98 protein-coding genes, 1 tRNA gene and 1 pseudogene (1 of these 100 running past the window's edge) are annotated in these 98,084 nt (G+C 69.1%); 48 read left to right on the top strand and 52 right to left on the bottom strand.

Annotation, left to right across the window (positions count from 1 at the left end):
• Nucleotides 1-38 precede the first annotated feature (38 nt).
• Nucleotides 39-1,478 carry an amidase gene (locus AC5Y5E_RS12380; RefSeq protein WP_499903257.1) on the bottom strand — a complete coding sequence of 480 codons (1,440 nt, stop codon included), beginning with the start codon at nucleotides 1,476-1,478 and terminating at the stop codon, nucleotides 39-41.
• Between the two features lie 106 nt (nucleotides 1,479-1,584).
• On the opposite strand from AC5Y5E_RS12380, the gene AC5Y5E_RS12375 reads away from it, so the two are divergent.
• Nucleotides 1,585-2,937 carry a hypothetical protein gene (locus AC5Y5E_RS12375; RefSeq protein WP_499903256.1) on the top strand — a complete coding sequence of 451 codons (1,353 nt, stop codon included), beginning with the start codon at nucleotides 1,585-1,587 and terminating at the stop codon, nucleotides 2,935-2,937.
• Between the two features lie 7 nt (nucleotides 2,938-2,944).
• Here AC5Y5E_RS12375 and AC5Y5E_RS12370 read toward each other — a convergent pair whose 3' ends face one another.
• Nucleotides 2,945-3,976 carry a fused (3R)-hydroxyacyl-ACP dehydratase subunits HadA/HadB gene (locus AC5Y5E_RS12370; protein ID WP_499903255.1) on the bottom strand — a complete coding sequence of 344 codons (1,032 nt, stop codon included), beginning with the start codon at nucleotides 3,974-3,976 and terminating at the stop codon, nucleotides 2,945-2,947.
• A 115-nt stretch (nucleotides 3,977-4,091) separates the two neighbouring features.
• Nucleotides 4,092-4,997, bottom strand: a complete 906-nt coding sequence (locus AC5Y5E_RS12365) for an alpha/beta hydrolase (protein ID WP_499903254.1) — start codon at nucleotides 4,995-4,997, stop codon at nucleotides 4,092-4,094.
• A gap of 140 nt (nucleotides 4,998-5,137) precedes the next feature.
• On the opposite strand from AC5Y5E_RS12365, the gene AC5Y5E_RS12360 reads away from it, so the two are divergent.
• Nucleotides 5,138-5,893 (top strand): hypothetical protein, encoded by a 756-nt coding sequence (locus AC5Y5E_RS12360; RefSeq protein ID WP_499903253.1) that lies wholly within the window; start codon nucleotides 5,138-5,140, stop codon nucleotides 5,891-5,893.
• Here AC5Y5E_RS12360 and AC5Y5E_RS12355 read toward each other — a convergent pair.
• Nucleotides 5,835-6,095: an SHOCT domain-containing protein gene (locus tag AC5Y5E_RS12355; protein WP_499903305.1), complete on the bottom strand. Its 261-nt coding sequence runs from the start codon at nucleotides 6,093-6,095 to the stop codon at nucleotides 5,835-5,837. The two genes, AC5Y5E_RS12360 and AC5Y5E_RS12355, sit on opposite strands and share 59 nt — an antisense overlap.
• 217 nt (nucleotides 6,096-6,312) lie before the next feature.
• Here AC5Y5E_RS12355 and AC5Y5E_RS12350 point away from each other — a divergent pair, with 217 nt between their 5' ends.
• The 6 genes from AC5Y5E_RS12350 to AC5Y5E_RS12325 all read left to right on the top strand — a co-directional run bounded on the left by AC5Y5E_RS12350 (nucleotide 6,313) and on the right by AC5Y5E_RS12325 (nucleotide 12,382).
• On the top strand, nucleotides 6,313-6,648 hold the full coding sequence (locus AC5Y5E_RS12350) for a hypothetical protein (protein WP_499903252.1): 336 nt from the start codon (nucleotides 6,313-6,315) through the stop codon (nucleotides 6,646-6,648).
• Nucleotides 6,649-6,675: 27 nt separating this feature from the next.
• On the top strand, nucleotides 6,676-9,225 hold the full coding sequence (locus AC5Y5E_RS12345) for a heavy metal translocating P-type ATPase (RefSeq protein ID WP_499903251.1): 2,550 nt from the start codon (nucleotides 6,676-6,678) through the stop codon (nucleotides 9,223-9,225).
• Nucleotides 9,226-9,233: 8 nt separating this feature from the next.
• On the top strand, nucleotides 9,234-9,779 hold the full coding sequence (locus tag AC5Y5E_RS12340) for a pyridoxamine 5'-phosphate oxidase family protein (protein ID WP_499903250.1): 546 nt from the start codon (nucleotides 9,234-9,236) through the stop codon (nucleotides 9,777-9,779).
• Between the two features lie 113 nt (nucleotides 9,780-9,892).
• The gene (ricR, locus tag AC5Y5E_RS12335; protein WP_499903249.1) at nucleotides 9,893-10,183 is read left to right on the top strand and encodes a copper-sensing transcriptional repressor RicR; all 291 of its coding nucleotides are present in this window, start codon (nucleotides 9,893-9,895) and stop codon (nucleotides 10,181-10,183) included.
• A gap of 262 nt (nucleotides 10,184-10,445) precedes the next feature.
• Complete coding sequence (locus AC5Y5E_RS12330) at nucleotides 10,446-11,192, top strand: YoaK family protein (protein WP_499903248.1); 747 nt, start codon at nucleotides 10,446-10,448, stop codon at nucleotides 11,190-11,192.
• A gap of 167 nt (nucleotides 11,193-11,359) precedes the next feature.
• Nucleotides 11,360-12,382, top strand: a complete 1,023-nt coding sequence (locus AC5Y5E_RS12325) for a cation diffusion facilitator family transporter (RefSeq protein WP_499903247.1) — start codon at nucleotides 11,360-11,362, stop codon at nucleotides 12,380-12,382.
• On the opposite strand, the gene AC5Y5E_RS12320 is transcribed toward AC5Y5E_RS12325, so the two are convergent.
• On the bottom strand, nucleotides 12,379-13,671 hold the full coding sequence (locus AC5Y5E_RS12320) for an NRAMP family divalent metal transporter (protein WP_499903246.1): 1,293 nt from the start codon (nucleotides 13,669-13,671) through the stop codon (nucleotides 12,379-12,381). The genes AC5Y5E_RS12325 and AC5Y5E_RS12320 overlap by 4 nt on opposite strands.
• A 105-nt stretch (nucleotides 13,672-13,776) precedes the next feature.
• Here AC5Y5E_RS12320 and AC5Y5E_RS12315 point away from each other — a divergent pair, with 105 nt between their 5' ends.
• Nucleotides 13,777-14,580 carry a mycofactocin-coupled SDR family oxidoreductase gene (locus AC5Y5E_RS12315; RefSeq protein ID WP_499903245.1) on the top strand — a complete coding sequence of 268 codons (804 nt, stop codon included), beginning with the start codon at nucleotides 13,777-13,779 and terminating at the stop codon, nucleotides 14,578-14,580.
• A gap of 59 nt (nucleotides 14,581-14,639) precedes the next feature.
• On the opposite strand, the gene AC5Y5E_RS12310 is transcribed toward AC5Y5E_RS12315, so the two are convergent.
• A tRNA-Tyr gene (locus tag AC5Y5E_RS12310) sits at nucleotides 14,640-14,722 on the bottom strand.
• Nucleotides 14,723-14,790: 68 nt separating this feature from the next.
• On the opposite strand from AC5Y5E_RS12310, the gene AC5Y5E_RS12305 reads away from it, so the two are divergent.
• Together AC5Y5E_RS12305 and AC5Y5E_RS12300 are read left to right on the top strand one after the other, a co-directional pair.
• Nucleotides 14,791-15,282, top strand: coding sequence for a YajQ family cyclic di-GMP-binding protein (locus AC5Y5E_RS12305; protein WP_499903244.1), 492 nt, complete (start codon nucleotides 14,791-14,793; stop codon nucleotides 15,280-15,282).
• Nucleotides 15,283-15,299: 17 nt separating this feature from the next.
• Nucleotides 15,300-16,787 carry a flavin-containing monooxygenase gene (locus AC5Y5E_RS12300; RefSeq protein WP_499903243.1) on the top strand — a complete coding sequence of 496 codons (1,488 nt, stop codon included), beginning with the start codon at nucleotides 15,300-15,302 and terminating at the stop codon, nucleotides 16,785-16,787.
• Here AC5Y5E_RS12300 and AC5Y5E_RS12295 read toward each other — a convergent pair.
• The gene (locus AC5Y5E_RS12295) at nucleotides 16,784-18,259 is read right to left on the bottom strand and encodes a trypsin-like peptidase domain-containing protein (RefSeq protein WP_499903242.1); all 1,476 of its coding nucleotides are present in this window, start codon (nucleotides 18,257-18,259) and stop codon (nucleotides 16,784-16,786) included. The genes AC5Y5E_RS12300 and AC5Y5E_RS12295 overlap by 4 nt on opposite strands.
• A gap of 150 nt (nucleotides 18,260-18,409) precedes the next feature.
• Between AC5Y5E_RS12295 and AC5Y5E_RS12290 the strand changes: the two genes are divergently transcribed.
• Complete coding sequence (locus AC5Y5E_RS12290; protein ID WP_499903304.1) at nucleotides 18,410-19,435, top strand: NAD(P)H-dependent glycerol-3-phosphate dehydrogenase; 1,026 nt, start codon at nucleotides 18,410-18,412, stop codon at nucleotides 19,433-19,435.
• A 229-nt stretch (nucleotides 19,436-19,664) separates the two neighbouring features.
• Nucleotides 19,665-21,176 carry a SulP family inorganic anion transporter gene (locus AC5Y5E_RS12285; RefSeq protein WP_499903241.1) on the top strand — a complete coding sequence of 504 codons (1,512 nt, stop codon included), beginning with the start codon at nucleotides 19,665-19,667 and terminating at the stop codon, nucleotides 21,174-21,176.
• Here AC5Y5E_RS12285 and AC5Y5E_RS12280 read toward each other — a convergent pair.
• The 3 genes from AC5Y5E_RS12280 to grcC1 form a co-directional block, all read right to left on the bottom strand.
• Nucleotides 21,173-21,529, bottom strand: coding sequence for a type II toxin-antitoxin system HicB family antitoxin (locus tag AC5Y5E_RS12280; protein WP_499903240.1), 357 nt, complete (start codon nucleotides 21,527-21,529; stop codon nucleotides 21,173-21,175). The genes AC5Y5E_RS12285 and AC5Y5E_RS12280 overlap by 4 nt on opposite strands.
• Nucleotides 21,530-21,741: 212 nt before the next feature.
• Entirely contained in the window at nucleotides 21,742-22,602 is an 861-nt protein-coding gene (gene htpX / locus AC5Y5E_RS12275; RefSeq protein ID WP_499903239.1) for a zinc metalloprotease HtpX, read from the bottom strand.
• An 81-nt stretch (nucleotides 22,603-22,683) separates the two neighbouring features.
• Nucleotides 22,684-23,691, bottom strand: a complete 1,008-nt coding sequence (gene grcC1, locus AC5Y5E_RS12270; RefSeq protein ID WP_499903238.1) for a nonaprenyl/(2E,6E)-farnesyl/geranylgeranyl diphosphat synthase — start codon at nucleotides 23,689-23,691, stop codon at nucleotides 22,684-22,686.
• A gap of 21 nt (nucleotides 23,692-23,712) precedes the next feature.
• On the opposite strand from grcC1, the gene menJ reads away from it, so the two are divergent.
• The 3 genes from menJ (at nucleotide 23,713) to AC5Y5E_RS12255 (ending at nucleotide 26,098) form a co-directional block, all read left to right on the top strand.
• Complete coding sequence (menJ, locus tag AC5Y5E_RS12265) at nucleotides 23,713-24,933, top strand: menaquinone reductase MenJ (protein ID WP_499903237.1); 1,221 nt, start codon at nucleotides 23,713-23,715, stop codon at nucleotides 24,931-24,933.
• A gap of 123 nt (nucleotides 24,934-25,056) precedes the next feature.
• Nucleotides 25,057-25,734, top strand: a complete 678-nt coding sequence (locus AC5Y5E_RS12260; RefSeq protein WP_499903236.1) for a class I SAM-dependent methyltransferase — start codon at nucleotides 25,057-25,059, stop codon at nucleotides 25,732-25,734.
• 25 nt (nucleotides 25,735-25,759) lie between these two features.
• Nucleotides 25,760-26,098 (top strand): DUF732 domain-containing protein, encoded by a 339-nt coding sequence (locus AC5Y5E_RS12255; protein ID WP_499903235.1) that lies wholly within the window; start codon nucleotides 25,760-25,762, stop codon nucleotides 26,096-26,098.
• Between the two features lie 9 nt (nucleotides 26,099-26,107).
• Here the strand turns inward: AC5Y5E_RS12255 and AC5Y5E_RS12250 are convergent, their stop codons facing one another.
• The 3 genes from AC5Y5E_RS12250 to AC5Y5E_RS12240 are packed head-to-tail and all read right to left on the bottom strand — an operon-like array spanning nucleotide 26,108 to nucleotide 29,216.
• On the bottom strand, nucleotides 26,108-26,797 hold the full coding sequence (locus tag AC5Y5E_RS12250) for a demethylmenaquinone methyltransferase (RefSeq protein WP_499903234.1): 690 nt from the start codon (nucleotides 26,795-26,797) through the stop codon (nucleotides 26,108-26,110).
• Between the two features lie 18 nt (nucleotides 26,798-26,815).
• Nucleotides 26,816-28,120 (bottom strand): DUF1214 domain-containing protein, encoded by a 1,305-nt coding sequence (locus AC5Y5E_RS12245; RefSeq protein WP_499903233.1) that lies wholly within the window; start codon nucleotides 28,118-28,120, stop codon nucleotides 26,816-26,818.
• The gene (locus tag AC5Y5E_RS12240) at nucleotides 28,110-29,216 is read right to left on the bottom strand and encodes a sulfotransferase family protein (RefSeq protein ID WP_499903303.1); all 1,107 of its coding nucleotides are present in this window, start codon (nucleotides 29,214-29,216) and stop codon (nucleotides 28,110-28,112) included. The genes AC5Y5E_RS12245 and AC5Y5E_RS12240 overlap by 11 nt, the downstream gene beginning before the upstream one ends.
• A 130-nt stretch (nucleotides 29,217-29,346) precedes the next feature.
• On the opposite strand from AC5Y5E_RS12240, the gene AC5Y5E_RS12235 reads away from it, so the two are divergent.
• The 3 genes from AC5Y5E_RS12235 to AC5Y5E_RS12225 all read left to right on the top strand — a co-directional run bounded on the left by AC5Y5E_RS12235 (nucleotide 29,347) and on the right by AC5Y5E_RS12225 (nucleotide 32,499).
• On the top strand, nucleotides 29,347-29,814 hold the full coding sequence (locus AC5Y5E_RS12235; RefSeq protein ID WP_499903232.1) for a MarR family winged helix-turn-helix transcriptional regulator: 468 nt from the start codon (nucleotides 29,347-29,349) through the stop codon (nucleotides 29,812-29,814).
• A 47-nt stretch (nucleotides 29,815-29,861) separates the two neighbouring features.
• Complete coding sequence (locus AC5Y5E_RS12230) at nucleotides 29,862-30,686, top strand: SDR family oxidoreductase (RefSeq protein WP_499903231.1); 825 nt, start codon at nucleotides 29,862-29,864, stop codon at nucleotides 30,684-30,686.
• Between the two features lie 109 nt (nucleotides 30,687-30,795).
• On the top strand, nucleotides 30,796-32,499 hold the full coding sequence (locus tag AC5Y5E_RS12225; protein ID WP_499903230.1) for a nuclease/transposase family protein: 1,704 nt from the start codon (nucleotides 30,796-30,798) through the stop codon (nucleotides 32,497-32,499).
• On the opposite strand, the gene AC5Y5E_RS12220 is transcribed toward AC5Y5E_RS12225, so the two are convergent.
• From AC5Y5E_RS12220 to AC5Y5E_RS12195, 6 genes are read right to left on the bottom strand one after another with little or no spacing between them, the layout of a single operon-like run.
• On the bottom strand, nucleotides 32,481-33,635 hold the full coding sequence (locus AC5Y5E_RS12220; RefSeq protein WP_499903229.1) for a glycosyltransferase family 4 protein: 1,155 nt from the start codon (nucleotides 33,633-33,635) through the stop codon (nucleotides 32,481-32,483). The genes AC5Y5E_RS12225 and AC5Y5E_RS12220 overlap by 19 nt on opposite strands.
• 39 nt (nucleotides 33,636-33,674) lie before the next feature.
• Nucleotides 33,675-34,208, bottom strand: coding sequence for a DUF3592 domain-containing protein (locus tag AC5Y5E_RS12215; protein WP_499903228.1), 534 nt, complete (start codon nucleotides 34,206-34,208; stop codon nucleotides 33,675-33,677).
• A complete protein-coding gene (menD, locus tag AC5Y5E_RS12210; protein ID WP_499903227.1) occupies nucleotides 34,205-35,830 on the bottom strand; it encodes a 2-succinyl-5-enolpyruvyl-6-hydroxy-3-cyclohexene-1-carboxylic-acid synthase in 1,626 nt (541 codons plus the stop codon). The genes AC5Y5E_RS12215 and menD overlap by 4 nt, the downstream gene beginning before the upstream one ends.
• 33 nt (nucleotides 35,831-35,863) lie before the next feature.
• On the bottom strand, nucleotides 35,864-36,652 hold the full coding sequence (locus AC5Y5E_RS12205; protein ID WP_499903226.1) for an alpha/beta fold hydrolase: 789 nt from the start codon (nucleotides 36,650-36,652) through the stop codon (nucleotides 35,864-35,866).
• Entirely contained in the window at nucleotides 36,649-37,620 is a 972-nt protein-coding gene (locus AC5Y5E_RS12200; protein ID WP_499903225.1) for an o-succinylbenzoate synthase, read from the bottom strand. The genes AC5Y5E_RS12205 and AC5Y5E_RS12200 overlap by 4 nt, the downstream gene beginning before the upstream one ends.
• Entirely contained in the window at nucleotides 37,617-39,221 is a 1,605-nt protein-coding gene (locus AC5Y5E_RS12195; RefSeq protein ID WP_499903224.1) for an amidohydrolase, read from the bottom strand. The genes AC5Y5E_RS12200 and AC5Y5E_RS12195 overlap by 4 nt, the downstream gene beginning before the upstream one ends.
• Before the next feature lie 66 nt (nucleotides 39,222-39,287).
• Between AC5Y5E_RS12195 and fadD8 the strand changes: the two genes are divergently transcribed.
• On the top strand, nucleotides 39,288-40,889 hold the full coding sequence (gene fadD8 / locus AC5Y5E_RS12190) for a fatty-acid--CoA ligase FadD8 (protein ID WP_499903223.1): 1,602 nt from the start codon (nucleotides 39,288-39,290) through the stop codon (nucleotides 40,887-40,889).
• Here the strand turns inward: fadD8 and AC5Y5E_RS12185 are convergent.
• Nucleotides 40,886-41,440, bottom strand: a complete 555-nt coding sequence (locus AC5Y5E_RS12185; protein WP_499903222.1) for a TetR/AcrR family transcriptional regulator — start codon at nucleotides 41,438-41,440, stop codon at nucleotides 40,886-40,888. The two genes, fadD8 and AC5Y5E_RS12185, sit on opposite strands and share 4 nt — an antisense overlap.
• An 84-nt stretch (nucleotides 41,441-41,524) precedes the next feature.
• On the opposite strand from AC5Y5E_RS12185, the gene AC5Y5E_RS12180 reads away from it, so the two are divergent.
• Genes AC5Y5E_RS12180 through AC5Y5E_RS12165 form a run of 4 tightly spaced genes read left to right on the top strand, consistent with a single transcriptional unit; the run spans nucleotide 41,525 to nucleotide 44,478 of the window.
• Nucleotides 41,525-42,412, top strand: coding sequence for an aldo/keto reductase (locus tag AC5Y5E_RS12180; RefSeq protein ID WP_499903221.1), 888 nt, complete (start codon nucleotides 41,525-41,527; stop codon nucleotides 42,410-42,412).
• Between the two features lie 10 nt (nucleotides 42,413-42,422).
• Nucleotides 42,423-42,878 carry a nitroreductase family deazaflavin-dependent oxidoreductase gene (locus tag AC5Y5E_RS12175; protein ID WP_499903220.1) on the top strand — a complete coding sequence of 152 codons (456 nt, stop codon included), beginning with the start codon at nucleotides 42,423-42,425 and terminating at the stop codon, nucleotides 42,876-42,878.
• Nucleotides 42,879-42,883: 5 nt separating this feature from the next.
• Entirely contained in the window at nucleotides 42,884-43,579 is a 696-nt protein-coding gene (locus tag AC5Y5E_RS12170; RefSeq protein WP_499903219.1) for a hypothetical protein, read from the top strand.
• Nucleotides 43,576-44,478, top strand: a complete 903-nt coding sequence (locus tag AC5Y5E_RS12165; RefSeq protein ID WP_499903218.1) for a 1,4-dihydroxy-2-naphthoyl-CoA synthase — start codon at nucleotides 43,576-43,578, stop codon at nucleotides 44,476-44,478. Before AC5Y5E_RS12170 ends, AC5Y5E_RS12165 begins: the two co-directional genes overlap by 4 nt.
• 41 nt (nucleotides 44,479-44,519) lie before the next feature.
• Here the strand turns inward: AC5Y5E_RS12165 and AC5Y5E_RS12160 are convergent, their stop codons facing one another.
• Nucleotides 44,520-46,862 carry a S8 family serine peptidase gene (locus AC5Y5E_RS12160; protein ID WP_499903217.1) on the bottom strand — a complete coding sequence of 781 codons (2,343 nt, stop codon included), beginning with the start codon at nucleotides 46,860-46,862 and terminating at the stop codon, nucleotides 44,520-44,522.
• Between the two features lie 9 nt (nucleotides 46,863-46,871).
• Nucleotides 46,872-47,846: an AAA family ATPase gene (locus tag AC5Y5E_RS12155; RefSeq protein ID WP_499903216.1), complete on the bottom strand. Its 975-nt coding sequence runs from the start codon at nucleotides 47,844-47,846 to the stop codon at nucleotides 46,872-46,874.
• Nucleotides 47,847-48,017: 171 nt separating this feature from the next.
• On the opposite strand from AC5Y5E_RS12155, the gene AC5Y5E_RS12150 reads away from it, so the two are divergent.
• From AC5Y5E_RS12150 to AC5Y5E_RS12110, 9 genes are all read left to right on the top strand, one after another.
• The gene (locus AC5Y5E_RS12150) at nucleotides 48,018-48,914 is read left to right on the top strand and encodes an SDR family oxidoreductase (RefSeq protein WP_499903215.1); all 897 of its coding nucleotides are present in this window, start codon (nucleotides 48,018-48,020) and stop codon (nucleotides 48,912-48,914) included.
• A gap of 27 nt (nucleotides 48,915-48,941) precedes the next feature.
• Complete coding sequence (locus AC5Y5E_RS12145; protein WP_499903214.1) at nucleotides 48,942-49,565, top strand: maleylpyruvate isomerase family mycothiol-dependent enzyme; 624 nt, start codon at nucleotides 48,942-48,944, stop codon at nucleotides 49,563-49,565.
• Between the two features lie 13 nt (nucleotides 49,566-49,578).
• On the top strand, nucleotides 49,579-49,968 hold the full coding sequence (locus AC5Y5E_RS12140) for a VOC family protein (protein ID WP_499903213.1): 390 nt from the start codon (nucleotides 49,579-49,581) through the stop codon (nucleotides 49,966-49,968).
• 113 nt (nucleotides 49,969-50,081) lie between these two features.
• Nucleotides 50,082-51,299, top strand: a complete 1,218-nt coding sequence (locus AC5Y5E_RS12135) for an inorganic phosphate transporter (protein WP_499903212.1) — start codon at nucleotides 50,082-50,084, stop codon at nucleotides 51,297-51,299.
• Nucleotides 51,296-51,595: a hypothetical protein gene (locus AC5Y5E_RS12130; RefSeq protein ID WP_499903211.1), complete on the top strand. Its 300-nt coding sequence runs from the start codon at nucleotides 51,296-51,298 to the stop codon at nucleotides 51,593-51,595. The genes AC5Y5E_RS12135 and AC5Y5E_RS12130 overlap by 4 nt, the downstream gene beginning before the upstream one ends.
• Nucleotides 51,596-51,640: 45 nt before the next feature.
• A complete protein-coding gene (locus AC5Y5E_RS12125; RefSeq protein WP_499903210.1) occupies nucleotides 51,641-51,946 on the top strand; it encodes a DUF3349 domain-containing protein in 306 nt (101 codons plus the stop codon).
• A 68-nt stretch (nucleotides 51,947-52,014) separates the two neighbouring features.
• Nucleotides 52,015-53,091 carry an o-succinylbenzoate--CoA ligase gene (menE, locus tag AC5Y5E_RS12120; RefSeq protein WP_499903302.1) on the top strand — a complete coding sequence of 359 codons (1,077 nt, stop codon included), beginning with the start codon at nucleotides 52,015-52,017 and terminating at the stop codon, nucleotides 53,089-53,091.
• 14 nt (nucleotides 53,092-53,105) lie between these two features.
• The gene (locus AC5Y5E_RS12115) at nucleotides 53,106-54,458 is read left to right on the top strand and encodes a hypothetical protein (RefSeq protein ID WP_499903209.1); all 1,353 of its coding nucleotides are present in this window, start codon (nucleotides 53,106-53,108) and stop codon (nucleotides 54,456-54,458) included.
• 124 nt (nucleotides 54,459-54,582) lie between these two features.
• Nucleotides 54,583-55,668 carry a methyltransferase gene (locus AC5Y5E_RS12110; protein WP_499903208.1) on the top strand — a complete coding sequence of 362 codons (1,086 nt, stop codon included), beginning with the start codon at nucleotides 54,583-54,585 and terminating at the stop codon, nucleotides 55,666-55,668.
• A gap of 11 nt (nucleotides 55,669-55,679) precedes the next feature.
• Here AC5Y5E_RS12110 and AC5Y5E_RS12105 read toward each other — a convergent pair whose 3' ends face one another.
• From AC5Y5E_RS12105 to AC5Y5E_RS12090, 4 genes are all read right to left on the bottom strand, one after another.
• On the bottom strand, nucleotides 55,680-56,294 hold the full coding sequence (locus AC5Y5E_RS12105) for a TetR/AcrR family transcriptional regulator (RefSeq protein WP_499903301.1): 615 nt from the start codon (nucleotides 56,292-56,294) through the stop codon (nucleotides 55,680-55,682).
• 113 nt (nucleotides 56,295-56,407) lie between these two features.
• A complete protein-coding gene (locus tag AC5Y5E_RS12100; RefSeq protein ID WP_499903207.1) occupies nucleotides 56,408-57,070 on the bottom strand; it encodes a TIGR04282 family arsenosugar biosynthesis glycosyltransferase in 663 nt (220 codons plus the stop codon).
• Nucleotides 57,067-57,723, bottom strand: a complete 657-nt coding sequence (locus tag AC5Y5E_RS12095) for a glycosyltransferase family 2 protein (RefSeq protein WP_499903206.1) — start codon at nucleotides 57,721-57,723, stop codon at nucleotides 57,067-57,069. The genes AC5Y5E_RS12100 and AC5Y5E_RS12095 overlap by 4 nt, the downstream gene beginning before the upstream one ends.
• A gap of 13 nt (nucleotides 57,724-57,736) precedes the next feature.
• Nucleotides 57,737-60,112: a DUF7159 family protein gene (locus AC5Y5E_RS12090; protein WP_499903204.1), complete on the bottom strand. Its 2,376-nt coding sequence runs from the start codon at nucleotides 60,110-60,112 to the stop codon at nucleotides 57,737-57,739.
• Nucleotides 60,113-60,441: 329 nt separating this feature from the next.
• On the opposite strand from AC5Y5E_RS12090, the gene AC5Y5E_RS12085 reads away from it, so the two are divergent.
• Entirely contained in the window at nucleotides 60,442-62,049 is a 1,608-nt protein-coding gene (locus tag AC5Y5E_RS12085) for a DUF7937 domain-containing protein (RefSeq protein WP_499903300.1), read from the top strand.
• Here the strand turns inward: AC5Y5E_RS12085 and AC5Y5E_RS12080 are convergent.
• Both AC5Y5E_RS12080 and AC5Y5E_RS12075 read right to left on the bottom strand, forming a co-directional pair.
• A complete protein-coding gene (locus AC5Y5E_RS12080; protein ID WP_499903203.1) occupies nucleotides 62,046-63,077 on the bottom strand; it encodes an NAD-dependent epimerase/dehydratase family protein in 1,032 nt (343 codons plus the stop codon). The genes AC5Y5E_RS12085 and AC5Y5E_RS12080 overlap by 4 nt on opposite strands.
• Nucleotides 63,074-63,850 carry an S-methyl-5'-thioadenosine phosphorylase gene (locus tag AC5Y5E_RS12075; RefSeq protein WP_499903202.1) on the bottom strand — a complete coding sequence of 259 codons (777 nt, stop codon included), beginning with the start codon at nucleotides 63,848-63,850 and terminating at the stop codon, nucleotides 63,074-63,076. The genes AC5Y5E_RS12080 and AC5Y5E_RS12075 overlap by 4 nt, the downstream gene beginning before the upstream one ends.
• A gap of 34 nt (nucleotides 63,851-63,884) precedes the next feature.
• Between AC5Y5E_RS12075 and AC5Y5E_RS12070 the strand changes: the two genes are divergently transcribed.
• On the top strand, nucleotides 63,885-64,757 hold the full coding sequence (locus tag AC5Y5E_RS12070; protein ID WP_499903299.1) for a 1,4-dihydroxy-2-naphthoate polyprenyltransferase: 873 nt from the start codon (nucleotides 63,885-63,887) through the stop codon (nucleotides 64,755-64,757).
• 1 nt (nucleotide 64,758) lies between these two features.
• Here the strand turns inward: AC5Y5E_RS12070 and AC5Y5E_RS12065 are convergent, their stop codons facing one another.
• A complete protein-coding gene (locus AC5Y5E_RS12065) occupies nucleotides 64,759-65,112 on the bottom strand; it encodes a DUF4229 domain-containing protein (RefSeq protein WP_499903201.1) in 354 nt (117 codons plus the stop codon).
• Between the two features lie 46 nt (nucleotides 65,113-65,158).
• Here AC5Y5E_RS12065 and AC5Y5E_RS12060 point away from each other — a divergent pair, with 46 nt between their 5' ends.
• Nucleotides 65,159-65,317, top strand: a complete 159-nt coding sequence (locus AC5Y5E_RS12060) for a hypothetical protein (protein WP_156764615.1) — start codon at nucleotides 65,159-65,161, stop codon at nucleotides 65,315-65,317.
• A 17-nt stretch (nucleotides 65,318-65,334) separates the two neighbouring features.
• Here AC5Y5E_RS12060 and AC5Y5E_RS12055 read toward each other — a convergent pair whose 3' ends face one another.
• From AC5Y5E_RS12055 to AC5Y5E_RS12020, 8 genes are all read right to left on the bottom strand, one after another.
• Entirely contained in the window at nucleotides 65,335-66,609 is a 1,275-nt protein-coding gene (locus tag AC5Y5E_RS12055) for a MinD/ParA family ATP-binding protein (protein ID WP_499903200.1), read from the bottom strand.
• Nucleotides 66,610-66,647: 38 nt separating this feature from the next.
• On the bottom strand, nucleotides 66,648-67,625 hold the full coding sequence (gene ccsB, locus AC5Y5E_RS12050) for a c-type cytochrome biogenesis protein CcsB (protein ID WP_499903199.1): 978 nt from the start codon (nucleotides 67,623-67,625) through the stop codon (nucleotides 66,648-66,650).
• Nucleotides 67,622-69,181: a cytochrome c biogenesis protein ResB gene (locus tag AC5Y5E_RS12045; protein WP_499903298.1), complete on the bottom strand. Its 1,560-nt coding sequence runs from the start codon at nucleotides 69,179-69,181 to the stop codon at nucleotides 67,622-67,624. The genes ccsB and AC5Y5E_RS12045 overlap by 4 nt, the downstream gene beginning before the upstream one ends.
• Before the next feature lie 50 nt (nucleotides 69,182-69,231).
• Entirely contained in the window at nucleotides 69,232-70,011 is a 780-nt protein-coding gene (locus AC5Y5E_RS12040) for a cytochrome c biogenesis CcdA family protein (protein WP_499903198.1), read from the bottom strand.
• A complete protein-coding gene (locus tag AC5Y5E_RS12035; protein WP_499903197.1) occupies nucleotides 70,008-70,598 on the bottom strand; it encodes a TlpA disulfide reductase family protein in 591 nt (196 codons plus the stop codon). Before AC5Y5E_RS12035 ends, AC5Y5E_RS12040 begins: the two co-directional genes overlap by 4 nt.
• Complete coding sequence (locus tag AC5Y5E_RS12030; RefSeq protein ID WP_499903196.1) at nucleotides 70,595-71,203, bottom strand: histidine phosphatase family protein; 609 nt, start codon at nucleotides 71,201-71,203, stop codon at nucleotides 70,595-70,597. Before AC5Y5E_RS12030 ends, AC5Y5E_RS12035 begins: the two co-directional genes overlap by 4 nt.
• Complete coding sequence (gene hemL / locus AC5Y5E_RS12025) at nucleotides 71,203-72,546, bottom strand: glutamate-1-semialdehyde 2,1-aminomutase (protein WP_499903195.1); 1,344 nt, start codon at nucleotides 72,544-72,546, stop codon at nucleotides 71,203-71,205. The genes AC5Y5E_RS12030 and hemL overlap by 1 nt, the downstream gene beginning before the upstream one ends.
• Before the next feature lie 61 nt (nucleotides 72,547-72,607).
• Nucleotides 72,608-72,949: a hypothetical protein gene (locus AC5Y5E_RS12020; RefSeq protein WP_499903194.1), complete on the bottom strand. Its 342-nt coding sequence runs from the start codon at nucleotides 72,947-72,949 to the stop codon at nucleotides 72,608-72,610.
• A 70-nt stretch (nucleotides 72,950-73,019) separates the two neighbouring features.
• Between AC5Y5E_RS12020 and AC5Y5E_RS12015 the strand changes: the two genes are divergently transcribed.
• Nucleotides 73,020-73,415, top strand: coding sequence for a nitroreductase family deazaflavin-dependent oxidoreductase (locus tag AC5Y5E_RS12015; RefSeq protein ID WP_499903193.1), 396 nt, complete (start codon nucleotides 73,020-73,022; stop codon nucleotides 73,413-73,415).
• 297 nt (nucleotides 73,416-73,712) lie between these two features.
• Entirely contained in the window at nucleotides 73,713-74,342 is a 630-nt protein-coding gene (locus AC5Y5E_RS12010) for a CHAP domain-containing protein (protein ID WP_499903192.1), read from the top strand.
• Here the strand turns inward: AC5Y5E_RS12010 and AC5Y5E_RS12005 are convergent.
• The 5 genes and pseudogenes from AC5Y5E_RS12005 to AC5Y5E_RS11985 all read right to left on the bottom strand — a co-directional run bounded on the left by AC5Y5E_RS12005 (nucleotide 74,315) and on the right by AC5Y5E_RS11985 (nucleotide 80,726).
• Nucleotides 74,315-75,691 carry an amino acid permease gene (locus AC5Y5E_RS12005; protein ID WP_499903191.1) on the bottom strand — a complete coding sequence of 459 codons (1,377 nt, stop codon included), beginning with the start codon at nucleotides 75,689-75,691 and terminating at the stop codon, nucleotides 74,315-74,317. The genes AC5Y5E_RS12010 and AC5Y5E_RS12005 overlap by 28 nt on opposite strands.
• 36 nt (nucleotides 75,692-75,727) lie before the next feature.
• Nucleotides 75,728-76,468 (bottom strand): class I SAM-dependent methyltransferase, encoded by a 741-nt coding sequence (locus tag AC5Y5E_RS12000; RefSeq protein WP_499903190.1) that lies wholly within the window; start codon nucleotides 76,466-76,468, stop codon nucleotides 75,728-75,730.
• Between the two features lie 46 nt (nucleotides 76,469-76,514).
• Nucleotides 76,515-77,854 (bottom strand): annotated as a pseudogene (locus tag AC5Y5E_RS11995) (MFS transporter).
• 3 nt (nucleotides 77,855-77,857) lie between these two features.
• A complete protein-coding gene (locus tag AC5Y5E_RS11990) occupies nucleotides 77,858-79,003 on the bottom strand; it encodes an LLM class flavin-dependent oxidoreductase (RefSeq protein ID WP_499903189.1) in 1,146 nt (381 codons plus the stop codon).
• A gap of 94 nt (nucleotides 79,004-79,097) precedes the next feature.
• Nucleotides 79,098-80,726 (bottom strand): phospholipase C, encoded by a 1,629-nt coding sequence (locus AC5Y5E_RS11985; RefSeq protein WP_499903188.1) that lies wholly within the window; start codon nucleotides 80,724-80,726, stop codon nucleotides 79,098-79,100.
• A gap of 97 nt (nucleotides 80,727-80,823) precedes the next feature.
• On the opposite strand from AC5Y5E_RS11985, the gene AC5Y5E_RS11980 reads away from it, so the two are divergent.
• Both AC5Y5E_RS11980 and AC5Y5E_RS11975 read left to right on the top strand, forming a co-directional pair.
• The gene (locus AC5Y5E_RS11980; RefSeq protein ID WP_499903297.1) at nucleotides 80,824-81,693 is read left to right on the top strand and encodes an alpha/beta hydrolase; all 870 of its coding nucleotides are present in this window, start codon (nucleotides 80,824-80,826) and stop codon (nucleotides 81,691-81,693) included.
• A gap of 51 nt (nucleotides 81,694-81,744) precedes the next feature.
• On the top strand, nucleotides 81,745-83,859 hold the full coding sequence (locus AC5Y5E_RS11975) for an acyltransferase family protein (RefSeq protein ID WP_499903296.1): 2,115 nt from the start codon (nucleotides 81,745-81,747) through the stop codon (nucleotides 83,857-83,859).
• A 215-nt stretch (nucleotides 83,860-84,074) separates the two neighbouring features.
• Here the strand turns inward: AC5Y5E_RS11975 and AC5Y5E_RS11970 are convergent, their stop codons facing one another.
• Both AC5Y5E_RS11970 and AC5Y5E_RS11965 read right to left on the bottom strand, forming a co-directional pair.
• The gene (locus AC5Y5E_RS11970; RefSeq protein ID WP_499903187.1) at nucleotides 84,075-84,770 is read right to left on the bottom strand and encodes an Rv0518 family GDSL lipase; all 696 of its coding nucleotides are present in this window, start codon (nucleotides 84,768-84,770) and stop codon (nucleotides 84,075-84,077) included.
• 167 nt (nucleotides 84,771-84,937) lie between these two features.
• Nucleotides 84,938-86,167 (bottom strand): acyltransferase family protein, encoded by a 1,230-nt coding sequence (locus AC5Y5E_RS11965; protein WP_499903186.1) that lies wholly within the window; start codon nucleotides 86,165-86,167, stop codon nucleotides 84,938-84,940.
• Nucleotides 86,168-86,484: 317 nt separating this feature from the next.
• Here AC5Y5E_RS11965 and AC5Y5E_RS11960 point away from each other — a divergent pair, with 317 nt between their 5' ends.
• A complete protein-coding gene (locus AC5Y5E_RS11960) occupies nucleotides 86,485-86,916 on the top strand; it encodes an STAS domain-containing protein (RefSeq protein WP_499903185.1) in 432 nt (143 codons plus the stop codon).
• Here the strand turns inward: AC5Y5E_RS11960 and AC5Y5E_RS11955 are convergent.
• A complete protein-coding gene (locus AC5Y5E_RS11955) occupies nucleotides 86,913-87,863 on the bottom strand; it encodes a GlxA family transcriptional regulator (protein ID WP_499903184.1) in 951 nt (316 codons plus the stop codon). The genes AC5Y5E_RS11960 and AC5Y5E_RS11955 overlap by 4 nt on opposite strands.
• Nucleotides 87,864-87,937: 74 nt before the next feature.
• On the opposite strand from AC5Y5E_RS11955, the gene AC5Y5E_RS11950 reads away from it, so the two are divergent.
• Both AC5Y5E_RS11950 and AC5Y5E_RS11945 read left to right on the top strand, forming a co-directional pair.
• Nucleotides 87,938-88,594: a DJ-1/PfpI family protein gene (locus AC5Y5E_RS11950; protein WP_499903183.1), complete on the top strand. Its 657-nt coding sequence runs from the start codon at nucleotides 87,938-87,940 to the stop codon at nucleotides 88,592-88,594.
• Nucleotides 88,595-88,909, top strand: a complete 315-nt coding sequence (locus AC5Y5E_RS11945) for a hypothetical protein (protein WP_499903182.1) — start codon at nucleotides 88,595-88,597, stop codon at nucleotides 88,907-88,909. It begins immediately after the preceding gene.
• Here AC5Y5E_RS11945 and AC5Y5E_RS11940 read toward each other — a convergent pair.
• The 7 genes from AC5Y5E_RS11940 to AC5Y5E_RS11910 form a co-directional block, all read right to left on the bottom strand.
• Complete coding sequence (locus AC5Y5E_RS11940) at nucleotides 88,826-89,140, bottom strand: hypothetical protein (RefSeq protein ID WP_499903181.1); 315 nt, start codon at nucleotides 89,138-89,140, stop codon at nucleotides 88,826-88,828. The two genes, AC5Y5E_RS11945 and AC5Y5E_RS11940, sit on opposite strands and share 84 nt — an antisense overlap.
• A complete protein-coding gene (gene mce1N, locus AC5Y5E_RS11935; RefSeq protein WP_499903180.1) occupies nucleotides 89,137-89,691 on the bottom strand; it encodes a transport-regulating membrane protein Mce1N in 555 nt (184 codons plus the stop codon). Before mce1N ends, AC5Y5E_RS11940 begins: the two co-directional genes overlap by 4 nt.
• Nucleotides 89,692-89,704: 13 nt before the next feature.
• Nucleotides 89,705-90,685: a porphobilinogen synthase gene (gene hemB / locus AC5Y5E_RS11930; RefSeq protein WP_499903179.1), complete on the bottom strand. Its 981-nt coding sequence runs from the start codon at nucleotides 90,683-90,685 to the stop codon at nucleotides 89,705-89,707.
• A complete protein-coding gene (locus AC5Y5E_RS11925) occupies nucleotides 90,685-92,352 on the bottom strand; it encodes a bifunctional uroporphyrinogen-III C-methyltransferase/uroporphyrinogen-III synthase (protein ID WP_499903178.1) in 1,668 nt (555 codons plus the stop codon). Before AC5Y5E_RS11925 ends, hemB begins: the two co-directional genes overlap by 1 nt.
• Before the next feature lie 22 nt (nucleotides 92,353-92,374).
• A complete protein-coding gene (hemC, locus tag AC5Y5E_RS11920) occupies nucleotides 92,375-93,319 on the bottom strand; it encodes a hydroxymethylbilane synthase (RefSeq protein WP_499879612.1) in 945 nt (314 codons plus the stop codon).
• Between the two features lie 13 nt (nucleotides 93,320-93,332).
• On the bottom strand, nucleotides 93,333-94,712 hold the full coding sequence (locus AC5Y5E_RS11915) for a glutamyl-tRNA reductase (RefSeq protein WP_499903177.1): 1,380 nt from the start codon (nucleotides 94,710-94,712) through the stop codon (nucleotides 93,333-93,335).
• Between the two features lie 98 nt (nucleotides 94,713-94,810).
• Nucleotides 94,811-95,071, bottom strand: coding sequence for a glutaredoxin family protein (locus AC5Y5E_RS11910; protein ID WP_499903176.1), 261 nt, complete (start codon nucleotides 95,069-95,071; stop codon nucleotides 94,811-94,813).
• Between the two features lie 72 nt (nucleotides 95,072-95,143).
• On the opposite strand from AC5Y5E_RS11910, the gene AC5Y5E_RS11905 reads away from it, so the two are divergent.
• The 5 genes from AC5Y5E_RS11905 to cmaA2 all read left to right on the top strand — a co-directional run.
• Entirely contained in the window at nucleotides 95,144-95,455 is a 312-nt protein-coding gene (locus AC5Y5E_RS11905; RefSeq protein ID WP_499903175.1) for a WXG100 family type VII secretion target, read from the top strand.
• Nucleotides 95,448-95,738: a WXG100 family type VII secretion target gene (locus AC5Y5E_RS11900; protein ID WP_499903174.1), complete on the top strand. Its 291-nt coding sequence runs from the start codon at nucleotides 95,448-95,450 to the stop codon at nucleotides 95,736-95,738. The genes AC5Y5E_RS11905 and AC5Y5E_RS11900 overlap by 8 nt, the downstream gene beginning before the upstream one ends.
• Nucleotides 95,739-95,901: 163 nt before the next feature.
• A complete protein-coding gene (locus tag AC5Y5E_RS11895; protein WP_499903173.1) occupies nucleotides 95,902-96,810 on the top strand; it encodes an HAD family hydrolase in 909 nt (302 codons plus the stop codon).
• Nucleotides 96,811-96,854: 44 nt separating this feature from the next.
• Nucleotides 96,855-97,367 (top strand): FAS1-like dehydratase domain-containing protein, encoded by a 513-nt coding sequence (locus tag AC5Y5E_RS11890; RefSeq protein ID WP_499903172.1) that lies wholly within the window; start codon nucleotides 96,855-96,857, stop codon nucleotides 97,365-97,367.
• A gap of 11 nt (nucleotides 97,368-97,378) precedes the next feature.
• Nucleotides 97,379-98,084 carry the 5' portion of a cyclopropane mycolic acid synthase CmaA2 gene (gene cmaA2 / locus AC5Y5E_RS11885; protein WP_499903171.1) on the top strand. It continues 200 nt past the right edge of the window, so only the first 706 of its 906 coding nucleotides appear in the window; its start codon is at nucleotides 97,379-97,381; its stop codon lies beyond the right edge, outside the window.

Genomic DNA, 98,084 nt, shown 5'->3' with positions numbered 1-98,084 from the left:
GCCCGCAGGGGTGCGATTCTGCGTCTGCTCGCGGTCATTCATTCAGCCGGGTGCAGCGACGCCCAGGGGTGCGCCGATTCCAGTTGGGCCGCAACGCGAATGAGCACGTCCTCGCGCCCGTAGGCGGCGGCGAGCTGCACGCCGATGGGTAGGCCTTCGGCGTTGCGGTTCAGGGGCAGGCTGATCGCGGGCTGCCCGCTCATGTTGAACGGCGGCGTGAACACCGCGAACCGGCCGGCGCGGCGCATGGGCGCCGTCGGATGTTCGGGGTTGTTCTCGAACTCGGCCAGCGGCAGCGGCGGCTCGGCCAGCGTCGGCGTGAGCAGCAGGTCCCAGCCGTCGGCCCACCACTGCTGCAGCGCCCGCCGGAACGCGGACACCGCATCCAGCGCCACGGCGTAGTCGACGGCGGTCAATCGCTGCGCCCGCTCGACGTGCACCCAGTTCACCGGCTCGATGTCGTCGGCCGTCACCTCGCGCCCGAGCGTCTCGCCGAACCCGCGCGCCGCCATCGCCAACTGCGTGGCCCACAACGCCATGAACTTTCCCACCAGGGAGGTGTCGGCGAGGCAGGCCGGCCAGGCCGGCGCGACGGTGTGGCCGAGCCCCTCCAGCATCGACGCCGCGGCGCGCACCGCCACGACGCAGTCGTCGTGCAGGAAGTCGCCGCGCGGATGCACGTCCAGCAGCCCGATGCGCAACCGGCCCGGGTCGGCGCCAACCTCCTCGGCGTACGGGCGCCCTGGGGCCGGGGCGATGACGGAGTCGCCGACACCGGGACCGCGCACCGCGTCGAGCAACCGCGCCGTGTCGCGCACCGTGCGGCTGACGCACAGCTCGACGCCCAGCCCGGACTCGGCGCGCACGGGGCCCACCGTGATCCGTCCCTGGCTCGGCTTGAGGCCCACCAGCCCGCAGCACGACGCCGGGATCCGGATGCTGCCGCCACCGTCGGAGGCGTTGGCGAACGGCACCATGCCGGCGGCCACCGCCGCCGCGGCGCCGCCACTGGACCCGCCCGGCGTGCGATCGAGCGCCCACGGGTTGCGGGTCGCTCCCCAGGCCAGCGGCTGCGTGGTCGGCAGGCTGCCCATCTCGGGGCTGTTCGTCCGCCCGGCGATCACCAGCCCGGCCGCCTTGAACCGGGCGACCAGCGTCGTGTCGGCGGTGTCGATCTTCGCCGCCTCTTTCAGCGCGATGTTGCCGTTCGACATGGTCTGACCGGCGAAGCTCGTGTACAGGTCCTTGAGCAGGAACGGCACGCCGTGAAACGGGCCTTTGGGCAGGTCGGGGGCGCTGGCCACGGATCGGGCATGATCGAACCACTCGATGACGACCGCGTTCAACGCGGGGTTGGACCGCTCGATGCGCTCGATCGTCGCCTCGAGCAGCTCGGCCGGTGTGACCTCGCCCTTTGCCACCAGCGCCGCCTGGTCGGTGGCGTCCATCCAGCGGGTCTCGTCGGCGAGGCTGCTCATGGTTTTCGGTGTACCACGTGTGACGAAGACGGCCGCACCCAAGTCGCGGTCGCTCCGGGCCGGCTTTACGCTCGTTGGTTACACGGACTTAACGGGGGTTTTGTCGATGCGCGGGATCGGGGGGCGAACTGTGCCCACACACGGGTTTGCCCTGACCGCGGTGGCAAGCTGCCTGGTCGTCGCGTCCTGTTCGGCAACCGTGGACCCGCCCGCGGCCACGCCGACCACTTCGAGTTCGACCTCGACGACCACGGCCAGTGCGGCGCCCGCGCCGCCCCCGGTCACCGGCCCGTTGGAGCGTGACTGGAAAAGCTACGGGGGGACGGCCTACGTCGGGTGCCCCGAGAAATTCGTGCAGCGCAAGTCGGCGCTCGAGGAGATTCGCCCCAAGGTGTTCGACACGAAGACGGGTCAGTACGCCGTGCCGGGCGTGCCCGCGATCCCGGCCGGTGAGAACCTGACGGGCGGCATCTGCGCGCTGACGGGGACGGCGGCCGACAACATGAGGGTCGTTTACGTGGTGACGACGACCAAGCCCGCACAAGGGTCGCAGCCCGAGGTCACCAAGGCCACGGCCTACGCCTTCGACCTCAAGACGAGCCAGCCTGTGGTGACCAAGGAGCTGGCTCCGCCGACGCCCGACCTGAAATTGACCGCGGCGAACGAATGGGGCCTGGCGGCCACCGCGACCGGTGTGGCGTGGGTGAACGCCTTCACCGACGGGCACAGCGCCGCGTCGCCGCCTCGGACCGTCATCCTGTCCGGGACCGATCTGTCGATGATGTGGAACGACCCGCAGCCCGGCCGGGCGTGGCAGGACGTCCTGTCGTTCCAGCGCAACACCGACGTCGCCAAGGCGTCCGGAGCCGAGCTGCGCCGGCCGAGCGGGGAAGCGATCTATCAGGACAACGACATCTGGACCGTCGACGGCGAATTGGCCGACGGCCCGGACGAACTGGTGAAGATCACCCACTGGGATTCCTACAACCCCCCGGTGGTGTCGACGATGTTCTATGACCTGAACGCGAAATCCCTTATCAAGGTGGGCGATTCGGACCGGGTTTCCGGCGGCGGAGTGTCCGCCACGTTGTCGGACGGGAAATTATTCGTCGACGGCCGCAACTCGGACAATTCGCAGTTCGGGTTCGGCGTGTGGAACCTGCATACCCAGCATTGGGATTTGTTGAAGACGCGCGACGACGCGAAGAAGATGAATATCGCGAAGCTGGCGTTCTTTCAAGACCACCTCTACATCACCAACGTCGGCAACACGTTCGCCGTGCTCGCCCTGCCCGCCCCCGATCCGGTCGCGACGACCTGGTCGGTCCGGCCGTTCGCGCGGATATCGGGCTGGACGCTGGTGTGCCGCGGCGAGAACGCCGCCGCCCTCAACGGCGACTGCAAGGACATCGTGATGGTCCAGGACCAGGACGGCCACTTCCCCGGACCGTGGTTCTGAGGTTCGGTCAGCGAAAGCGGACGTTCAGCGTGGCCATGCCGAAGATCTTCTGACCACCCGACTTCGCCGCGATGACGACGACGCCGCTGCGGGTCTCCGGGTCCAGCGACTTGACCCGCCCGGTGAACTCGATGTCGGCACCCTCGGCCGCCGACACGATCGCGGGCTGGGACAACCGCACCGCGTACCGGGTGACCGCGCCTGGATCGCCCGTCCACGCCGAGGCGAATCCGGCGCCCAGGCCCATGGTGAGCATTCCGTGGGCGATCACGTCGGGCAGGCCGGCCAGCTTGGCGATGCCCTCGTCCCAGTGGATCGGGTTGGCGTCGCCGGCCACGCCGGCGTAGTTCACCAGATCGCCGCGGGACAGCCGGGTGTGATGCGCCGCTAACTCGTCGCCGACCTTCACGTCCTCGAAGGACGGGGTCCCCGGCGTGCGGGTCGCGCCTTCCTGGGCGATCCGAACCTCACCCTCGGGGCGCACCGTCTTTTCGTACTCGGCGCCCGCTTCGGCGATTGCGAGGATGTCCACGTCGTGCATCATGATCTTCGGCGCGGCCAACTTGACCTGGGGATCGACATCTTCGGCGGTGACGCCGACGACGGTGGTGTGCAGGGTGTGCACCCGCTCGCCGGCGGCGTCGGTGAAGGTGTTGGTGACGGTGATGAAGTCCCTGCCGGCGGTCCTGCGCACCGATGTCAGCTCGACGTCGATGTACAGCTCGTCGCCGGCCACGATTGGGCGGTGCTGCTCGAAGACCTCTTCGGTCTGCAGGTAGGTGTCGTAGCCGACCACCACCGACTCGAACATGCGGCGATTGCACATCATGCCGGGGACCGACGTGAACGTCAGCGGCGCCACCAGGCCGGAGTAGCCCAGCTCGGCGGCCGCGGCGACGTCCCAGTGCGCGGGGTGATAGTCCTGCACCGCGCGGGCGTATTCGCGGACCTTCTCGCGGCCGACCACATACGTGCCGTCCATCTGGTAGTAGTGGCCGACCCGCGATTGAATCGCCGGTGCTTCCGCTGCTGCGGTCATGGATTTGCTCAACTTTTCTACCGGCTTGTTCGCTGGGGCCGGTCGCAACACCGTAGCGCGCCGGCCCGGTAGCGATACACGCCGACGCGTTTCGCCGGAGTGGTTCAGAACTTCGTCAGTCATCTCGTATCAAGTGGCGCCGGAGAAAATCCGCCTCGAGTGAGCTGATCTCCTCGAAGAGCGAACCCGTGTAGACGTCGAAGTGCCCGACCGGATAGCGGTGCAGTTCGACGTTACTCATCAAGGACGCTATCCGTGCCGCGAACCTCGGGGAGGCTTGCTGGTCGTGGTCCCCCAGGCACATCAGGACCGGCATGCGCAGTTTTTCCGCGGTGCCCGTGCGGTAGCGCGGCAAGGCGAAGAGCATGCGTGGGGCGAGCGCATTGCGCCAGCCGACGGCTTCGCCACCGAGCGCCTCGAACGCCGCTTTCGCCTCGGGCTCGGTGAACACCGCCACGTCTCCCGAATTGGCGACCACGGGAACCAGATACGGCCCCTTGCCCAACTTCGCGCCAACCGCATCGCGCACCGCTGCGACGCTGAATTGCAGCGTCCGCCGCGCCACATCCCAATTGAGGCGCTCGCCAAGCGTGCGCCCGCGGTGCCAGCCGTCGACCAGGGGCACCTGCGACACCACCGCGGCGATATCCGGATCCGTGGCGGCCACCGCCAGCACATGACCACCGCTGAGCGACGTCCCCCACAAGGCGACCCGATGCGGATCGATGTCGGCGCGACCCCGCACGTATCGCACCGCCGCGCGGTAGTCGTCCTGTTGTTCGGCAATGCTGATAACTTGCCGGGGCTCACCGCCGCTGTCTCCGAAATGCCGGTAATCGAACGCCAACGCCGCCAGGCCCGCCGTCGTGAACTTCTCCGCGTACGCGGGCAAGCCGAGGCGCTTGGTGGCGCTGCCGCCGTGCCCCATCACCACGCAAGGCGCGCTGCCCGCGGTCGCGGGCAGGTAGAGGTCGGCCGCGCACCGCACACCATCGGAGTCGAAGAACACTTCCTCGGGCACGGACACATCCATTCGGTCTGAGTCACCGCAACTGTGTCCTAATCTGCACCGCCGGCTCGGCGGTAACCAGGACCACATGGGCTGGTCTTCGGTGACCTTGGCCCCTACTGAACGGTCGCGCGGATGTCGATGCTGTCGACGTGGGCGAAAAACAAACCCACGCGCAGTTATTGCTCGACCAATTGCGCGACGAGCGCGGCCGGCAGGTGATGTTGGTGTCACACTGCCTGCTGAACGAGAACACCCGCTATGCCGGCGGGGCGACGCGACCGGGCGCGGTGACCGAGGCGGTCGAGGAGCTGATCGGCGCGGGCTACGGGATTCACCAAATGCCGTGCCCGGAGCGGCTGGCCTGGGGCGGGGTGCTGAAGCCGCACAGCCTTCGGCTTTATCACTCCAAGGGCGGCTGGCTGTATCCGTTGCGGGCCCCACTGCTGCGCGCGTTCGTGGTGTGGACCCGCCTTGTGTATCGACGATTGGCGCGCCGGGTCGCTCGCGACGTTGCCGACTACCAGCGCTCCGGGATCGCGACCGCCGGCATGGTCGGGATCGGTGCCTCGCCGTCGTGTGGCGTGGCGACGACATTGGATCTGCGGGCGTCGCTGGAAGTCGTCGCGTCCTGTCCGGCCGCCGCTCTCACTCGTGACGTCATGAACGAGCGAGCCGTGTTGGCGTGCAGGCGCAAGGGTGAGGGCTTATTCATCGCCGAGCTGGATCGCCAGTTGCGCCGTCGGGGTCTGAAGGTCCCGGCGTTCGAGCACGATCTCGCTGCAGAGCTTCGCGGTTCACGGCAGGCGCTACTTACCACGGGTCCGTTGCGGACCCTAGGCGCGCGATTCACGGGCGCGCGTGATCCCGCAGCACGGCCATCCGATCGCGGTATTCGGTCTCGTTGATCTCACCACGCGCGAATCGGGCGGCGAGCACCTGTTCCGGCGAGGCGGTCGGCGTTGTGCCTGAGCGGATTTGGCGATCTCCATTGATATAGGCGACGAGGGCAACGATGCCGGCGACAAGCAGCGCCCAGAACAGCACCATGCCGACGCCCATACCGGCCCATCCCCACCACCCCATGTTGTGGTCATACCAGAACATCATCGCGTTTTCCTCCAATCGGACGACCCGAAAGTCATTCACTCGCCATCAGTTTGACTCGTGGTCAGGGTGCCGTCAGGGGCCGGTGGGCACGAGCGTCAGGGACCTTCGTCCCTCGATCCTTCCCCGGGTCAAGTGACGCAAGTCCCTACCCCTAGGGGGTATGATGAGAGGATGTTGGACCGGTCGCACAATCTGCGGCGGAAGAGGTGGCACGGTCATGGCGGCGTCCGGGCAAGTTACCAGCGGCTCTTGGGGTGCGGTGCTGATAGGTGCGGTGCTGCTGCTCACCCTTGCCGTGACCACGTCCGCGGTGATCGCGCGCGCTTTCAGGGCGCGTCGCCGCGAGACCGCGCTCCAGCCCGGCGACGAGCTGTTCGATCTATTGCCGTCGGGCATGGGTGCGAGCCTATTGCGGTGTCAGGCACTTATCGCCGAGGCCGTCATCGTGCGACAGCGGCTGTCCGGCTCGATCGATGCCGAGACGTACCAGATCCGCATGAACGAGCTGGCGCGGCAGGCCACCCCCGAGCGCCGTTCACGGCCAAACCTTTAATCCGTTCCCGCCCTCGAGGAGTACATGGTGTCCGGTGTTGATATTGCCGTCCTGGTGGGTGCTGCATCGGTAGTCGCCGGGCTGGCGTGGTACTTCTTCTCGCCGCGACGCGCGCACGCCGCCACGGTCAACGCCGGACTGCAGCAGCTCCAGGTCACGGTCCGCGGCGGTTACAGCCCCAACGTCATCCAAGTGCGCCAAGGCATTCCGGCCGAGATCGAATTCGACCGGCAGGAAGCGGGGGATTGCAGCTCGCGGGTGGTCTTTCCCGATCTCCAGCTGTCGGCGGCCCTGCCGGCGCATCAACGCACGACGGTCAGGTTCACCCCAACACAGGCAGGATCATTCGGGTTTGCCTGCGGCATGAACATGATCCACGGCACGCTGGTCGTCACCCCCGACGGCACGGCCGCTGAAACCGACAAGCCCGACGCCGGTCCCGGCTATGCCCCGCCCGACGGCGTCGACGAGCCTGCGGCCGCGGAAATTGAAGCGGCTCAGGCCGAAGACCGGCGCGCGGAGATCGCCGATCTGACTCGTCGCGTGGTGATCGGCGCGGTGCTCACCGTTCCGGTGCTGTATGCCGTGATGGCCGAACCCCTGGGCGCCCGTTGGGTGCCGGCGTTCTTGCTCAACCATTGGGTGCAGCTGACGCTGATCACCCCGGTGATGTTCTACGTGGGATGGCCGATCCATCGCACCGGCTGGCTCGCGCTGGCGCACCGCAGCGCCGACATGAACAGCCTCATCACCTTGGGCACCCTGGCGGCCTACGGCTACAGCCTGCTCGTGACGATCGCCGCCGGTGCGTTGCCGGCCGAAGTGCGCGACGTGTATTTCGAGGCCGTCGGAGTGATCCTGACGCTGATCATGCTGGGCCGACTACTCGAGGCCCGCGCCAAGGCCGGCACCGGCGAAGCCATCCGCGCCCTGCTGGGCCTGCAAGCCCGCGCCGCCCGTGTGCTGCGTGACGGCACCGAAACCGAAATCCCCGTCGACGAGGTCGTCGTCGGCGACGAGATCCTCATCCGGCCCGGCGAGAAGATCCCGGTCGACGCCACCGTGTTGTCCGGGCAGTCCGCCGTCGACGAGTCGATGGTGACGGGCGAATCGATGCCGGCCACCAAACGCGCCGGCGACACCGTCATCGGCGCGACTGTCAACACCACTGGCTCGTTGCGGGTGCGCGCCGCCAAAGTCGGCGCGGACACCATGCTGGCCCAAATCATCCGTATGGTTCAGCAGGCGCAGGCTTCGCGGGCCCCGATCCAGCGCCTGGCCGACGCGATCTCGGCGTACTTCGTCCCGGTCGTGATCGCCACCGCCATAGCCACTTTCGCGATCTGGTTCGTCCTCGGCCCGGCACCCACGCTGACGCAGGCGTTGGTATCCGCGGTGGCGGTGCTGATCATCGCCTGCCCCTGCGCGCTGGGCCTGGCGACGCCGCTATCGATCATGGTCGGCACCGGCAAGGGGGCCCGGGCGGGAATTCTGATCCGCTCGGCCGAGGCCCTCGAGACCGCGCACAAGCTCGACACCATCGTGCTGGACAAGACCGGCACCATCACCGCCGGCAGACCCGCTCTCACCGACGTCGCGGTGACCGGGACCGTGGCCGAGAACGAACTGCTCACGCTGGTTGCCGCCGCGGAAGCCGACAGCGAACACCCGATCGCCAGTGCCGTGGTGGCAGGCGCTCGCGATCGCGGTCTCACCCTTCCCGCCGTGTCGGCCTTCGAGTCGATCACGGGCAAGGGGGTCCGGGCCACGGTGTCGGGCCTCGCCGTGCTCGTCGGCACCGCGAAATTGTTGGCTGAAAACGGCGTCGCCACAGCCGAACTCGAGCACATCAGCGCCGACCTGGCGGCCGAGGGGAAGACCCCGATTCTCGCCGCCGTCGACGGGCGCCCCGCCGGGGTGATCGCCGTGGCCGATACCGTCAAAGACGATTCCGTCGCTGCGATTTCCGCCCTGCGCAAGCTGGGCCTGCAGGTCGTGATGCTCACCGGGGACAACGCCCGCACCGCGGCCGCGATCGCCCGGCAGGTCGGCGTCGAACGGGTGCTGGCCGAGGTCCTGCCCGAGCACAAAGCCGACGAGATCCGCCGTCTACAGGCCGAGGGACGCCGGGTCGGCATGGTCGGTGACGGCATCAACGACGCACCCGCCCTGGCCCAGGCCGACGTCGGACTGGCCATCGGCACCGGCACCGACGTGGCGATCGAAGCCGCCGACATAACCCTGATCTCCGGGTCACTGGCCGGTGTCGTCACGGCGATCCGGCTCTCGCGTGCCACCATGCGCAACATCCGACAAAACCTGTTCTTTGCCCTGATCTACAACGCCGTCGGGATCCCGCTCGCCGCGGGCCTCCTGTATCCGGTGTTGGGGCTACGACTTTCACCGATGATCGCCGCCGCCGCGATGGCCCTGTCCTCGTTGTCCGTCGTCGGCAACGCCAACCGCTTACGCCGCTACCACGCCGACGCACTGCCGCCCGCCGAGCCGCCCGCGATTGAGCCTCGGGTGGAAACCTTCGCCGCCCGACGTCCGCCCCTCTCGTCCACATCCCCATGAATCGGGCGGTGACGCCCGAGCTCGTGCTGCGCGAACTATCGACCCACAATTTCGCGATCCTCTCGACCGTCGACGGGCAGGGCCGGCCACACTCGGCGGGGGTCAACTATGGCGTCTCCGAACGTGGCGGCGAGGTCGCCATGTACGTCATGACGAGGCGCCAGCTGAAGAAGGCGCGAAACGTCGCGCACAACCCACAGGTGTCGCTGGTCGTGCCGCTGCAACGGCGGGTATTGCGATTCGTTCCGCCGGCGACGATCCAATTGCGCGGCCGCGCCGAAATCCTCGACTGGACCGACGGGGACGGGACCAACGCCTTCCGCGGTTTCTGGATGGGCCGGCAGATTCTCAGCGCGTACGAGAAATCCCGCCGTCAAGGCGAAATGGGGGTCTGCTTTCTCAGGATCATCCTGGATCCCGTGATTCGAACGTATGGGGTCGGCCGCAGCATCTGGAGCATCCGCCGACATATGGAGGCTGCCGCCGGCAAGGTTCGACTGGCGCCCGTCGGGGTTCTTTCCACCGACTCCGGGTGTGGCCGCGAACCCTCATAATCGATGGACGCCATTGGTAGGGTCTCGGACAAAGATGTCCTGGGCGGCCGACCACACCCGTCACCACGCGGCAACGCCGGGAACGACCTGATGACGCAGTGCCGGGAGATCAAATGGATAGCACGTACGGATATGTAGCCAGCAAGGACGGCTACGCCAAGCGACTGCGCCGAATCGAGGGCCAGGTGCGCGGCATCGCAAAGATGATCGACGACGACAAGTACTGCATTGACATTCTCACCCAAATCAGCGCCGCCAGTAGCGCTTTACGGTCGGTTGCGTTAAACCTGCTCGATGACCACCTCGACAATTGCGTAAGCCAAGCACTCGCCAAGGGGGGAAACGAGGCTGACGTGAAGCTGGCCGAGGCCTCCGCGGCTATCGCACGACTTGTTCGCTCGTGATCGAGTGATATCGGCGGGCAACCGCGAACCGCAAATAACTATCAAGAGGCAGATGTGCGCTTGCCACGTATACCCTACGGGGGTACAGTACAGTGCATGAACGAAACTCACATCTGCCACTGCAAATCCACCGGGTGCGGCTGCGGAGACTCCGCGTGCACGCAAACCGGCGGCTGCAGCTGCGGTCACCACGACTGCAGCTGCAACGACTGATCGCCTTGGCTGATTTTCAAGGAGCCAGGCGCTCCCGGCATTAGCGACTGTGATGCGTGAGAGATTCGACAGCGAGACACGATTGTCATGGCTTTTGGCCGCATTGGCCGGACTGATCGGTGCTACGGCATTCACCCACTCCGCCGGATACTTCGTAACCTTCATGACCGGAAACACCGAACGTGCCGCGTTGGGGTTCTTTCGTGACCAACCCTGGCTCGTACTCACGGCGGCGGTGCTGTTGGCGGCCTTTCTCAGCGGCGTAGTAGTCGCGTCATCGTGCCGGCGCCATCTGTGGGTGGCGCATCCTCATGGCCCGACGGTGCTCACAGCTTTGTCACTGGCAGTCGCCACCACCGTCTGCGTCGCCACACACGGGTGGTCGGCGATGGGCGAACTCTCCTTGGCGCCAATCATTTTCGTTGCGTTCGGAATTGGCGCCCTCAATACCTCATTTGTCAAGGATGGTGAGGTGTCGACCCCGCTGAGCTACGTGACCGGGACACTCGTGAAGATGGGCCAGGGCATTGAACGTCACATCAGTGGCGGCTCGGCGGCCGCGTGGTTGGGATACTTTCTGCTGTACATGAGCTTCATTTTGGGTGCCGTCATCGGCGGGTTGATTAGCCTGGTCGCCAACGGATCCCAGATGTTGGCGGTCGCGACGGTCGTGTGTTCGATCGCCGCCGGATACACCTATTTCCACGGTGACCGCCGTGCACTCGTGAGGGAGTCGAATGGCGGAAGTCCGCCCAACCGCCCATTTCCAAAGATGATGCGAAAGACGCCGCGTTGATGGATTGCCGGCCATAGCGTCCTCTGGTTAGACGCCGTTCACGTCGGCTCCGCTTGTTCCCATGAGCCCGGCGCACCCAAGCCTGCGGAATAGCCAACCTCAGTCGCGTTGGCCGTCCCGATAACTTACTATCTGCGTATGCATGCAGATAATCGGGAGGCGTCACCATGACCACCGATCACGGGCACAAGCACGGCCACGATCACGACCACGACCAACCCCATGGGCATGCCCACGCCCACCCCCACGGAATTCGTGGCATCGTGTCGCAGCTGCTGGTCCCGCACAGCCACGACGCCGCCGACAGCGTCGACACCGCCCTGCAATCCAGCGCCATCGGCATCCGGGCGGTCAAAGTCAGCCTCGTCGGGCTGGGCGCGACCGCGATCGTGCAGGTCGTCATCGCCGTCATCTCCGGATCGATCGCCCTGGCCGCCGACACCATCCACAACTTCTCGGACGCCCTGACCGCGGTCCCGCTGTGGGTCGCGTTCGCGTTGGGCACCCGCCCGGCGACGCGGCGCTACACCTATGGCTACGGTCGGGCCGAGGACATCGCCGGCCTGTTCGTGATCGGCATGATCACGCTGTCGGCGATCATCGCCGGCTACGAAGCCGTCCTGCGGCTCGTCCACCCAGTCACGATCGAGCACGTCGGCTGGGTCGCCGCCGCCGGTGTGATCGGCTTCCTCGGCAACGAGGTCGTCGCCATGTACCGGATCCGGATCGGCCGCCGCATCGGGTCGGCCGCCCTGGTCGCTGACGGACTGCACGCCCGCACCGACGGATTCACTTCGCTGGCAGTGCTTTTCGGGGCCGGGGGCGTCGCGCTCGGCTACCCGCTGGCGGACCCGATCGTCGGATTGATCATCACGGTGGCGATCCTGGCCGTGCTGCGCGGCGCAGTGCGCGACATCTTCCGCCGGCTGATGGACGCCGTCGATCCCGAGCTCGTCGACACCGCCGAGGCGGCGCTGGCGGCGCGGCCCGGCGTTCGCAGCGTGCGCCGCGTCCGCATGCGCTGGATCGGGCACCGCCTGCACGCCGATGCCGAGCTGGACATCGATCCCAACACCAGCCTCGAGGACGCCCACCGCATCGCGCACGACGCCGAACACCAACTCACCCACGCCGTGCCCCGGCTCGACAGCGCGCTCGTGCACGCCTACCCCGCGCACCCGGGCGCTTAAGTCAAACCGAGGGCCTGCGGAACCATGTACAGCCCGAAGCCCATCACGACGAGGCACAGGGCCCACGCGATGTATTTGCGCGGCCCGCGCATGCGCCATTCCTCGGGCAGCGCGCGGGATTCCAGCGCCAGCAGCAGGCCCAACACGATGGGCAGCAGCAAGGCGTTCATCACCTCGACGTCGACGGCCAGGTTGACCAGGTCGACGCTGGCCAGCACGAGCGCCGCGCCGATGACATGGGCGAGCCCGTAGGTGATGTAGAACTTCGCGGTCGCCCGGTTGGGCCGCTCGTTGAGGGTGTGCTTCCAGCCGAAGACCTCGGACAGTCCCCACGCGCCGGCGAGGGACGCCACGATCGCGGCGACGAGCGCCGCGCCCAGCATGCCCAGCCCGAACAGGACCGTGCCGCCGGCGCGGCCCAGGTAGGGCGTGAGCGCGTTGGCGATGTCGCCGACGGTGTTCAGCGCGGTCTCGCCGTTGTGGGCGCCGATCGTCGAGGCCACGGTGACCACCACCGAGATCATGATCAGCTGGGTCAGCACGGCGCCGGCGGCGGTGTCATTGCGGGCCTGGCGGATCGTGGCCACCGACAGGTGCTTATCGACCACCGCGCCCTGCTGGTAGAAGACCATCCAGGGCATGATGACGGCGCCGACGTTGGCGGCGACCAGCAGCAGATACGACGAGTTGCCCAGCGGCATCGACTTCAGGCCCTCCACAAAGGCTTTGGGCTCGGGCCGCGCCATCACCATGGCGACCAGGAATGCCAGCTCGGCCGAGCCGATGACGAGGCCGATGCGTTCCACGCGCTGGTAGCTGCCGGTCAGCGCCAAAGCCAGCAGCGCGGCGGTCGCGACCGGGATGCTCACCCAGCGCGAGACGCCGAACAGCTCTCCGACGCCGGCGACGCCGGCGAACTCGGTGAGCAACGCCCCGATCGACGATGCGAACAGGGTGAACGCCGAAACCCACGCCCAGAAGCGCCCGAACCGTTCCCGGATCAGCGCGCCGTGCCCCTTCTTGGTGACGATGCCCAGCCGGACGGTCATTTCCTGCACGACGTAGAGGATGGGCATCAGGATCAGCTGCGGCAGCACCATCCGATAGCCCCATTGAGCGCCGGACTGCGACGCGGTGATCAGCGAGCCCGCGTCCGTGTCGGCCAGCATCACGACCAGGCCCGGGCCCCATACCGTCAGCAGCCCCCAGCGCAGCCACCGGCCGCGGCGGGAGGCCGATTCGGGCGGCTGGTCCGACGCGTCGGCCACCGGTGTGGTTGTTTCGGTCACCCTCGAGCAACTCCTTCGTGCGGCGGCAGCGACAGACCCGTCCAACTTAGCCTTACCTAACCAGCCGGTGTCAACGCTCCCGGTTTGCGGTTACCGTTGCCCGCTATGGGTGCATTGAACGGGCGCGTGGCGCTGATCACGGGAGCGGCAAGGGGACAGGGGCGCGCGCACGCCCTGGCACTGGCGGCCGAAGGCGCGGACATCGTCGCCGCCGACGTGCCCGGGCCGATGGTGGACCTGACCTACCCGCTTGGCACCGAGGACGACCTGCGAGACACGGCCAAGCGAGTCGAAGAGCTCGGCAAGCGTTGCCTGCCAATAACTCTCGACGTGCGCAACTCGGCGCAGGTCGACGCCGCGGTGCGGCAGACGGTGACAGACATGGGTGGCCTGCACATTGTGGTGGCGAACGCCGGCATCGTCAGCACCGGTCCCCTGGAGCAGGTGAGCGACCAGGTCTGGCAACAGCTGCTCGACACCAACCTGACCGGTGTATTTCACACGCTGCGCGCGGCCATCCCGGTGATGCGACAGCAGCGCTTCGGGAGGATCGTGGTGACGTCCTCGATGGGAGGCAGGATGGGCATCCCCGAGTTGGCGGCATACAACGCCACCAAGTGGGGCATCATCGGCCTGGCCAAATCCGTCGCCCTCGAGGTCGCCAAAGAGGGCGTGACGGTGAACGTCGTGTGCCCGACGACAACCCAGACACCGATGGTTCAGCCCTCCGAAAGTGACGACGTTCCCGACGATTTGGTGCGCCGGATGATGCGGGCTAACCCGATACCTCGGCCGTGGCTGCAACCCGAGGACGTCAGCCGCGGGGTCGTGTACCTGGTCACCGATCCCGGAGTCGTCACCGGCAGCGTCCTCGAGATCGGCCTCGGCGGCAGCGCGCGGATGCACTAGTCCGCCCTGAACCCCGCCTGGTCGTCGCGCCGCGGCGCACGAGTAGCCCCTGACCTCGGTGGCAGGTACAGGATTCGAACCTGTGTAGGCGTAAGCCGACGGATTTACAGTCCGCTCCCATTGGCCGCTCGGGCAACCTGCCGCCAGACAGGTTACAACGAACGGGTAGACAAGGCACAAACGGCTAACCAGATGGAAGGGACCGATCGAATGGCCGACTCATCGTTCGACATCGTCAGCAAGGTCGATCGGCAGGAGGTCGACAACGCGCTCAACCAGGCCGCCAAGGAGCTCGCCACCCGTTTCGACTTCCGCGGCACCGACACCAAGATCGAGTGGAAGGGTGACGAGGCCATCGAGCTGACGTCGTCCACCGAGGAGCGCGTGAAGGCCGCAGTCGACGTCTTCAAGGAGAAGCTGATCCGTCGCGACATCTCCATGAAGGCCTTCGACGCCGGCGAGCCGCAGGCCTCCGGCAAGACCTACAAGGTCAGCGGCACCCTCAAGCAGGGCATCAGCAGCGAGAACGCCAAGAAGATCACCAAGCTGATCCGCGACGAGGGGCCCAAGAACGTAAAGACCCAGATCCAGGGCGACGAGGTCCGCGTCAGCAGCAAGAAGCGCGACGACCTGCAGGCCGTACAGGCGCTGCTGCGCAACGCCGACCTGGACGTGGCGCTGCAGTTCGTCAACTATCGGTAGCGGGAAGCGAGGTTGAGATGGCGGTGACTCCGCAGCAGGTCGAGCAGTTCGACGTCATCATCATCGGCGCGGGCATCTCCGGCATCGATGCGGCCTATCGAATCACCGAGCGCAACCCGGGCGTCACCTACACCATCCTGGAGCGACGGGCCCAGATCGGCGGCACGTGGGACCTGTTCCGCTATCCAGGCGTTCGCTCCGACAGCAGCATGTACACGCTGTCGTTTCCGTTCGAGCCGTGGACCCGGAAAGAGGGCATCGCCGACGGCGGCCACATCCGCGAGTACCTCAACGCCACCGCGCGCAAGTACGGCATCGACCGCCACATCCGGTTCAACAGCCGTGCGCGCGCCGCGGATTGGGACTCGTCCACCGACACGTGGACGGTGACCGTCGAACAAGACGGCGCCAGCAAGACTTTGCGCGGCCGGTTCGTGTTCTTCGCCAGCGGCTACTACAACTACGACGAGGGCTACACACCGGAGCTGCCCGGCATCGAGCGGTTCGGTGGGACCGTTGTCCATCCCCAACGCTGGCCCGAACACCTGGACTACGCCGGCAAGAAGGTCGTCGTCATCGGCAGCGGGGCGACCGCCGTCACGCTGGTCCCGTCGATGGCCGAACGCGCCGGAAAAGTGACCATGCTGCAGCGCTCGCCCACGTATCTGGTCTCGGCGGCCAAACACGGCAAGGTCGCCCCCCTTGCCCGTAAACTGCTGCCGCGCCGGGCCGCCTCTCTGGCGCTCCGGATCTACACCGCGCTGTCGGAAGCGGTGTTCGTCTTATTGTCCGGCAAGGCACCGGGTTTCGTACGCTGGCTGCTGCGGCGCAGGGCGATCAGCAAGCTGCCCGCCGGCTACGAGGTCGACGTCCACTTCAAGCCGCGATACAACCCGTGGGACCAGCGGATGTGCCTGATTCCCGACGCCGACTTCTACAACGCGGTCAGCGCCGGTGGCGCCGAGGTGGTCACCGACCGCATCGATCACTTCGATGCCACCGGCATCGCGCTGGAATCCGGCGCACACCTCGACGCCGACATCATCGTCACGGCGACCGGCCTGCAGCTGCAGGCGCTGGGTGGTGCCGCCATCAGCATGGACGGCGAACCGATCGATCACCGCGACCGGTTCGTCTACAAGGCGCACATGCTCGAGGACGTGCCCAACCTGTTCTGGTGTGTCGGTTACACCAAAGCGTCGTGGACGCTGCGCGCCGACATCACCGCCCGGGCGACGGCAAAGCTGATGGCGCACATGGCCTCCCACGGCTACACGCACGCCTACCCGCACCGCGGCGACGAGCCGATGGACGTCAAGCCGTCGTGGGACATTCAGGCCAACTACGTGAAGCGCTCGGGCCACGCGCTGCCCAAGTCGGGCACCAAGCGGCCGTGGAATGTGCGGCAGAACTATTTCGCCGATGCCATCGACTACCGCTTCGACCGCATCGAGGAGGCGATGGTGTTCGGCCGGGTGGCCGACCGGGCGCGGATCGCGGGTTAGCCGTTTGCTCCCTGAGCGGATTCGTCACCAAGTATCTCTTTGCCGCAGTTGGGACAGAACCTTTCGGCGGGGTGGTGTTCGGCTCCGCAACCCGAACAGAAATGGGGTTCCGCCGGGTCGTGTGTCGGCGCCGCGCCGATGAGCCGGGCGGCACCGATCTTGATGCCGGCCCGTGCGGAAACCCGTTTCCCGGTACCGGGACGCTTTCCCGAAACCAGCCGCAATCCGGGCGCTTTCACCGGAGCGTCGAGGTGCCAACGGTTTCGCACCGCCAGAAACGTGAAACCCGCGGCGACCGCAAGCACCAGGACGACGCCACCCGCGATGTACCACAACAGGTTTGCGCCGCTGAGCACCGAGAAGTCGCCGTGCTGCTGGCGCAGGTTGGCCGCGTTCGTCCTAAGATCCGCCAGCCCGGGATAGTCGGGTGACATCGACAGGGTCTGGTCGAAGTCGTCGATCGCCTCGGTGTACTGGCCCGCGTAGTAATGCTTGAGCCCCTTGCGGTAGTACGCGTCGGCCGGGCCCAGCGTCGCCTTGACGCCCTTGCTCGCCATGATCGCTGCGAGGCCGTCGGCGGGCGCGATGAAGTTGAACGCCTGCGGTTCGCCGACGGGGGCGAAGCTATTGATGCCGATCACCTTGCCGTTGAGGTCGACGGTCGGGCCGCCGCTCATGCCCTCCGAGACGGCGGCATCGATCTCGTACTCGGCGGCCGAGCCCATGGTCGACTTCTTGCTGACCTTGCCGCTCTTGTTCGTCGGGTCCAGCGAGGGGCCGGTGACGTTCTCGGTGCTTTGCGAAAAGCCCACCGCCAGAACCGATGTGCCGATGCTGACGTCGGCGTCGGTGGCCAGCTCCGACGACGGCAGGTTGTGCTTGTCCGCCTTGAGGAGGGCGACGTCGCCTTTGCCCAGCGGCCGGAAATCCACGACGTTGGCGGCGACCTTGCCGGCGACCTTGGTGCCGGTGCCGTACGTCAGCGCGAGGCTGATTTCGGGACCCCGGTCGGCGGTGTCCCCTTCGACCCGCGCGTTCTTGCGCAGCCAGTCCAGCGTCGTGGCGGGATCCCGCGACTCCGGCGCGTCCGGGAATTGGGCGATGTACTCCTTGGCCGCGCGCTTGAGGATGAGCAGCTTGGCGCTCTCGGAGTCGACGCAATGACCGGCCGTGGCCACCCAGCCGTCGGGGTTGACGACGAAGCCGGTGCAGCTCCAGGTCGCGATGAACGGCATGGTCGTGCCGGGGCCGAACTGGGACAGGATCTGGCCGTCGGGCAGCCGGACCGCGCCGTAGCTTTGGCCGGCGAGGTACATAACGGCCGGCCGGATCATGGCCGCCGCCCGTTCCTCCGGGTTGACGCGCGGGCGGCCGTCGTCGGCGGCGGCGATCCCGGGGGAGCCGACCAACACGGCGAGAGCGGCCGCCGAGACCAACGCGGACACGCGGCCGCAACGAGCGCGTCCGGGCATGCATCCTCCTCGTATGAATCTGTCCCTTGACGATCGGGCACGCGGGCCTGCGGAAGGTAGGGGCGGAAGTCCCCTGGCTTCGGGCCCTTGGTTTCGACGGGCCCACAGTTGGTGAACTGCTTCTAAATCTCCGGTGGCGGCAATACTGTGATCGCCATGGCTATGCGTGAACCGAACGTCGTCGTTCTCGGTGGCGGATCGTGGGGGACCACCGTCGCGTCGATCTGCGCGCGCCGCGGGCCGACACTGCAGTGGGTGCGTTCCGAGGAAACCGCCACGGACATCAACGACAACCATCGCAACACGCGCTACCTCGGCGAGGGTGTCGAACTGAGCTCGACCCTGCGCGCCACCAGCGACTTCGCCGAGGCCGCGAACTGCGCCGACGTCGTCGTCATGGGCGTTCCCTCGCATGGCTTCCGGGGGGTCCTCACCGAACTGGCCAAGGAGCTGCGGCCGTGGGTTCCGGTCGTGTCGCTGGTCAAGGGGCTCGAGCAGGGCACCAACATGCGGATGTCGCAGATCATCGAGGAGCTGCTGCCCGGTCACCCGGCGGGGATCCTGGCCGGGCCGAACATCGCGAAGGAGGTCGGCGAGGGCTACGCCGCCGCGGCGGTGCTGGCCATGCCCGACCAACACCTGGCGACCCGGCTGTCCGGACTGTTCCGCACCCGGCGGTTCCGCGTGTACACCACCGACGACGTCGTCGGCGTCGAGTTGGCCGGCGCGCTGAAGAACGTCTACGCCATCGCCGTCGGGATGGGCTATTCGCTGGGGATCGGGGAAAACACCCGGGCGCTGGTGATCGCGCGGGCGCTGCGCGAGATGACGAAGCTCGGGGTGGCGATGGGTGGCGATCCCGACACCTTCCCCGGTCTGGCGGGGCTCGGTGACCTGATCGTGACCTGCACCAGCCAGCGCAGCCGCAATCGGCACGTCGGCGAACAACTCGGCGCCGGCAAGCCGATCGACGAGATCATCGCATCGATGAACCAGGTCGCCGAGGGCGTCAAGGCCGCCAGCGTGATCACCGAGTTCGCCAATGAGTTTGGCCTGAACATGCCCATCGCGCGTGAGGTCGACGCGGTGATCAACCACGGTTCGAGCGTCGAGCAGGCCTACCGCGGCCTGATGGTCGAGGTTCCCGGGCACGAAGTGCACGGGTCCGGCTTCTGATTCGTCAACCAAACAACTCGTAACGAAAATATTTGCATTCGATATGCGCCCGCGTGGGCGGCTTGACCCGCGCTTTGTCGCGCCCATACCGTCGAACGAGGCAGCCAGGCTCTGACCGCCGAATGGCGCAATTGTAATCGCCTGTGCGCCAACAGGCTACGCCGACGTAGCCAGGGGCAATACGGGGCTCGGAACATTCCCCGCTTACACCTAACGAGGGAAGCGACCGATGCAAGTCATTCAAATGGAACGCATACGATCCGTTGTCCGGCACGACCTGCCCTCGTCCCTCGTGGTGTTTCTGGTCGCACTTCCGCTGTCGCTGGGGATCGCGATCGCCTCGAACGCACCGGTGCTGGCGGGGCTGATCGCCGCGATCGTGGGGGGAATCATCGCCGGGTTCCTCGGTGGATCGCCGCTGCAGGTCAGCGGCCCCGCCGCGGGCCTGACCGTCGTGGTCGCCGATCTCATCTCCGATTTCGGCTGGGGGGTAACGTGTTTGATCACCGCGGCGGCCGGCGTGCTTCAGATCCTGTTGGGGCTCAGCCGCGTTGCCCGGGCGGCATTGGCGATCTCCCCGGTGGTCGTGCACGCCATGCTGGCCGGAATCGGGATCACGATCGCACTTCAGCAAGCGCACGTCCTGCTGGGCGGAAAATCGAAAAGCACGGCCTGGCACAACCTGATCGGCCTGCCGGGCCAAATCATCGACGCGCACCGGCCCGGGGCGCTGCTGGGCGCGCTGGTGATCGTCATCCTGATCGCCTGGCGCTGGGTTCCGGCTCGCCTGCGCTTCGTTCCGGGACCGCTGGTCGCCATCGTTGCGACGACGGTCATCTCGCTGGTCTTCCCGTTCCACGTGCGGCGCATCGAGATCGACGAGTCGCCGCTGAACGCGCTGCGGCTGCCCGACATTCCGCACGGCAACTGGGGCGCGGTAGCCATCGGCGTCATCACCGTCACGCTCATCGCCAGCGTCGAGAGCCTGTTGTCGGCGGTGTCGGTCGACAGGATGCACAACGGTCCGCGCACCGACTTCAACCGCGAGTTGATCGGGCAGGGCACCGCGAACTTCGTGTCGGGGACCATCGGCGGGCTGCCGGTCACCGGCGTGATCGTCCGCAGCTCAACCAACGTCAACGCGGGCGCGAAATCCCGCGCCTCCGCGATCATGCACGGCGTGTGGATCCTGCTGTTCACGGTTCCGTTTGCGGAACTCGTCGAGCAGATCCCGACGGCGGCGTTGGCCGGCCTGTTGATCGTCATCGGCATTCAGCTGTTGAAGCCGGCGCATATCGAAACCGCAATGAAGCACGGGGATCTCGCCGTCTACATAGTGACCGCGGTCAGCGTCGTCTTCCTCAACCTGCTGCACGGGGTGATGATCGGGCTGGCGCTGGCCATCGCGCTGACCGCATGGCGGGTGATCCGGGTCAGGGTCTCGGCGACACCGGTGGGGGCGGAGTGGCGGGTGGCGATCGAGGGGCCGGCCTGCACCTTCCTTGCTTTGCCCCGCCTGACCCGTGTCCTGGCGTCCATCCCGGCCGGAACAGTTGTCGCGGTTAATATTTCGGCCCAGTACCTCGATCATGCCGCCCATCAGGCGATCACCGATTGGCAGCGCCAGCATGAGGCCACGGGCGGCACGGTGCGGATCGAGGGGATTTCCGAGACGGGTCACCTCGTCCGTCGGCGCGCGGACGATCTGGTCGATCACGAAAGGCCGGGGGCCGCCGCCTAGTCGAACCCGGAAAGGCCAAAAGTGTCGCTGGGCGTGCGGCCGCTGAGCTTCTGAACTATCCACTGGTTCATCGAGACCCTCTCCTCGCTGGCTTCCAGGGCGAGGCGGGCGTGCAGTTCCGGTGATGTCCTGACTACGAAGGTGCCGCTGTAGTTGCGTTCGCAAAGGGGCGTGGGGGGCGCTTCTCCGCATGTCCGCATGGCGTCCACATGCTCGCGTGTGGCCTGCTCGATGGCGGCGACGGCCTGTTCGGCGGTTGGTGCTTCGCGCCTCAAGTAAGGCAATTCGATGCACACGCCGACGTACTGGTTGTAATCGGGCGACCATTGCACGCGGTAGGCATAGCGGTTCACGCCGGATTTGATAGCACATGCGCTATCGGATTCGCGAGTCACTTATCCCCAAGGAGAGCGCGGCTCTCCAGACCATGTGGCTGGCCCCAGATTTGATAGCGCATGCGCTATCGGATTCGCGAGTCACCCACCCCCAAGAAGAGCGCGGTTCTCCAGACCATGTGGCTGGCGCCAGATTTGATAGCACATGCGCTATCAAATTTGGGAGTCACCTACCCCCGCGCCATCGCCTCCAGCCGGCGGATGCGGTCTTCGATCGGCGGGTGCGTCGAGAACATCGATCCGATCCGCTCGCCCGCGCGGAACGGGTTGGCGATCATCAAATGAGCCTGGCTGGCCAGCTGCGGCTCCGGCGGGAGCGGCGCAACCTGAACGCCGCCCGAGATCTTGCGCAGCGCCGACGCCAGCGCCAGCGGGTCGCCGGTCAGCACGGCGCCCGACTCGTCGGCCTGGTACTCGCGCGACCGGGACACGGCCAGCCGGACCACGGTGGCGGCGATCGGGCCCAGCAGCGAAACCAGCAGCAGCGCAAAGGGATTCTCGCCGTCGCGGTTGCCGCCGAACATGCCGGCCCACATCGCCATATTGGCCAACGCGGTGATCACCGACGCCATCGCCCCGGCGACGCACGAGATCAGGATGTCGCGGTTGTAGACGTGCGAAAGCTCGTGGCCCAACACGGCGCGCAGCTCGCGCTCGTCGAGGATCCCCAGGATTCCGGTGGTGCAGCACACCGCCGCGTTGCGCGGGTTGCGGCCGGTCGCGAACGCGTTGGGCGCGTTGGTGTCGCTGATGTAGAGCCTGGGCATCGGCTGGTGCGCGGAGGTGGCCAGCTCGCGCACGATCCGATACATCACGGGCGCCTGCAGCTCGGAAACCGGCTGCGCGTGCATGGCGCGCAGCGCCAGCTTGTCGCTGTTGTAGTACGTGTAGACGTTCATGCCGATGGCGAACAGCACCGCGATCAACATTGCCGTCCGGCCGAACAGCGAGCCGACGAACACGATCAACGCGGACATACCGACCAACAGGGCGAAGGTCTTCAACCTGTTGGCATGCGGATGCCAGGTCATCGATGTCCTCCTCGGAGCGTCAACTATCGCTAATTGAACGCTCTAACCGGCGGCCAAGGTTCCGCTGGGATATTTCGCGCGCTAACCGTGCCGGCTCACGGTGTAATCGACCAGCGTCTCCAGGGCGCGCCGGCCGGGCAGGTCGGGCAAAAGCTCCAGCTCAGCGCGCGCGTCCGCCGCGTAGCGCACCAGGAACTGCTTGGCCTTGGCCATCCCGGGTGACGCCCGTAACAGCGCCAGGGCCTCGGCCACCGCCTCGTCGTCCTCGACGGGCCCGGACAGCAGCTCGCGCAGCCGCGCCGCATCGGCTCCCGGCTCGCGCAGCGCATAGACCATCGGCAGGGTGTGCACTCCCTCGCGGATATCGGTGCCGGGCAGCTTGCCGGACTCGTGGGAGTCGCTGTCGATGTCGATGATGTCGTCGGAGATCTGGAACGCGGTGCCCACGATGCCGCCCAGCCGGCTCAGCCGCTCGACCTGATCGGCGTCGGCGCCGGAGAACATCGCGCCGAACCGGCCCGCGGCGGAGATCAGGCACGCCGTCTTCTCGTACACCACCTTCAGGTAGTGCTCGACCTGATCCGCGCCCTCGGCCGCGCCGCGGCCCTCGCGCATCTGGCCGGTGACCAGCTGGGCGAACGTCTCGGCGATCAGCCGCACCGCGTCCGGGCCCAGCCGGGACACCAGACGAGACGCGGTCGCGAACAGATAGTCACCGGCGAGGATGGCGACGTTGTTGCCCCAGCGCACGTTGGCGGTGGGCGTGCCGCGGCGGACCTCCGCCTCGTCCATCACGTCGTCGTGGTAGAGCGTGGCCAGGTGCACCAGCTCGATGACCGCGCCGGCGATCGTCACCTCCTCGGCGTCCCGGTTGGGTCCGAGCTGCGCCGACAAGACGGTGAACAACGGCCGAAACCGCTTGCCGCCGGCCTTGAACAGGTAGGTCAACGAGTCGGTCATCACCGCGTCCGCGCTGCGCAGCTCGGTGTCCATGAGCTGCTCGATCCGCCCGACGCCGTCCCGCACGGTCGCGGCGAACGCGGCATCCCCGAAGTCGATGCCCGCGACTACCGTCGCCGGAGTACTCACGCGACCAACATACTGGGGGGTGTGAAGATCGGGGCTGACCTGGTGGTCGTGGGCGCCGGACCTGCGGGTTCGGCGGCGGCCGCCTGGGCCGCGCGCGCGGGCACCGACGTGCTGGTCATCGATTCCGCCAGCTTCCCGCGCGACAAGGCGTGCGGCGACGGCCTGACGCCGCGCGCGGTCGCCGAGCTGGAACGCCTGGGGCTGGGCGACTGGCTGGACACCCGCATCCGGCACCGTGGGCTGCGGATGAGCGGATTCGGCGGCGAGGTGGAGGTCGACTGGCCGGGCCCGTCGTTCCCGTCGACCGGCAGCGCAGTGGCCCGCCTCGAGCTGGACGACCGGATCCGCAAGTGCGCCGAGGATTCCGGGGCGCGGATGCTCCTGGGCACCAAAGCTGTTGCCGCACATCATGACTCGTCGAGACGAGTGTTGTCGCTGAGGTTGGCCGACGGCACGGAGGTGGCCTGTCGCCGGTTGATCGTCGCCGACGGGGCGCGCTCGTCGCTGGGCCGCAAGCTGGGCCGGCGCTGGCACCAGGAGACGGTGTACGGCGTGGCCGCGCGCGGGTATCTGACCACCCCGCGGGCCGACGATCCCTGGCTGACGTCGCACCTGGAACTGCGCTCCCCCGACGGCGCCGTGCTGCCCGGCTACGGCTGGATCTTCCCGTTGGGCAACGGCGAGGTGAACATCGGCGTGGGGGCATTGTCGACCTCGAAACGGCCGGCCGATCTGGCGCTGCGCCCGCTGATCTCGTACTACACCGACCTGCGCCGCGACGAGTGGGGCTTTTCCGGCGAGCCGCGGGCGGTGTCGTCGGCGCTGCTGCCGATGGGCGGCGCGGTCTCCGGCGTCGCCGGGCCGAACTGGATGCTGATCGGCGACGCCGCCGCCTGCGTCAACCCGCTGAACGGCGAGGGCATCGACTACGGCCTGGAGACCGGGCGGCTGGCCGCCGAGCTGCTGGACTGCCCCGACCTGTCGCGGGTGTGGCCGTCGCTGCTGCAGGAGCACTACGCCCGCGGCTTTTCGGTCGCCCGCCGGCTGGCGTTGTTGCTCACCTTCCAGCGGTTCCTGCCCGCGACCGGGCCGATGGCGATGCGCTCGACGCGGCTGATGACCATCGCGGTGCGGGTGATGGCCAACCTGGTCACCGACGACGACGCCGACTGGGTGGCGAGGGCCTGGCGCGGCGGCGGGCGGTTGTCGCGGCTGATGGATCGCCGCACGCCGTTCAGCTGAGCCGCCTTCCCGCGAGCAGCAGACGCAAAAGCCCCTTATTTCGTAGCGAAATTGGGGGCTTTTGCGTGCGCTCGTCGTATCAATGTCATTGACATGTATCAGCCAGCTTGATATATCTAGGGCATGACCCAACCAACAGATTTCCAATTCGACAGCGCCTACCGCGGCGACTCCCCGTTCGGCGCGGGCGTGCGTCCGCCCTGGAGCATCGGCGCGCCGCAACCCGAGCTGGCCGCCCTGATCGAGCAGGGCAAGTTCCACGGCGACGTCCTGGACGTGGGCTGCGGGGAGGCCGCGATCTCGCTGACGCTGGCCGAGCGGGGATACACCACCGTGGGGCTGGACCTCTCGCCCACCGCGATCGACCTGGCCCGCCGCGAGGCCGAGAAGCGGGGCCTGACCAACGCCACCTTCCAGGTCGCCGACATCAGCGACTTCACCGGTTTCGACGGCCGGTTCGGCACCATCGTCGACTCGACCTTGTTCCATTCGATCCCTGTCGAGGCGCGCGAGGGCTACCAGCAGTCGATCCGGCGGGCCGCCGCACCGGGCGCCTCCTACTTCGCCCTGGTCTTCGACAAGGCCGCGGTTCCCGAGGGCCCGATCAACGCCGTCACCGCCGACGAGCTGCGTGACGTCGTGTCCAAGTACTGGGTTGTCGACGAGATCCGGCCGGCGCGCATCCACGCCTACCTGCCCGAGGGCGCGGTCGTGGACATGCCGTTCGGCGAGGTTCGCGACGAGCCCGAAGGCCGCAAGTCGGTCGGGGCCTGGCTGCTCACCGCGCACCTGGGCTCCTAAAACAACCAGGTGTATAGTCCGTCTAATGAAGGCTTCGAGGCTGGCTTCTCTGATCGCCATGGCGGGCGCCGCTGTCGCACTTGCGGCGCCCGCGCAGGCCGACGACTACGACTACGTGTTCAAGAGCACGGTCAACTCGTTCGGCGTGTATGGCCCGCAGGACCAGCTCGCCTGGTTGGCGAAGATCAGCTGTGAGCGGATCGGCCGGGGCGTGGACGGCGACCCGTACAAGTCCGCCACCTTCGTCCAGCGCAACCTGCCGCGCGGCACCAGCGAGGGCCAGGCGTTCCAGTTCCTGGGCGCCGCGATCGACCACTACTGCCCCGACCAGGTCGGCTTCATCCAGCGGGCCGGCGCCCACTAGGCGCGGCCACTAGACCGGTTTGTATCCGGCGTGCAGCGCCACGATGCCGCCGGTCAGGTTGCGCCAGCGCACCGCCGACCATCCGGCCGCTGAAATCCGGTGCGCCAGCGTCGGCTGGTCCGGCCAGGCCCTGATCGACTCCGCCAGGTACACGTAGGCGTCGGGGTTGGACGACACCGCCCGCGCCACCCGCGGCAGCGCCCGCATCAGATATTCCTTGTAGGCGGTGGCGAACAGCGCGTTGGTGGGCGTGGAGAATTCGCACACCACCAACCGGCCGCCCGGCCGCGTGACGCGGAACATCTCGCCCAGCGCCGCCTGCTGGTCGGCCACGTTGCGCAACCCGAAGCTGATGGTGACCGCGTCGAACACCCCGTCGCCGAACGGCAGCTTGGTGGCGTCCCCGGCGACCTTGGGAACCCTGCGGCCCGCACCCGCCGCGAGCATGCCCACCGAGAAATCGGCGGCCACACACCACGCCCCGGATTTCCTCAGCTCCACCGTCGACACCGCGGTGCCCGCGGCCAGGTCCAGCACCCGCTGACCCGGGCCGAGCCCCAGGGCCGCGCGCGTGGCCCGGCGCCAGTAGCGGTCCTGCCCCGCCGACAGCACGGTGTTGGTGACGTCGTAGCGGCGGGCGACGCCGTCGAACATCGATGCGACGTCCCGGGGGTTCTTGTCTAGCGCCGCGCGGCTCACGACGTCGACCGTACCGGGTCAATACTGCCGGTACCTTCGCTGGACGTGCTCCTGGCGGACCCTGATCTGCTCTCGGCGCTGCTCGGGGGAAACGGCGCGGGTGGTCGCCGGGAGGTATTGACGGACCTCGGCCAGCGGCACCTTGCTCACGGTTGCGGTCGGCAGTTGGGGGGGCGGCGTGGAGTACGTCCACCGCAGGGCCAGAAACCCGCCGCGGTGCCCGGCGGTGTCGAGCCAGTTCGGCACGCCGGGATCGTCTGCGGCGACCACGTAGCGGAAGGTCCCGTCGGGGTCCGGCTCGGACTGAAACCCGTTCAGGCTGCTGACGTGGTTGGCGTAATCGAGCGACTCGCCCCAGAGGTTGGACAGGTGAAAGCCCATGTACGCCGGCGCCACCGGGACCGCGATTTCGATGAGCAGGGCCTCGTCGGGCTGCAGGTCGAACACGCCGCCGGAGTAGACGTTGGTGCTCTGGCCGCCGCCCATGGCGAGGTTGGCGAGCGCCGGCTCGTTGAGCGCGTTGCGGGGCATGAGGGTGAAGCCGTCACCGTTCTTGTCGCCGTGCGCCTCCAGCACGACGTCGTAAAACTCGTTCCAGAATCTCATCTGGTTTTCCACGATCGTGCCGACGCGACGAAGCTGGTGGGCCGCGGCGGCCGGGTCGATCGGCGCCGGGCGGGCGCCCTCCTTACCCAGCTGGACGATGTGCAGCTCCGGTGACTCCTCGCGCTCCCAGTCGTGAAAGAGCATGCGCGCGATCAGAAATCGCGCCGTCTGTGCGCCATCGGCCGTGGCCGTGGCGATGAAGTTGCCCGCGTGGCCGGCCGGCCGCCGGGGAGCCAGCAGGATCTCGAAGCGGCCGTCGTCGTCGACGGCGAGGTCGGCGACGTCCAGCGATCCGGTGACGGCGCGCCCGCCCGGCGCGAGTTCGGCGAGGCTGCCGGTGTCGCCCGCGTACACGGTGTGGGCCTCAAAGATGATGTACTGCGGCGGTTTAGCGCCCAGACGGCCGCGCACCCGGTAGTCCCTGGCGCCGTCGATCGAGGCCGACAGGTACAGGGCGTCGGCGTTGTCGATGGTCGCCTTGTCGAGCGGTTGGATGGCGCGCCGGAAATACGGGAATTCGGGATCCTCGAAGAAGGCGCGCTCGATGGCACTGAACACGAAGCCCAGCAGGTAGCGGTGCCCCTCCGCCAGGCCCTGTTCGGTGAGCGGTGGCGCGTGCAGCTCGGCGGAGTCGACGGCGTCGCGGGCCCGGGTCAGGGCGTCGATCATGTCCGTCCAGGCCGCGCGCAGATCGTCCCGGCTTGATTCAGTGGACATCTGCGTCCTCTCCTTCGGTGTCCCACTGGTATTCGTCGAACAGGGCGGCCAGGCGGGTGTGGATTTCTTCGGCGTCGAGCCCGAATTCCTCGAGGCTGTAGCGGTGGGCCGATTCGTGCCCTCCGCCGGCCGCCGCGAATGCCTTGGCCGCCACCGGCCCCAGCTCGAGCTCCAGCTCCCGGTAGATCCGGCGCATGGTGGCCTCGGGCCGCGCCACCAGCTCGCGATAGTCGACGACGACCGAGCGGACCTCGGGGTGCCGGGACAGGACGTCGAGCGGACGCTGGTAGGCATCGAACGATTGGTCGGCCAGCACGCGCAGCGATTTCGTGATCAGGCGCTCGTCGCGCCCGCGCAGGCCCCATTCGGTCTTCAGCAGCTTGAGCAGGCTCGGGATCGTCTCGTCGGGATTGCGCATGGGCACAATGAATCTCGCGTCGGGGAACGTCTCGATCAGCGATTCGACGCGACCGCAGAAGGTGGGGTTCTTGCTCAGGTGGGTCCCGCCGCCGTTGAGCGCGATCTGTCGCCGGACGCATTCTTTGTAGAAGTTCATCGCCCGGCGTCGTTTGCGTTCGGGCCACTCGTCGACGTGGTAGAAGTCGAGCTCGCCCATGAACGGGAACATCAGGATCCAGAAGCCCGAGCACAGCGACCAGGTGAGAAAGAAGTCGTCCTCTTCGGGGACGAAGAACCCGGTCTTGTGCATGTCGTCCGTCTGCGCGAACCGGCGCTCCTCGAGCACGTCGAGGCGGTGCCGCAGCCGCTTTCCGAACAGCGCGGCATCGACCCGAAACAGCAGGCGCAGCAAGCGCTTCTCCAACAGCGAGGGGAAGAACAGCTCGTACATCAGGCCGTAGCTGAACTGTGGGTCCGCGGCCATCAGCCGATGCAGGTAGGTCGTGCCGCTGCGGGCGTGGCCGATGCAAAAAGTCGGCCCGGTCACCCGCGTGCGGCGCAGCGATCCGAACACGATCGGGTCGAGCGTGAAGCACGCGGCGTGGATCGCCGCGACGAACGGAACGCCGACCAGGAATGCGAAGTAACGCGACCAGCGCTTCGAGCCCGGTGGGTCCCGGCGCAACAGCCCGAGCATCGTCCGGTAATTGGCCCAGTCGAAGTAGAAGCGCGTGCCCAACGCGAAACCTCCTCAGCGTGCGCTGATTTGGGCAGGCTATCGCCATGTATTTGACTATGTCAAATATTTCTTTGATACGGTCAGGGGCGTGACGGATGCCCCCAAGCGCGATTCCGTGGATTCCATCAGCGCCGCGCTTTCGCGGGTCGTGCGGCTCAGCGTGAGTCGTTCGGCGTTCGCGCGCCAGGCGTCGGCGGCGGACACCGAGCTGTCCCAGCCGTCCTACATGCTCCTTCGCGTGTTGATCGACGAGGGACCCCTGCCGATCGGGCGCCTGGCCACCATGGCCCACATGGACGTCGGGATGGCCACGCGCCGGGTGCGGGCTCTGGCCGATGCGGGACTGGTTACGCGGCGCCGCGATCCGGGCGACGGGCGGGTTTCGGTCATCGAAGCGACGGCGGCCGGCGAACGCGCCGCGGGCTCATTGCACGAGGTGCGACGGGACCACCTGGCCCGGGCGCTGTCGGGCTGGTCGGCGGCCGAGCTGGCGCAGTTCGATCGGCTGTTGACGAAGTTCCTCGAGGACACCACGCAGACGCCGATCAGGGTTTAGCCGCGCGGACCGGGAATGGGACGCGGGCGAACGCGTTATAGGGCTGCGTGAGCGAAAAAGTTTGGTTTATCACCGGTACATCAAGAGGCTTCGGGCGAGACTGGGCGATCGCCGCGTTGGAGCGCGGCGACAGGGTCGCCGCGACGGCACGCAACACCGCGACGCTTGACGACCTGGTCGACAAGTACGGCGACGCGTTGTTGCCGATTCAGTTGGACGTCACCGACCGCGACGCCGACTTCGCCGCGGTCAAGCGGGCGCACGATCACTTCGGCCGGCTCGACATCGTCGTGAACAACGCCGGCTATGGCCACTTCGGGTTCGTCGAGGAACTCTCCGAGCAAGACGCGCGCGAACAACTCGAGACCAACGTGTTCGGCGCGCTGTGGATCACCCAGGCGGCGCTGCCGTACCTGCGCGAGCAGCGCAGCGGGCACATCATCCAGGTGTCCTCGATCGGCGGCATCACCGCGTTCCCGTTGGTCGGCATCTACCACGCGTCCAAGTGGGCGCTGGAGGGCCTCTCGCAGGCGCTGGCCCAGGAGGTCGCGCCGTTCGGCATCCACGTCACCCTCATCGAACCGGGCGGCTTCGACACCGACTGGGCGGGCGCTTCGGCCAAGCACTCCGATCCGCTGCCCGCATACGACGAGCTTCGCGCCGCCGTTGCGGCCGAGCGCAGCAAGCGCTGGGCCAGCCCGGGCGACCCGTCGGCGTCGGCGGCCGCGCTGCTGAGGGTGGTCGACGCCGAGGAGCCGCCGCTGCGGGTGTTCTTCGGCGCCACCCCGCTGCAGACGGCCAAGGCCGACTACGAGAGCCGGCTACGCAACTGGGAGCAGTGGCAGCCGGTCGCGGAACTGGCGCAGGGGTAGCCAGCTGTTCGCCGGATGGTGAGCGGAAGTGACTGATACTGCGCGCTAGTGGGCGGTGGCGGTGTGGCGACGGGTGTTGGTGTCGGTGGCGGCTGCCAGGCTGTGGTCTATGGATGAGGGGCTAGCGCTGCGCCGGGTCGGTGATCCGGTGGTTGCCGACGCGCCGGCGGGCGTGCGGATCCGCGCTCGGATACGCCCCACGGACACCGAAGCCGAGGCGCTGACCGTGATCGGCGAGCTGTTGGGTTCGGTGTATCGCGGCGAGCTGGCCGGGCGGGTCCGGTTGGGCCGCTTGGACCGTGAGGCCCACGCGGTGTGGCGCTCCGGGCGTAAGCGGGCCCTCACGGCGGGGTCGTCGTCGCGGTGGGCCGGAGCAATTACTCGCGCGGTGGAAGACCAGTACCAGCTGGGGCTGAGGGGCTTGACCGCGCAGGTCGCGGATCTGCGCGCCGCGGTCGAGGTGCTCGAGCAGCGGTGCGTGTTGCGTCCCGGGGAGCGTGCGCCGGTCGCCGACACCGACACCGACACCGGCGGCCGATCGCGCCGCCGACGTCGTGGATATCGCAGCCCCGTAGAGCGGTTCACCAAGACTCGCCGGCTGGCGGTGCTGCGGGAGCGGCTCGCTGCGGCTGAGGAGGCGCTGGCGGCCGGTCGACCGTCGATCACGACCGGGGGGAAACGGTTGTGGCGCACCCGGAACCACCTTGATCATGCTGTTGTGACCGAACAGCAGTGGCGGGAGCGCTGGGATGCGGCGCGGATGTTTCTCACCGCCGACGGGGAGTCGGGCAAGGCCGGTGGCAACGAGACCATCCGCGTCGATGCGGCGGGCCGGGTGTGCATCAAAGTGCCCGTGGCCCTTGGCGAGGATCTCGGGCATCATCTGGTGATCGCCGCGCCGGTGGTCTTCAGCCACCGCGTCGGCGAATGGTGGGCGCGGGTCGCGGCGCGGTTAGCGGTGCGCTACGACATCAGTTACGACCCCGGTCGCGGGCGCTGGTATTTGGACGCCTCGTGGAAAACCTCTCACGGAGTGGCGCCCAGGCTCGAGGAGGTGCGGGACGGGCCGGTGCTGGGGGTGGACCTCAATGCCGACCATCTCGCGTGCTGCGTGCTTGATGCCTCCGGTAATCCGGTCGGTGAACCCGTCACCATTGCTGTTGAGACCGCGGGGCTGCGAGCGTCTCGGCGCGATGGGCGGGTCCGTGCGGCCATCAGCATGCTGCTCGATCTGGCCCACCAGCAGAGATGCTCGGCGATCGTGGTGGAAAACCTCGATTTCGCCGACGCGCGCGCTACCGGCCGCGAGACGCTGGGCCGCGGCCGGCGTGGGAAACGACTGCGCCGCACCATCGCTGGCATCCCCACCGGCAAGTTCCGCACCCGGCTGACCGCCATGGCCAGCCACCGCGGGATCGCGATCATCGGGGTGGATGCGGCCTACACCAGCCGCTGGGGTGCCCAGCACTGGCGCAAACCCTTACAACAACAGACTTCCGATCCGACAGCCGTGACCGTACATCACGCGGCGGCGGCCGCGATCGGGCGCCGTGGCCTGGGCTTGGCGATCAGGCGGCGGCCGGCGGGACCCCGCACTCGACAGCGGACGAGTGTGGGCACTTCACCGGCCAGGCCTGACCATCAACCCAGCGCCACACAACGACGGTGTCGTAGTTCCGGCCCACCCACACCCCCACGAGGAGCGCGGGTCCACCGGAGAACACCCACCGCCAGCGGCCAACACCGTTCGGGCCGCACAGGACACACTCCTGCCCAGCAATCAGGAACGGTAGCTCACTCCCCCTGCGCGTAGCGGTTCGCGAGCAGGCGCCGCCGGGCGAAGGGCGACAGCACCGCCTCGTAGTGGCCCAGCAGCTCATCGCAGATCACCGGCCAGCTGCGGCCGAGGACGCTGCGCCGGGCGGCCGGCGCGTAGCGGTGCCGGTCGGCGAGCAGGTGCTCGGCAGCGGCGGGCAGCCGCGCCTCGAACTCGTTGACGGGCAACAACAGTCCGGTGCGGTACGGGGCGATCAGGTCGCGCGGTCCCCCGGCGTCGGGGGCGATCACCGGCAGCCCCGACGCCAGCGCCTCCTGCACGACTTGGCAAAAAGTCTCGTGTTCACCGGGATGTACGAAGACGTCCATGCTGGCGTAAGCGGCGGCGAGCTCCTCGCCGTACAGCGCTCCGGTGAAAACCGCTGTGGGCATCGCGGATTGCAGTTTCGCTTGGTCGACGCCGTCGCCGACGATCACGACCTGCACGGAATCGTTGGCGTTCAACGCAGCCAGACGTTCGACGTGCTTCTCCGGCGCGAGGCGGCCGACGAACCCGACGATCGGCTTCCCGGCCGGCGACCAGCGCCGCCGCAGTGCCTCGTCGCGCCCCGACGGCGCGAACCGTAGCACGTCGACCCCGCGCGCCCACCGATGCACCCGCGGGAACCGATGAGAGACAAGCGATTCCATCGTCACGCTGGACGGGGCCAGGGTGCGGTCGGCCAGGCTGTGCAGGTGGCGAAACCACGCCCACGCGGCGCGCGTCGTCATCGGGATGCCGTAGCTGGCCGCGAAACCGGGGACGTCCGTCTGGTACACCGCGACCGTCGGCACCCCGAGCCAGCGGGCCGCCTTCACCCCGCCGTAGCCGAGCAGCGCCGGCGACGCGAGGTGCACCACGTCGGGATCGAATCCCTTGAGCACGCTCACCATTCGGGGCATCGGAACCCCGAGCGGCAACGTGGTCACCTTGGGGAACATTCGCGACGGCACCCGATGCACCCGGATGCCGTCGTGAATGCGGTCCGCCCGCGGCTGACCCGGCGGATTGTCGGGGGCGATGACGAGGGCCTCGTGCCCGGTGCGACGCAGGTGCTCCAGCACGCGCAGCACTGAGTTGCTGACACCGTTGACATTGGGGAGGAAGGACTCGGCGACGATTGCAACGCGCACGAACCCCACGATCGCAGCGTCGGCTGTCGATAAGGTTGCCTACGGGCATACGTCGTGCGAAATTTGCTGGTCGGACGCCGCGTCGCGGCGGTCCAGCCACCTATCCAGCAGTGCCAGGCCCGTCAGGGCGGCCGCCGCGACCAGCCAGGCCACCACCGCGATGGATCCCGCCGGGATGATCGCCAGCCCGGCGTTGCGGTGCTGCACCCGAACCAGGTTCGGATCGTTCTTGTTGTATTCGACGTAGATCCGCATGCCCGTCGCCAATTCCGACGGATACAGCACACCGAGCTCGGGCCGGTAGGTGACGCGCTCGGGTGTGACGAATTCGATGGTGGAGCGCCGCGGCCCGGCGCTGAGCACCTCCGCCTGCGCCACCCCCATGTGGTGTCGAATCGCGAGGTCGTCGCGCCACGCGCCGGCCACCAGGAGCAGCGACTGCAGCGTCACCAGGCCGGCCACGATCAACACCGCAATCCGCAACCAGCGCAACGCAATCCTGGCCCGCGTCTTCGGCGGCTCATCGCTGCGCCCATGAAGAAGTATGTGCAGCAACACTTTTGGATTGGTCACAGGGCGGCCTTGATGGCGGCGTGCAGCTGCCGCAGCGAGGACCGGTCGGCCTTGACCTCCAGCACCCGCATGCCCGCCGCCGGTTCGTCGAGGGCCGTGGCCAGCTCGTCGACCTCGATCTGGCGGCTCTCGACGTGATAGGCGCGACACAGCGCGCCGACGTCGACGTCGTGCGGGGTGCCGAAGATCCGCGAGGACACATCGGAGAACCTCGGGTCGCCCTGCTCGAGCAGCTCGAAGATGCCGCCGCCGTTGTCGTTGGACACCACGATCGTCAGCCGCTGCGGTGTCGGCTCGGTGGGGCCGATCAAAAGGCCGGAGCTGTCGTGCACGAAGGTCAGGTCACCGATCAGCGCCACGGTGCGCCCCTCGTGTGCCAGGGCCGCCCCGATGGCGGTGGACACGGTGCCGTCGATGCCGGCGACCCCGCGGTTGGAGCGCACCTTTATCCCGTGGGTGTCCAGTCCCACCAGCGCCGCGTCGCGGACCGGGTTGGAGGCGCCGAGCACCAGCTGGTCCCCCGGGCGCAGGGCGTCGGCCACGGCCGCGGCGACGTGCAGCCCGGTGGTCAACGGGTGCGCCTCGAGCTGGTCGCGCACCGCCCGGTTGGCGTGCCGGTTCAGCTCCGCGCAGCGGCGCAGCCACGCCTCGTGTGGCGTGCCGGTGGTGACCGCCCGGGTGCCGGTGGCCTGCGAGTTTCCGGAGACGTCGGGCCAGCGGGGGCCGGTGGTCAGCGCGTACACCGGCACGTGCGGGTCGGCCAGCAGCGCCGACACCGGCCGGTGCAGCGTCGGGCGACCCAGCATGATCACCTGCTTGGGGCGCAGCAGCGGCAGCGTCAGCGGGTGCAACGGGTTGGCCGGCGCGGGGGCCGTCGGCTCGGCGACGGTGGGCAGTCGCTCCAGGTTGGGGTGCGTACCCGCGCCGTGTCCGGCGATGACGACGGTGTCGGGCGTCAGGTCGATTTCCAGCGGTTGGTCGAACGTGACGGGCGGCGTGTACGTCCAGGGCCTCCCGCCGGGCCGGCCCTGCGGGACGGCCGCGCCGTGGGGTTCGGGATCGGGCACCAACGGTTCGCGCAGCGGGATGTCGAACTGCACCGGGCCAGCGTTGGCGGTGCGAGATCCCGTGGCGGCAGCCAACACTCGGCACGTGGCCGATCGCCAGGTGGCGTTGAGCGAATCCATCCGCTCGGGCCCCTCCTCGGCCAGGCCCAGGCTGATGGTGGCGCGGACCTGGGTGCCGAAGTAGCCCAGCTGCTCCATGGTCTGGTTCGCCCCGGTGCCCAGCAGTTCGTAGGGCCGGTTAGCCGACAGCACGATCAGCGGCACCCGGGCGTAGTTGGCCTCGACCACCGCGGGGCCCAGGTTGGCCACGGCGGTGCCTGACGTCATCGCGACGCACACTGGCGAGCCCGCCGCGATCGCCAGCCCGATGGCCAGGTAGCCGGCGGTGCGCTCGTCGATGCGGACGTGCAACCGCAGCCGCCCGGCGCGGTCGGCGTCCTGCAGGGCGAATGCCAGCGGCGCGTTGCGCGACCCGGGGCACAGCACCACGTCGCGGACGCCGCCGCGAATCAGCTCGTCAACGACGACGCGGGCCTGGGTCGTCGAGGGGTTCACTCCTACAGCGTGTCACAGCCGCCCGGGGGCGGCTCAGGCCCGCACGCTCGCGAAGAACTGCAGCGCCGCGGTGTTGACGGCCTGCGGCCGCTCCAGGAACCCGAGGTGCCCGGCGTCGGGTATCTGCAGGTACCGCCCGTTGGGCATGGCGTCGGCGACCTCGCGTCCCAGGTAGGCCGGCGTCACGATGTCGTCGGCGAAGCCCATCACCAGCACCGGCGCGGCGATGCTGCGGTAGGCCGCCAACCGGTTGGTCTGCGGGGAGACGTACATCTGGGCGCGCAGCCCCGGGGTCTGCTTGACCGGCCAGGTGCAGAACATCGCGATCCAGTCGTCGACGGCCGCGTCGTCGTTCAGCGTCTTGCGCGAAAAGCTTTCCAGCAGACGGTTTCTCGCGTCGAGCATGGGCGGCACCGTGACCCCGGAGGCGTGCAGCTCGACCTCGGCCTCGTGGAAGAACTGGCGGGCGCGGTCCAGGCGGCCGCGGGTGGCCATCAGCACGGCCGAACTGACCAGCTCCGGCCGCGCCACCATGAGTTCCTGCGCGATGAACGCGCCCATGGACACTCCGACGATCCGCGCCGGGGCGGCGCCCAGCGATTCGATCAGTGCGGCCGTGTCGGCGACCATCGTCTGCGTCGTGAACCCCTCGGCGTTTTCCGTGTCGCCGATCCCGCGGTTGTCGAAGGTGATGCAGCGGTACCCGGCCGCCAAGAAGGCCGGGACCTGATGGGGGTGCCAAGTTCGCCCGGCGCCCCCGCGGCCGGCGATGAAGACGACGGGCTCACCGGAGCCGCGGTCGTCGTAAGCCAGATTGATCACCCGGACGACGGTACAAGCAGCGGATGGCAGGCCCGGACCCGGTCGATCCACCATTGCCGCCGCTCGGGTGGCGCGGCCAGCGCCCGCAGCCGCGCCTGGTCCGGCGTCACCGTCCCGACCGGCAGGAAGCCGTCGACGGGCGCGGCGACGTCCGCCACGTCTTCCGCGAACAGCCCGCCGGTGCCGAGCCCGCAGGCGTGGCGAAGTTGCGGCAGGGCCGCCGCGGCGGTCAAACCATGGCAGATGCCGACCGCCGAATCCAGCGCGCTGGAGACCACGACCGGGACGTCGATCTGCGCGGCGATCGCGAGCATGGCCGAAACCCCGCCCAGCGGAGCGACTTTCAGCACGGCCATGTCGGCGGCCCCGGCGCGGACCACGGCGAGCGGGTCGTCGGCCTTACGGATGCTCTCGTCGGCCGCGATCGGCACGTTGACCCGCGCCCGGAGCGCCGCGAGTTCGCCGACCGTCGCGCAGGGCTGCTCGAGGTACTCCAGCGGGCCGTCGGCGGTGAGGGCTTGAGCGGCCCGAACGGCCTCCTCGACCGTCCAGCCGCCGTTGGCGTCCACCCGCACGGCCTCGACCAGCTGGCGCGCCGCGTTGACCCGGGCGACGTCGTCGGCCAGCGTCTGCCCCGGCTCGGCGACCTTGACCTTGGCCGTGCGCGCCCCGGGGAACCGCGACAGCACCTCGCCGACCTGGCCGGCGGGGACGGCCGGCACGGTGGCGTTGATCGGGATCCGGTCGCGCCGCATCGGCGTCGGCGGCCGGTACGCACCCTCGATCCCCGACGCCAGCCAGTGCGCGGCCTCGCGCGGGCCGTATTCGACGAAGGCGCCGAACTCGCCCCAGCCGGCCGGCCCCTCGATCAGCGCGACTTCGCGCGTGGTGATGCCGCGGAAGCGCACCCGCATCGGCAGCGCCACCACGTGCAGGCGGTCGAGCAGGTCCCCCAGGTCCGGCCTCACTGGCCGTAGACCTGGCGGCCCGCCAGATACGTCGCGCGCACGTCGAGGTCGGCGATGCGCTCGGGTGGCACCGTCCGGGGATCCGCGGACAGCACCACCAGGTCGGCGTACTTGCCGACCTCCAGCGAGCCGATCACGTCGTCGGCGAACAGCTGCCAGGCGGCGTCGATGGTCTGCGCGCGGATCGCCTGTTCGACGGTCAACCGCTCCTCGGGCGCCAGCACGCGGCCGCTGGGCGCCGTGCGGGTCACCGCCACGCTGATGTTGCGCAGCGGCTCCTCGGGCGTCACCGGCGGATCGTTGTGCAAGGAGATCCGCATGCCGGTCGCCACCGCGGAACCCGCCGGCATCCAACGGGATCCGCGCTCGGGCCCGAACAGGCCGTCGACGATGACGTCGCCCCAGTAGTGGATCTGGTCGACGAAGATGCTGCAGGTGACGCCCAGGTCGGCGGCCCGTTGGAGTTGCTCGGGCCGGATCGCGCCGACGTGCTCGAGGCGCAGCCGGTGATCGGGGCGCGGATGGCGCTTGATTGCCTGCTCGTAGACGTCGAGGATGGTGTCGACGCCGGCGTCGCCCTGCACGTGGCAGGCCATCTGCCAGCCCAGCGGGTAGTACGCGCCGACGATTTCCCTCAGCTGTTCGGCGGTGTAGTTGGCGCATCCGCAGGAACCGGGCGGCACCCCGATGGTGCGCGTCGCCTCGGTGTCCAGGTACGGGAAGGACAACGCGATGTTGCCGATCCACGGGGAGCCGTCGACCCAGATCTTGATGCCGACCTGGCGCAGCATGTCGTCGCCCTGGCCGGGCGTGGCGGCGGTGGCCATCCGCGGGTTGGACACCTCGTAGGTGCGCAGCCGCACCGTCAACCGGTCGTGCAACTGCGCCACCATCGGCCCGAAGTTCGGGTCGAACGCCATCTCCGAACACGTGGTGAGCCCGGCCCGGTTGAGCCGGGCGCACTCGGCGAGCAGCATCGCCGGGTAGCTGTCGGCCTGGATGGCGCCGCCCAGCAGCGGAAACACCGCGCCGATCTCCTCGGCGGTGCCGTCGAGTTCCCCGTCGGCGGCGCGGCCGTACTTGGCACCCTTCGGGTCCGGGGTGTCCCGAGTCAAACCATTGAGCCGGGCGGCGTGGGAATTGAAGAAGGCCTTGTGCCCGGAATTGTGGATGATGACCAGCGGCCCGTCCGGAGCGATCTCGTCGAGCCAGGCCGGCGTCGGCTGCGGAAGTCCCGGCTGCAGCAGGGCGTCCCAACCGTTCAGGTAGGCGCCGGCCGGCCCCCGGGCGGCGACCTCACCGCGGATCGCGGCGACGACGTCGTCGGCCCGGGGAACGGTGACCGGGCGGATGTCGACGATCCGGTCCGACAGCGCGACGGCCTCCATCAGTGGATGGCCGTGCGCCTCAACGAATCCCGGCATGACGCAGCCGTCCCCGACGTCGACGGTTTGGGTGTCGGGGCCGATGAGGTGGGAGAGGTCGGCGCGGCTGCCGACGGCGACGATCCGGCCGTCGGCCGCGGCGAGCGCCTCGGCTGTGGGGCGCGCGTCGTCGACGGTCAGTACGGTCCCGGTGACGACGAGATCTGCCTGCCCCATGTGCACGGATGCTAGTGCGTGGAGGGTCCAGCCGACCCGAATTGCAACACGTTCTAGTCTTGCCCCATGAGTGACGACCTGTTGCGCAACCCGACCCACAACGGCCACCTTCTGGTGGGGGCGCTCAAGCGCCACAAGAATCGGCCGGTCCTGTTTCTCGGCGACACCACGCTGACGGGTGGTCAGCTGGCCGAGCGGATCAGCCAGTACACGCAGGCGTTCGAGGCGCTGGGCGCCGGCACCGGTGTCACCGTCGGGCTGCTGTCGCTCAACCGCCCCGAGGTGCTGATGATCCTCGGCGCCAGCCAGACCCAGGGCTATCGGCGCACCGCCCTGCACCCGCTCGGCTCGCTCGACGATCACGCGTACGTGCTCACCGACGCCGGGGTCAGCTCGCTGATCATCGACCCCAACCCGATGTTCACCGAGCGCGCGCTGGGCCTGCTGGAGAAGGTGCCGTCGCTCAACCAGATCCTGACCATCGGCCCGGTCCCCGAGGCGCTGCGGGGGGTGGCCGTCGATCTGTCGGCCGAGGCGGCCAAGTACGAGCCCAAGCCGCTGGTGGTCGCCGACCTGCCGCCGGACAACATCGGCGGCCTGACCTACACGGGCGGGACCACCGGCAAGCCCAAGGGCGTGATCGGGACCACCGGCAACATCGCCGCCATGACCGCCATCCAGCTCGCCGAGTGGGAGTGGCCCGAGCACCCCCGCTTCCTGATGTGCACGCCGCTCTCGCACGCCGGCGCCGCGTTCTTCACGCCCACGGTGGTCAAGGGCGGTGAGATGGTGGTGCTGAGCAAGTTCGACCCGGCCGAAGTGCTGAGAGTCATTGAAGAGCAACGGATTACGGCGACGATGCTGGTGCCGTCGATGCTCTACGCGCTGATGGACCACCCCGATTCGCACACCCGCGACCTGTCGTCGCTGGAGACCGTCTACTACGGCGCCTCGGCGATCAACCCGGTGCGCCTGGCCGAGGCGATCCGGCGCTTCGGCCCGATCTTCGCCCAGTACTACGGGCAGTCCGAGGCCCCGATGGTGATCACCTACCTGGCCAAGGCCGACCACGACGAGAAGCGGCTGACCTCCTGCGGGCGTCCGACGCTGTTCGCCCGGGTGGCGTTGCTGGGCACCGACGGCAAGCCCGTGCCGCAGGGCGAGCCGGGCGAGATCTGCGTCAGCGGACCGCTGCTGGCCGGCGGCTACTGGAATTTACCCGACGAGACGTCGAAGACTTTTAAAGACGGCTGGCTGCACACCGGCGACATGGCCCGCGAGGACGAAGACGGCTTCTATTTCATCGTCGACCGGGTCAAGGACATGATCGTCACCGGCGGCTTCAACGTGTTCCCCCGCGAGGTCGAGGACGTGATCGCCGAGCATCCGGCCGTCGCGCAGGTGTGCGTGGTCGGGACGCCCGACGAGAAGTGGGGCGAGGCCGTCACAGCGGTGGTGGTGCTGCGCGCCGACGCGTCCCGCGACGACGCCGCGGTCGAGACCATGACCATCGAGATCCAGACCGCGGTCAAGGAGCGCAAGGGCTCGGTGCAGTCGCCCAAGCGGGTGGTGGTCGTCGACGCGCTGCCGCTGACCGGGCTGGGCAAGCCGGACAAGAAGTCGGTCCGGGCGCAGTTCTGGGAGGGCGCCGGCCGCGCCGTCGGCTAGGCCTTAGCCGCGATGCCGGCCGCCAACAGGTCGAGCATGCGGGCCGTCTGCTCCGGCGAACCGGTGACCAGGAAGATGCCGATCAGGCTGGACACCACGTCCTCGGCGTGGACATCGGGACGCAGGCTGCCGTCGTTTGCGCCCGCCCGCAGCAGCGTGTCCACGGCGCCGACGATGCTGTCCCGGGTCTGGCTGGGCTGCAGGGCGCCGGAGTCGAAGATCGCATGCAACGACTCCGCCATCCCGCGCTTGGCGGCCACGAAAGCGGCATACCGGTCCATCCAGCGGCGCAGCGCCGTCCTGGGCGGATGGCGCTCGAGCAGCCGTTCGGCCGCCGCCGCCACTTCGGCGAGCTCGGCGCGGTAGGTCGCCTCGACGAGGGCCTCCCGGTTGGGGAAATGGCGATAGAGCGTGCCGATCCCGACGCCGGCGTCGCGCGCGATCGATTCCAGCGACACCGGCCGGCCCTCCGCGGTGGCGAACGCCGCGGTCGCCACCTGCAACAACTTCTCGCGGTTGCGGCGCGCGTCGGATCGGGTGGGCGCAGCCAAAGCGGAGGTGCCTCCGTTTCTGCTAGGCTCAGGGCAAGCGGAGGATCCTCCGCATTTCTTACCAGTTTGTCAGACGGGAGCGCCATGACAACCTTTCCCACTGTTGCCCGCGCCGGCTACGGCGCGATGCAACTGTTCGAGGCCACGCCGGAGGACGCGACCGCGGTGCTGCGCCGCGCCGTCGAACTCGGCGTGAACCACATCGACACCGCGTCGTTCTACGGCCCGGGCGAGGTGAACCGCCGGATCCGGGCGGCGCTGGCCCCCTACCCCGACGACCTCGTCATCGTCAGCAAGGTCGGCGCGCGCTACACCGGCGAGCAGCCGATGCCGCTGGCCGCCGCGCAACAGCCCGCCGACCTGCGCGCCGCGGTCGAGGACGACCTGCGCCAGCTGGGCCTGGACCGCGTTCCCGTGGTCAACCTGCGGCGCATGGACCTCGGGCCTTCCGCGGCCGTCGAGGGCGACCAGGACGTCGACGTCGACGACCAACTCGCCGAGATGATCGCGCTGCGCGACGAGGGCAAGATCGGCGCGATCGGCATCAGCAGCGTGCCGCTCGACGTGGTACGCCGGGCGTTGCCCGCGGGCATCGCCTGCGTGCAGAACGCCTACAGCGTGCTCGACCGCTCGCAGGAAGCCACCCTGGACCTGTGCAGGTCCGAGGGCATCGCGTGGGTGCCCTACTTCCCGCTGGGCTCGTCGTTCCCGGGCTTTCCGAAGGTGGCCGACCAGCCGGTGGTGACCGAGATCGCCGGCGCGCTCGGCGTCACGGGCGCCCAGGTCGGCCTGGCGTGGCTGCTGGCGCACGCCCCGAACACGCTGCTGATTCCCGGCACGCGATCCGTCGGGCATCTCGAGGAAAACCTCGGCGCCGCGGACGTCACCCTCGATGCCGATGCGCTGGCCAGGCTGGACGCCATCGGTTCGTTCCAACCCCAGCCCCATGTTGTGGAGTCCCTACAGAGGTAACGTCGCCCCCGTGGGCACCCAAAAACCGATCCGGCCGCCGTGGTGGCTGAAACCGGCCAACAAGGTCTTCATCCAGATGTCGCGGCTGGGAATGAGTTTCGGCGGGGAGAGCCCCGTCGTGCTCACGGTCAAAGGCCGCAGGTCCGGGCGGGACCGGTCGACACCGGTGACCCCGATGACGGTCGACGGCCAAGAGTTCGTCGTCGCGGGGTTTCCCGGCGCCGACTGGGTGGCCAACGCGCGCGCAGCCGGGCAGGCGACGGTGGCCCGCGGCCGGCGCGTCGAAAAGGTGCGGATGGTGGAGTTGGCGCCCGACGACGCGCGGCCGATCCTGCGGGCCTTCCCGACGGAGGTCCCGACGGGCGTCGGCTTCATGAAGCGGGCGGGACTGGTCACCGACGGTCGCCCCGAGGAATTCGAAGCCCTGGCCGGCCGGTGCGCGGTGTTCCGGCTGGACCCGGCGTAGCCGTGATGCGGCGTGTGCTGTTGGCGGTGACGCTGGTCGTGGCCGCGTTGGGCGTACCCCCGGCGCGGTCGCTCGCCACGACGGGCTGCGCTCCCGGCGGTGACCCTCCCCCGTCCGGCGCTGCACAACGCAAGGTCGGTGATCTCGACTGGGACGGCCAGCCGGACACGTTGTGGCTCGGGCAGTTTCGCGACGGCAGCGGCCGCACCAACCGAATCGCCGGCGTCACGACGGCAAGCGGCGCGAACTCCGGTGTACAGATCACCTCGGCGAGCCCAATCCCGTTGAGCGCCTTGGCGATCGACGCCCAGCAGGACGGCCAGCACCAGGTCATCGTCAGCGACGGGCGCGGCGCGTACCTGTACGTGTTCGCCGACTGCCGGCTGCAGGCCGCCGCCGACAATCAGGGCGCGCCGTTCCTGTTCGACCTGCAGGACCTGCGCGGCAACGGCACCGGAATCGGTTGCAGCAACATCGGCGCGCCGGCGCCCGGCCGGCACCTGGTCGGGCTGCGGGCCTCGAACCAGGACGGCCAGTGGACGGTGCGCCGCACCGAGATCAACCTCAACGGCACCCTGGCTACCATCGGAGCGTCCGACACCGTGGCGGCCGCTTCGGCGCAGGACCCCGCGGTGCTCTCGGCGCAGACGATCAGCTGCGGCGACCTCACCATCAGCAAGGACGGAGTTCAACAGCCTTGAGTGACAACCCCTTTGACGCGCAGGCCTGGCGAGAAGTCGACGGCTTCGGCGACCTGACCGACATCACGTATCACCGCCACGTCACCGACCCGACGGTGCGGATCGCATTCGACCGCCCCGAGGTGCGCAACGCGTTCCGGCCCCACACCGTCGACGAGCTGTACACCGCGCTCGACCACGCCCGCATGTCACCGGACGTGGGCGTGGTGCTGCTGACCGGCAACGGCCCGTCGCCCAAGGACGGCGGCTGGGCGTTTTGCTCCGGCGGCGATCAGCGCATCCGCGGCCGGTCGGGCTATCAGTACGCGAGCGGCGAGACCGCCGACACCGTGGACGCCGCCCGCGCCGGCCGGTTGCACATCCTCGAGGTGCAGCGGCTGATCCGGTTCATGCCCAAGGTGGCCATCTGCCTGGTCAACGGGTGGGCCGCCGGGGGCGGACACAGCCTGCACGTGGTGTGCGACCTCACCCTGGCCAGCCGCGAATACGCGCGCTTCAAGCAGACCGACGCCGACGTCGGCAGCTTCGACGGCGGTTACGGCAGCGCGTATCTGGCCCGTCAGGTGGGCCAGAAGTTCGCCCGCGAGGTGTTCTTCCTGGGCCGGCCCTACACCGCCGAGCAGATGCACCGCATGGGCGCGGTCAACGAGGTGGTGGACCACGCCGACCTGGAGAAGGTGGGCGTGCAGTGGGCGGCGGAGATCAACGCGAAATCCCCTCAGGCGCAACGGATGCTGAAATTCGCGTTCAACCTGCTTGACGACGGCCTGGTGGGCCAGCAGCTCTTCGCCGGCGAGGCCACCCGGCTGGCGTACATGACCGACGAGGCCGTCGAGGGCCGCGACGCGTTCCTTCAGAAGAGGCCGCCGGACTGGAGCGCGTTCCCGCGCTACTTCTGAGGCGCAAGCGCAACGCGAGCATGTCGCGGATTCACGCTAATTTACTGCCGGATGCGCAACCGGGCCGGTATTCGGACTTGCTGGATCAGAAGATCATGCAAATTCGCCTGCACCAAATGTTGGTCATCTAAGGTCACTGCGAGCGCGTATGTCTGCTTAGTATATTCAGAGTTATTGCGTGCCCAAGTCTGGGCTTTATGTGTCACGACGACATAAAACGTCTCATCGTCGTTCGCAAAGGAATTTCTAGCAGTCCAAGTGCGCCTTTGAAGGGTGCTATTTGTAAACGAATTGCTTCCGGGTTCGAGCTTAAGTCGTCGGCGGTCGGCGATAAGATCAGTAGCGTCATCTGGGTCCTGCCTGATTAGCATCTCGGTGAGATCGTCAAGTTCGATGTCGCGATAGACATCTAGTTTCATAGATGCGGCGAGATATTCACGGCGCTGACGCCGAACGGGTGGATCGAAAGCAAGCACGACTGTGATATGCCGTTCCCCACCGCTTCCGCGCCGGAATATCTCAGGTACCGGCAGAGGGTGTATCTGCACGGTGTCGATGGGCATTTCGCCGTCGTAGGTCATCGTGACACGTTGCGTGTCACTAACAACGGCTCGTTCCGTCGCAGGCTTCCCGTAACCATAAATTTGCGACCGCTTGGAAACTTCTGCCACGGCTAAAGCTGGGACAGGTTGGACGGCACTGGTTGCAAGGAGCGCGCGGATCAAATTGCTGCTTGCATCCGGGTACTCGTGTGCGATATCCGCTGCGATGCGAGCAACAGCTGGCGCGGCAAAGCTCGTTCCGTTCACCGCCGCGAACAATCGCTCCCCGTCATCTCGTGATGAGGTCGTGACGATACTGGCGCCAGGATCGTTGCGTACCGCATGACCCGTGTCGTTCACGACGATATTCCCGCCGTAGTGATTCAGCTCCGGTTTGTTCGTGCGTTTCTGGACCGTACCGAGCCCTGGGCCGCTCCTGCTGAATGACGAGGCCTCATCAGCCTCTGCCGCACAGCGCCAGCCAACACGATTGCCGATCTCCGCTGGGCCCCCGCTAAGTGCAATTGAACCGACAGTAACAGCAAGAGCCGCGGGCCCTGGCTCGGAAAGCCGATGCTCACCGGCAAAGAAGAATTCCGGTTTATCGTCGAGTATGTGATGACCGCTGGGTGTACGACAGTCGAGTGTGATTCCCACATTCCCAGTCGGAACGACCACTACAATTCCGAGTTCACGAATGAGGTCGTCGATGGTCTCCGTGAGGGGCCCGACATGCAAGTCGCTAAATGCCTCTGAGTAACCAACCGACAAATTAAATATCTTGATCCCATAGCGGTCATGTAAGTGCCGTATCGCGTCGCCGACAATTTCATGCGGAAAAGCATATGTAGCGAAGCGAGGAGAGGCATCTACTGTGTTCGGATCCGGTTCAAGAATGCGCACGACTCGAACGGCGCCGACTGCTGTAAGCGATCGACCATCCCGCAGCTCCTCATGCAAGAATGGGTAGAGAACGCGGCCAACGACTTCAGTTCCATGGCTACCCTGACGTTGCCACATATAGGAACTGGGCGCGAGTGATTCCACAGAGAGTATGAGCCGCGTGAGGAGCGGATGACCGCTCGCCGGAGAGTCGTCTAATACACCAACGGCCGCGCCCGGTTCCTCATGCTGAGCAATATCGTTTATACCAAGATCGCGCCAATCTCGAAAATCGAGAAATGGAACTGGCGGTGTACGAACTTGCTCCACAACACTTGTATCCAGTAGATCACGCAATCCGTTGGCGCTGACATCCACCCGGAGATAGGTTCTTCGCGGGCCTACCGATCTAAGCGTCACTGATCCACCAGAGTCAGCTAGAACAGCCTCTACAATGCGTGCACGCCTTTCCGCTTCTAACATGGTGCTCGACGGCCAGATGGCGATGTCCACAGTGCTGAATCCCGCGTAATCGTTCCCGAGATCATCTAATCCAGGCCCGCGACGATCGTCGGCATCATAAGGTTCGATATCATTGATTAAGTTGAAAAATGAACGAAGATCACCGGTTTCGGTATATCTATCAATCGCTTGCGAAAAGGCGCTCCCTTCGTCGTCCACAAGTACGAAGTAGGTGTAGTCGACGCTCTCACCTAGAACCTGGAGACCACGTAATTCGAAAGCCGAATCATCGGGCCGCGAAGCGGCCCTAATCTTGAATACCAAATTCGGGTCGACCCCCGCATCTATGCGGCGTGGCGCTCGCGCAGTCTGGGTCATCTGTTCTCGTAGGTGGCCACCATGTCGGCCATGCTGTCGTGAAGGAGTCGAGCCACCCGCACCACCTACGCGCCGAGATGGCAGGCGTCGCGGATCGGGAAGGACAAGGTGCTGCGGCATGCCTGCGACCTACCAGCGACGGGCGGTCACACCGTCCAAGACCGCATCGAAGTCCAACGATTCGACCAACCTCGCATCCCTCAACAAAGCGTGCCTTCTGGCGTCATTAACCAACTTCTCGGCGGCGGCATGTGGGAGTTGTTTTAACGCGCTCGCATACTGGTCGACGTCAATACCGGTGTGAGGACTACCCCTCAGACGCATTCGTAAGACCCGCCGGATCTCGTGAACGGTCGGCTTTCGGAACGTCAGCACTTCATCGAATCGTCGCCAAAGTGCTTGATCGAGCAGCCCGGAGTGATTGCTGGCGGCAATTAATAGACTTGGTCCTCGGTAGCGGTCGGTCATTTGGAGGAAGGCCGTGACCACACGCTTCATCTCGCCGTGTTCCGACTTGTCGTCGCGCGTACGCCCTAACGCGTCGAACTCATCGAAAAGTACTACGAAAGGCGCTTGATCCGAGTATTCCAGGATGCGGCGAAGGTTGCTCGCCGTCTCGCCCAGATATGACGACACCACGGCGTCTAGCCGAACAAGCAGAAACGGCCATCCTAGTTCCGCAGCAACAGCTTCGGCCGCCGTCGTCTTGCCACAGCCGGGCGGACCCTCAAGCAACAACCGTTGCCGACGTGGAATGCCAGCAGCATCCAGACTCGGCCATCGGCGGATTTCCTCGACCAGCCCAGTCAGTGTGCGCACGAGCTTGCTATCTAGGACCAGTTCCTCGAGGAGCCGGCTCGGTTCTTTGATCTCTCCCAGGTCCCACTCGCCTTCCCGATCTCTCGGCGGTGGAGGGATCAAGATGGTCGAGCCGGTATCCACTAAAGGAGACCCAGACACGAGAAGCTTCTGAAGATCTCGAGCCAGTGCGTGGTGATGTTTGCCCTGTTCCTCCTCAATGATTTCCATCGCTGCACGACGGAATGCAAGTTCGTCTCGCGCGCGGAAGGCTTTGAAAATCTCCTTCAATTGCCTGCCAGCCATGGACCAATCGTATGGGCACAGGGCGTCAACGAAAGGTAGGCCGGCCTGAGCTTGTGTTAACCGGCGACGGAGAGGGTCCCATTTACCTAGGCCGGCCGGCACGCTTTGGACATCCAACGACCACCCACCGCGGCTCTGAGGCGCCCTCGGGCGCCCGCCTACACTCCCCCCGTGAGCAAAAGTCCCCTTGGCAGGTTCAGAGACCAGCTGGTGCTGGCGACGATGCGACCGCCCGCTGCGCCGCAAATCCTGGTCAATCGCCCCGCGATCAAGCCGGTCAACCTCGACGGCAAGCGGATCCTGCTGACCGGGGCGTCGTCGGGCATCGGGGAGGCCGGGGCCGAACAGCTGGCCCACGCCGGCGCGACCGTGGTCGTCGTCGCCCGCCGCGGGGACCTGCTCGAGGCGCTGGCGGACCGCATCGCGAAGGCCGGCGACAGCGCCATCCCCATCCCGTGCGACGTGTCGGACATGGAAGCGGTCGACGCGCTGGTGGCCGACGTCGACAAGCGCCTCGGCGGCGTCGACATCCTGATCAACAACGCCGGCCGGTCGATCCGCCGGCCTCTGGCCGAGTCGCTGGAACGCTGGCACGATGTGGAGCGGACCATGGTGCTCAACTACTACGCGCCGCTGCGGCTGATTCGCGGGTTCGCGCCCGCGATGCTCGAGCGCGGCGACGGCCACATCATCAACGTCTCGACGTGGGGTGTGCTGTCGGAGGCGTCGCCGCTGTTTTCGGTCTACAACGCCTCGAAGGCCGCGCTGTCGACGGTGAGCCGGGTCATCGAAACCGAGTGGGGCCGAAAGGGCGTCCACTCCACGACGCTGTACTACCCGCTGGTGGCCACGCCGATGATCGCGCCGACGAAGGCCTACGCCGGGATGCCCGCGCTGACGTCCCAGGAAGCCGCCGAGTGGATGGTCACCGCGGCCCGCACCCGCCCGGTGCGGATCGCGCCGCGTATGGCGATCGCCGCCAAGGCGCTGGACACCTTCGGCCCCCGCTGGGTGAACACGCTCATGCAGCGGCAGAGCATTCAGCCGAACCAAAACGCGGACACCTGAATCGGCCGAAACCGCAAGGAGGTTGCTGTGTCTGATCTCTGGGCCACCATCGCCGCCGAACGCGGCGCGCTCGCCAGCGACCTCGCGGGACTGGCGCCGGCGCAATGGGATACGCCGTCGCTGTGCGCGGGCTGGACCGTCCGCGACATTGTCGCGCACCTGTCGGCGACGGCCTCGCTGAACCCGGCCACGTTCCTGCTCAACATGGCCAAGGCCGGGTTCAACTTCGACAGGTTCGCCAACGGCCAGATCGCCAAGCACCGCGGCGCCGACCCGGGGGCCACGCTGGCGGAGTTCCGGGGTCTGCAGAATTCGACCTCCGCGCCGCCGGGCCCCAAGACCTCGTGGCTGGGCGAGGTGGTGGTGCACGGGGAGGATGCGCGCCGCCCGCTGGGCATCCCGCACACCTACCCGCCGGACGCGGTCCGCCAGGCGATCGACTTCTACAAGGGCTCCAACATGCTCATCGGCTCCAAGAACCGCATCGCCGGGCTGGCGCTGTCCGCGACCGACCAGGACTGGCGCCACGGGGACGGGGAAGCGGTCGAGGGTCCCCTGCTGTCGCTGCTGCTCGCCACGACGGGCCGCGCCGCCGCGTGCGACGACCTCACCGGCCCCGGCGTTGCGACGCTGCGCAGCCGGTGCGCGTGATAGACACGAGGCTATGGAGATCCTGGCCAGCCGGATGCTGCTCCGGCCGGCGGACTACCAACGGTCGCTGAGCTTCTACCGCGACGAGATCGGGCTGGCGATCGCCCGCGAATACGGCGCGGGCACCGTTTTTTACGCGGGCCAGTCTTTGCTGGAGCTGGCCGGTTACGGCTCGCCGGACCACTCCCGCGGCCCGTTTCCCGGCGCGCTGTGGCTGCAGGTCCGCGACGTCGCCGCGACCCAGGCCGAACTAGAGGGCCGCGGGGTCCCGATCGCCCGCGAGGCGCGCCGCGAGCCGTGGGGCCTGCGCGAAATGCACGTGACCGACCCGGACGGCATCACGCTGATTTTTGTCGAGGTTCCGGGGGATCACCCACTGCGCCGCGACACCCGCGGTGATTGAGGGAACGCGGGGTTAACTAACGGCTAACATCGGAAGACAAGTCGAGGTACACCTGCGTTTCGGCCGTCTCACCATTCGACAATTTAATCCCCCAACTACCAGAATCAGGCGCTGTGAACATCGATTTGTTCCTCCTCATCATTGTCGTAATCACGGCACTCGCTTTCGATTTCACCAACGGCTTCCACGACACCGGCAACGCGATGGCAACGTCCATTGCCAGCGGCGCGCTGGCGCCCAAGGCCGCGGTCGCGCTGTCGGCGGTGCTGAACCTGGTGGGCGCGTTCATGTCCACCGCCGTCGCTGCCACGATCGCCAAGGGCCTGATCGACGGGCACATCGTGACGCTGGAACTGGTGTTTGCCGGCCTCGTTGGCGGCATCGTCTGGAACCTGCTCACCTGGCTCCTCGGCATCCCGTCGAGCTCCTCGCACGCGCTGATCGGCGGCATCGTCGGCGCGACGCTCGCCGCGGTCGGCTCGCACGGGGTGATCTGGAAGGGCCTGGTGTCCAAGGTGCTGATCCCGGCCGTCGTCGCCGCGATCCTGGCCATCCTGGTCGGGGCGATCGCGACCTGGCTGGTCTACCGGATCACCCGCGGCATCCCGACCAAACGCACCGAAGCCGGCTTCCGGTACGGCCAGTGGGGCTCGGCCTCGCTGGTGTCCCTGGCGCACGGCACCGGCGACGCGCAGAAGACGATGGGCATCATCTTCCTGGCGCTGATGTCCTACGGCGCGGTCAGCAAGACCGAGTCGTCCCCGCCGTTCTGGGTGATCCTCTGTTGCGCCCTGGCGATGGCGGCGGGCACCTACCTGGGCGGCTGGCGGATCATCCGCACCCTGGGCAAGGGGCTCGTCGAGATCAAGTCGCCGCAGGGGATGGCCGCCGAATCCTCCTCTGCCGCAGTCATTCTGCTGTCCACCCACTTCGGCTACGCGCTGTCGACGACGCAGGTCTGCACCGGTTCGGTGATGGGCAGCGGGCTGGGCAAGCCCGGCGGCGAGGTGCGCTGGGGCGTGGCCGGCAGGATGGTAACCGCGTGGCTGATCACCCTCCCGCTGGCCGGGCTGGTCGGGGCGATCACCTACTGGACCGTGCACCTCATCGGCGGCTACCCCGGCGCGATCATCGGCTTCGGGCTGCTGGTCGCGGTCTCCGCCGCCATCTACATCCGGTCGCGGCGGGTCAAGGTCGACCACAAGAACGTCAACGCCGAATGGGAAGGCAGCCTCACCGCGGGCCTCGAAGGCGACGAACATCCGCCATCCGACAGCGGGCCCAGGGTCGGGTCCGACGACGACACCGTGAGCGCAGGGAACCCCTCATGAGCCACTTCAACGACTGGTTCAACTACCAGGCCTCCCTGAGGATCTTGGTCTTCAGCATGCTCGCCGGCGCCTTCCTGCCGGGGATGTTCGCCCTCGGTCTGCGGTTCCACGCCGTCGGCGGCGGGCAGGTCAGCCCCGACGGCAGCCCGCCGCAGAAGAACCCCGCGCTGCTGGCGATCGCGTGGGTGATCTACGCGGTGGTGCTGGCGGTGATCCTCTTCGCCCTGCTCTACATCTCGCGCGACTTCATCGCGCACCTGACGGGTCAGGCGTTCTTGGGGGCCAAACCTAAGTAGCATTGAATCGTCCACCAGCCATCCCCCGCGCGGAGTGAGAGCAACGTGAACGGATTCCTCAGCTCGATTGTTTCGTGGTTGCGCGCGGGATACCCGGAGGGCGTCCCGCCGACCGACACCTTCGCCGTGCTCGCGTTGCTCACCCGGCGGTTGAGCAACGACGAGGCCATCGCCGTGGCCCGAGAGCTGATGGAGCGCGGCGAGTTCGACGACATCGACATCGGCGTGGCGATCAGCAAGATCACCGACGGGCTGCCGTCGGAGGAGGACGTGGAGCGGGTGCGAGCGCGGCTGGCCGAACACGGCTGGCCGTTCGACGAGCCCAGCGACGCCGCGGAGGGCCCCGCATAGCTGCGCTGCGCGCGCTGCACGTCGCGTCGGGTTCCGCCGTCCCGCTGTTGCTGCCCGCCCTGGAGCGGGTGCTGGACGGGCGCGATTCCGCACTGGTCGCGGTGCCGGCCGGCGACGACGCGGTGTCGCGCGGCCTGCGGGTGGGTGAGCCCGTCGACGACGACGTGGCCCTGGTGGCGACGACGTCGGGCACCACCGGCGCGCCCAAGGGCGCCCTGCTGACCGCCGCCGCCCTGACCGCCAGCGCCACGGCCACCCACGAGCGGCTCGGCGGGCCCGGCGCCTGGCTGCTGGCCTTGCCGCCGTATCACATCGCCGGCCTGCAGGTGCTGGTGCGCAGCGTGCTCGCCGGCTCCGCGCCCGTCGAGCTGGATGTCTCCAGGGGATTCGATGTCAGCGAATTGCCCGCTGCCATAAGGCGATTGGGACCCGGGCGCCGGTACGCCTCGCTGGTCGCCGCCCAGCTGGCCAAGGCGCTGGCCGACCCGGCCGCCGCCGCCGCGCTGGCCGAACTGGACGCGGTGTTGCTCGGCGGCGGGCCGGCCCCGCGCCCGATCCTGGACGCCGCGGCGGCCGCCGGCATCGCGGTGGTGCGCACCTACGGGATGAGCGAGACCGCGGGCGGCTGCGTCTACGACGGGGTCCCGCTGGACGGGGTGGCGCTGCGGGTGGCGCCGGGCGGGCGCATCGTCATCGGCGGCGCGACGCTCGCCAAGGGCTACCGCAACCCGGTCGACCCCGACCCGTTCGCCGAGCCGGGCTGGTTTCACACCGAGGACCTGGGCGCCGTCGACGGGGCCGGTGTGCTGACCGTGCTGGGCCGCGCCGACGACGCGATCAGCACCGGCGGGCTGACCGTGCTGCCGCAGCCGGTCGAGGCCGCGCTGAGCACCCACCCCGCCGTCGGCGACTGCGCGGTGTTCGGTCTTGCCGACGACAGGCTGGGCCAGCGGGTGGTCGCGGCGATCGTGGTGCGCGCGGGCAGCGAGCCGCCGGCGCTGGAGGCGCTGCGCGCCCATGTGGCGCGCACCCTGGATGTCACCGCCGCGCCCCGCGAGCTGCACGTGGTAGACGCGCTGCCGCGGCGCGGCATCGGCAAGGTCGACCGCGCCGCGCTGGTGCGCCGGTTCGCCGGCACCGACTAATAGGCTGGGCGACCGTGAGGGTCGCGCGACGGGAGTCACTAGCCGTCGCGGTCGCGGCCGCGCTGGTGGCGGCAGCGTTCGGGCTGCCGCGCCTGCATCTGGGCGTCCGGCCGCGGCTGGACGTCGGCCAGGAGCGGTTCGGCACGCACTCCGGGGCCACGCCCATCTTCGGACCGTGGGAGATCCACGCCAGCTGGGGCACCGGGCCGGCCATCCTGCTCGCGGCGGCCGCCGTGGTGTGGGGTCCCCGTGTGGCGCAACGGCTTTCGTGGCGGGCGTTGACGCTGGGCACCTGGGCCACCGCCGGCGTGTGGGCGTTCGCGCTGGCGATGATCGACGGCTGGCAGCGCGGCTTCGCCGGGCGGCTGACCACCCGCGACGAGTACCTGTCGCAGGTGCCCACCATCACCGACATCCCGGCGGCGGTCCGCACGTTCTCCAGCCGCATCGTCGACTACCAACCGAACTCGTGGGTCACCCACGTGTCGGGGCACCCGCCGGGCGCGCTGTTGACGTTCGTGTGGCTGGACCGGATCGGGTTGCACGGCGGCGCCTGGGCCGGGCTGCTGTGCCTGCTGGCCGGCTCCAGCGCGGCGGCGGCCGTCGTGATCGCCGTGCGCGCGCTGGCCGACGAACAGACGGCGCGCCGGGCCGCGCCGTTCCTCGCCGTCGCTCCGACCGCGATCTGGGTCGCGGTCTCGGCCGACGGGTATTTCGCCGGGGTCGCGGCGTGGGGTCTGGCGCTGCTGGCGGTGGCGGTGCGCCGCCCCGTCCGGTTCCCCGCGCTGCTCGCCGCGGCCGCGGGCCTGCTGCTGGGGTGGAGCGTCTTCCTGAGCTACGGCCTGATGTTGCTGGGGCTGCCGGCGTTGGCGGTGCTGGTCTCGGCGGCCGATTGGCGCGCCGCGCTGCGCGCCCTCGGCCCGGCGGCGCTGGCGGCGCTGGCGGTGGCGGTGGCGTTCGCCGTCGCGGGGTTCTATTGGTTCGACGGGTATACGCTTGTGCAGCAACGCTATTGGCAGGGCATCGCCAAGGACCGCCCGTTCCAGTACTGGTGGTGGGCCAACCTGGCGTCTGTGGTGTGTGCGATCGGGCTGGGCAGTATCGCCGGCATCACGCGGGTGCTCGACCGGGCCGCCATTCGCCGCCGCTCCGGCTTCCACCTGGTGCTGTTGGCGATGCTGGCCGCGATTGCCTGCGCCGACCTTTCGATGCTGAGCAAGGCCGAGGTGGAACGGATCTGGCTGCCGTTCACCATCTGGCTCACCGCGGCGCCCGCGCTGCTGCCGGTGCGGTCGCATCGGTTGTGGTTGGCGGTCAACGCCGTCGGGGCCCTGCTGGTGAACACCCTCATCGTCACCAACTGGTAGCGCCCAACCCAGGCGGCGTCGGGCACCTCGTCGGCCCAATATTTCAATGGCTATTGAAATATTGGGCGTTTGACGGCATAGTTCCTTTGCGGACGGATCGATCGGTCGCGCAGCAGGAGGGCACTTGACGTCTAAAGTTCCGCCGGCCAAGGTCGCGCGCGCCGTTGAACGGGCCCGCCACCACCTGTCGCGGCTGCGCCAACGCTCCGCCCCGCCCGCGGCGGTGATGATGGAATTGATCCTGAACGCATGGGTCGCTCAGGCGATCACGGCCGCCGCGGACCTTGGCGTGGCGGACGCCCTGGCGGCCGGCCCGTTGTCCGGCGCGCAGCTCGCAGACCGGGTCGGCGCGGACGCCGACTCGCTGAAGCGGCTCATGCGCGCGTTGATCGGGATCGGGATTTTCCGCCAAGGCAGCGACGGGCGTTACGCACTCAACCCACTCGCGGACACACTGCGCACGGACGCGCCGGTGTCGATGGCCGGGATGGCGAGATGGGTCGGGTCGCCGCAGCATCGCGAGCACTGGAGCCACCTGACCGACGCGATCCGGACGGGGCAGCCGGTGGTCCCGGCGCTTCGGGGCAAACCGGTATTCGAATACCTGGCCGGCGAACCGGCGCTGCGCGGGATCTTCAACTCCGCCATGACCAACGTGTCCGAGTTCGCGACCGTGCCCTTGACCGCGGCCTACGACTTCGGCGCGTTCGGCACGATCGTCGATGTCGGCGGGGGACGGGGTCGCCTGTTGGCGGCGATCCTCGAGGCGGCGCCGAAATCGCGCGGCGTGCTGTTTGATCTTCCGGAGGTCGTATCGTTCGCACCGGAGTTGTTGCGCAAATACGGTGTCGACGACCGCGTCCGGATCGAAGAGGGCTCCTTCTTCGATTCCGTGCCGGAGGGAGGCGACGCGTATGTGCTCAAGAACGTCATCCACGACTGGCCCGAGGAAGACGCGGTCCGCATTCTGAAAAACGTCCGCGCCGCTGCACGCAGCGGTGCGCGACTGTTGGTCTGCGAGTTCGTCATTCCCGACCACGACCGCGACTTCCACGGCAACTGGGTGGACATCGAGATGCTGATCGTGGCCGGTGCGCGCGAACGCACTGCGGAGGAGTACGGCCGGCTGTTCGACCGAGCCGGTTTCCGGTTGAAGCGCATAGTCGACACCGTGTCGCCGCTCAGCATCATCGAGGCGAGCGTGGTGTAGCCGAGGGCTATTTACGACCGCGGGTCCAGCCCCAACTCTTCGGCGGGGGCGGTCAAGAACCGGTGCACCGCGGGCCCCACCAACGCGGCCACCTCATCGACCCCGAGCGACGACAGGGGCGGCACCCTCATGATGTACCGCAGCATCCCGATGCCGACCAGGTTGGTCGCGGCCAGCATCGCGCGCAGTCGCGCTTCGTCGCCGCCGCCCAAAGCGCTGGACACCGCCGTGAGCAGATAGTCGTGCAGGAAACCGCGAAACGCGTCGTTGGCATCGCCGTTCGACGTCGCCGACTGCACCATCGAGGCCATACTCGCGGCCGTATCGGGTTGCTCCCAGATACCGAGGTAGGCCCGCACAACGCGGCGGCCCAAGTCGTCGCCCTTCTCGGCGATCTCATTCGTCAGCAGGTCGGCCGGCAGCACCAACTTCATCGACTCGCGAAACAACGCCGCCTTCGAGCCGAAGAGATAGAGAATCATCGCCGGATCAACTCGCGCATCATCGGCAATCGCTCGCAGCGTCGTCTTGTCATAGCCGCGCAAGGCGAACTGCCGCTTCGCCGCCACAAGGACCACGTCGCGCGACACCGGCCGCCCTTGGCGTCTGCCGCGCCGCTTGATCATTTCGCCTGGTGGCGGCACGTGCGAACCCTATCATTTCAACTTGTATTGAAAAGGTTGGGCGGCACCGGACTCGATCGGCTTGTCTCGTCGAGCCTGCAATTCTGGCCGCGCGCTCAGAGCCCGGCCGCGCGGGTGACCCGCGCGAACCGGCTCGCCGGCCCGCACGCGTCGCGCACGGCGGCGACGTCGTCGACGACGTCGATGTCGGCCAGCCGCTGCACGGGCGTCACGTCTACGCCGTTGTCGCGCAACGCCTTCGACGTCAACTCGCCGGTGTCGGGCCGGGACATCGGCACGCCGCGCAGGCATTCGGCCATCGCCGGCGCTGCGACCCCCAGCACCCACCAGCCGCCGTCGTCGGCCAGCCCCAGGACGGCCGGGGATTGCAGGAGGCTGCGCGCGCAGTCGCCCAGCAGCTCGGCGGTGACCTGCGGGGTGTCCATCCCGATCTGCAGGACCGGCTGCCCGTCGGCAGCGTCGGCGTGGGCGTTGGCGAGCCGGTCGGCGAAGTCGTCCCCGCGCTGGGCGATCACGGTGAAGGTCTCGAGCCGCCGCCCGATCTCGGCGGCGCCGGCCGCCGCGCCGAGGTCGCCGGTGAGGGCCACCACCCGCGCCGCAACCGGCGCCGCGGCCACGGCGTCCAGCGTGTCCAGCAGCGCGGCGGCGGCGATGTCGGCGGCCACCCGGTCACCGACCGTCGCCGCCAGGCGCGTCTTGGCTCGCCCGGGCTCCGGCGCCTTGGCGACTACCAGGACGGTCACCGGCAGGACGCTCACGAGATCACCTTCCAGAAGTCCAGGATCGCGGTGATGCTGCCCCGCAGCGAACCGCTGACCTTCGACTTGCCGCCGGTGCGCGGGCCGTAGCTGACGTCGAGTTCGACCACGCGCCAGCCGGCCGCGGCGGCCCGGACGAGGAGTTCGAGCGGGTAGCCCGATCGCCGGTCGGTGACGCCGAGGTTGAGCAGCGCTTCGCGCCGGGCGACGCGCATCGGCGCGATGTCGTGCACCGGCAGGCGGTGGCGGGTGCGCAGCCGCCAGCTCATCACGACGGTGCCCACCCGGGCGACCCACGGCCAGTGCAGCCCCGGCACCGGCCGGCGCCGGCCGGTCACCAGGTCGGCTCCGCGGTCGAGCGCGGCGACGAGCCGGGGCAGGTCGCCGGGGTCCATGGAGCCGTCGGCGTCGATGACCGCGACAATCGGGGTGGTCGCGGCCACCACGCCGGCGTGCACGGCCGACCCGTAGCCGGGCCGCGGCTCGGCGACCACGCGGGCGCCGCAACGGGTTGCCACCGCGGCGGTTTGGTCGGTGCTGTTGTTGTCGACCACCAGCGCCCGATAGCCCGCGGGGATGGCCGCCAGCACACCCGGCAGCGACTCCTCCTCGTTGAGGCAGGGCAGCACCACCGTCACCGGGTCGTCGGGCATGCGCCGGCCCCGCTCAGTGATGGGTGGTGACCGGCGGCGGTTTCGGGGTCACCGGTTGCTGCGGGGTCACGGGCGCCTGCGTGTGGGGAATGGTCTGCTGCGTCTGGGGTTGCGTCGGGGGCGGCGCATACGTTGTCTGGGGCGCCTGCGTGATCTTCGGCGCCTGCGTCGTCACCGGCGCCTGCGTCGTCACCGGCGCCTGCGTCGTCACCGGCGGCTGCGTGGTCGTCACCGGCGGCTGCGTGGTCGTCACCGGCGGCTGCGTGGTCGTCACCGGCGGCTGCGTCGTGGTCGACGGCGGCTCCGTTGTCGTGGGCGGCGTCGTCGTCGAGGGCGGCTCCGTTGTGGTCGTCGTTGGTGGTGTCGTGGTCGACGGCCCCAGCGTGGTCGTCGGGGGCGTCGTGGTCGTCGGCGGCGTCGTGGTTGTGGTCGGCGGCGTGTACGTCGGGGGCGTGTACGGCGGGTAGTACGGCGGGCGCCAGCCCGGGTACGGAACGATGACCGGAACGGGCAGCGGCATGCCCGGGTCCGGGTTCGGCACCAAACCGGGAACGGGCGCCGGGGCGACCGGGGCAGAACCGGGGGACGCCAGCTGCGGCGGAATGTAGCCGTTGGCGTCCGGGATGACGCCCCCCTGGAAACCCGCGTTGGGCAGATCGGGCGGCGGCGGTGGCACCGGCGCCTGCTGCTGCGTCGGCAACAGGGGCATGAACTTGCCCGGGGCGGCGTTCTGGTGCCCGATCACCGGCTGCGTGCTCGCGGTCGGCCGAATGGCGATGGCCACCGCGGCGGCCAGCGTCGCGAATCCGACGACCGCGAAGGCGATGACGGCGTTGCCGAGCACCAACGAGCGCCTGCTGAGCGGCATCCGACCGGTCACCGCCGCGTCCACCGGTTCCTCGGGGTAGTCGCCGTATTCGTCGACCTCGCCGGCGAACGGGTCGGCGTCCCCGGCCTGCGAGTACGCCAGCTGCGCCTCGTCCGCGCCCGAGCCGGCCAGCTCGGACGTCGGGGCGATGCCCGTCGCTTCCCCGGCGACCGCGGTCGCGGGGGCCATCGCCGTCGCATCCCCGAGTCCCCCCAGCGCGGGGGCCATCGACGTCGCCGCGCCCGCGGTGACGGGGGGCTGGGGCGTGGTGGGCGCCAACCCCGCCGCCAGCGCCGCACCGCGCGCGAACGCGAAGTCGGGCCGCTCGAGCACCTCCACCCGCAGCCGCGATCGAGCGCGAATCCGTTCGGCGAGGCTGGTCAGCTCTTCCAGCGTGCCCAGCAGGTACGCGGCGCTGACCGCGAACGGCGCGGACTGCAGCCAGTCCAGCAGCATGTCCGACGCCGCTGCGACGGCGTCCACGCCCTGCAGGGCGGCGGTGGCCAACACGTCCGCCACGCCGGTGCCCAGCGCGATCAGTGTCGCCGCCTCGGCGGTGACCACGAGCGCGACGGCGCCGGGCATCGCGACGCCACGGAAGACCGTCCGCAGCAGCGCCGTCAAGGTGTCGGGCTGCGAAGCCACGCCGACGTCGGGAACCCCGGCGCCGGCCAGCGCCTGGCGAAGCGCTTCCGCCTGCGCGGGATCCGGCGAATACAGCCGGGTGGCGACCAGATGGCGGCCCTCGGCGGCCAGCGCCTGCTGCGCGCCGGCCGCCGTCTGGATCAACGTTTCGAACGGCTCGACGGGCAGCTCGACCACCAGGTGCTTGATCGCCGCATAGCCGCCCCCGACGGGCCCGACGAGAGCCAGACGGGCGACGGAACCGGCGACCGCGATGCCAAGCACCGCGTCCATCGCCCCGAGCCGTCGCGAGGTGAGGCCGACCGGACCGGTCTGGGCGTCGTCGTCCTCGGGTTCGGTCAGCCATTCCATTGGGAGCAGGTCGGATTCGCCGGCCATCGAGTACGCCAGGTCGGATCCCACCTGGCCGGCCGGGGGCATCCCCTGGACCGCGGGGGCCATCGCCGTGGCGTCCCCCGCCGACCCGACCGCCGGCGCCATCGCCGTCGCGTCCCCGGCGAGCCCGGCCGACATCGCCGCGCCGCGGGCCAGCGCGACGGTGGGGTCGTCGTCGGGCGGCAGCTGCGCGCCCACCCCGGACAGCGCCTCCGATTCCGACAGCACGGCGACGTTCTGGACGCCGGAGTCCTCCAGCGCCCGCCGCAGCCGCTCGGCCCACTGCCGATCCGACCAGCACAGCCGCGTGGCGAGCAGCCGGTGGTTCTCCTCGGCCAGCAACCGATTCGTCCCGACCACCGTCTCGGTCAGTTTCTCGATCGGGCGATCGGCAAGGTCAACGACGGACTCGTCGATCAAATCGGCGCCCCCGGCGCCCGAACCGACCAGCGCCAAGCGGGCACGGGGACCTGCGACCGCGACCCCCAGCACGACGTCCATCCCGACTCTCCTTCGGCCGGCTACCCCACAGCCAGCATGTCCCGGCATCATTACACTGCGATACCGTCGGCGGTAACAGTCATTTGGGCGACGAGGTTTTCGGTGTTCGCCTGTGAGCGCAGCGTAACCGCGTGGCGGTCACCGCGGAAACGCACACGCTCTCACCACTGCCGCGTCGCCCGAACGGAGATTATGTTTCCAAGTAAGCAACGCGGTCGGTGCGGCAGGGGGTTCCCCCGTCTCGCAACCGAAGTTGCGCCGCCAGAAGCCGTCCTCGACACCCGGGGGGAACCGTGAGTCAGAGCAGCGACGACGCCCCTACCGGCCCGATCGGTGCCCGGACGCGGCAAGCGACGCCACCCCCGCCCGCGCGGCCCGGCCGGCGTTCGAACGTCGCCGTCGATCTGACCGCGGCCGCCATGCTGGTCGTGGCGCCGCTGCTGCCGTGGAACCTGTATTTCGGCTTGGGCATCGAGGGCAGCAACAAGCCGCTGCTGGCGGTGCTGTTCGTGGTGACGCTGCTGTCCCTCGCGTCGATCGCGCTCGCCGGTGCCTGGAGGTCTTCGAGCCCGCGGTTCAATCCCGCGCTGGCGGGCCGACTTCGGCTGGCGCTCAACGCCCCCTACGCACTGCTGGTCGTCGGCTTCGTCGCGTTCGACGTGTTCGAGACCGTTCGATTCGGTGGCAGCGTGAACGTGCCCGGCGGTGTCGGGCCGGGGGCGTGGCTGGGCATCGCCGGCGCGCTGCTGAGCGCGCGACCGGTGACCGGCGACGCCGACCAGCACCCGAGACCGGTGCGGATCATCGGCTACGCGTCGATGGCGGGGGCGGCGCTGAGCTTTTGCTTCAACCTGTTCTGGCGGCTCAAGTACGCGCTCCACGACGCGGGCGGTTCGTCCGGCTTCGGCAAGCAGAACATCGCGGTCATCGCCACGGCGCTGGTGTACGGCGTGGTGGCGCTGGTCGCCGTCCTGATCGGGTCGAGGTGGCTGCTGCGCAGCACCAGGGCTTCCCGGCTGGCGACCGTGGCGCTCGGGGTCTCGACGCTGGTCGCCGGGATCCTGGTCTGGATCCTGCCGTCCGGCCGCGACATCGACGCGTTCCATGGCATCGCACAGAACACGTCGACGGCGGGGGTGGGCTTCGAGGGCTACCTGGCGTGGGCGGCGGCCGCGGCCATTTTCGCGCCCGCCGCGTTGCTGGGCCGCCGTGACGCGTCGGCGAAGGAAGAGAACGCCTGGCGCGCGGCGGCCCGAAACGGGTTGCTGCTCATCATCATTTGGTGCCTGGGGTCGATGCTCATGCGCGTCACCGACCTCGCCGTCGCCGTGACCCTGAACTACCCGTTCTCCCGTTACGACAGCATGGTGCTGGCCGCCTTCGACCTGGCGACGGCGGTGCTTGCGATCTGGCTGCGCATCAACCTGGGCAACGACGCCGTCTCCCCCAGGCTGATCTCGTCCCTGTGCGGACTCGTTGCGACACTGAGCATTTCCCGCGTCGTCGTGGGCGTCGTGCTGGCGCCGCGGTTCGAACAGGCGCCCAACGCCCCCGCGCCGAACCCGGTGTACGGAAACAATCTCGCCCAACAGATCACCAGCACCTTCGACGTCACGCTGTGCGTGCTGGCCCTGTGCATCCTCGTGGCGGCGATCGTCACCGGTCAGCTCGGGGCGCGACGCGCGCGACGGCAGCGGCGCCGTCCCGCCCACACCCGCGGCGGCCCGGCCGGCACCCACCCGGGCCCCGGCGCGCCGACGACGCGCATCCCGGTGGGCCAGCCGGCCCCGCCGTCGGCCGCAGCGACGACGCGGATCCCGGTCGGTGGCGCGACGCGGCAGCTCGCCGGTTCGCCGCGGATCTTCCGGGGCGACGACTCGGCCACCCGGCAGATCCCGGTCCAGAAGCCCCGGATCTTCCGGCCGCCGCAGGGTTAACGCAAAGGCGCGAAGGCGAATTCGCGCAGGCCCTCGCGCGGGTCGACGGCCGCGCGGAACCCCAACAGCTCGGTGGCCCGGGCCGGGTCGGCGACGATGTGGCGCACGTCGCCGCTGCGGTACTGTCCCGTCACCACCGGGGCGACCGAACCGTCCCGCGCCTCGCACAGCGCGGCGGCGACATCCAGGATCGAGATGGGCCGCCCTGAGCAGACGTTGACGGCGGTGAAGCCCTGAAGATCGGACGCCGCGGCGGCCACGTTGGCGGCGGCGACGTCCTCGACGTGGACGAAATCCCGCATCTGCCCGCCGTCCTCGAAAACCCGTGGCGGCTCGCCCTTTTCCAGCGACGACCGGAAGATTGCGGCCACCCCGGAGTACGGGGTGTCGCGCGGCATCCCCGGCCCGTAGACGTTGTGGTAGCGCAGCGCCACCACCGAGCCGCCCGTCGCCTCCGACCACGCCAGCGCGTAATGCTCCTGCGCGGTCTTGCTGGCCGCGTACAGGCTGCGCGGCCGCAGCGCGGCGTCCTCGTCGACCAGCCGCCACGTCACATCGAGCCCACATGCGGGGCAATGGTTTTCGAAGATCCCGGCGTCCAGGTCGGCGCGCCGGCGCGGCGGCGGGTCGACGAGGCCGTGCTCGGGGCAGGCGTAGTGGCCCTGTCCGTAGACCACCATCGACGAGGCCAGCACCAGGCGGCGCACGCCGGCGGCGAACATCCGCGCCAGCAGCACCGTGGTGGCGAAGTCGTTGTGACCGCCGTAGGCGGGCGCGTCGGCCGCGTCGACGCCGGCGCCGACCATCGCGGCCTGATGACACACCAGGTCCACTCCGTCCAACAGCGGGGCGAGCGCGTCGCCGTCGCGGACGTCGACGCGTCGGCAGCCCTGCGGCAGCACGGGATTCGGCCCGTGCGCCGCGGGCAGCAGCGCGTCGACGCCGATCACCTCGTGGCCCGCCGCCCGCAGCGCCGCGTCCACCCGCGACCCGATGAAGCCGGCCGCCCCGGTCAGCAACACCCTCATGGCAGCTCCACCGGCAGCGTCACGCCGGTGTGCGGCCGGCAGTGCGTGCAGTCGCGCTCCGCGGCGACCCGGCCGATCGCCGCGCGCACCAGCTCCTTGAACGGCCCCATGTTCTTCTCGAATTCGGCGAACACGTCGACGGCCTTCACGCCCTCCCCGGCCCGCACGCCGGCGTCCAGGTCGGTCACCAACGCGATTGCGGCATAACATATCTCGAGCTCTCGGGCCAGCACGGCCTCCGGATAACCGGTCATGTTGACCAGGTGAAACCCGGCCGACGCGAACCAGCGGCTCTCGGCCCGGGTGGAGAACCGCGGCCCCTGGATCACCACCATGGTGCCGCCGTCGACGACGTCGGGCAGGCCGGTGGCCGCGGCCCGCAGCGTCGGGCAGTAGGGGTCGGCGAAGTCGACGTGGACGGCGCCGGAGTCGAAGTAGGTGTCGGGGCGGCCGCTGGTGCGGTCCACCAGCTGGTCGGGCACCACCACCGCGCCCCGGCCGTTGTCGGGGTTCAGGCTGCCGACGGCGCACGGGCCGAAGACCCGTCGCACACCGAGCTTGCGCAGCGCCCACATGTTGGCCCGATACGGCACCGTGTGCGCCGAGAACTGATGGGTCGCGCCGTGGCGGGGCAGGAAGGCGACCTCGTGGTCGCCGACGGCGCCGAGGGTGACCGGGGCGCTGGGCGGTCCGTACGGGGTGTCGACGTCGATGTTGCGGACGGGCGAGTCGAAGAACGTGTAGAAGCCGCTGCCGCCGATGACTCCGAGCATCCGACCATTGTGGTGCATGGGGCAGGATGACTTGGTGGCCAGTTTCGCGCAGTGGGTCGAAGGAGCCCGGCCCCGGACGCTGCCCAACGCGGTGGCGCCGGTCGTGGCGGGCACCGGCGCCGCGGCGTGGCTGGGATCCGCGGTGTGGTGGAAGGCGCTGCTGGCGCTGGCCGTGGCGCTGGCGCTGATCGTCGGCGTCAACTACGCCAACGACTACTCCGACGGCATCCGCGGCACCGACGACGACCGCGCCGGCCCGGTGCGGTTGGTGGGCTCGCGGCTGGCCGCCCCGCGCGCGGTGCTGACCGCGGCGGTGACGAGCCTGTCGCTCGGCGCGGTCGCCGGGCTGGCGCTGGCGCTGCTGAGCGCGCCGTGGCTGATCGCGGTCGGCGCGGCATGCATCGCCGGCGCGTGGCTGTACACGGGAGGCTCAAAACCGTACGGCTACGCGGGTTTTGGCGAGCTCGCGGTGTTCGTGTTCTTCGGCCTGGTCGCCGTGCTGGGCACCGAGTACACCCAGGCGTTGCGGGTGGACTGGGTCGGGGGGCTGCTGGCGGTGTCGATCGGGGCGCTGTCGTCGTCGGTCCTGGTGGCCAACAACCTGCGCGACATCCCCACCGACGCGCAGTCCGGCAAGATCACCCTGGCCGTCCGCCTGGGCGATGCGCGCACCCGCATCCTGTATCAGGCGCTGCTGGCGACCGCCGGCATCGCCACCGTGGTGCTCATGGCCGCGACGCCCTGGTGCGCGGTGGGGTTGCTGGCCACGCCGCTGGCGCTGCGTGCGCTCGCCCCGGTGCGCTCCGGCCGCCGCGGCCGCGAACTGATCCCGGTGCTGCGCGACACCGGGCTGGCGATGGCGGTGTGGGCGATCGCGATGGCGACCGCGCTGGCGCTCGCGCACTGAGCTATGTCTGGGGCGCGTCGGGCTCCCGACGCGGCGCCTCCTCGCCGCGCAACCGGGCCTGCAGCTGTTCGCGTTCGCGGCGCCGGCGTTCCCCGGCTATCGCGAGCGACGCGGTGGCGCGCCGGCGCAGCGGGCCGAACACCCAGATGCCCAACGGCATCGCGATGATCAGGGCGAACAGCACCGCCACCACGACCGGGAACTGGGCGATGCCCAGCAATCGCGCGAGCCCGTAGATGGCGCCGCTCAGCGCGAGCACCAGCACCAGCCGCGCCGCCGCGTACAGCAAAACGTCGACGACTACCCGATTTCGCGGGCGCTGCTCGGTGCTGCTGTCGCCCGGCCCTTCTGACACACCACGAGCCTACGGCCCGCGTATATTCGCTCGGAGGAGGTGTTGAGTGCTCTACCTGCTACTCGTTCTGATTCTGGGAACGCTGATCTACGTCGGCTGGCGTGCGGCGCGGTCTCAGGCCCACCGGCCGAAGACACGCGTCATCGGACCGGACGACGATCCCGACTTCTTGCGCCGGTTAGGCCACGGGGACAACCCCCGCTAGGACCCCGCTAGTCCCTCCTAAACCAGACCCGGGTTGCGCTGGTCACCGGGGAACCCGTCGGCGACGACGGCCGCCAGCTCGGTGAGCGCTTCGCGGGTCTCGCGCCGCAACCGGTCCAGCTCGATCTCGGCGCCCTCTTCGAGGTGCGGGTCGAACGGGATCAGCCGCACCGCGCGGCAGCGGCGCGAGAAGTGGTCGACCACCTTGGTCATATCGACCTTGCCGGTGCGCGGGCGCACCGCGTTGATGACGGCGATCGAATTGCGGACCAGCTCCTCATGCCCGTGGGCGTCCAGCCAATCCAGGGTCGCCGAGGCGCTGCGCGCGCCGTCGATCGATCCCGACGCCACCACCAGCAGCACGTCGGCCCTCTCCAGCACCGACGACATCACCGAGTGCAGCAGCCCGGGTCCGCAGTCGGTGAGCACCAGGCCGTAGAAGCGCTCCAGGATCTCCAGGACGCGGCTGTAGTCCTCGGCGCCGAACGCGTCGGAGATGGCCGGGTCGGTTTCCGACGCCAGCACCTCCAGGCCGCTCGGGCCCTTCGAGGTGTACCGGCGGACGTCGCTGTAGCGCTCGATGGTTCCGGCGTCGTGCAGCAGCTGGCGCACCGTCGCCGCCGTCTCCAGCGGAATCTTCTGGCTCAGGGTGCCACGGTCGGGATTGGCGTCGACGGCCACGACGCGGTCACCGCGGATGGTCGCGAACGTCGACCCCAGCGTCGCGGTGATCGTGGTCTTACCGACGCCGCCCTTCAGCGACAGCAGCGCGATCCGGTAGCAACCCCGCAGCGGACGGTTGACCTGCGCCACCAGGTTGTTGTGACGCTGCGCCCGGGGGCTCTCGCCCAGGTTGATCAGGTGACCGGACAGGTCGTAGATCATCCGGCGCCAACCCTCGGACGGCGGCGGCTTGACCGGGCGCAACAGCATGCCGGTGGACAGCTCCGGATACGGCGTGTGCGGCAGGTGCTCGGGCCGGTACGGGGGCGCCTGGGCCGCCGGGACCTCAGAGGCTGGCGCCTCAGATGGCCCGTTGTAGTAAGCCCCGAACGCGGTCGGGTCGACGCGCGGGATCCCCGTCACCGGTGTGGGATCCCAGGGCGGCATCCCGGCCGGCGCCGGACCCGCCGCCTGCCGCCGCTCGGGCCCCGGCACCCGGCGCTCGGTGCGGAAGCCCGCGAAGGCGCGGGTGGGTGCCTCGTCGCCCGCGGCCGGGGGCTCGGGGGGCGTCTGCGTGGTCGGCGGCTCGGGCGCACCCACGCCGGTGGTTGGATGGTCGGACACGTGCACTCCCCCTGTTGTGTGTTACTCGGGTCGGTTGCTAACTGTCATCCCACGCCCGCATACGAATGCAGGCCCACGGTCACCAGGTTAACGAAGAACAAATTGAAGATCATGGCCACGAAACCCGCGACGTTGATCCATGCCGCTTTCCTGTCCCGCCATCCGGCCGTCGACCGTGCGTGCAGATAGGCGGCGTATACCACCCAGGCGACGAACGAAACCGTCTCCTTGGGGTCCCAGCCCCAATACCGGCCCCACGCCTCTTCCGCCCAGATGGCGCCGAAGATGACCCCGAAACCGAACACCGGGAACGCGAAGATCGTGGTGCGGTAGGCCACGCGGTCCAGGGTCTGCGCGTCGGGGAACCGCCGAACCATTCGGGCCAACGCCCCCTCGGCGCCGGGCTCACCCAGCCGCGACGTGCGCAACAGGAACAGGATGCTGGCGATGCCCGCGACCATGAACACGCCGGAGCCCAGGCTGACCACCGACACGTGGATGGGCAGCCAGTAGGACTGCAGCGCGGGCATCACCGGCGCCGCGTTGGTGTAGAGCCAGCGTCCGGAAACGGTCAGCAGGATCAGCACCGGCAGCAGCAGGAAGACCCACAGCGGGCGATACTGCGGGCGCCGCAACACGACCGCGCCGGCGACCAGGCCGCAGAAGCACGTCAGGTTGATGAACTCGTACATGTTGCCCCACGGCACCCGCACGGTGGCCAGGCCGCGCAACACGATGCAGGCCAGCAACAGCCCGATGCCGAGATAGACCACGGCCAGCCCGGCCCGCCCGACGCGTTCGTCGAAGGGCCGCGCCTCCGCGTCCTCCACGATGCCGGGGACGGAGCTGTCGGCGGCGACCGAGCCGGCCATTACCGCCGCGCGGTGCTCGGCGCGGCGGGCGCCGACGTAGGCCAGCTCGACGGCCAGCAGCAGCAGCGCAACGACCAGCGCCACGATCGCCGAGGTGAACGCCCAGTCCGAGTAGCGCGCCAGCGTGACGTTGACATGCAGGGTGTTCATTTGACGTCCACCTGAGAACTCCTTCTGGACGCGGCGGTGTCGGGCTCGCCCAGTCCATCCAGTAACCGCTCGGTCAACCGCTCGAACTCGTCGCCCCACCCGGAGTTGTCGGTGCGCGCCAGCCCGCCCAATTCGACGTTCACCGTACCGGCCCCCGGACTGAGCCTGACCCACACCCTGCGGCGGCGCACCAGCAGCGACACCACCAGCCCGCCCATCATCGTCACCGCGAAGACGAGCACCCAGCTCTGGCCGGGATCGTGGGAGACCTGGAGGTTGACGAACGGCACGGCGCCGTCGAAGCGGACGACGGTGCCGGCGGCCGGGCCCGCCTCGAGCCGGACCTCCTGGCCGGCGCGCAGGTTGACCCGCTTCTCCTTGGTCAGCCGGCCCTGCTCGATCAGCCGGGGATCCAGCGTGAACAACGACTGCGGCCGCCCGGTGTCCAGGCCGGTGTCGCCGCGGTAGATGTCGACGGCCACGGCCGGGGCGTTGAGCGCCGGGAAGCGCGACGACAGCAGCGTGCCCTCGAGCTGCTCCGTCGGCGCCAGCAGGCCCTGGATCGCGATCTCGTGCTGGCGGCGCTCGGCCGCGTTCGGATAGCTGCCGGCGGGCGGGTCGATGCGCGCCACGCCCGAGCTCAGCAGGGTCTGCGGGTTGTCGGGCCGCCATTGCACGGTCGACGTGCGCGACTGCCCGTCCGGGAAGGTCACGGTGAAGGTGGGCGCGTAGCCGTGGCCCTGCAGGTACACCCGGTCGCCGCCGACGCGCAGCGGGTGGTTGACCTCCAGCAGGTAGTGCCGCCAGCTGTTGGCCGCCAGGTCGCCGCCGTTCTGGTAGTCGATGTCCGCGGCGAACGAGGTGGCCTGCCCCGACGGCAGGTAGTGCGCGGCAAAGTCGTTGACCCGGATGCACATCGGGTGCAGCGACGTGCCGTCGACGGTGTTGCCGGCGCGAAACGAGTCGAATGCGGCCGGGGAGGCGGAGCAGAAGCCGGGACCGCCGTCGGCGATGACGATGACGTTGCCCTCGTAGCCGAACAACTTGCCGACGGCCACCGCGACCAGCAGGCCCAGCAACGAGAAGTGAAAGACGATGTTGCCGAACTCGCGCAGGTAGCCCTTCTCGGCGGACACCTCGACGACTTCGCCCTCGTGCCGGATGGCCGTGCGCCAGCCGCGCAGCCGGCCGGCGATCGTGTTCCCCAGGGCGTTGAGGTCCGCCGGGTCGCCGGCGACCTCGGCGGCGGCGTGCTTGGGCAGCCGCGCCAGGTTGCGCGGGGCCGCCACCGGCGTGGCGCGCAGGCTGCGCGCGTGCTCGATCATCCGTGGGGTCAGGCAGCCGACCAGGGAGACGAACAGCAGCACGTAGATGGCGGTGAACCAGAAGCTGGAGAACACGTCGAAGGCCTGCAGCCGGTTCAGCCAGGGGCCGATCACCTTGTGGGTGGCCAGGTATTCGTCGACCTTGCCGGCGTTGAGGCTGCGCTGCGGCAGCAGCGCGCCGGGGATGGCGCCCAGCGCGAGCAGGAACAGCAGCACCAGCGCGGTGCCCATCGACGTCAGCGCGCGCCAGGTGTTGCGGGCCGTGGCGCGAAGGTTGGCGCTCAAATCGGGAGCCTCACGTCGGAGACGAACGCGTCGCGCAGCCAGGAGACGAAGTCGTTCCACACCCCGGTGACCAGCAGGGCGCCGACGGCGATCAACAGCGCGCCCCCGAAGATCTGGATGGCCCGGGTGTGCCGTCGCAGCCAGCCCAGCGCCCCTACCGCCCCCGCCGAGCCGAACGCCAGCAGCACGAACGGGATGCCCAGCCCCAGACAGTAGGCGATCACCAGCGCGACCCCGCGCGCGACATCGGCGCCGTCGGTGGCCGACGCGACGGTGATCACGCCGGTCAGCGTGGGCCCCAGGCACGGCGTCCACCCGAGCGCGAACACCGCGCCGAGCAACGGCGCCCCGGCGACCGTGGTCAGCTGCCGCGGGCTGAACCGGGCCTGGCGCTGCAGCGCCGGGATCAGGCCCACGAACACCAGGCCCATCACGATCGTCAGCACGCCGCCGACGCGCTGCAGCAGCAGCTGGTTGGTGATCAGCGCGGTGGTCATGCCCAGGACGGCGACGGTCCCTAGCACGAACACCGTGGTGAACCCGGCGACGAACAACGCGGCGGATCCCGCGACCCGCCAGCGGGCCCCCGGCGGCGCCTTGAGCGCGCCGGGCGGCGGCTGCTCGTCCACCCCGACGACCGCGGCCAGGTAGGAAAGATAGCCGGGGACCAGCGGCACCACGCACGGCGAGGCGAACGACACCAGCCCGGCCAGCAGGCACACGCCGAGCGCCAGCAGCAGCGGCCCGGCGGCCGCGATCTGGGCGAAGCCGGTCACTGCCCCGCCACCCGCTGCACGACGGGCTGCAGGTCCTGGGCCAGCAGCTCGCGCAGGAACACCGCCGCGACCCGGTGCTGGCGGTCCAGCACCAGCGTGGACGGGATCACGGTGGTGGGGTACCTGCCGCCGAACGCGATCAGGGTGCGCATCGCCGGATCGTAGATGGACGGGTAGCTGACGTGGTGATCGTCGACGAAGTCCAGGGCCGCCTGCCGGTTGCTGTCCCGGACGTCGATGCCCAGAAAGGACACCCCGGCGCCCCGGGTGGCGTCATACACCTGCTGCAGCTGGGCGACCTCGGCCCGGCAGGGGCCGCACCACTGCCCCCAGATGTTGACGACGACCGCGCGGCCGGCGAAGACCGGGTCGTCCAGCGACAGCGTGTGCGCCGGGTCGGCGAGGTCCGGCCCGGACAGCGGGCCGGGGCGGCCGCGACTGGACGGCGGGTCGTAGTAGATGTCGGTCTTCCCGCCGGGCGAGACGAACTCGAACGTGCCGCCCTGCGCCACGGCGTCGCGACCGGTGCAGCCGCCGACCAGGGCCGCGATCGCGACCCCAGCAACGGCCAGTCGCCACGCCGTCATGGGACCGCGGGCTGGAAGTACTCGATGTCGACCAGGCGATCGCCGTCGTAGACCAGGGTGGTGACCGAGGCGAGCCCGCATTCGCGTCGCCGCGGGTCGTGCCAGAGCCGCCGGCCGCTGAGGTGCAGCCGCAACGTCCACACCGGCAGCTGGTGGCTGACGCACACCACCTCCTGCCCGGTGCCGCGGGCGCGCGCCTTGTCCACCGCGGTCGTCATCCGGGCCGCGATCTCGGCGTAAGGCTCCCCCCACGACGGGGTGAACGGGTTGCGCAGCTGCCACCAGAACCGCGGGTCGCGCCAGGCGCCGTCGCCCGGGCCGACGCGGCGGCCCTCGAAGAAGTTGAGCGATTCGATCAGGTCGGGGTCGGTGTCCACGGCCAGGCCGTGCTTTGCGGCGATGGGCGCGGCGGTCTCCTGGGCCCGCTGCAGCGGGGAGGCGATCACGGCGGCGACGTCGCGCCCGGCCAGCGCCTCGGCGACCGCGTCCGCCTGCGCCCGCCCCTTCTCGGACAGGTGGAATCCCGGCAGCCGGCCGTAGAGGACGCCGGTGGGGTTGTGCACCTCGCCGTGGCGCACCACGTGAACTCTGGTCTGGTCGGCCATCAGGGCCTGTCCTCCTCGGCGGCCGCGCGCGCCGCGAGGGCGAGCCCGGCGGCGATCCGGTCGAATGCGTCGTCGTCCAGGGCCGTCGAGACGAACCACGCCTCGAAGGCGCTGCACGGCGGGTAGACCCCCGCGTCCAGCAGGGCATGGAAGAACGGCGGGTAACGCCAGGTCTCGCTCGCCCGCGCGGAGGCGAAGTCGGTCACCGGCGTTTCGGAGAAGAACACGCCGAGCATGTTGCCGGCCCGCGGAACCTGATGCGGCACACCGGCTTTCGTCAGCGCCTCGGAGAGCAGCCCGGCCAGCTGGTCGGCGTTGGCGTCCAGCGCGGCGTAGGCCGCGTCGTCGGCGGCGCGCAGCGTGGCCAAACCCGCCGCCACCGCCACCGGGTTCCCCGACAGCGTGCCGGCCTGATAGACCGGCCCCAGCGGCGCCAGCCGCTCCATCACCTCGGCCCGCCCCCCGAACGCGGCGGCCGGCAGGCCGCCGCTCATCACCTTGCCGAAGGTGAACAGGTCGGCGACGACGGGATCGATTCCGTACCAACCGCTTCGGCTGACCCGGAACCCGGTCATCACCTCGTCGACGATCAGCAGCGCCCCGTGCTCGGCGGTGATCGCGCGCAGCGCCGCGTTGTAGCCCGGCGCCGGCGGGACAACGCCCATGTTGCCCGGGCTGGCCTCGGTGATCACCGCGGCGATCTGGTCGCCGAACCGGGCGAAGGTCTGCCGCACCGCGTCGATGTCGTTGTAGGGCAACACGATTGTGTCGGCCGCGGCCGCGCCGGTCACCCCGGGCGACGACGGCAGGCCCAGCGTCGCGACGCCGGAGCCCGCGTCGGCGAGCAGCGCGTCGACATGACCGTGGTAGCACCCGGAGAACTTGACGATCTTGGCCCTGCCGGTGAACCCGCGGGCCAGCCGGACGGCGCTCATCGTGGCCTCGGTGCCGGAGTTCACCAGCCGGATCCGCTCGACCGGTGCCACTCGCCCGATGATCTCGGCGGCCAGCTGGCTCTCCGCCGGGGTCGGCGCCCCGAACGACAGGCCCGAGGCGGCGGCCGTCGCGACGGCGTCGACGACGGCCGGGTGGGCGTGGCCCAGGATCATCGGTCCCCAGGAGCACACCAGGTCGACGTAGCGGTTGCCGTCGGCGTCGGTCAGCCGGCACCCACGCGCCTCGGTGATGAACCGCGGGATGCCGCCCACCGCGGTGAACGCGCGCACCGGGGAGTTCACCCCGCCGGGGATGACGGCGCAGGCGTCCTCGAACAGCCGGGCCGACGCCGCCACGCGGCTTTCCGCGGTCGCGGCGTGCGCGGTCGCCTGGTCACTGCTACCCATGCCGACCAGTGTCCCAGCCTCGGCCGATCGTTCAACTACAGGGTGTAGCAGAAGCGCGTTATCAGGCGTCTTGCTGGTCGGCCTGCTGGGCGGCCTGCAGCTCGCGGAGCGCGGCCTCGCGCTCCCTGTCGGCCGCGCGCCGGTGGGCGGCCACGTCGCCGAGGCCCTCCTCGACGGCGAGCTCCTCGACCTCGGCGGCGCGTTCGTGGGCGGCGCCGGCCTCGTAGTGCCGACGCACCGCGCGTTCACGGGCGGCCTGGTCCCGCTCGTGGGCGTGCTCGGCGCGCTCGGCGGCGCGCTTCACGTCGTCCTCGGTGACGAATTTGTGGGCGGCGAGATCCGATCCCCGGCGCAGCAGCTCCTGGGCGCGTCGGCCCGCTTCGTCGCCCGGTGTATCGGCCATGGAGTGACACTACGCTCGCTGACGATGTTTGCCTTGAAGTCGGCCGGGGTGGACGAGTTGGATGGAAGGCATGGAACTTCCACAGGGGCTCGCGCGGTTCAATCGGCACGTCACCAATCCCGTCCAGCGGCTGTGGGCGGGCTGGGCACCGACGTTCTGCATCGTCGAACACGTCGGCCGGCGCTCCGGAAAGCCTTACCGCACGCCGGTTACCGTGTTCACCGCCGAGGTCGATGGCAAGCCCGGTGTGGCGATCCTGCTCACCTACGGCCCCGACCGTGACTGGCTGAAGAACATCACCGCGGCCAACGGGGCTCGGATCCGGCGCTACGGCAAGACCTTCGGCGTCACCGACCCGCGGGTGGTCAGCAAGGCCGACGCGGCGCCCCACGTCACGCGCGGCTGGCGGCCGATCTTCGCCAGGCTGCCGTTCGAGCAGGCCGTGTTGCTCACCCGCACCTCATAACGGCTGGGGCATCGAGTCCGGCAACCGTCGAGCACGCCGTCGCGGTAACAAAAATTCGCTCGAACGCGAACTGCCCAGAAGCAAACCGGCATCAATCTCGTAACGCTTCGGGCGAAGGGATACCGCAATGATCAGGACTCCTTGATCATGCGTCGCTCCGCTGACAAACGGCGCCGCTACCGATCTGGCCGGATCGGGGTTGCCATACTCCTGACGGGAACTGGCGCGCTCGCGCCGGCATTCGCCCCGCCCGTCGCCGCCGCGGCGACCGGCACGGTGAAGGCGAGAACCCAGCGCATGTCCGACGCCACCCTGACCTCGGGGCGGGACGGCTGGTACAACCCCGGCGACCATCTGACCCTCGTATGCTCCAAGCGCGGGGACGCCGTAAAGGGGTTCCTCAGCCCCAACATTCCCGACGGTGGTTGGGACAACCTCTGGTACGAAACGTCGGACGGGCATTTCGTGGCCGACGTCGACATCGAGACGGGACCGTCCGGCGTCGCCGCGCCGGCGTGCCCCACCGACCCGGGCGTCGGCACAACGACCCGGCTCGACAATTTCGTCAAAAACGTCGCGGGCCAACAGGTCGGTGACGGTCAGTGCGTCGCCCTGGTTCGCAGGTATCTCGCCGACGTGTACGGAATCGCCGATGGGGGATGGGGCGACGCGTACGCGTACGGGAAAGGTGGCGCCGGCGGCAATCACCTGGAGTCGCGGGGATTCAATTGGCACCCAGGTCAGGACTTCGCCGACGGCGACATTCTGGTGTGGCGCCAGGACCCCCGCTTCGCGGGCCTTTCCTACGGCCACGTCGCCATCTGGTACGAGGGCAAGATTTTCGATCAGAACTACAACGGCCGACTGACCGCCGGTTCGGATCCGTTCTCCGACTACGGCTACGAGGGGTTTTGGCGACAGGCATGAGCCCGGCGTCCTAGGCCTCGCCCGCGGGCCCGGGCGACGAAGTAGATCACGATCACCACCGCCCACGACAGCAGGCTTAGCCAGAGCTGGCTGCGCGCCGAGCGGTCGAACGCCATTTGCACCAGCACGGCGGTGATTCCGGCGAGGGTCAGGATCGACAGCACCGGGAAGAACCACATCTTGATCCGCAGCTTTTCGTCGGGCGTGCGGCGGCGCAGGACGATCTGCGACAGCGCGATCAACCAGTAGACGAACAGGATGACGGCGCCCGACGAGTTGAGCAGGAACAGAAACACGGTTCCCGGCGCCAGCCACGCCATGACGACGCAGCCGAAGCCGATCGCCGACGAGCACAGGATCGCGACGTGGGGCACCCCGCGCCGGCTGAGCGCGACCAGCCGGGCCGGCGCCTCGCGCCGGTCGGCGAGCACGAACAGCATCCGCGACGCGGTGTACAGGCCCGAGTTCAGGCAGGACAGCACCGCGGTGAGCACCACGGCGTTCATCGCCTGATCCGCGCCGCGCAGGCCCATGTGTTTGAACGCGGCGACGTACGGCGAGGCGCCCGGCTCCAGCGAATTCCACGGCAGGATCACCACGAGCAGAAAAACCGAGCCGACGAAGAAGATCGCGATGCGCGCCACCACCGATCGCGTCGCCCGCTGCACCGCCAGCTCGGGGTCGCGGCTTTCGGCGGCGGCGACGGTGACGATCTCGGCGCCGACCATCGAGAAGATCACCACCACGATCGCGGCGACGACCGCGGCTACGCCCTTCGGGAAGAACCCGCCGTGCGCCGTGAGGTTGGAGAAATCGGTGCGATGGCCGGGCAGCAGGCCCAGCACGAAGACCGAGCCGACGGCGAGGAAGATCACGATCGTGGCGACTTTGATTCCGGCGAACCAGAATTCGAACTCGCCGAACGACGACACGGAGAACAGGTTGGTCGCGGTCATCAGCACCATCAGGCACAGCGAGAGCAGCCACAGCGGCGCGTGGAACCAGTAGCCCAGGACCTTGCCGCCGGCGACGGCCTCGAACCCGACCACGATCACCCAGAAGTACCAATACAGCCAGGCCACCGAGAATCCCGCCCAGCCGCCCAGGGCTTGCGCCGCGTAATCGGCGAACGATCCCGTCGACGGGTTGGCGGCCGCCATCTCGCCCAGCATCCGCATCACCAGGACGATCAGCAGACCGCACAGCGCGTATGTGAGGAACGCGGCGGGCCCGGTGTCCCTGATCACCACGCCGGAGCCGACGAACAGGCCCGCGCCGATCACCCCGCCCAGGGCGATCATGCTGAGCTGCCGCTGCGACAGCCCCTGCCGCAGTTGCGTGCTAGCCATTTGCCCGCCCGAACGGCGCCCCGACGTCGATCGCGTTCAGTCCAGGCGGCTGGCCACCACGGACCACACGGGAAGGTGCACCCGATGGTCTTCCAGCAGCGGGTCGATCACGCTCATCCGGTGCACCAGCGGCCGCATGCGCCGCAGGATCTCGCCCTGCTGCTCGGACGCGAGTTTCTTCATGGTTTCGAAGGTCTCGGGGAGCAGGCGGGCCTGATAAGTCGTGACGCCCAGGTAGTCGATGCGCCACCCGCAGTCGCCGAGCACCCGCTCGAGGTTATCGGCCGGCACGGCCGTCCATTGCAGGCCGTTGACGTTGTGCGGGCTGAACTCGAACATGTACAGCCGGGCCCCCGGCCTGGTAGCGCGGTGCAGCGCCTCCGCATACCGCATCTGGGTGGCGCCGTCGTTCAAGAACACGTGATAGAAGGCGCTGTCCACCACGGTGTCGAAGCGGCCCTCGAACCCCTCCAATCTGGTGGCATCGGCCACCTGGAAATCGACGTGCACCCCGGCCCGCTCGGCGTTTCGTTTGGCGAGCTCGATGGCGGAAGGGGAATCGTCGACCCCGGTCGCGGAATACCCTTGCGCCGCATAGTGAATCGCGTGGTAACCGGGGCCGGTCCCCGGGTCGAGCACCTCGCCGCGAATCCCGCCGTAGGCCACCAACTGCTGCACCGCGGGTTGCGGGCCGCCGATGTCCCAGGGGATCCGCCCGTCGGTGTGTTCCGCCTCGCCGTACAACGGCTCGAAACCGGCGACGTTCGCGTCAGTCATTGCCTCAGCCTAACGAGGAAAGCGGCCGTCTACCCGCGAAGTCGGCTCAAAAATGCAGGTCTTGATCGCGGATCTTGGCCGTGGCGATCACGCTGATGACCGCGGTAGCCACCAATACCCGCATCCCAGCCACGGCGTGCCCCCGCCGGCGGCGATCAGCGCGGTCAGGATCATCGGGGTGACGCCGGAGGCGTAGATGCCCGAGAACTGGTAGACGAACGACAAACCCGTGTAGCGGGTGGCGGTGGGGTACAGCGCCGAGTACAGCGTGCCCTGCGCGCCGTAGAACAGCGCGTGCACGACACCGAACACGACGACCATCGCGAGGCCGAACAGGAGCAGGTTCTTGGTGCCGAACAACACGAAGGCGGGGAACGCCAGCAGGCCGTAGCACGCCACGCCGACCAGATACACCCGCCGCGGCCCGAACCGGTCGGTCAGGATTCCGGACACCGGCAGCAGCGCCGCCATCAACAGCGCGGCGACGGTCACCACCACCAGAACCGACACCTTGTTGAACCCCAACGCGCCGGTGGCGTAGCTGATCGCGAAGACGCCCCAGGTGTTGAAGGCCGACCCCTCGGCCCACCGTGACAGCAGCCCCAGCACCGTGTTGCGCCGGGAACGGGGTTCGCGGACGACCTCGCGGATCGGCACGGTGGACGTGGCCTCGAGGTCGGCCAGCTCGCGAAACGCCGGCGTCTCCTCGACCCGCAGCCGGACCACGATGCCGATCGCCACCAGCACCAGGCTCAGCAGAAACCCGATCCGCCAGCCGTACGCCAGGAACCGCGCCGGGCCCAGCGCGACCTGCAGAAACGCGAAAATGCCGGTGCCCAAGGCCAATCCGAGGGCCAGGCCGACCTGCGGAATCGCGCCGAAGCGGCCGCGCCGGTCCGCGGGGCTGTGCTCGACGGCGAGCAACACCGCGCCGGCCCACTCGCCGCCGAGCGCGAATCCCTGCAGGATGCGCAGCGTCAGCAGCAGCACCGGCGCCCAGGCCCCGATCTGGGCGGCGGTCGGCAGAACCCCGATCAGTGCGGTGGCGACGCCCATGATCAGCATCGTCAGCGCCAGGCTGCGCTTGCGACCGATCCGGTCCCCGATGTGCCCGAACACCAGGCCGCCGATCGGCCGCATGACGAACCCGACGGCGAACGTGGCGAACGCCAGAAGCGTTCCCACCAAAGAGGTTTCGTTGGGGAAGAACACCTTGCTGAACACCAGGCCCGCGGCGGTGGCGTAGAGGAAGAAGTCGTACCACTCCACCGTGGTGCCCAGCAGGCTGGCGGCGACCACGATGCGCAGCCGCCGACGGCGTTCGACGTCGGATTCCTCGTGTTCTTGCGGCGCGGCGACGGCCGCGGCGGGCAGCGTGGTTGCCATGGTCTACTGCGCGGACGCAATCGCGAACGGCGTCGACGGTGCCGGCTGCGACTGGCGGTTGGGATGCTGCCACAAGCCTTTTCGCTCGAGCAGCGGCAGGACACCCTCACCGAACCAATACGCCTCCTCCAGGTGCGGGTAGCCCGACAGGATGAAGTGGCTGATGCCCAGGCGCGCGTACTCGGCCAGCCGCTCGGCGACCTCGGCGTGCGACCCGACCAGCGCGGTGCCCGCGCCTCCGCGCACCAGACCCACCCCGGCCCACAGGTTGGGGCCGACCACGAGCCGGCCGCTGTCGCCGCCGTGCAGGTCCAGCATGCGGCGCTGGCCCTCGGACTCGCTGCGCGCCAGGCTGGCCTGCACCCGCTCGACGTCGGCCGGGTCGACCGCGGCGAGCAGCCGGTCGGCCTCGGCCCACGCCTGCTCGGACGTGTCGCGGCTGATCACGTGAATCCGCAAGCCGTACTGCAGGATCCGGCCGTTATCGGCGGCCAGCCCGCGAACCCAGTCGAGCTTTTCGGCGACCGCCTTCCGCGGTTCGCCCCAGGTGAGGTAGACGTCGGAGTACTTTGCCGCGACCGGCCCGGCGGCGGCCGACGACCCCCCGAAGAACACCGCGGGGATCGGATCGGGCGGGTTGTTCAGCTGCGCACCGTCGATGCGGATGTGGTCCCCGGCGAAGGTCACCGGTTCCCGCGAGGTCCAAAGTTGGCGCACCACATGTAAAAACTCGGCGGTCCGGGCATACCGCGATTCCTTGTCCAGGTAATCGCCGTAGGCACGCTGCTCGTGCGGCTCACCGCCGGTGACGACGTTGAGCAGCAGCCGGCCGCCCGAGTGCCGCTGGAACGTCCCGGCCATCTGCGCGGCCAGGGTGGGGCTGAGCAGCCCAGGGCGGAACGCGACCAGGAACTTCAGGGTCTCGGTGCCCTCGATCAGCATCGCCGTCGTCAACCACGCGTCCTCGCACCACAATCCGGTCGGCGTGAGGACCGCCTCGAAACCGTTGTCCTCGGCGGCCGCGCAGATCTGGTGCAGATAGCGCAAGGTCGCGGGCCGGTCGCCGTGCATCGCGGTGCCGTGCCCGCCCGCGACCAGATTCCGCGAATCCCCGTACGTCGGCAGGAACCAGTGAAACGCCAGGCTCATTCGCCCTCCCTCTTGTCCAACCTCCGATCGTGCGGGAGGTCGGCGGGGGGCGCGAGGGTTGAAACCTGCGAGATTGGATACTGGTGTGACGCTATTACGGGTTGCCGGTGTGGGGGTCCAGCGCCAGCGTCGGTTGGGCGGGACCGGTGAAATCGAACATCGCGGTGAGCGCGCCGGCGCGCTCGTCGAACGAGTGGTCGCCGACGCGCCCGGTGCTCCAGTTGTCCTCGACGAACCGCAGGATCGACGTCTGGTCGGTCAGGGTGTGGTCGACGAAATTCGTTCTAGCGTAGGGAGATATCACCAGCAGCGGCAGCCGCGGCCCGTACCCGCAGCGGCCTTGGTACGCGGCGGGGGTGGCGGCGGGATCACCACACCGGCCCGGACCGTTCAGCGCGTCCTCGGGCGTGGCGGAGGTGTTCACGGTCGGCGAGGGTTTGTGATCGTACCAGCCGTCGGAGTCGTCGTAGGCGACGACGATCGCCATGTCCCGCCACTGCGGGAGCCGCTGCAGGTGGTTGATCGTCTCGACGAGGAACCGCTGTTCGTCGAGCGGGTCGGAGTAACCGGCGTGCCCGTTTTGGTACGCGGGCGGCTTGAGGAAGCTCACCGCCGGCAGGTGGCCGCCGTCGGCGGCGGCCCAGAAGTCGGACAGGTCGTACTGATGGTTGGCCTGGTCGCCGCGCCCGATCTGGTCGGTCGCGCTCGGTGGTAGGTGATGCGGGTTGGCGGTGGACGGGTAGTACTGAAACGCCGCGTGGTGCGGGACGTAGTCGGGTTTCGTGCCGAACGGCAGCGTCCCGGTTTTGCCGGTCCCGCCGAGGGTTTCGCCGATGTTGTGGGTGGCGCCGCACTCCGCGGTGCCGTCGGGCCTGCGGGTGGTGGGCCGAAAGCCGCCCTGGAACCAGCCCCACGTGACGCCCTTCGCGTTGAGCAGGTCGCCGACGTTCTTGTTGTCGGCGCCTAACTGAACCTGGTCGCGAGAGGAGCAGTCGTCACCGAGGGGCTGCGAATCGTCGATCAGGGTGCCCCGCCCGTTGCCGGTGTCGTCGATCACCATGTGCGGCGGGAACGGTTGGCTGCCGGGCATGAATTTCTTTGCCACTCCGTGTGTTTGGCCCGAGATCAAGTTGATGTGACCGGGCGACGACGGGCCGAACGTGGTGTTGTAGAAGTTGTCACTCATCGAGTAGTGCTGCGCGTAGTTCCACAGCGCGGTCACCGTGTTGCCGTCGTAGTAGCCCATCACCAGGCCGGGGGTGTTGAACGACGGCGCCGGACAGGGCCCGCCCTCGGTGTGCTCGACGAACCGGTCCATCGCGCCGCCGTTGAAGGCCAATTGTTCGGCTTGGTATTCGTGGTCCTGATCACAGGTCACCTGCTGGCCCGGCCCGCCGAGGCGCATCGGCTGCACCGAATTGGGGTTGTGCGTCAACAACTCCGGGGTCAGGCCGTCCACCGCGGGGGTGCCCGGCCGGGCGGTGAACGGTTGGCCGTCCACGCCCGCGGCGCGGGGGTATGTCCCGAAGTAGTGGTCGAAGGAGACGTTCTCTTCGAAGATCACCACCAGGTGGCGGATCGGCGTGGCGGTCGCCGGCTCCGCGGCCGGGCTCGCGGGCCGATGCCCGCACGCGGCGACGAGGGCGAGTGCCGCCAGCGCCGCGGCGAAACGCGTCGGGGCGCGTCGGGTGAACGGCGCCTTAAGACAAGCCGTACGGTCCATCAAAGATCTCCTCTTCGTGACCAATTGATCACGCCAGATCACGCAATGCTTCCAATACGGCGTGGCTCGGCCGGTAATGCCGGCTCGGCGCGGCATCATTGCGATCATGCCTGACCTGACACGCCGGGCGGTGCTCCGGATGGGCGCCGGTGCCAGCCTGGGGGCCGCCGGCGTGTTCGCCCTCGGTGCCCTGTTGGATCCGATCAAGCCGCAAGCGGCTCCCGCCCCGTTCGAGCCGTCGGCCGCCAGCAGTAACCTGCCGAACAGGCTGACCGGTTCCTTCGTCTCGGCGGCCCGCGGCGGCGTCAAGACCAACTGGGTGATCGCGCTGCCTCCCGGGCAGAAGGCCGAAGCGGGCGCCCTGCGTCCGGTCATCGCGCTGCACGGCAAGGACGGCGACGCCAACATGATGCTCGACTGCGGTGTCGAGAAGGCGCTGGCGCAGTTGGTCAAGGATGGCAAGCCGGCGTTCGCGGTGGTGGGTGTCGACGGCGGCGCCAACAGCTACTGGCACCGCAGGGCCTCGGGCGAGGATCCCGGCGCGATGGTGCTCGAGGAGCTCCTGCCCATGCTGTCGTCGATGGGTTTCGACACCTCCCGGGTGGCTTTCATGGGGTGGTCGATGGGCGGCTACGGGGCGCTGCACCTGGGCGGCAAGCTGGGCCCGGCGCGCACGGCCGGGATCTGCGCGATCAGCCCGGCGCTGTACACCTCCTTCACCGGCAGCGAGGAGGGAGCGTTCGACAGCTACGACGACTGGGTGCAGAACAGCGTCGTGGGTGTGCCGGCGCTGAATTCGATTCCGCTGCGGGTGGACTGCGGGACGTTCGACCGTTTCTATTTCGCCACAAGGCAATTCGTCGCCCAGCTGAAGACCAAGCCGGCGGGCAGTTTCTCCCTCGGCGGACATGACATGGGCTACTGGCGAACGCAATTGCCGGGCGAGCTGACCTGGATGGCGACCTAGGCCACGCAGATGACAGTCCGGCAGGAAGTGCTCGCCAGCGGCCCACGTCGAGTGGAGCGGCGGACCTCCCGGAAGGGATTCCGGCCCGACATCGAGGGCCTGCGCGCGGTCGCCGTCATCGCCGTGGTCCTCTACCACGCGGGCATCCCGGGAGTCGCCGGCGGCTATATCGGCGTCGACGTCTTCTTCGTCATCTCCGGCTTCCTCATCACCGGCCTGCTGTGGCGCGAGGTCACCGGCAGCGACACCGTCCGGCTGGGCCACTTCTACGGCGCGCGCGCCCGGCGCCTGCTGCCCGCCGCGGCCACCGTCGGCGTCGTCACCGCCGCGGCGGCCGCCGCGGTGCTGCCACCCCTACAGGCGCGCAGCGTTTTCCTCGACGGCATCGCCAGCGCCCTGTATGTCGGCAACTACCGATTCGCCCTGCGCCGCACCGACTACCTGTCCTCCGACGTCCCCTCGCCGTTCCAGCACTACTGGTCACTCGGCGTCGAGGAGCAGTTCTATCTGGTGTGGCCGGCGCTGATCATCGGCACCGCGTGGCTGGTCCGGCGCGTTAGAAGGGGCGACGGCCGGGCCGCGCCGTACGCGGTGGTGCTCGCGGTGGTGGGCGCGGCGTCGCTGGCGGCAGGCGTGGTGTGGACCCGCACATCGCCGGCCTTCGCGTTCTTCTCGCTGCCCACCCGCGCCTGGGAGCTGGCGGCCGGCGGCCTTGTGGCCCTGTCGATCCCGCAGTGGCGCAAGCTGCCGCTGCTGCCCGCGGCCATCGCCGGGTGGGGCGGTCTGGGGCTGATCGTGCTCACCTGCACCCAGCTGGGTGCCGGCACCCCCTACCCCGGCACCGCGGCGCTGCTGCCCGTGCTGGGCACCGCGCTGGTGATCGGCTCGGGCTGCGTGACGGGCGGTCTCGGGGCCGGCCGCGTGCTGTGCAAGCCGGCGATGCGCGCCGTCGGGCGGGTGTCGTACTCGTGGTACCTGTGGCACTGGCCGGTGCTGTTGCTCATGCCGGCGCTGCTGGGCGAGCCCGCGGGGCTGCCGGCCCGGCTGACCGCGACCGCCGTCTCCGCCGGCCTCGCCGTGATCACGCTGCACCTGGTCGAGGACCCCGGCCGGTTCGCCGCCGCCCTGCGCCAGTCGGCGACGGCGAGCCTCGCGGTGGCCGGCGCGGCCAGCGCGGCAGCGGCCTGCGCGTGCGTGCTGTTGCTGGCGTTGACGCCGGTGCCGGCGGGCCACGGGGTGGCGGCCCCGAAGGCCAACATCGTCGCGGTGCCCGCGCCGAACGTCCCCGCCGTCAGCCAAACCGAAGCGGCGGTGCGCCAGGCCCTCGCGCAGGTGCGCGAGGCCGTCGCCGCGTCCGCGGCGCTGCGGGCCGTCCCGTCCAACCTCGACCCGCCGCTCGCCAAGGCACCCGCCGACAAGGCCGCCGTCTTTGTCAACGGATGCGTGCGCTCGTGGCGCGACGTCGGTCAAAGCGAGTGCGCGACGGGCGATCTCGCGTCACCGACGACCGTGGCCCTGGTCGGCGACTCGCACGCCGCGATGTGGGAGCCGGCCTTCGAGCGGATCGCCCAGCAGCGGCACTGGCGGCTCGAGGCGCTGGCCAAGGTGACCTGCCCGCTGCAGGACCTCCGCATCACCAGCCCGTATCTGGGCCGCGAATACACCGAATGCGTCCAGTGGCGCGGCCAGGTCATGGACCGGCTGAAAGCCGAGCACCCCCGCCTGGTCGTGCTGGACATGAGCCGGCGCTACGGGGCCGATTTCGGTTTCACCTCATACGATCCCGCCTGGATAGACACCCTGGGCCGCACCGTGGAACAGTTGCGGAGCACCGGCGCCGCCGTGCTGGTCCTCGGGCCCGCCGCGGATCCGCACGGCCCGGTGCCCGCCTGCCTGTCGGGTCACCTCGACGACGCCACCGCGTGCGCACCGGCCCGATCCGTCGCGCTCGACGAAGACGGCATCGGCGCCGAGCGGGCGGCGGCCACCGTCGCCGGCGGGCAGTACGCGGAGGTGACCGACCTGTTCTGCGCCGCCGACCGCTGCCCGGTGATCGTCGGCAACACCCTGGTTTTCCGGGACGACAACCACATCACGACCGAATACGCGCAACTGCTGACGCCGGTGATCGGTGCGCTGGCGGACCGCGCCCTGGCGGATGGGTGACGCGTAATGAACTTCTCGCCGCAACCGAACGTCATATCAGTGAAAGGTGTTTGGAGGTTTTCAAGATGACTCCGCTGCTGCTGATCTGCATTGCGGCCATCGCGCCCGTCGCGGGCGTCGGCCTGATGCAGTTGCAAACGCGCCTGGAGCAATGGGACTACGAGCGCCACGCGGACGACTAGCCTCAAGCCTTGCGCGCCTGAGGCTTTGGCTTGTCATCGAGACAGCTGCATGCCGATCAGCGGCGCGATCTTATCCGCCAGATACTGATGCCCCGCGTCGTTGGGGTGTACACCGTCCGGGCCGATCAGGTCGGGCCTGTCGACGAACCAGCGATCGCCGATCGGATCGACGAACGCCGCCCCCGCGGCCCGCGCCGCGCCGTTGAGGACGTCGCGGATCTCCAGGACGGAATCGGGCACGTCGGCTGTCGGCCACGGCGGCCCGATCACCAGCAGCCGGGCGGACGGTGACAGGCGCCGCGCGAGACCGAAAGTGTCGCGCACCTTTCCGGCCAATACCTCGGGGTCCTCGGGATGGAAGCCCTGATCGTTGCGGGAGCCGAAGAACACCACCAGCGCATCCTCGGGCTTGACCGCCCGCCCGGTCAGGTCCTCGAAGATGCTGCCGTGGTCGCCGGTTACCCCGTAGCCGGCCCTGCCCTCGGCCGACACGTCCGGCACGACGCGCACGCCGCGCTGGGCCAGCGTGTGCCAGGCCAGGGCGGTCCACGATTTCGGGCCCAGGCCGCCCTCGTCGGTTCCGGTGGTGTACGAGTCGCCGACCACGGCCACATGGTTCAGCCGCGAATCCACGGTCATGGTTTGGTAGCCGCGAACCCGCGCCGGGTCCGCGAGGACGACGCCCGCCACCAGGGCGAGGCCGAGCATGAGCGTGACCAGGCGACTCACCGCTACCTCCCCCCGAAAGCTGCGTCGTCGTGCGCCGCATCCAAATCAACGGAATCGTACGAGGAAACGGCGCGAAGCGGGCGTCAATCCGCGCAATGGCGGCTGTGCGCTATCGCCATGGTATCGACGGCTTGCGGACTCGACCGATTCGCGCGCCGAGGTAAATCTCACACCGCGCGGGCCGAAATCGCTTCCCGCGCATCCTCGATCGGGCGAACCTTGGCGCTGACCGGGTCGGGTTTCGCGCTCGCGGGCCGGACGTCGACCATCCTGCGCATCCAGCGCCGGGCCGGCTCTTCGACGAAGTGATACAGCAGGATCGACATGCCGACGGCGATCGCGAACAGCCCGACGACGTTCCACTTCCACGGGTTGTCCTGCGGCGTGAGCTCGAACTGCTCGACCGCCCATCCCCAGGCGGTGTGCACCAGCTCGTGCACCATGTACAGGCAGAACGAGATCTGCCCGCCGTACACCATGACCCGGGTCGACAGCATCCTCGGCAGGCCGCCCACGCCGATCGCCAGCGCGATCACCAGCGGAACGAACAGCATGTCGACCACGCCTCCGCTGTCGTTCTCCACGACCCCGCCGATCGGGTGCGCGTTGAACCAGTACAGGACGCCCACCATGGCCGCCAGGAGGAGCAGGGACACGTATCCCGCCACGCGGCGACCGCGATCGGTCAGCCGCAACCTGCGCACGGCGGCGCAGGCCAGCGCGCCGGCGACGAACTGGCTCACGATTCGCGGCAGCCAGCTCCACGGTGTGTAGAAGTGGCCACTGGCCAGCAGCATCACCACCGGCGGCAACGAGGCGGCGAACGCCAGCACCATGAGGCTGCGCGCCCTGGTCGCCTGCTTCATCCGCAGAATCAGCAGGACGAGCACGCCGAAGAGCAAGTAGGCCAGCCATTCCGCGCTGATCGACCACGCCGGCCCGTCCCAGCTGGAGTCGTCGAAGAACGGCTGGAACCACAGCTGGACGAGCAGGATCTGGCGCACATAGCTGATCGCGGTGAGCTGGCCGGCGTCGGGCGACGGCACGTGCCCGACGTGCAGGGTGAAGATCACCCACAGCGCGGCCAGGTGCAGCGTGACCAGATACACCGGCCACACCCGGGCCAGCCGCAGCCACAGGAAGTGCAGGGTGGCGCGCGTCGACCACGACCGGCCCATGCGGTCGAGGTAGTTCCAGGTCAGCACGAACCCGCTGAGGATGAAGAAGAGGTCGACGCCCTGGGCGCCGCAGTTGAGCACCGGCGCGAGCGCGTCGCGGAAATCTTGCGAGGCATCGCTGAGCATCGGCCGGAAGTGAAACAGCACCACCCACACAGCGGCGACGATGCGCAATCCGGTCAGGGCTTTGATCTCACCCCTGATTTCTGCGCCGCGCACGTTGCTCTCTCCGCCTGGACTCTCGCTGTTTCGTATCCCTTTGGGTACCGGCTGACCGGGCGATGACAAGCCCCCCGACCGACAACCGGCAGCCAACGAAGCGTAACAGCGCGAGCGCGCCGATCGCGTGATGGGCCGTGGCGTGGCATCGGGTGTCGGTGGGTGGCCCGCGTTGCCGCGCGCAAGCCGCCGTCGTCACTTTGGCCCAGGCCAGGACCCCCGAAAGTGGCTTCTTAGCAAAGAGTTAGGAGCGGCTTTCGGTCTCCTTAGATTTGGCGGGCACCTTTAAAGAACAGGACTCGGCGGATGGGGCGCTCATGACGATCACGAATGTCGCGACTCGGCACGGTTACGGCACGTTCGATTGCGGCGGCGCCCAGATTCGCGCGCACTGCCGTCACCTGGCGACCGTGGTGACCATCCGCGGCGACGTCGACGCCGGCAACGTCGACCGGGTCAGCGAGTACCTTTGGCGATTCACCCTCGGGAGCAACCCGGTGGTGCTCGACCTGACCGGCGTGAGCCACTTTGCCGGGTCCGGCATCTCGCTGGTGCACCGGTTCGACGAGGACTGCCGCGCCGCCGGAGTGGAGTGGACGTTGGTAGCGAGCCCCGCGATCACCGGACTGCTGGGCGACCAGGGCGAGTTCCCGATCGCGCGTTCGCCGCACGAGGCGCTGCGCAACCTCGCCGAGGCCATCGTCAGCCGCCGTCAGCTCGTGCTGCCGCTCATCAAGAAGACGGCTTAGTTTTTCCGGGTCCGTCCCCGGAACGTGTTCCGATAACCCTGTGGTGACACCCCGGCGACCCGCCTGAACTGTTCCCTAAAGCTGGACGCTGACCGGAAGCCGACCTGGCGGGCGATGAGTTCGATGCTGTCGGGCGTTCGCTCCAACAGTTCCTGCGCGTGCCGGATCCGCACGCCGGCGACCCACTGCATGGGAGTTTGACCGGTTTCGGCCAGAAATCGACGGTTGAGGGTGCGGACGCTGCTGGACGCTTTGGCCGCGACGTCGACGAGACTCAGCTCCTCGCAGGCGTGTTCCTCGATCCATGTCAGCAGCTGGCCGAGTTCGGTGTTGCCGGGCCGACGGTTGCGCACGATGAACTGCGCCTGCCCGCCGCTGCGATGCAGCGGCGCCACCGCCAGCCTCGCCGCCTCGGCCGCAACCGCGGCCCCGTAGTCGCGGGCGACCATGTGCAGGCAGAGGTCCAGGCCCGCCGACGCACCCGCGGACGTGAGCACCCGCCCCTCGTCGACGTAGAGCACGTCGGCATCGAGCGTGACGGCGGGAAACGCGACCCGGAACTGCTCCGCGGCCAGCCAGTGCGTGGTCGCCCGCTTGCCGTCGAGCAGCCCGGCCGCCGCGAGTGTGAAGGCCCCGCTGCAGATGGAAGCGATCCGAATCCCCTTGGCGTACGCGGCTTTCAGCGCGGCCGTGACGTCGTTTGGGACCGGCGTCGTGACGTCGTTGCGGCCGGGCACGACGACGGTATCCGCCTCGGCGAGGGCGTCGATGCCCAGCTCGGTCGCGATGCGCATGGGGCCCGCGGTCACCACGGGCTCGGCGCCGCACACGCGAACGTCGTATCCGGGCGAGCCGTCGGGTAGGCGGGCTCGGCCGAAAACCTCGACGGGAGTGGCCAGGTCGAAGGCGACGGCGTCCGGCAGCGCCACAGCCACAACGCGGTGCATGTTGGCAATATACCGGCGAAACATGGCTGTTTGGCCACTGGCCGGCGACCCCCGCGTCGGCGAATCTCGTACGGGTGTATGCGCAGATCGTGATGTTCGACGGGTTCGACCCGCTCGACGTCATCGCCCCGTTCGAGGTGCTTGCCGCCGGCGGCGACGCGGTTGGCGGTGACCTCGTCGTCGAGCTCGTTTCGGCCGAGGGCGCGCGTCCGGTCGTCAGCGGCACCCGTCACCTGGCGCTCACGGCGGGCGGCCCGCTGGATCCCGGCAAGCCGGGATACGTCGTGGTTCCGGGAGCGAACGGGCCGATAGCGGGCGACCCGGACGACGGGGTCGCCACGATCCCGGTGCTGCTGGCCCGGGCGGCCGACACCGCACTGACACCCCTGATGCGCGAGGCGTTCGACAATCCCGCGGTCACCGTGGCGACCGTCTGCGGCGGCTCGCTCGTGTTGGCGATGAGCGGACTGATCGAGGGCCGCCACGCGGTCACCCATCACCTCGGCATGGACCTTCTCGAAGCGGCGGGGGCGCACCCGGTGCGCGCGCGGGTCGTCGACGACGGCGACCTGATCAGCGCCGGCGGAGTCACCTCCGGCCTGGACCTGGCGCTGTATCTCTTGGAGCGCTCCTACGGGCCGCGGATCGCGCGGGCGGTCGAGGAGATGTTCGAGTACGAGCGCCGCGGCACGGTGTGGACTCCGGCCGGGCGCGAACCGATGGAGGTGTGAATGAGCGTGTTCGGTGATTGGGACGTCACCATCAAGACGCCGATCGGCTCTCTGGCGGTCTCCTACACCTTCGGCCAGGCCGTCGATGGCGCCGTCGGGACGGCCACCTACAAGGGCGACACCGTTGCGCTGCAGGACATTTCGATAGATGGGAATCGAGTGACCTGGCGGCAGTCGGTGGCCAAGCCGATGCGGCTCAATCTGGCTTTCGACGTCGTCGTCGACGGCGATTCACTCGCCGGCCATTCGCGGGCCGGTCGGCTGCCGCGGTCGGCCGTCGTGGGCACGCGCAGCAGACGGTCCCCGTGCCCCTAGCCGCCGCAGCCGCGCGATGCCCAGCACCGCCAGCACTCCCGCGGTCGTCACCAGCACCAGGGCCAGCAACAGCAGCTGGGGGTTGTAGACCAGGGACGTGGTGAACGGCTGCCCGTCCGCGATGGGCGCGACGCGCACCGTGTGGCGCGCGTGCACCCAGGCCACTCCCGCGCCCGCCAGCGCCGCGCAGGCCAGGGCGAGTGCGACCAGGGCCCTGACGCGGCCGATCACGATGGCGACCCGTCTTCGAAGTCGTCGTCGGCGACGTCGGATCCGGCGGGCTCGACCCGCTCCTGAACCAGCGGCGTCAGCGCCGCCCGCAGATGACGATGGCGGCGCGCCCAGGCCTGGGCGGTGCGATCGTTGGTCAGCTTGAGGCCGATCCCGATCCGGCCGCGCGGCACACCCACCAATTCGCCGAGCGCCCGGGCGGACTGCCACCTCGCCAGCTCCTTGCCGGACGCCTCGTGGTGCTCCGGCGACGGATAAACCTTGACGATCTCGCGCACCAGGATGGTTTCGGTGCCCTGGCGCAAGGCGTCCTCGGTGAGCTCGACGGAGACGTGGATCCGCGCCGCCTTCACCTGCAACCCCACGAACGCCGACACCAGCACCAGGAAGATCGCCGGGACGACCAGCGACACCTTGGCGCCGCTCCAGATTTCGATCAGCACCATCGCGCCGGCCGACGCCGGGCCCAACGCCACCCACCACCAGCTCGCACCCGGCTCGTAGAACAGCGGCGGTGGTTCGGCGCCGTTCGCCGTGGTCTCCGATGTCAAAGCGCGCCCCGTCTCACGAAAGCCACCCCGCCGCGTCCGCGGCCCAATAGGTGAGCACGATATCGGCCCCGGCGCGCCGGATGCTCGTCAACGACTCCAGCGCGGCGGCCCGCTCGTCGATCCAGCCGTTGGCGGCCGCGGCGCAGATCATCGCGTACTCCCCCGAGACCTGGTAGGCGGCCACCGGCACCGGCGAGATCGAGGCCGCCGCGGACACCACATCCAGGTAAGCCATCGCGGGCTTGACCATCAGGATGTCGGCGCCCTCGTCGAGGTCCAGCCGGATCTCGCGCAGCGCCTCGCGGAAGTTGCCCGACTCCTGCTGGTAGGTGCGCCGGTCCCCGGACAGGCTGGAGCTCACCGCCTCGCGGAAGGGGCCGTAGAACGCCGAGGCGAACTTCGCCGCGTAGGCCAGGATCACCACGTCGGCGTAGCCCGCCGCGTCCAGGCCGTCGCGGATGGCGGCCACCTGGCCGTCCATCATTCCACTCGGCCCGACCACGTGGGCGCCCGACTCCGCTTGTGCCACAGCCAGTTTGACGTAGCGGGCCAGGGTGGCGTCGTTGTCCACCCGGCCCCGGGCGTCCAGGACGCCGCAGTGCCCGTGATCGGTGAACTCGTCCAGGCAGGTGTCGGCCATCAGCACCGTGGCGTCGCCGAGATCCTTGGCCAGGTCGCGCAGCGCGACGTTGAGGATGCCGTCGGGATCGGTGCCGGCCGAGCCCGTCGGGTCCTTGTCCTGCTCGCGCGGCACGCCGAACAGCATCAGCGCGCCCACGCCGGCGGCGACGGCCTCTTCCGCGGCCGCCCGCAGCGAATCCCGGTCGTGCTGGACCACGTTCGGCATCGACGCGATGGGCCGCGGTTCGTCGATTCCGTCGGCGACGAACATGGGCAGCACCAAATGCCTTGGCTCCAAGGACGTTTGCGCCACCAGGCGACGCAACGCGGGGGTCGAGCGGAGCCGGCGCGGGCGCTGCCGCGGGTAGCTCACTAGCGCCTGCGGCTCTTCTTACGCGGCGGCGGCAACGCGCCCTCGGCCCGCAACCGCGCGGCGTGTTCGGCCAGGGCGTCGACCAGGGGGCCGACGGCGGCGGTTTCGGGCTGGACGTCGACCCGCAGGCCGAACTCGGCGGCGGTCTCGGCCGTCTTGGGCCCGATGCAGGCGATGATCGTCCGGGCGTGCGGCTTGCCGGCGATGCCGACCAGGTTGCGCACCGTCGAGCTGGACGTGAAGCAGACCGCGTCGAAGCCGCCCGTCTTGATCATTTCGCGGGTGGCCGCCGGCGGCGGCGCGGCGCGCACCGTCCGGTACGCGGTCACGTCCTCGATCTCCCAGCCGCGCTCGCGCAACCCCTCGGCCAGCGTCTCGGTGGCGATGTCGGCCCGCGGCAGCAGGACGCGGTTCACCGGGTCGAAAATGCTGTCGTAGGGCGGGAAGTCGTCGAGCAGGCCGAGCGAGGACTGCTCGCCGGCCGGCACCAGCTCGGGGCTGATCCCGAAGGCGCGGACCCGGTCGGCCGTGGACTCGCCGACGCAGGCGATCTTCACGCCGGAGAACGCGCGGGCGTCCAACCCGAACTCGCCGAACTTCTCCCACACCGCGCGCACCGCGTTGGTGGAGGTGAACACCACCCACTGGAACCGGCCGTCGACCAGGCCCTTGACGGCCCGCTCCATCTGGGCCGGGCTACGCGGCGGCTCGACGGCGATGGTCGGCACCTCGATCGGCAGCGCGCCGTAGGAGGTCAACCGCTCGCTCATCTCGCCGGCCTGGTCCTTGGTGCGGGGCACCAGCACCGTCCAGCCGTACAGCGCGCGGCTTTCCCACCAGTTCAGCTTCGCGCGGCTGGCCACCGTCTTGCCGATGGTCACCACGAGCGGGCCGGTCATCGGACCGGCCGGGTCGGTGCTGCCCACGACGGCCGGGTCGGTCAGGCCGCTCAACGTCGTCTCGACCGAACGCTGCTGGCACGTGGTGCCCTGCGCGGTCACCACGCAGGGGGTGGCCTCGGCCAGTTCGTGCTCGATCAGGGCGCGGGCCGCGTCGGCCAGGTGCGACGCGGTGGCCTGCAGGATCAGCGGGCCGGGAGCCGCCGCCAAAGCGTCCCAGTCGACTTGCGGGTCGCGCACGTCGGCGACCGTGTGCGACGAGCCCAGCGGCAGGCCGGCGTAGGTGGGCACGGCGCTGGTGGCGGCCAGGCCGGGCACGATCTCGACGTGCAGGTGGCTGCGCGCCACGGCGTTCACCTCGGTGATGACGGCGTCAAGCGTCAGCGGGTCGCCGGCCACCAGCCGCACCACGTCGACGCCGGAACGGGCCTCGGCGACCAGCGTCTTGGCCACCTCCGCGGGCTCGCCCAGGGCGGGACGGACATCGGGGCCGGCCGAGATCACCGCGGGCGCCGTCTGGTTGGCGTCCCCGTCGGCGGCGCCTTCGGCGGTCGCGACCTCCGGACCCGCCGGCGCCGGGCCGGAGACCGGTGGCAGGTCCTTGCCGATCAGCGCGAGCACGGGCTCGGGCACGTCGGGGTCGGTGAACACCAGGGCGGCGTTGGCCAGCACCGTGGCGGCCCGTGTCGTCAACAATCCCGGGTCGCCGGGGCCGGAGCCCACGAACGTGATGTGGCCCGGTCTCGGCTTACGCCCTCGCGTCGTCATTGTCGCTCCCAAGTGACTCTCTTCAGTTTCCTCGCGCGGGGTCTTGCCGCGCCCCCCCAATCAGCTCCCGCGCGCCCAGCTCGAACAGCTCCGCGGCGACCGAAAGCCCTAGCTCTCGCGCCCGACCGGGAGTGCCGACTCCGGACGCCCGGATCACATCCGACCCGTCCAGCGCCGCCACACAGCCACGCAACGACAGCTCTTCGAAGACCCGGCCGTCCTCATCGATGGACTCGACCACTTCGGCGATCGCGCCCACCGGTGCGGAGCAACCGGCCTCCAATTCGGCCAGCAAGGCTCGCTCCGCGGTGACCGCCGCGCGCGTGTCGGCGTCGTCCAACTCCGCCAGCACCGCCGCCAACTCGTCGCCGGCGCGGCATTCGACGGCGAGCGCGCCTTGAGCCGGTGCTGGCAACATCTGCACCGGCTCTAGCGTCTCGGTGACATCGCCGAGGCGGCCCAGCCGGGCCAGACCGGCCCGGGCGACCACGATCGCGTCAAGATCACCACTGCTTACCCTGTTCAACCTGGTATCAAGGTTGCCTCGTAGGGGGCGGATTTCCAAACCGAGACCCAATGCTCTAAGCTGTGCGGCCCTGCGCGGCGACGACGTGCCCACCAGCGAACCCGCCGGCAACTCCCCCAGCACCAGCCCGTCCCGGGCCACGAGCGCGTCGCGGGGGTCGTTGCGTGGCGGTATCGCCGCGATGGTGAACCTCGGGTCGTCGGCGGTCGGCAAATCCTTGTGCGAGTGCACCGCGGCGTCGACGCGTCCGTCGACGATGGCTTCGCGCAACGCGGTGGTGAAGACGCCCACACCCAGGCTCTCGATGGGCGCCGACGACCGGTCGCCCGCCGTCGCGATGGTCACCAGCTCGGCGGGGTGGCCGTTGGCGATCAAGGCGTCCCTGACGACGCCGGCCTGGGTGGTGGCCAACAGGCTGCCCCGGGTGCCTATCCGGATCACGTGCGCCAATCGGCTACTCGCCAGACTGTTTTGGCATGCCGGCGTCGAAACCGCTTGATACAGCGGGCAAGTCGGCAGTCCCGACGGCGGCGACGGAGTCTATAGCGGTCTGGTCGAGTTCGAAGAGTTCGCGCAGGGCCTCGGCGTAGCTGTCGCCGCCGGGGGCGCTGGCCAGCTGCTTGATCCGCACCGTCGGCGCGTGCAGCAGCTTGTCCACCACCCGCCGCACGGTGCGGGCCACCTCCTCGCGATGGGCGCTCTCCAGGCCCGGCAGCCGGTTGTCGAGGCGCAGCAGCTCGGCTTCGACGACGTCGGCGGCGCGCTGGCGCAGCGCCGTCACCGTCGGGGTGACCTCGGCCATCCGCTGGCCGGCCAGGTAGGTGGCGACCTCTGCGGCCACGATGTGGCGGGCGGCGTCGACGTCGGAGGCCGCGGCGTGCGCCGACGGCTCGTGTTGGACGCGCTCCACGTCGACGACCCAGACGCCGGGCAGCCCCGCCACCGCCGGGTCGACGTCGCGCGGCATGCCCAGGTCGCAGATCACCAGGGGATGGTTGGCCTCGTCCCGGCGCGCGGTGGCCAGGGCGTGGTGCACGTCGGCCAGCGACACCACGGGGCTGACCGCGCCCGTGCAGCTGACCACGACGTCGGCGTCCGCCAGCGCGTCGGCGAGCCGGTCGAGGGTCAGCGCCTCGGCGTGCACGCCGGACTCGCGGATCTTGCGGGCCAGCCGCTGCCCGCGGGTCAGGGACCGGTTGAGCACCAGAACGCGGTCGATGCCGGCCCGGGTGAGGTGTGCGGACGACAGCGCGCCCATCGCCCCCGCCCCGATCACCACGGCCGTCTTGCCCCCCAGCCCGCCGAGCCGCCGTTCGGCCATGGCCAGGGCGACCGACACCACCGACGCGCCGGCGGAGTCGATGGCGGTTTCGGAATGCACCCGCTTGCCCACCGACAGGGCCCGCTGGGCCAGCTCGTGCAGCACCCGGCCGACGGTGCGGTTGGTCTCGGCGGCGGCATAGGCGCGGCGCACCTGTCCCAGCACCTGCTGCTCGCCGATCACCGCCGAATCCAGGCCGCTGGCCACGGCAAAGAGGTGTTCGACGGCGGCCTCGCTGTAGCGCACGTAGGCGTACTTGGTCAGGTCACCCATCGACATGCCGGAGTGTTCCGACAGCACCTGGCCGACCACCGCCAACCCGCCGTGGAACGCGTCGACGACGGCGTACACCTCGACGCGGTTGCATGTCGAGAGCACCATCGCCTCGGTCACCAGCGGCGACTGCAACACCCGATCGACGATCTTGACCTGATCGGCTTCGTCGATGCTGAGTTGTTCCAGGACGGAGACCGGCGCACTGCGGTGCGAAACCCCGAAGAGCAGGACGCTCACGGCAGCATCACCTGGCCAGCTCCCTTGCTTCTCCAGTAACTGAACTGGTGTCCACGGTAAACGTTAATCAGCTGGGCTACCAAATGAATGCCGACCGGCTACCGGGCCAGATCGGCCCGCAGGCGCGGCTCGTCCACTTCCCAGTAGCTGTGCTCGAGCCCATCCAGCAGCACCACCGGCAGGCGGTCGCCGAACTCGGCCCGCAATCCGGGGTCGCCCGACGCCGCCGCGGCGTCGACGTCGGTGGTGGTCAGCTCGAAATCCAGCTCACCGGCCAGTTCGGCCAGCCGTGCGCGCACCCGCTCGCAGAGGGTGCAGCCGTCTCGGGTCAGCAGCTCGACTCGCCGCCTGCTTGTCATGGGCTCCAGTGTGGCAGCGGCGGGCATCCCCGGTGAATTGTGGGACCGCCCTGGATTCATTAGCTTGCGGGTATGGGCGCTGATGGGAGACTGCACGTCGATCCGGCGGTGATGCAGGACTTCGCGGTCTCGCTGGGCGGCGCCGCCGAGCATCTCATGGCCGAGCTCGCGGACCTCGACGATCAGGTTGGCCAGATGCTGGGCGGCTGGCGCGGCGCGTCGGGGGACGCCTACGGGTCGGCGTGGCAGCTGTGGCATCAGGGGGCCCGTGAGGTGCAGGCGGGCTTGTCGATACTGGCGCACCTGGTGGCCCGGGCCGGCGGGCTTTATGGCGACAACGAGTCGGCGGCAGCGGAGACGATGCGCGGGATTTACCGTGGCTGAGGCGTTTCGTGTGGACCCGGAAGCGTTGGCCGATGCGGTGCAGCGGATGTCCGAGTTTCAGCGCCGCGCCGAAGAGATGTTGACCGAAATCGATTCTCGCGTAACGCGTTTGCACGCCGCCTGGACGGGCGAAGGCGCGGCGGCACATGCCGAGGCGCATCGGCGTTGGGCCCGCGGTGAGGCGATGATGCGCGAAGCGTTGGCGCAGTTGCGGACCGCCGGCGCGACGGCGCACCGCAACTACACCGGCGCCATGTCGACGAATCTGGGCATGTGGTCGTGAGCTAATGGCCCCGCTGGGGTGCGACCCGGCGCCCTGTCGTTCGAAGAGCTGACGCCGCGGCCGCCCTGGCACACGCCAACGCCCCCACGCCACCAGCGGATAGGGTTGAATACCGGGCACCCGCTGGGCCACCGGGTGGCGCAGCGATCTAGGAGGTTGGACGATGGCTTCCTCTGAGTCGGGCGGCGAGCACACCGGCCGCGCCGACCTGGATGCGCTGGTCGACAACGCGAGCGCCGAGCGCGCGCTCGAGGACCTGCAGGCCGCGAGCGCCACCGACGAGGGTCGCCCCCAGCCGCCCATCGACCTGACCGCGGCCGCGTTCTTCGACGTGGACAACACCCTGGTCCAGGGGTCCTCGGCCGTTCATTTCGGCCGCGGGCTGGCCGCGCGCAACTACTTCACCTACCGCGATGTGCTCGGATTCATCTACGCGCAGGCCAAGTTTCAGTGGTTGGGCAAGGAGAACAGCAACGACGTCGCCGCCGGGCGGCGCAAGGCCCTCACCTTCATCGAGGGCCGCTCCGTCGAGCAGCTGGTCGCTTTGGGCGAGGAGATCTACGACGAGATCATCGCCGACAAGATCTGGCCCGGCACCCGCGAGCTCACCCAGATGCACCTCGACGCGGGCCAGCAGGTGTGGCTGATCACCGCCACGCCGTACGAGCTCGCGGCGACCATCGCCCGGCGGCTCGGCCTGACCGGCGCGCTGGGGACCGTCGCCGAATCGGTCGACGGCGTCTTCACCGGCCGGCTGGTCGGCGAGATCCTGCACGGCCCCGGCAAGGCCCACGCCGTGCGCTCGCTCGCGATCCGCGAGGGCCTGAACCTCAAGCGCTGCACCGCGTATTCGGACAGCTACAACGATGTGCCGATGTTGTCGCTGGTCGGCACCGCGGTGGCCATCAACCCCGATGCGCGCCTGCGGGCCCTGGCCCGCGAAAGGGGCTGGGAGATCCGCGACTTCCGGACCGCTCGCAAGGCGGCCCGGATCGGGGTGCCGTCGGCGCTGGCCCTGGGCGCGGCCGGCGGCGCACTGGCGGCAGTGGCATCCCGGCGTCAATCGCGCTGATAGGCTGCGCCGCTAGACGTAATCGAGGCGGGGAGCAAGGCGGCATGACAGTCCCAGAATCGGCCCAAGGGCTCATCGGCAGCCACTACCGCGCACCGGATTATTTCCTGGTCGGGCGCGAGAAAATCCGGGAGTTCGCCCGGGCGATCCAGAACGAGCACCCGACGCACTACGACGAGTCCGAGGCCGAGGCGGCCGGATACCCGGCGCTGGTGGCGCCGCCGACCTTCCTGGCGATCGCGGGACGGCGCGTGCAATTGGAGATCTTCACCAAGTTCAACATTCCGATCAACCTCGCCCGAGTCATGCACCGCGACCAGAAATTTGAGTTTCACCGCCCGATCCTTGCGGACGATAGGCTGTACTTCGACACCTACTTGGACTCGGTGATCGAATCCCACGGGGCCGTAATCGTTGAGATCCGCAGCGAAGTCACAGACGCAGAGGGTAAACCGGTGGTCACTAGCGTCGTTACGATGCTGGGGGAGGCCGCACACCAGGACGCTGGCGCTGAAGAAACCGTCGCCGCCGTCGCATCCATATCAGCCGGAAAGTAGGGTCGATTCCCATGTCACAGGATGAATCGGGTGGCACGCAGCTGAAGCCGCCGATCGAAGCAGTCCGATCCCACTACGACAAATCCAACGAGTTCTTCAAGCTTTGGCTTGACCCGTCGATGACCTACAGCTGCGCCTACTTCGAAGAGCGTCCCAACATGACGCTGGAAGAGGCACAGTACGCCAAGCGCAAGCTCGCGCTGGACAAGCTCAACCTCGAGCCAGGCATGACTCTGCTCGACATCGGCTGCGGTTGGGGCGCGACGATGCGCCACGCAGTCGCCGAGTACGACGTCAACGTGATCGGGTTGACGCTCAGCGAAAACCAGTACGCCCACGACAAGGCGAAGTTCGAGGAAATGGACAGCCCGCGCCGCAAGGAGGTGCGCATCCAGGGCTGGGAGGAATTCGACGAGCCGGTGGACCGCATCGTGTCGCTGGGCGCGTTCGAGCACTTCGCCGACGGCGCCGGCGACGCCGGATTCGAGCGCTACGACACGTTTTTCAAGAAGTTCTACAGCCTGACGCCCGACGACGGCCGGATGCTGCTGCACACGATCATCGTTCCCAGCGCCGAGGAGGCCAAGGAGCTCGGCCTGACGTCGCCGATGAGCCTCCTGCGCTTCATCAAGTTCATCCTGACCGAGATCTTCCCGGGTGGCCGGCTGCCGCAGATCCAGCAGATCGACCACTACTCCTCCAACGCGGGCTGGAAGG

Source organism: Mycobacterium sp. NGS54 (assembly GCF_059812465.1).
The sequence above is the reverse complement of the archived record's forward strand: the minus strand, read 5'-3'. Positions and strand labels throughout refer to the sequence as shown.

Excerpts from the sequence above, each read along its gene's own strand:
- AC5Y5E_RS12380 (WP_499903257.1), bottom strand. The coding sequence starts at position 1,478 with ATGAGCAGCCTCGCCGACGAGACCCGCTGGATGGACGCCACCGACCAG.
- AC5Y5E_RS12375 (WP_499903256.1), top strand. The coding sequence starts at position 1,585 with ATGCGCGGGATCGGGGGGCGAACTGTGCCCACACACGGGTTTGCCCTG.
- AC5Y5E_RS12370 (WP_499903255.1), bottom strand. The coding sequence starts at position 3,976 with ATGACCGCAGCAGCGGAAGCACCGGCGATTCAATCGCGGGTCGGCCAC.
- AC5Y5E_RS12355 (WP_499903305.1), bottom strand. The coding sequence starts at position 6,095 with ATGATGTTCTGGTATGACCACAACATGGGGTGGTGGGGATGGGCCGGT.
- AC5Y5E_RS12350 (WP_499903252.1), top strand. The coding sequence starts at position 6,313 with ATGGCGGCGTCCGGGCAAGTTACCAGCGGCTCTTGGGGTGCGGTGCTG.
- ricR (WP_499903249.1), top strand. The coding sequence starts at position 9,893 with ATGGATAGCACGTACGGATATGTAGCCAGCAAGGACGGCTACGCCAAG.
- AC5Y5E_RS12325 (WP_499903247.1), top strand. The coding sequence starts at position 11,360 with ATGACCACCGATCACGGGCACAAGCACGGCCACGATCACGACCACGAC.
- AC5Y5E_RS12315 (WP_499903245.1), top strand. The coding sequence starts at position 13,777 with ATGGGTGCATTGAACGGGCGCGTGGCGCTGATCACGGGAGCGGCAAGG.
- AC5Y5E_RS12305 (WP_499903244.1), top strand. The coding sequence starts at position 14,791 with ATGGCCGACTCATCGTTCGACATCGTCAGCAAGGTCGATCGGCAGGAG.
- AC5Y5E_RS12300 (WP_499903243.1), top strand. The coding sequence starts at position 15,300 with ATGGCGGTGACTCCGCAGCAGGTCGAGCAGTTCGACGTCATCATCATC.
- AC5Y5E_RS12295 (WP_499903242.1), bottom strand. The coding sequence starts at position 18,259 with ATGCCCGGACGCGCTCGTTGCGGCCGCGTGTCCGCGTTGGTCTCGGCG.
- AC5Y5E_RS12285 (WP_499903241.1), top strand. The coding sequence starts at position 19,665 with ATGCAAGTCATTCAAATGGAACGCATACGATCCGTTGTCCGGCACGAC.
- htpX (WP_499903239.1), bottom strand. The coding sequence starts at position 22,602 with ATGACCTGGCATCCGCATGCCAACAGGTTGAAGACCTTCGCCCTGTTG.
- AC5Y5E_RS12260 (WP_499903236.1), top strand. The coding sequence starts at position 25,057 with ATGACCCAACCAACAGATTTCCAATTCGACAGCGCCTACCGCGGCGAC.
- AC5Y5E_RS12255 (WP_499903235.1), top strand. The coding sequence starts at position 25,760 with ATGAAGGCTTCGAGGCTGGCTTCTCTGATCGCCATGGCGGGCGCCGCT.
- AC5Y5E_RS12245 (WP_499903233.1), bottom strand. The coding sequence starts at position 28,120 with ATGTCCACTGAATCAAGCCGGGACGATCTGCGCGCGGCCTGGACGGAC.
- AC5Y5E_RS12240 (WP_499903303.1), bottom strand. The coding sequence starts at position 29,216 with ATGCTCGGGCTGTTGCGCCGGGACCCACCGGGCTCGAAGCGCTGGTCG.
- AC5Y5E_RS12225 (WP_499903230.1), top strand. The coding sequence starts at position 30,796 with ATGGATGAGGGGCTAGCGCTGCGCCGGGTCGGTGATCCGGTGGTTGCC.
- AC5Y5E_RS12195 (WP_499903224.1), bottom strand. The coding sequence starts at position 39,221 with ATGGGGCAGGCAGATCTCGTCGTCACCGGGACCGTACTGACCGTCGAC.
- fadD8 (WP_499903223.1), top strand. The coding sequence starts at position 39,288 with ATGAGTGACGACCTGTTGCGCAACCCGACCCACAACGGCCACCTTCTG.
- AC5Y5E_RS12180 (WP_499903221.1), top strand. The coding sequence starts at position 41,525 with ATGACAACCTTTCCCACTGTTGCCCGCGCCGGCTACGGCGCGATGCAA.
- AC5Y5E_RS12170 (WP_499903219.1), top strand. The coding sequence starts at position 42,884 with ATGCGGCGTGTGCTGTTGGCGGTGACGCTGGTCGTGGCCGCGTTGGGC.
- AC5Y5E_RS12160 (WP_499903217.1), bottom strand. The coding sequence starts at position 46,862 with ATGCCGCAGCACCTTGTCCTTCCCGATCCGCGACGCCTGCCATCTCGG.
- AC5Y5E_RS12155 (WP_499903216.1), bottom strand. The coding sequence starts at position 47,846 with ATGGCTGGCAGGCAATTGAAGGAGATTTTCAAAGCCTTCCGCGCGCGA.
- AC5Y5E_RS12140 (WP_499903213.1), top strand. The coding sequence starts at position 49,579 with ATGGAGATCCTGGCCAGCCGGATGCTGCTCCGGCCGGCGGACTACCAA.
- AC5Y5E_RS12130 (WP_499903211.1), top strand. The coding sequence starts at position 51,296 with ATGAGCCACTTCAACGACTGGTTCAACTACCAGGCCTCCCTGAGGATC.
- AC5Y5E_RS12105 (WP_499903301.1), bottom strand. The coding sequence starts at position 56,294 with ATGATCAAGCGGCGCGGCAGACGCCAAGGGCGGCCGGTGTCGCGCGAC.
- AC5Y5E_RS12095 (WP_499903206.1), bottom strand. The coding sequence starts at position 57,723 with ATGCCCGACGACCCGGTGACGGTGGTGCTGCCCTGCCTCAACGAGGAG.
- AC5Y5E_RS12090 (WP_499903204.1), bottom strand. The coding sequence starts at position 60,112 with ATGGACGTCGTGCTGGGGGTCGCGGTCGCAGGTCCCCGTGCCCGCTTG.
- AC5Y5E_RS12080 (WP_499903203.1), bottom strand. The coding sequence starts at position 63,077 with ATGAGGGTGTTGCTGACCGGGGCGGCCGGCTTCATCGGGTCGCGGGTG.
- AC5Y5E_RS12075 (WP_499903202.1), bottom strand. The coding sequence starts at position 63,850 with ATGCTCGGAGTCATCGGCGGCAGCGGCTTCTACACGTTCTTCGACTCG.
- ccsB (WP_499903199.1), bottom strand. The coding sequence starts at position 67,625 with ATGAACACCCTGCATGTCAACGTCACGCTGGCGCGCTACTCGGACTGG.
- AC5Y5E_RS12045 (WP_499903298.1), bottom strand. The coding sequence starts at position 69,181 with ATGGGCACCGCGCTGGTGCTGCTGTTCCTGCTCGCGCTGGGCGCCATC.
- AC5Y5E_RS12035 (WP_499903197.1), bottom strand. The coding sequence starts at position 70,598 with ATGACGGCGTGGCGACTGGCCGTTGCTGGGGTCGCGATCGCGGCCCTG.
- AC5Y5E_RS12030 (WP_499903196.1), bottom strand. The coding sequence starts at position 71,203 with ATGGCCGACCAGACCAGAGTTCACGTGGTGCGCCACGGCGAGGTGCAC.
- hemL (WP_499903195.1), bottom strand. The coding sequence starts at position 72,546 with ATGGGTAGCAGTGACCAGGCGACCGCGCACGCCGCGACCGCGGAAAGC.
- AC5Y5E_RS12020 (WP_499903194.1), bottom strand. The coding sequence starts at position 72,949 with ATGGCCGATACACCGGGCGACGAAGCGGGCCGACGCGCCCAGGAGCTG.
- AC5Y5E_RS12015 (WP_499903193.1), top strand. The coding sequence starts at position 73,020 with ATGGAACTTCCACAGGGGCTCGCGCGGTTCAATCGGCACGTCACCAAT.
- AC5Y5E_RS12010 (WP_499903192.1), top strand. The coding sequence starts at position 73,713 with ATGTCCGACGCCACCCTGACCTCGGGGCGGGACGGCTGGTACAACCCC.
- AC5Y5E_RS12005 (WP_499903191.1), bottom strand. The coding sequence starts at position 75,691 with ATGGCTAGCACGCAACTGCGGCAGGGGCTGTCGCAGCGGCAGCTCAGC.
- AC5Y5E_RS12000 (WP_499903190.1), bottom strand. The coding sequence starts at position 76,468 with ATGACTGACGCGAACGTCGCCGGTTTCGAGCCGTTGTACGGCGAGGCG.
- AC5Y5E_RS11990 (WP_499903189.1), bottom strand. The coding sequence starts at position 79,003 with ATGAGCCTGGCGTTTCACTGGTTCCTGCCGACGTACGGGGATTCGCGG.
- AC5Y5E_RS11985 (WP_499903188.1), bottom strand. The coding sequence starts at position 80,726 with ATGGACCGTACGGCTTGTCTTAAGGCGCCGTTCACCCGACGCGCCCCG.
- AC5Y5E_RS11960 (WP_499903185.1), top strand. The coding sequence starts at position 86,485 with ATGACGATCACGAATGTCGCGACTCGGCACGGTTACGGCACGTTCGAT.
- AC5Y5E_RS11955 (WP_499903184.1), bottom strand. The coding sequence starts at position 87,863 with ATGCACCGCGTTGTGGCTGTGGCGCTGCCGGACGCCGTCGCCTTCGAC.
- AC5Y5E_RS11945 (WP_499903182.1), top strand. The coding sequence starts at position 88,595 with ATGAGCGTGTTCGGTGATTGGGACGTCACCATCAAGACGCCGATCGGC.
- AC5Y5E_RS11925 (WP_499903178.1), bottom strand. The coding sequence starts at position 92,352 with ATGACGACGCGAGGGCGTAAGCCGAGACCGGGCCACATCACGTTCGTG.
- AC5Y5E_RS11910 (WP_499903176.1), bottom strand. The coding sequence starts at position 95,071 with ATGACAAGCAGGCGGCGAGTCGAGCTGCTGACCCGAGACGGCTGCACC.
- AC5Y5E_RS11905 (WP_499903175.1), top strand. The coding sequence starts at position 95,144 with ATGGGCGCTGATGGGAGACTGCACGTCGATCCGGCGGTGATGCAGGAC.
- AC5Y5E_RS11895 (WP_499903173.1), top strand. The coding sequence starts at position 95,902 with ATGGCTTCCTCTGAGTCGGGCGGCGAGCACACCGGCCGCGCCGACCTG.
- AC5Y5E_RS11890 (WP_499903172.1), top strand. The coding sequence starts at position 96,855 with ATGACAGTCCCAGAATCGGCCCAAGGGCTCATCGGCAGCCACTACCGC.